We start from the raw sequence: 113,385 nt of genomic DNA on the forward strand, positions 1-113,385 counted from the left end.
ATCGACGTTCGTGTGCGGGATGGGGATCGCTCGACTCGTCTGTCGGCTAGTATCCGCAGATGCATGCTTGACGGTCCCTCCACCCTGGCTCCTACATACCGCGTAGGAGCCGGGAGGAACATACAAGCATGGCTCGACTCTACAGTGGCGCACCCTGCGGGCCGACCCGCACATGCACCACATGGCTGATGCCACGATGGAACATCTTGGCGTATGGGCAGACGCGTTCGGTATTGCGCACCAGTTCGCCGGCCAGGTTCGCATCCATGCCGGGAAGATGGACCACGATCTCGGCAGACAGCAGGTACAGCCCATCTGCCGGATCACGGGCGAAGGTGACCTCCACTTCGACGCTGGGGTTGTGCAGCAGCAGGCCGGCACGCGCGGCCACCAGCACCATGGCGCCGTGGAAGCAGCCGGCGTAGCTTGCCGCCAATAGCTGCTCGGGATTCGATCCGCCGCCAGGCCCACCGAGTTCTGGCGGCAGGCGCAGGTTCACCGCCAGTGCACCGTCGTCCGATCGCACCACGCCGGACGCGCGCCCGTGCTGGGCCTGGCCACCGCTCACCCGCACGCGGCCGGTGTACAGCGGCTGCACGTCGTCGCCCTGGTAGCGGTCCAGCATGGCGGGCGAAGGTGGCTTCAGCTCGATCATTGGCAGGCGATCGATGCCCGCTCAGGCGGGCTGCCGCTGCAACAGGCCGGACTGCTGCAGCCAGGCGTCGAAGCCGACCTGCCCCAGCCACGCCTGCGCCACCGGCAGCAGCGTATCGATCTGCAGCGGCGCACCGAAGTACAGGGCCTCGGCGTCTGCCACGACCTGTCGCGGGTCGCCGGTCCGCTGCAGATACTGCCTGGCCAGATCCGCCATCGCGACGCGCTGGGGGCCCGCAATTTCCACTACGCCATTGCGGGGTGGCTGCTGCGCGATGCGTGCCACCGCTTCGGCAACATCCTCGGCGGCAATGGGCTGAACGTCGGCGGCCGGCAGCCGCACGGTCGTCCCATTGCCGGCGGACTGGATGATGCCCGGCAGGAACTCGAAGAACTGCGTGGAATGGATGATGGTGTACGGCAGGCCCGAATCGCGGATCAGGCGCTCCTGGGCGATCTTGCCGCGGAAGTAGCCGCTGGCCGCAAGCTTGTCGGTGCCTACGACGGAAAGCGCAACGTGGTGGCGTACGCCGGCACGGGCGGCGGCGGTCAGGACGTTGTGGCCAGCGGTCTCGAAGAACGAAAGCACTGCCGCATCTTCGAACGAGGGCGAGTTGGCGAGGTCCACCACCACGTCGACCCCGTCCATGGCGGCGCCCAGGCCTTCACCGGTCAGCACATCCACGCCGGTGGAGGACGCGGCCACCACGATGTCATGCCCGGCGGTGCGCAGGCGCTCAACCACCTTGCTGCCGATGCGGCCGGTACCACCGATGACGAGGAATTTCATGACGTGTCTCCTGGAATGTGGAAGGGGCGACCGGCTGTGGCCGGGCATGCTGGAATCGTAGGCCGCGTGGGCGCGGGGCAGTAGGTCCGCGCTGGGGCGCGCACTGTTGCCCGGCACGCACCAATGCTTCAGGCCCAGGCGGGCTGTGCCTCTGGCTTCATGGACGTGGCCTGTTGGCGCGCTTCCCAATGCGAGATCACATCCAGCTCGAGCGCGCGCACCCGCTGCGTGCTGAAGTCGATGAAGGCCCGCACGCGCTTGGGAAGCTGGCGGCGGCTGAGGTAGCACAGGTAGTGGCCGCGATCGAGCGGCGCATGCCGATCCAGGCAGGTCACCACCCTGCCCGCCCACAGCGCTTCACGTATCTGATAGCTGGGCAGCTGGGCGATGCCCAGCCCGTCGATGACGGCCTGCAGGGCCAGGTCGGCATCGTTGAACACCAGTGCGGCCGGCGGCTGCAGGTGCACATCGGTGCCGTCGACCCGGAATTCCCAGGGCTGCATGCGCCCACCCGGCAGGCGCCGCCCGATGCAGGCATGCGTGGACAGCGCATCCACCGACGACGGTAGACCCTGCGCCCGCACGTACGCTGGTGATGCACACACCACCAGCTGCATCGGCACCAGCTGCTTGGCGATCACCTGGCTGTCTTCCAGCAGGCCGTCGCGGAACGCCACGTCGATGCGGTCACCGGCCAGGTCGGGGGCCTGCTCGTCCAGCAGCAGTTCTACCGAGACCTGCGGGTACTCGGCGCGGAAGGCGGCCAGCAAGGGGGCGATCACCCGCCGGCCGAAGCCGTGGCTGGCACTGATGCGCAGGTGCCCGCGCGGCGGGCCCTCGCGCAGGTCGCGCATTTCCTCCAGCGCCTGCAGGATGCAGTTCACGCCCGGGTTGCAGCCCTCCAGGAACAGCTCGCCTTCGCGGGTCAGCGTGGTCGAGCGCGTGGTGCGCAGGAACAACCGCACGCCCAGCTGGCTTTCCAGCTTCTGCACGCTGCGGCTGACGGCCGAACGGCCAATGCCGAGGCGGTCGGCCGCGCGGGCGAAACTGCCCTCGGCCGCCACTGCAATGAAGGCCAGCACGCCGGCGTAGCTGGTGGAGAAGGATGCAGTGAGCGCATCGTGCCCGTCGCTGGCCGGGTTGGGCTGTGCGATGTTCATGGGCGGCCTGGCTCCAGGCGGGCACGGCGTGCGTGCAGGTGGTTCCGCGCCAGCGCCAGGCGCTGCCTGCACGCGGAAAGGTCGAGCCCCAGCAGAGGCACAATGTCCTCGAACCCGGCGCCCAGCACGTCGTGCAGCAACAGCACCGCACGTGCATCGGGCGGCAATTCGCGCAGTGCGGCCAGGAAGGTCTGCCAGACCTGTTCGCTGGCAGGGCGGAATGCGGTGCGCAGGTGCGATGAGGTGTCCATGCCCGGCAGACGGCCGAGCATCGGCCGCTGTGACAGGCCATTGGTGTTTTTCATGCAACAGCGTGCGGCCCGGCCACGGCCTACCGGCAGCGCGGGCGCAGGCCTAGCCTCGCTGTGTCCTTCACTCGCTACAGGAACACGCCATGACCGCACGTCTGGATTACGCCGCGCAATCCCCCGAACTGTTCAAGAAGCTCGGCCTGTACTCGCATGCCGCCCATACCGCCTCGATCGAAGCGGCCATCATCGATCTGGTCAACATCCGCGCGTCGCAGCTCAACGGCTGCGGCTTCTGCCTGGACATGCACGTGAAGGAGGCCACCCTGCGCGGCGAGCGCCCACTGCGCCTGCATCACCTGGCGGCATGGCGTGAATCGACGCTGTTCAGCCCGCGCGAGCGCGCCTGCCTGGCCTGGACCGAAGTGCTGACCCAGTTGCCGGCGCAGGGTGTGCCCGACGAGCTGTACGCGCGGGTGCGCGGCCAGCTGTCCGAGCAGGAGATCGTCGACCTGACCCATGCGGTGATGGCGATCAACGCATGGAACCGCGCCAACGTCGCCTTCCGTACTACGCCCGGCATCCTGGACGCGGCCTTTGGCCTGGACAAGGCCGGCCTGGCCTGATCGATCCGCCGCTGCCCCATGCAGCGGCCCTCCCCTGCCGCACTGGAGACCTGCCATGCGTCGTTCTGTTCTGGCCCTGCTTGCGCTGCTGCCACTGTGCAGCGCTGCTGCCTCCCCGCCCCCTGCTGCGCCCGAGCCCCTGGTACGCGAGGTGATGACCCGCGCCCTGCCGGAGCAGCCCGGCAAGGAAGCGCTGATCCTTACCGTGGAATACCCGCCGGGTGGCGCCGATCCGGTGCACCGCCACGATGCCCATGGCTTCGTCTATGTCCTGGAAGGACGGATCGTGATGGGCGTGGCCGGCGGCAAGGAAGTCACCCTCGGCCCGGGCGAGGCCTTCCATGAAGGCCCGGCCGATCTGCACACCGTGGGTCGTAACGCCAGCGCTACCGAGCCGGCGAAGTTCGTGGTGTTCCTGATCAAGGACATCGGCAAGCCAGCGGTTCTGCCGCCGCACTGATCACACGTCGGGCGCTGGCACCAACGACAGGTCCCCGGGTGTCACAATCCGGGGACCTGTCCCGTCTACGCTGGCATGGACGATTCCACTGCGCTGTTCTCCCGCCTCCGCCCACGCCTGTTCGGCGTGGCCTACCGTATGCTCGGGTCTTCGCACGAAGCCGAGGACGTGGTGCAGGATGTCTGGCTGCGCTGGCATGGCGCCGACCCGTCACAGATCGAGAATCCCGAAGCCTGGCTGGTGGCCACCACCACCCGTCGCGCCATTGATGGCCTGCGCCTGGCACGGCATACGCGCGAACACTATGTCGGCATGTGGTTGCCCGAACCGCTGCTGACCGATGACACCAGCACCCCTGAATATGTGCTGGAAACCGCCAGCGATCTGTCGGTCGCCTTCCTAAGCGTGCTGGAGCGGTTGGCCCCGGATGCGCGTGCAGCCTTCCTGCTGCACGACGTGTTCGATCAGGACTACGCGGTGGTCGCGCGCACCCTGGACAAGACAGAAGCCGCCTGCCGGCAGATCGTACATCGCGCACGCCTGCAGCTCAGGCAGGAGCGCCCGCGCTACAACGTTCCGCAGGAGGTGCACCAGAAACTGCTGCGTCGTTTCGCCGAGGCCGTATCCAGCGGCGATTTCCGCACGATGAAGGCGCTGATGGCCGAGTCGGCCGAGCTGGTGGGTGACGGCGGCGGCATCGTCACCAGCTTCCCCAAGCCGATGGTCGGGGGCGCTCGCATTGCCCAGCTGCTGTATGCCCCGCACCTGCGGCGCAGCGCGCAATTGCGGATGGTGCCGGCCATGCTCAACGGACGGCTGGGACTGCTGCGCTACTTCGATGGCGAGCTGGAAGCGGCGATGGCCTTCGAGACCGATGGCGAACGGATCACGCAGATCCTGGTTCAGCGCAACCCGCACAAACTGCAGCGGCTGGCACTGCCTACCTCCATCCAGTAGATCCGCGCCCCGCGTGGATGGCATCCATTGTCGACCTCGTTCTTGCGGCATTCGACCGGGGCGCCGATGCGCCCCGGTCGTCAACGCCCGCCTGCGCAACGGCCGCAGGATCCGATCAGAAGTCCCAGAACACCGGCACCCAGCGGAAGGTCTCGCCCTCCAGCGACACCCGGCCCACTGACGGGAACGGAAGATGCGTGGCCACCAGCATTTCACCGGTGCCTGCCAGTTCCTTCAGCAGGGCGATGCGGACGCGCGCGGATTCCTCCGGGTCATGCTCGAAGCCGTTGTGCCAGTTCGGCTGGTCGAAGCCGACCGCGAACACCGCGTCACCGGCAAAGGTCAGGGCCTGCCCGGCAGACGCCACGCGCACCACGCAGTGGCCCGGGGTATGCCCACCGGTGCGGCGGGCCGTCACGCCCGGCGCGATCTGCTGTTCGTCCTGGAAGGTGTGCACGTAGCTGCTGTACTCGGCCCAGAAGTGCTTGGCCGTAGCGCGCAGCGCATCGGGGAACCCCTGCGGCATGTTGGTACGGCTGAAGTCCGGCGACTTCCAGAACTCCACCTCCGCCGCGGCCACGTGGATCTTCAGGTCCGGGCGCAGCTGTTCCTTCACGCCTTCAACCAGCAGCCCGCCGACGTGGTCCATGTGCATGTGGGTGATCACCACATCGGTGATTTCGCCCAGGTTGATACCGGCGGCACCGAGGCGGCGGATCAACTGGCCGGCGCGCGGCAGCTGCAGGTCCGGGTCCATGCCCAGGCCGGCATCGATGAGGATGGTGCGATCACCGCTGTGCACCACCATCACGTTCAATGCCCAGTCGAAGGCATCCTGCGGCAGGTACATCTCTTCGAACCATTCGGCACGGTCGGCGGCCGGTACGTTGTGGCCGAGCATCTGGGTGGGCAACGGCAGGACGCCATCGCTGATCACCAGCACTTCGACGTCGCCCACCTTGAGGGCGTAGCGCGAGGGCACCAGCTCATCGAGGGCGGGGGCAATGGGCGCAGCGGTGTTTTCCAGACTGAACATGAGGGATCTCCACGAAGGGCATTGGGCGGGCAGCGATGCAAGGCTGGCGCGAACGATTCCGGGCGCTTTCCCACGGCGCAGGGCGTGGCGTTGCCAGGGCACGGATGCCTGGCAGGCCAGCGCTGCAGGGTTCATGGGAAGACGGGCCACTGCGCAAGCGGTGGGCCCGGAACACGGCATATGCCGTGTGCGATCAGCCTAGGCAGCACACCGTTGCCGCGGTAGGCCCGTGGAGGGGGACGTGATGTTGCATTCCGGGAAGCAATGCGAATCACATACCCAGATCAGATAGCCCCGGATGATCATCGGGGCGGCGCCCCAGCGGCCAGTGGAACTTGCGGTCACTTTCCTTGATCGGCATGTCGTTGATGCACGAAAAGCGGCGTTGCATCAGGCCATCAGCGCCGAATTCCCAGTTCTCGTTTCCATAGGAACGGAACCAGTTGCCGGAGTCGTCATGCCACTCATAGGCGTAGCGCACGGCAATACGATTGTCGGTGAAGGCCCACAGCTCCTTGATCAGCCGGTACTCAAGCTCCTTGTTCCACTTGCGGGCCAGGAACTGCCGCGCTTCCTCGCGGCCATGGGTGAACTCGGCGCGGTTGCGCCACTCGGTGTCCAGTGAATAGGCCAGCGCAACTTTGTCGGCATCGCGGGTGTTCCAGCCATCCTCGGCCAGGCGCACTTTCTCGATGGCCGATTCAAGGGTGAATGGGGGAAGTGGTGGGCGGGGTGCTTCAGTGGACACGGTGGGGCCTCCAATCAAGTGGATGAACGGGGTGCTTCGACGGGTTTTGATGGCTCAGGCGTCAGCGCCTGGCCTGCTCCAACAACACCTTTGCAACATCCCTGGCAGTGTCTGCGGCGTTGTAGTCGCCCATCACGCGCGAGACGGTGATGGCGCCTTCCATGAGGACCAGCAGCTGCCGCGCCAGCGCTTCCGGCTGCTGGATGTCCAGTTGCGTGGTGAGTTCCAGCGTGTAATCCAGCAGCTTCTGCTTGTGATGTTTGGCGATGTGCCGAATCGGATCGTCGGGATCGCCAACCTCGCCTGCGGTGTTGATGAAGGCACAGCCGCGATAGCCCTCGGACTGGAACCAGCCCTTGAGCACGGTGAACATGCCGAGGATGCGTGCTTCTGCGGTGTCGGCCTTGTTGCACTCCTGCTGGAACCAGGTGAGCCAGCGCACGTCGCGCGCGTTCAATGCCGCAGCGGCCACCTGGTCCTTGTTTTCAAAGTGCCGGTAGATGCTCTTCCGGGCAACGCCGGAGGTCTTCACCAGCAGGTCCATGCCGGTGGCGTGGATCCCGTTCTGGTAGATCAGCGCCTCGGCGGTGGCCAGGATCTTGTCCGCGGTGTCGGTGCCGGTCTTGTGCATGGCCGCAAGGTAGAACGACCGTTCTACCTTGTCAACGGGCAATGGGTGGCGGTTTGTGTGTGCACAACCGTGCAAGACGATCTATCAAGAAATCCGGACAGTTCATCACCCAGGCGCCTGATTGCAGGCGCAAAGTACGCCTCACCACCCACCCATGAGAGTTTCCGCATGAACACCTTCGCCCGCACCCTGGCCATTGCCACCCTCGCCCTGTCGGTCCAGGCCGGCCTGTCCGCGCAGGCCGCCGAACCGGCCAAGCCGGCAGCAGTCACCAGCATCGCGCGCACAGCCAGCTACATCACCACCGCCGATGGCGTGCAGCTCTACTACAAGGACTGGGGCCCGAAGGACGGCCCGGTCGTTACCTTCAGCCACGGCTGGCCGTTGAACTCGGACAGCTGGGAATCGCAGATGATCTTCCTGGCCAACCACGGCTACCGCGTCATCGCCCATGACCGTCGTGGCCACGGCCGTTCCAGCCAGCCGTGGGATGGCAACGACATGGATCACTACGCCGATGACCTGGCCACGGTGATCAACACGCTCGACCTGCATGACGTCACCCTGGTGGGCTTCTCCACGGGCGGCGGCGAAGTGGCGCGCTACATCGGCCGCCATGGCACCGGCCGGGTGAAGAAGGCGGTGCTGATCAGCTCGGTGCCGCCGTTGATGCTGAAGACCGCCGATAACCCCAATGGCCTGCCGATGGAAGTGTTCGATGGCATCCGCAAGGCGCAGATGGACAACCGCGCGCAGCTGTACAAGGACATCCCGTCCGGCCCGTTCTACGGTTTCAACCGCCCGGGCGCAAAGGTGTCGCAGGGCCTGATCGATGCCTGGTGGGCGCAGGGCATGCAGGGGGGCCACAAGAACACCTACGATTCGATCGCCGCATTCTCGGCCACCGACTTCCGCGCCGACCTGAAAAAGTTCGATGTGCCAACGCTGGTGATCCACGGTGATGATGATCAGATCGTGCCGATCGACATCTCGGGCCGCCAGTCGGCGAAGCTGATCAAGGGCGCCAGGCTGATTGTGTACCCGGGTGCGCCGCATGGCCTGACCGACACCCACAAGGACAAGGTCAACCAGGATCTGCTGAGCTTCCTGCAGGAGAAGTGAGTAACCGGGGCTCCGGCATCGCGCCGGAGCCCGTCTCACATCAGAGTGTTTCTGCTCCGTCGCGTGTCCGTTCCCGACCAGAGCCGCCCCCCGTGCGGATTCGGACGATGCAGAATTTCATCCGGGCCCGGCTGCAAGGGCGTGGAAATGGCCATGCCAGAACCTCGGCACCTGGCAGTAATCCTCTGCCCCTCGTTCGCAAGATAACTCGGCTTTACACGGAGCGAGCGGGTAATCTGAAAATACGCGTTCATGAAGGCGGTCACGGTTAAGTCCGGGGAAAGTCCATACCTTCAATCTCGCTGCAACGTAATTGTTGAAAATGCGAGTGGATTCCGGGTGGGCCAACAATCAGCTGTGACATGGAGGTAGGGATGTGCACGGTATCTGGCAGGTCTTCAGCAAAGCTTGCGGCTCTCCTTTATCTGATAATTGCCTCCTGCATCGCCGCGATCATGCCGGTTGGCGCCAAAGAGGGCCGATCACTTGTGCTTGTCAGACTCTCACCTGAGCAGGGGGCGGTCCTGGCAACCGGGCTACTCAGGGGGGTGTTGAGGCCAATCAACGGCTGTGTCTACTTCGTGGATCCAGGTGGCACGGCATATCTTGCAGCATGGCCTCACGATTACTCGCTGGCCATAAAGGGGGGCGCTCCCGTAGGCGTGCAGGATGAACGATCGGGGGAAATAATGGAATTCGGAATCGCCGCATCATTCGGAGGGGGGCACGGCGGTGAATCGCTCCGTTCGAGTCTTGCTGCGTCCATTCCGGATGCCTGTACTGGCCCACTCATGACGATTCACTTGATGCGTCAGGCAAAGGAGCAGCCATGATCAATCTGCGCACGAAGCTATCCATGCGCGCTCTGGCATTGTCCGCACTCGGTGCGTTCGCATTCTCCCTGTACGGCCAGCCGGTAACTGGCAACCCCACGGCACACACCTACTCGCGAACGTTCAATGTATCTGAGGCCGAAGCAAAATACAGGTCGATGAAATCGATCTCTGCGGCAGGTCTGGAAGCCAGGATTCAGGCATCTGAGCCGGATACGTTTGGTGGCTTGTACGTTGAGCATGAGCCAGAATTCAAGGTCCAATCATAATGGGGCCATAGGCAGGTACATCCGTGCACGCAACCTTTCTCCAGGCCCTCTCAGCGTCGAAGGTGACAGCGGTGGACCGGTCTTTTCGAACAATGCGGCTGTCGGCGTCATTCACGGCCGGGGCGGTGAAGACACGGGATTTGAGAACGACCTGTTCTACATGCCCATCGAGCGGCTTTCAGCACTTGGTGTTTCCGTATTGACGGAGGCCTTTGAAGTTACCGGCATCGCAGATCGCGCAGAAAATTATTTCAGGCCATTTTCCGTTCCGGTTGCGTACAAGGGAGTTCCGAAGTTCCCGATAGAGTTGACGCTGGAGCGCCCCGTGTGCCCGAGCGGGCCCTGCGAACCCGCCACGGAAACATTGCCGGACAAGATGCCCTCCCCGCTCAACTACACATGGGCCTGCTTCTACCCCATCGTGCTCTATCCGCCTCCCGTCATTCCCCCTCCCCCGTTGACCTGGAGGGAGCGGATTACCTTGAAGGATGCGTCTGGAATCACCGCCGAGCCCGTTGAGTACAACCTGCACTGCAGTGGCTGCCCTGATTGTCCATAGCCCGCATCTGTTGATGAGTGCAGTGCTGGAACCACGTGCGTGGATTCTTCGTCAGCCGAGCATGGCTCGGCTCTACATAAGCGCCAGCTCCCTGGCAAGGAACGGCGCCGTCCTGCTGCCTTTGGCGCGAGCCACCTGTTGCGGCGTTCCTTTCGCGACGATGGTGCCCCCTGCCCCGCCAGCTCCGGGGCCTACGTCAATCACCCAGTCCGCCTGTGCAACCGCGCGCATGTCATGCTCGATCATCACCACCGTATTGCCCGCGTCCACCAGCCGCTGCAGCTGCAGCAGCAGCCTGTCTGCGTCCGACGCATGCAGGCCGGTAGTGGGTTCGTCCAATACGTACAGCGTGCGCCCGCGCTGGCTGCGCTGCAGCTCGGTGGCCAGCTTGATGCGTTGCGCCTCACCGCCGGAAAGCTCCGTGGCTGGCTGGCCCAGCCGCAGGTAGCCCAGGCCGATCTCCTGCAGCAACTGCAGCGGCCGGGCAATGGCCTCTTCCTCGCTGAAGAACGCATGCGCCTGGTCGACCGTCATCTGCAGGACCTCGGCGATGTTGCGGTCATTCCACTGCACCTTCAGCGTGGCTTCGTTGTAGCGGGCGCCATGACAGGTGGGGCACGGCGCATAGACGCTGGGCATGAACAGCAGCTCGACGCTGACGAAACCCTCGCCCTCGCAGGTCTCGCACCGGCCCTTGGCCACGTTGAACGAGAAGCGGCCGGCATCGAAACGGCGGCGGCGCGCGGCCGGCGTTGCGGCGAACAGCTTGCGCACGTGATCGAACAGCCCGGTATAGGTGGCCAGGTTGGAGCGCGGCGTGCGGCCGATTGGCTTCTGGTCGACCTGCACCACCCGCTGGATCGCGTCCATATCGCCTGCCAATGTGCCCCGCGTCGTTTCGATCACGGTCGGTCCGTCGGTGGGCGCGCTATCGGCGCGGTCGTCGGCAGGCTCATGCCCGAGGTGCAGCAGCAACAGCTCGGGCAGCGCCTGCGCCATCAGGCTGGATTTGCCTGAGCCGGAAATGCCGGTCACCGCCGTCAGTAGCCCCAGCGGCACCTGTGCGTCCACGCCCTGCAGGTTGTGGCGGTGGATGCCCTTCAGTTCCAGCCAGCTGTTCGCGCTGCGCTGGCGGCTGGCGGGTGCCGGCACCTGGTCGAACAGATACTGCGCCGTGCGCGACTCCTGGATCTGGCGCAGGCCGTCCGGCTCGCCGCTGTAGAGGACCTGGCCACCGTGCTCGCCTGCTTCCGGTCCAACATCGACCAGCCACTGTGCGCGGCGCATCAACTCCAGGTCATGTTCAACCACGAATACCGAGTTTCCGCCGTCGCGCAGCCGCTCAAGCGCGTCGTACAGCGCCTGGCTGTCGGCAGGATGCAGGCCGGCCGAGGGTTCATCGAGCACATACAGCACGCCAAACAGCAACGAGCTGAGCTGGGTGGCCAGCCGCAGGCGCTGCAGTTCGCCGGCCGACAGGGTTGGCGTGGCGCGGTCCAGCGAGAGGTACCCCAGGCCCAGGTCACGCAATTGCCGTACACGGGCCATGACCCCGCCTGCCAGTCGTTGTGCTGCCAAGCGCTTCTCTTCGGACAGGGCGGAGGTCAGCCGCACGTCGGGGGCACCCTCGTGAGTCGCCTGGCCACTCGCGGCCCTCCGGGCGCGATCGCGGGGTGTCGCGCTCCTGTTGGTGCGAGCGCCCGTGCTGTGCGCGCCGAAATCACCTTGTGCGATGGGCTCCAGCAGCGCCGCCAGCTGGTCCAGCGGCAGCCGCATGAACTCACCGATATCCACCCCGGCAAAGGTGACCGAGAGCGCCTCCGGCTTCAGGCGCTTTCCGTGGCACGCCGGGCACAACCGGCCTTCCATGTAGCGCGATACGCGCTTGCGCATCAGCGCGCTCTGGGTATTGGCAAAGGTGTGCAGCACGTAGCGGCGCGCGCCGGTATAGGTGCCCATGTAGCTGGGCTCCTGCTTGCGCTTGAGCGCGGCACGCGTCTCTGCGGGCGTGAACCCGGCATAGACCGGCACGCTGGGCGCGTCTTCGGTGAACAGGATCCAGTCCCGGTCCTTCTTCGGCAGCGTCTTCCACGGTACGTCGATGTCGTAGCCGAGCGTGACCAGGATGTCGCGCAGGTTCTGGCCATGCCATGCCGGCGGCCAGGAGGCGATGGCGCGATCGCGGATGCTCAGCGAGGGGTCCGGAACCATCAGCGCTTCGGTCACTTCGTAGACATGCCCCAGGCCATGGCAGGTGGTGCAGGCGCCCTGCGGCGTGTTGGGTGAGAAGTCCTCGGCATACAGCATGGGCTGGTTGGCCGGGTACGCACCCGCACGCGAGTACATCATGCGCACCAGGCTGGACAGGGTGGTCACGCTGCCCACTGACGAGCGCGCATTGCTGGCCCCGCGCTGTTGCTGCAGGGCCACCGCCGGCGGCAGCCCGTCGATGGCATCCACATCGGGCACGCCCGCCTGGTCGATCAGGCGCCTGGCATACGGCGCAACAGACTCAAAGTAGCGCCGCTGCGCCTCAGCGAAGACAGTACCGAAGGCCAACGACGACTTGCCCGAACCCGACACCCCGGAGAACACCACCAGTGCATTGCGTGGGATGGAGACGTCGACATTCTTGAGGTTGTGCTCGCGTGCGCCGCGCACCTCGACGCAACCGCTGGCGGCGGCAGCACATGACGACTCACCAAAGGGGGTATTGGACATCGTAACGATCCTGCAGGCAGTGAGTGGCGCGCGCCTGGGCGCGCCCAGTGGCTCATTCTCGCTGCTGAGAGGTGAATTCGGCGAGGGCGGCCACGGTGACAGCCTGCATGATCCCGTGCGCCTCGCCCTCCGCCCTACCCTCGCTGCAGCACTACCACCCACACCCCCATCAGGGCACTCCCCGCCAGCAGACTCAGCCACACCCGCCCAACACTACGGGCACTGAAGACGCCCACAGCAATGGCAATGAACAGCACGAACCCCAGCAGTGAACTGGCCAGGACCGAAACGGCTGTCCTTACCCCCACCAGCACGGGCAACAACAACGCCAGTGCCGTGGCAGTAACGGCGGTGAACAGGTATCCGCCCAACGAGGCGGCCAGCACTCGGCTCGCCACCTGCCAGCGATAGGCCGGTTCCCGCCTGGCCGGAGGCTTGGCAGGGCGCGCCGCCTCCTGCGCCCGGGGCCAACGGCGCTGCAGCATCAGGGCCATTCTTGCCAGCATCAGCCCGAATGCCAGTGCGACCAGCTCCACGCCGGCCTGCTGCCATGCGCCCCGCTGCAGATACATCAGCAGCCCCTGCCCGGTGGTTGCCAGATTCACCAGCGGCAGTGCCAGGCACAGTGCTGCGGCCAGCCACAACTGCTCGATCCAGGCCAGGCGCGGTGGGCGCCAAAGCGCATGCAGCACCGAGGCCGCGCAGGTCAAAAGGAAAATGCGTATTTCCCACGCACTGCGACCGCTCATTTCCAATGGCAGCAACCGATTGCCATACAGGTAGACGATGCTTGCCAGCGCCACCCCAGCCAGCGATGCGACGTTGAACGCTTCCACGCAGCGGTAGATGCCCGCCGTGGCCGCGCCGAACTCATGCTCGCTGCGCTTGCGCCGCTTGATCGAGAACAGCAGCGTGCCGATGGCGATCATCGCCGTGCCCAGCAGGCCGCTGATGAAGTACAGCCACTTCATCGGCCAGCCGCCGAAATCGGCCTTGTGCAGTGCTTCGATCGTCTCATGCACCTGCACCGCGCCAATCGCATGCGGCTGTGCGCCATGCTGTTGCAGCAGCGTGCCGCTGGCAGCATCGAACGCCGCCCGGCTGGCCTCGGTCAGCAGATGCCTGTCCGCACCCCCCTCGGGCTTGCGACCGATCACCTCCACCACGCTGTGCACGGTGCCGGGCGCCTGGATCACGATCAATGCCGGCGGCTGCCCGCTGATGGCCTGCGCGCGTGCCAGCAGGTGCTGCAGGTCTGGCAGTTGCGCGGTGGATACCAGGATGCCGGGCGGCGCTGGCTGCATAGGCGCCAGCTCGGCTTCATAGCGCGCATAGGCGTCATCAGCATCGCCATAGGCCGCATGCACCGGCCACGGCAGATAGCTGCTGTAGAAGAAGGTCAGCCCCGTGTAGCCGATCATGAACAGGAACGGCAGGGTCAGCACGGCACTCAGGTTGTGCGCATCCAGCCAGCTGCGCTGTCCCTTGCCCGGGCGAAAGGTGAAGAAGTCCTTGAAGATGCGTTTATGCACCACCACGCCGGACACCAGCGCCAGCAGCATGCAGGCGGTGATCCAGCCGACCAGCCAGTAGCCGGCCATTCCGCCGTGCAGGGTGTAATGGAAGGACATGAAGTGGCGCCCGCCTTCGGTTTCCCGAAGACGAGGTGGAGGCTGTGGCATGCCGGTGCCGGCATCCACCCAGCGTTCGTGCGCGGTGCCGTCGCCACCCTCCCATGACAGCTCCAGTGGCCAGCCCGGCTGGGCAGGCCAACGGATCTGCCATTCCCGGGCATCGGCGGCGTTGGCAGCCAGCCAGTGCTGCGCACGTACCGCCTGCATTCCCGTGTCCACCGCCGGCGAGGAGGCCGGCACGGGGCCGGCCTCCATCCATCGCGTGATCGGCTCACGGAACACGCTGAGCGTGCCGGTCAGGAAGATCGCGCACAGCAGCCAGCCACAGGTGAGGCCGCACCAGGTGTGCAGCCACGACATGCTCTGCCGGAAGCCCGCTTTCATGCCTGCCCCGTGGCGGGCAGGCCGTTGCCCCGCCGGTTGCGGAAGGTCACAGCGAGCCGCGCAGCGTCAGCATCACATTGCGGGGTTCGCCAAAGAAGTTGCCGCGGCGGATCTGGCTGATCATCGCGTAGTAGCGGGTGTCGAACAGGTTGGCTACGTTGACGCCCACGCTCCAGCGCGGATTGATCCGGTAGCCGGCACGTAGGTCCCACACGGCACGTCCCGCTGCGCCCATGCGCCAGTCCGGGTCGTCGTAGGCCGGATAGGAATAGCTGCTCTGTGCCGATACACCACCGCCCACGGAGAACGCGTTCCACTTGCCCGGCAGCTGGTAGGACGTCGACAGGCGCAGCAGATGGCGGGGCGTCTCGGCGCTGATGGTCGCGCCCTCATCGTCGCGGCTGGTGACGTGGGTATAGCCCGCCATCATCTGCCAGCCCGGCGCCAGTTCGCCGCTGGCCTCCAGCTCAAAGCCATTGCTGCGCAGCTTGCCGCCATTGCGGTAGCAATCGGACGACGCCAGCGAGCCACGGCAGCTGCCCGGGTCGGATTCGTCCACCACGGCGTTGCCGGTCTTGCGGATGGAGAACACTGCAGCGGAGAGATTCAGGCGGCCATCGTTCAACTCACCCTTCACGCCCAGCTCGTAGTTGGCGCCGATGGCCGGATCCAGCACCGAGCCGGACGCGGTGACGTACGAGCTCTGCGGCTGGAAGGTATCGGCGTAGCTGGCATAGACCGACCATTGCGGACCCAGGTCGTAGACAAGGCCGGCGTACGGGGTGAATTCGTGCTTCTGTTCGTAGTCGCGGCTCTTGGCGCCGGTGAAGCCATCGCTGGACTGGTACTTCACCCAGCTCAGCCGGCCACCCAGCGTGAGGTGCAGCGGTTCTGCCAGCTGCAGGCGCAGGTTGCTGTACACGCCGCTCTGCTGGGCGCGGGCGTTTTCCGACCAGTCCCACGCGGGCTGGAGGGGCTGTGGAATGGCGCTGTGGTCCGGTGCGTAGACATCGATCGGCACGTCGATGGCCAGGTCCGCCGAGCTCTGGCGGGTACGCTGGCGCGACCACATCGCGCCCAGCAGCAGCTGATGGCTGCGGCCGAAGGCGTCGAAACTGCCGGTGGTGTGCAGGTCGATGCCATCACTACGCACGCGCGAGCGGTTGAAATAGATGTCATAGAAGCGCGCACCGATGCCGGTGGCGCGGTCCACCCCGCCCAGCGGAACCGCGACACGCTGGTCCAGGTCCGACTCGGTGCGGTTCACCGACAGGCGTGCCTTCCAGCGTTCGTTGAAGCGGTGCTCCGCCTCTGCAAAGGCTTCGTCGACGGAGCCCTCCTGCCGGTTCCAGTCCTGGATGAGCGAGGTGGAACGCTTGATGTCCAGCGCACCGCCATCGGTGTAGCGCGGCAGGCCGAACAGCCAGTAGCCGTCGGTGTCACTGGCCTGATGGCGCAGGCCAAAGGTGAGCGTGGTGTCCTGGCCCAGGTCGGCATCGATCACGCCGTAGGCGACTGGAGTCTTCGATGAGGTGCCGCGCTGGAAGTAGTCGCGGTCCTGGTAGGCGGCGACGAGTCGGCCACGTACCGTGCCAGCGGCATTGAGCGGGCCGCCACCGTCGACCTCGAGGCGATAGCTGTCCCACGAGCCCAGCGTGGCCGCCAGATCCAGATGGGCCTGGTCGCGCGGGCGCTTGCGCACCATGTTGATCGCCCCGCTGGGGTCGGCCGCGCCGAGCATCATGCCACCGGCACCGCGCAGCACTTCAACCCGTTCCAGCACGGCGGTGTCGATCGGCAGCCAGCCCACCGGGGCATAGACAATGCCGGCCACGCCATCGACCAGATAGTTGCTGTCGTCCACGGTGAAGCTGCGGATCGAGAACTTGTGGTTGCCGAAGTTGCGGGCGGTCTTGGTCACACCCGTGGTCTGCGCCAGCGCTTCGTCCAGCGTGGTGAGGTTGCGGTCGTCCAGCTGCTGGCGGGTGATCACGCTGACCGACTGCGGGGTCTGGCGGATGCTCTGCCCCAGCTTGCCCAGGCTCAGCTCACGTGCCGTGTAAGCGCCATCGCTTGGGGCATTGGCGGTGACGTTCACCGTCTGCAGGGTGGTCTGGGCCTCCTTGCTGCGCGCAGGTGTTGCTGCTTCCTGGGCCAGGGTGAACACGCCCGGACGGGTGGCATTGACACGCACGCCACTCCCCTCCAGCAGGCGCGCCAGTGCCTCCTGCGGCGTGTAGCTGCCGGTCAAGGCCGGGGCGCGACGGCCCGCCACCGCCGATTCGCTGAACAGCACCTGCTGCCGGGACTGCTCGGAAAAGCGGCGCAGTGCGGCATCCAGCGGTTGCGCCGGAATATTGAACTGCACGCGTGCAGCCGGCTGCGACTGTGCAATGGCCGGCGCTGCCAGCGCGCTGGAAATGCACAGTGCCAGCAACGGCAGCCGCTTGGCGTGTACCCCCGTAGAGAACGCGCCAGCAACAAGTGCGCGCTTGATCTTCATGTACCCCATTACCGCTCCATCATGCTTGGCCGCTACTGGCCTCACTGGGGTAAACGGAAAATGGCGGTGGGGTGGGAACCCGCGCCGGAAGAAATAGTCGCTCCGGCGTCAGCGGGTCACAGGCCGTTCGTCGATGCGATAGCCGCCCTGGGCAGTACGGGTCACCTGCACCGGCAACAGATCCGGCAGCGCTTCCAGGAAGGTGGCCGGGGCGTCGGTGGCTGCGTAGCCGGAGACCGGCAGGAACTTCAGCCCTGGCTGGCCCAACGTGACGGGATGGCCCAGATACTGCCCCACCTCCTGCGCCACTTCGTCCAGCGGCGTGCGCCGGAACACCAGGCGTCCATTGCGCCAACCGCCAATGCTGTCTGCGTTTGCGGCGATGGGGCGATAAGCAGCGGTGAGCGTGGTAACGGCCAAGCCCTGTTCGGCGCGCAGGCTGACCGGCGAGGCACCTTCGGCGCGATCCGGCTGCACCCGCACCTGTCCATGCAGCACCTTGACCACGACTTCGCCCGGCCCATTGCGCACATTGAAGGCCGTGCCGACCACCGTCACCCGGCTGCGCTGGGCATCAACGGTGAAGGGCCGGTCGGCCGCCGGGGCGACCTCGAAGAACGCCTCGCCCTGGCTGAGCACCACTTCACGGCGGGATCGATAGAAATGCACGGCCAGCGTGCTGCGTGCATTGAGCGAAATCCGTGAGCCGTCCGGCAATTGCAGATCACGTATCTCGCCCGCGCCGGTGGCCACGTCCTGTACGTAGCTGGGCGCGGCGTACCAACCGTAGCCGACGTACCCCAAGGCCAGCATCGCCACGGCCGCAGCCGCCGCAACGCGTGGCAGGCGCCACGACCGTGCACGCCGCGCCGCCCTGCCCCGCCGTGGAGCGGCAGGTGCAGGTACTGCTGGGGCGATCACCGCATGCGGGTCCGAGGCCAGCACGGGGCGCGGCAACTGGCCGAGGTCGTGCCAGGTTCTGGCCACGTCGGCGAACGCCTGTCGGTGCGCTTCGCTCTCGGCCAGCCAGTGCTGCAGGGCCGCCTCTTCTTGCGGTTGCCAGTCCGCATCCTGCCGCCGCACCATCCACGCGGCGGCCGCCTCATGCAGGGCAAACGGGTCGGAACCTGCGGCAGAAGGGAGATCGGTCATCGGCAGGGAAAATCAGCATCGATGGCAGGCGCCAACGCCTCGCCCGCCTTGATCGGGCGATGCAGTTCCTGCATCTGTGCCAGAGACGCATAGCGTACCCGCACTTCGCAGTAGGCAACCGCTCGCGACAGATGCTTGACCACCATGCGGCGGGAGATCTGCATGCGAGCGGCCACGTCCTCCTGGGTCAGGCCATCGAAGCGGCAGAGCACGAAGGCCTCGCGTTGACGTTCCGGCAGCTCGGCCAGCGCTTCTCGCAGGCGCTCCAGGCGCTGCCGCTGGGCGCTGAGCTGCAACGGGCACTGTGATTCATCGCTGGTGATGGCCTGGCCCGCATCCTCGGCATCTGCCAGTGGCAGGGTCTGGAGACGGCGGCCTGCGGTGTGCTCACGATATTCATCGGCCACGGTGTTCATCACCGTCCGCCGGAAATAGGCACCTTGCTGGTCGCACGACGCCAGTGCTGGGTTTGCCGCCAGCCACTTGACTGCACCGTCGTGCAGGGCGTCCTCACCGTCTGCACCTCTGACACGCGCAAGGCTGCGCAGGATGGGCCCGCGCCAACGGGCATAGGCTTTTGCAAGGAGGTTTCCGCCCGTTGGCGAGGCGTCTTCCGGAATGCCCGGCTCCGTGGAAGAGGCCCGTTCCGCGTTGCTGCCCGTGCCCCGGCCTAGCGTGGACACATCACCCCCAGGGCGAATGCCTGCGGTCTGCACAGGTGGGGCGGGGAATTCACGTTGGGAGCCGGAGTTCTGGCCGCCATAGGCGGCGCAAGGAGTGGGATGTCGCAAGTGTAGTGAGAGTCATTTGCAATTGGAACTCCCTACCCCCTCCCTTTCCTGCAGCCGCGGTTCGGATGAGGCCTGGGAACCGGGGTGAAGCGCACGGCAGTTGCGCCCTCCGGGAAGCTGCCGTGATCGCACCATTGGCGCGATGAACTCCACCGCCTCAATCGCGAACCGGCCTGCAAGCGCCTTGGCGTGACCGTCCGGGGTGTAGCTTTTCCGGATGTCCCTCATATCGGCTTCGTCGGCGAGCAGCAGCAGTGCTACCTGCCTGCCAGTGCCTGCGTCGATCGCCTCGATCTCGAGGGAAAGCTGCCCCTTGCTCACCGGTCCCATCAGGACCGATGTGGCAATGTTCAGGCCGACAGACACCTCCTTTACCGAGGTGATCCTTGCAAGCAGCAACAGCCCCGTTCCCGGCCGCCCTGCCCCACTCCAGCCCAGGCGCCTGTCGATCTGCCGCTGCAGCTGACTGCTTACGGCAGCCTTGAGGCGATCACCGACGCCCGGGCTCAGCGTTGCAGCCACCTCTGGCATCAGCAGGACGGGGGCGAGAGTCACCGTCTGGAAGTGCCCGTGCGTGCTGCCCGCTGGCACGATCTCCATCCGACGCTCCCCGTGGATGCTGAGACCTGCATAGGTCCTGGCCTGGTTTGACCTGACCACATGCACCGGACTGCATGCGGCCAGCAACAGCATTCCCACTCCTGCGAGGAGCCGCGGAACCCGCCGCCACAAGCTGCCTTTCGCGGCGCGTCCGGAACCGGATGTTCTGGCCAGAGTGGCAGTTCGATCGCCGCCTGATGAATGACTACGGCAGCAGGGAATTGCAGAGTGCATGACTTTCGCAGGTTGAGTGGAACGGAATCAATCGAGGTCGAACATCCCCCATGTGCGGGGCTCGCCTTGGCCGGTCCGGAATGCCGGGCCCGACGATTGCAGGGTGTCGGCAGGATGTCGGCAATCACCAATGCAACATGTGCTTCGGATCGAACAGCACGCACGACACTGCCATGATGATCACGACAAGCACCGCGAATCCTGTGGCAATGGCGCCTCTGAGAAATCCAATCCGGATGAGGATGTGCTTCAACAGGGCCACCTCGCCAAGCAGCAGGACAAAGAGAAGTCCTGCTTGTGCTGCGGCAAGCAGCGCATAGATCAGTGCCCAGCACCCCCATGCGATGGCCGCCACACGAATGACGGACGCCGGAACGTCCATCAGCAGCCCCACCACGATCAGCATCGTCACCGCAATGGTGATCGTGCGCATGTTCTCAGCCACGTTCTTCAACGTGGCGCCTTCCCGCGCCAATCGATCGACCTCAAGGAATCTCGCCGCGAGTTTCGATTCAAACAGCCGTATGCGCTTCATGGTTCTACCCAGGTGAAGGAGGGGTGGCTGGAGAGGACTGCACACGCACTGGTGCAATGGACTACAGACGCGCAACCACCACCGGCAGCACGGCCCGGCGGCAGCCCCGACGTCATTGGGTGGCCCGGTCTCTACCGATGGCTACCCGCCGTGCTGGAATCAGGGTGGATGCTGTCTACCTGGATTCCCGGAACTCGGTTGGCAGGCAACCCGCCCAACGCTTGAATGCGCGGCGGAATGCACGGGCGTCGGAGTATCCAACCGCGTCTGCAACTTCGGCGATGCTCAACTCTGAGTTCAGCAGGAGATCGCGGGCCCGCTCATACCGGGCCTCATCGCGGAGTTCCCGATAACTCGAATCCTGGCGATTGAGCCGGCGCCTGAGCGTTCTCTCGCTTACATTGATCAGGCTTGCGAGTTCGCTCTGCCGGGTGGTCGTCTCGATGTCGCACCGCAGGTGGCTCGACAGCGATTCGACAATCTCATTGCGCACGCCCCGCATTGGCAGCAGCGTGTCGAGCTGGTCGCGTACGATCTTCGAGTTGATCCGGTCGAAGCCTGGTAGCCGCACACTCAACCAGTGTGAGTCGAAGGTCAGGCGGTTGATCCCTGCATCAAAGCGCACCGGGCACTGGAAGAACCGCCGGTAGACGTCCGGATCGGAGGGCTTGGGTAGGGAAAAGTCGACCCGTAGCGGTGCAAAGGAGGGGCCAATTAGGTACCTGCTGACGGCGACGAACCCAGCGAATGCATCCTCCACAAGAACGGATTCCAGCTGGATATCAAAGCGCCGGAATCGGACCTCCATCCGGATTTCACGACCCGCTTCCTCGATCGTGTGAATCAGCATGGCGCCGATTGCCTGCTGGTGGCTGAGCCCATAGTTCAGGGCTTCTCCATAGGTCTCGCAGGTGAGCATCGCCAGGCCGGGAACACCCCAGGAGATGGGTGTCTGCCGGGCTCCGAGGGCGAGGCCGAGCGCCGGTTCGCCCAACAGCCGCTCCGCGCGCATGAACAACTGACGCATCTGGCGGTAAGACAGTCTTACATCTCTCATCGAGAGATCACGGTATGTGAACCCAAGCCCGCGGCAGAGCTCTTCCGGCGAGAAACCACGCTCCTCAACAAGCCCAAGGATGGCTCTAGCGCCAGTGGGCACTATATCGGCGATCTGCGATTCAAGCGTTGAACCGGGATCGCCGGAGGGATGCAGAGACGATGCGTCCAACGCGAGTTCCTCACCGGGCTCACGCCAGTCCATGGAGGTCGGCAGATTCTTGGAGATGGCAGCCATCACGTTTCGAAGGGGCGTTTCGCAGTCCCCATAGTCGTCCCGTGGGGGACTGATTTCAATGCAGGAGGCCGTGCGTGGCCTAAACGGCCCCCCGCGTGTCCGGTAATGCTCCTGATGGATCCGGATGATGATCCAGCGTCGATGTGACTGACTGGCTTCAGGTGGGACTGCGTTGTCCGGATGGCCGCTTTGAGTGCGCCGCCTGTCCCAGATGACCTGTACGAGCCCCGGTATGTCCGGAAGTGTCCTGTTCGTGGTCCAGGTGTCCCCCTAAATTTACGCCGCCTGCAGACCTGACCACACCGCGCTGGTCTGTGGAACTGACCACCCATACAAGGAATCGAACGTGAAAACCCATATGACCTGGTCATTGGTGCCTCGTCTCAGCGCGCTGGCCATTGCCCTGTCCGCGATGACGGGATGTTCCGATACACCAGAGAGCGGGACGGCAGAAGCCCGCACCGCGTATGTCGCCTCCGTTCGACAGGCTGCTGGCGATCAGCGCGCTTACATCGGCACCGTGCGTGCCACGCAGCGAGGACAGCTGTCCTTCCCGGTCTCCGGAAAGGTCTCCGCGGTACTTGTTGAACCGGGTGACGTTGTACGCAAGGGACAGGTGCTTGCTCGACTGGATCCGGTCCCCTTTGCAGCGCAGGAGGCGTCCGCTGCCGGCGACGTCGCACGCGCGCAGGCCGCACTGGACGAGGTCCAGCGACGCGTCGAGCGACTGGATGTTGCGCAGAAGGCTGATGCGCTCAGCCCGGCGGAGATGACCGCCGCGAAGGCCGAACTGGCGGCTGCGAATGCGGCCGTCCGCAATGCCCGCGCGCAGCACGAGCTCGCCGGCTGGTCACAAGGGGAAGCCACGCTGAAGGCAACGTTTGACGGAGTCGTGGCTGCCCGAAACGTTGAGGTTGGACAGTCCGTGGGCCCGGGCGCTGTCGCCATCCAGGTCGATGGTGCGGGCCGCGAGCTGTCTGTCGCGATTCCGGGCACTGCTCCCCTGGCTGTTGGGCAGGTGGTCAACCTGATCAGCGGCTCGGACACCGTGGCGAGCAAGGTGCTCCGTGTCGACGGCCGTGTTGATGCAGGCGGCGTGCGTACCGCATACATCGCAGTGCCCGAGGCGGCGACCGTGGGTTCGACCTGGTCGGTCCGGATCACTGGAACGGATACAGGCCCAGCCAGGCTTCAAGTGCCATTTCGGGCTGTTCTGCCGTCTGCCGTTGGCGGCAAGGGCCAGGTGCTTCGGCTGGCAAAGGATGGCAAGACGACCGAGCTGGCGGAGGTAGATCTGGGTCAGTATCACGGTGACTGGATCGAGGTGAGCGGGCAGATTTCCGCCGGCCAGCGCGTCGTGGTTGCGGGTGCCAAGGCCATCCGCCCGGGCACGCAGATCAAGCCTGTCGACATGAAGATGGGATCAGAACAATGAGCCTCTCCTCATTCTCATTGGCGCGTCCCCGCCTGACCCTGCTGGCGATCGTAGCGATCGTCCTCACCGGCCTCATTCTGGCGCTGGACTTCCCGTCCACTGAAGAGCCCCCCATCACCATTCGCACGGCGACGGTACTCAGCTTCATGCCGGGCGCCGGCGTGGACCGGGTCGAGCAGCTGGTCGCTCGCCCGATCGAGGAGAGCATTCGTGGCATGCCGGAGGTCAAGCGGATCCGGACGACTGTCCGTCCAGGCTTTGCGTTCACCTACGTTGATCTCTATCCCACCGTGGAATCGGAGAAAATTCCCATCGTGTGGCAACGGTTGCGCTCACGCATGGGGGACATCCAGAGCCAGCTTCCCGAGGGAACGATTGGCCCCGTCGTGGACGACGAATTCGGTCGGGTTGCGGTGATGACCATGGGCCTGACCGGCGATGGCTATAACGCAGGCGAGCTCCGGGCAGAAGCCCGCCGCCTGCGCGATGAACTGTTCCGGCTGCCCGGGGTGGAACGTGTCTCGCTGCACGGCGTGAGGGACGAGCAGGTCCAGATCATCCTGGACGTGCCTTCCCTGGCTGCGCGTGGGCTCAACCCCAATGTGATTGCCGATGCGGTTTCCAGACGCAATGTGATTGCGCCGGCGGGCTACGTCGAGATCGGAGGTTCGGAGATCACGCTCAACGTGAGCGGTGACGCCGACAACCCCTCCCAGCTGAAGAGCACGCCGATACCGCTGCCGAAGGGTGGCTCGGTGCCGCTGGGTGCCCTTGCGCGAGTGGAACGGGTGACCCAGGACCCGCCGATGACGGGTGCATTCGTCAATGGCACGCCGGCCGTGGTGATAGCGGTCTCCATGGCGCCAGGACTCAACGTGGTCAGCTTCGCCGATCTGTTGCGCGGCGACGTTGAACGGCTTTCGGAAACGCTGCCGGCCGGCATGCAGCTTGTCCAGATCACGGATCAGGCCGAGGTTGTTTCCACCCAGCTGCTGCGTGTTGCCAAGGTTTTCCTGGAGACCCTGGCCATCGTCATGGCGGTCGTCGTGCTGTTCCTTGGAATGAGGACCGGCCTGATTGTCAGCGCCATCGTGCCGACCACGGTGCTGGGGACGATGGCAATCATGAAGATCCTGAACATCGATCTGCACATGATCTCGGTGGGTGCAATCATCATTGCCCTGGGCCTGTTCGTTGACAACGCGATCGTGGTTGCCGAGGACATGGAGCGGCGGCTCTCGCTGGGTGAGTCGCCGGACCAGGCTGCCGCTCACGCAGGCAGCACGATGTTCGTGCCGCTTCTGGTTTCTTCGCTCGCGATCATCCTCGCGTTCATGCCGCTGGCCATCTCCAGCACGGAAACCGGCGAGTATCTGCGCAGCCTCGGCATCGTGATGGCCATCGCGCTGCTGTTGTCGCTGGTCATCGGCGTTACCCTGATTCCGCTGCTGTGCAAGTACTTTGCCCATCACCATGCCGAACTCAGCCGCACCGCACGCGCGGTCGAGCGGCTGACGGGCTGGTACCGCGGCAAGGTCCGCTGGATCCTGGGGCACAAGGCCATCTACATCGGCGTAATGGTTGCACTGCTGGCAACCTCCGGCTGGTTGTTCACCACCGTCCCCAACGAGCTGATGCCGCCGTCCGAGCGCCATCAGCTGCAGATGGCCATCGAGCTGTCCCCGGATTCCAGTCCGGCCAATACGATGGCGGTTGCTCACCAGATCAGCAAGGTACTGGCCGACGAGAAGCTCGTTCCGGAGATCTCCAGCCACGCCCTGTACATGGGCGATGGTGGCCCACGCTTCATTCTGGCACTCAATCCCCCTACTCCTGCAGGACACCGCGCGTATGCCGTGCTGTCACTTGCGAAGGGCGTCAAGCATGAAGCGGCCATTGAGCGGCTGCGTTCTGTGATGGCAACACACTTCCCGGACGTGCGGGTGGAGCCCAAGCGGTTCTCGATGGGATCTTCGGATGCCGGCGTTGCGACGTTCCGCATCTCCAGCAGCGACGGCGCACATCGGATTGCTGCCGAGAAGCTGCTGCGCACGCTGCAGGACACGCCGGGAATGGTGGATGTATCCAGCGATGCCGAACGCCAGGTTGTCCAGCTTGATGTGGACGTCGATCAGCCCAAGGCCCAGGCCGCAGGCATCAGCAGCGCGGACATCGCCAAGAGCATGGACATGCTGCTGACCGGCGCAACGATCTCCCGTTATCGTGAGGGCGACACCGTTCTCCCGGTCATCCTCCGCGGAGAGGCGGCACTGCGCACGGATATCGGCCAGCTTGAGGCACTCCCGATCCAGAAGGCGGATGGCAGCGGAAGCGTGCCCCTGGGCCAGGTGGCCAAGCTTCGGTTGGCGCCGCAGCTGTCTTCAATCCAGCGAGTGAACCAGACGCGCGCGGTCACCGTGCTTGCAAAGAGCTCCGAGCTGACTGCTCAGGGGATCGCAGACAAGGTCGAGCCACTTCTTTCCGAATTCCGCAAGCAGGGCGTGCGGGTTGAACTCGGTGGCGAGATCGAAGAGAGCAAGAGTGCCAACGAAGGCATCGAGAAGCTGCTCCCGCTCTGCCTTGCTGCCATGTTCCTGTTGTTCGTATGGCAGTTCGAGAGCATCCGCAAGAGCCTGATCGTCCTGGCGAGCATTCCGTTCGTGGTCATCGGCGCGACCTTGGCACTCAAGCTGAGTGGCACCAGCCTGACCTTCATCGGAACACTGGGGCTGCTCGCACTTGCCGGCATCATCGTCAACAACGCGATTCTGCTCATCGATGCGATCGACGAAGGCCAGCGCGATGGCTTGCCCCCTCTCCAGGCCATTGAAGAGGCTGCGGCAAAGCGCCTGCGCCCCATCGTGATGACCAAGATGGTCTGCATTCTCGGCCTTGTCCCGCTGCTGCTGTTTGGCGGTTCCATGTGGACCAGCATGTCGATCGTGATGATCGGCGGCCTCGCCCTTGGAACGCTGATCACGCTGGGTCTCATTCCAGCGCTGTATGCCGCGCTCTACCGCATTCACCCGACCGAGGAGGCATGATCATGGCTATTGGAAATCGAGTTGCCTGCCTGTCGATTGCTGTGCTTGTGGCGCTGTCTTCTGGCTGCGCCTCTGTGGCCCCCAGGACCGAGATCCCTGACGCGGCAGCCCGGCATCATGTGGGCCAGGCCCGCACGCCGGCGGCGCTGGATGCGGATGTCCTGCCCGGGACGCCCAACAGGCAATGGTGGAAGGACTTCTCCGACCCCAACCTGGATGCGCTGGTCAGCCTGGCCATGCGCGGGAATCATGACCTGAAGTCTGCCCTTGCCGCCGTGGTGGAAGCGCGCGCACTGGCAGGCGCAGCGCGCAAGGACTATCTGCCGAGCGGTGCGCTGCAGGTCAAGGCCGAAGCCATGCAGTCCGCCCAGATCGAAGCGGATCCCTATCGCCAGGATCTTCCCCGCCCCCCTTCCCAGAGACTGCTGTCCGTCGGACAGATGTTCTCCTGGGAGCTGGATCTGTTTGGGCGCATTGGCACCGCCGCAGCCATGGCCGATCGCAAGGCCGATGCGGCGGCGGCTGACGCGAGATCAGCTGCCGCAGTGCTCCAGGCCGAGGTTGCGAAGAACTACTTCCTGCTCAGGATGGACCAGATCAACCTGTCCTCTCTTGAGCGGGAGGTTGAGCTGAGCAAGGCGCGCGTTGTGCGTGTGAAGGCCCGGTATGCGGCCGGGCTGGTCGATCGCAGGGAGGCGCTTGCGGTCGAATCCGAACATGCCGAGCTGGTGGCGCAGGAGGCGGCAACCGTTACCCGGCTGCAGGCGGACAGGGCCGCATTGGCGGTTCTTGCGGGCCGCTCGCCGGCCGCGCGGGACGACACCTGGGAGGCGTTGCTGGCCCCGGCTCCACTGCCGGCCCCGCCGGGCCTTGCATCGCTTGCGCAGCCGACCGACCTCCTGGCGCGGCGGCCGGACGTCGCCAAGGCCGATGCCCTACTGCGAGCAAGCCTTGGCAACGTCGTACTCGCCGAGCGTGCGCACCTTCCGCGCCTCACGCTGAATGTCTTCGGCGGCATCCTTGCACCGTTCGGTTCGCTGGGCGATTCCAGTGCAAAGCGCTTCTCGGCCGGCCCGGAGCTTCAGTGGGAGTGGTTGAGCTTTGGCCGGAAGCAGGCCAGGGAGGAAGCCGCTCGCGCCGGCAGTGATCAGAACTGGCATGCCTTCGAGCAGACCGTGCTGACGGCGCTGAAGGAGAGTGAGGACTCCCTGCATGCGTGGACGAGTTCCCAGGTCAGGATGCAGCAGGCGGTAAATGCCGAGGCACTCAGCAGCAGATCTTCGGCCTATGCCTCTTCCCGCGTGGACGCCGGAATCGAGCCGAAGGATGCCGGCCTGCGGCAGCAGGCGCTGCACGAAAAGGCGCGCAGAGAGCTTGCGGCGGCACAGGCCGGGCTGCTGATGGCCCACGTGCAGGTGCAGCTGGCGCTGGGGGCATGGCAGCCCGAGAAGGGGGACCCTGAGATTGAAATCGGCAGGCCCATCGCTTCCCGGAAGAGCGCCGAAAGCGAAGCATCTGCGGCGCATCACTGACTGGCTCGAACGGCAACCCGCCAGGCCGTACCGGCCTGGCGGATCGTTCGTCGCCCGCTACATGAGGAAAACTCTCTTGAACGCTACCCACAGTTCGTCCGTGCGTGTGCCCGGCATACTCATCCGCGAAACGGCAGCGCTTATCGTCCGCAATGGTCGGTCTTCGGTGACCGTCAGTGAGATTCTCGAATGCTCGGGCGTCAGCCGTGGCGCGATGTTCCATCACTTCTACTGCAAGCAGGATCTCATCGACGCCACTTTCTCGTGCTGGCTGCAGAACTTCAATCAGGATGTGGAACGGAGAATGCGTGCCAACGGGCTCCGCTCCGGCGCATTCACCAACGCCTACGTGGAATCGGTGGTCGAGGGCTGCAGGCGGCACGACGTTGCAATGCTCTCGGCCCTGATCATCCGCCTGGACCTGACCCAGGCACCCGCGTCGCAGTGGATCGAGTGGATGAAGAAGAAGCTGGCCACCGAGCCGTCCGAGGCGGACGATCCCGCGCTGAAGTCTGCGCGTCTCGCCGCCGATGGTCTGTGGCTTGGCTCACTGTCCTGCCCTGCCCCCGCCAATGAGCCGAAGATCGACATTCAAACGCCGCAGATCCCGGTGCAGCGCTGTGGCCATGGTCCGTCCCATCGCCTTGTCTAAGGACGATCAGGACGCGCGACCGCGCGCTCATCGAACAGCAGGGATGCAACCGTGCCATGGCTAGAAGAACCAGGGAGGACGCACACGCCACGCGCGAGAGGATCCTCGATGCCGCACTGGTGTGCCTGCTGCGCCATGGGCCCGCCGGCGCCACGCTGGAGCTGATCGCCACCGAGTGCGGCTATTCGCGCGGCGCGATCTACTGGCACTTCGGGTCCCGTCAGAACCTGCTGGGTGAACTTTCCGCGCGAGGGCGGCCAGATGCACCCGAAGGACTGCGGGAAGCCGCCATCCGGCAGTGTAATGACCCGTTCAAGCTTCTGTTTGCGGACCTGGTCAGGGTCTTTGATCACACGCGCCGCACCCCACGCGTTCGCCGAACGGTTGAGCTTCTGCTGCGCTCTGGTGCATCACATGAGCTGGGCGGCATAGGCGACGTGCTCGCGGCGTGCGCGATGCCGGAGGTCCGCATGCTGGAGCTTGTATACCAGCGTGCAGGAGCACTGGGCCAGCTCCGTGAGGGCGTTGATACAGCCACTGCGGCGCGCAGCCTTCATGCGATCGCGGTCGGTGTTCTGCTGGGATCAATCCTGGAGCCCGGCATCCTCGACCTGGAGATGGGCGGGGCACGCACCGTGGAAGACCTGCTCAGGCTGCACATGGCTGTTCCCTTCGCGGCCGCCGGAGCGTGGCTCAGCCCATGTGTGGGCTGAGCCGGTTCCTCATCGATCCACTTCGCCGAACACAATGTCGTAGGTGCCAATCATGGCGACGACATCCGCCAGCATGTGGCCCCTGACGATTTCATCCAGAGAAGAGAGATGAGCGAAGCCGGGAGCACGCAGGTGCACCCGGAACGGCTTGTTGGCGCCATCGGAGATCAGGTAGCAACCGAACTCGCCCTTGGGTGCCTCGACCGCTGCGTAGGTCTCACCTGCCGGCACCTGGTAGCCTTCGCTGAAGAGCTTGAAGTGATGGATCAGCGCTTCCATGTCGGACTTCATCTCCTGCCGGGACGGCGGCGCCACCTTGAAGTTCTGGACCATCACCGGGCCGGGGTTGGCGCGAAGCCAGTCGATACATTGCCGGATGATGCGGTTGGACTGCCGCATCTCCGCGACACGGCACAGGTAGCGGTCATAGCAGTCACCGGCGCTGCCGACCGGAATGTCGAAGTCAACGGCATCGTACTTCGCGTAGGGGCGCTTCTTCCTCAGGTCCCACGCCACGCCCGAGCCTCTCAGCATCACCCCGGTCATGCCCCAGTCCATGGCCTGCTGCGGGGTCACAACGCCAATGCCCACCGTGCGCTGCTTCCAGATTCTGTTGTCGGTGAGCAGGGTTTCGTACTCATCAATGCGGTTCGGGAACTCGCGGGTGAAATTCTCGATGAAATCGAGCAGTGACCCTTCTCTCGCGGCGTTCAGCCGCCGCAGCTCCTTCCCCTTCTTCCAGCGTGACTCCTTGTACTTCGGCATCTGGTCAGGCAGATCACGGTACACACCGCCGGGCCGGTAATACGTGGCATGCATTCGAGCGCCGGATACCGCCTCGTAGCAGTCCATCAGCTCTTCGCGTTCCCGGAATGCATAGAGCATCACGGCCATGGCGCCCAGGTCCAGCGCGCCCGTTCCGATGTTCATGAGGTGATTGAGGATACGGGTGATCTCATCGAACATCGTGCGGATGTACTGTGCCCTGATGGGTGCCTCGATTCCCAGAAGGGTTTCAATCGCACGTACGTAGGCGTGTTCATTGCACATCATGGATACGTAGTCCAGCCGATCCATGTAGCCGATGGACTGGTTGAAGGGCTTGGACTCCGCCAGCTTCTCGGTACCCCGGTGCAGCAGGCCCACATGCGGATCCGCGCGCACAACGGTCTCGCCATCCATCTCAAGCACAAGGCGCAGTACCCCATGTGCCGCAGGATGTTGGGGGCCGAGGTTCATCACGTAGTTCCGGATCTCGGTATCCCGCCGATCACCGCGCACGGGAGCGGGGCCGCCCGCCGTCGTCCGCTTCATGTTCATCCAATAGCTTCCGTAGTCCGAACGCATTCAGCGGAAGTGCTCAATGCTCCAAGCGTCGATGCTACTTCGACGTGGAAGGCCGGTTATGGACTGCTTGGTCTGGAATGTGGAGCGCTGGGATTGTTCCCGAGCCGAAGCAATCTGCAGTCAAAACGCGGATTTTCTCGACGGCGGCGCTTGCTGCCAACCCCCGGTTGCGGGGGGAACAAGCCTGGCAAATCACTTCAACGAGACTGGGTCAATTTCCCCTGGACTGTCCGATGCCACCGTGCAATGCCCGGCGTTCGCAAGGAAACGCTGTTCGCAGGCCTTCCACAACCAGCGAAGAAGCATTCTGTTGCAAGCGCTCCTGGGGCAATTGCTGAAGATGGGAGGTGACACGATCGGCCAGTTCATGTGGAAGGATCTGGCCTTGGCCGCACCACTGGCCACGACTGGTATCGGCAGCACCCTGGATGTAAGCATTGGCACGGGCGATGGACAGACTCCGGCACTGTTCGCTGGTACAGAATCCGTCAGCCCCTTTTCCCTGCAGTAGCGTGATCAGCTCCGCGCCGCTCACAAGCCAGGTGCGCTTCGGTGGTGATGTCTCCGCAAGCAAGGATCCGGTCAGGAAGCAGGCTCCAAGCATAAGCAGCCGAATCATGCGACGACCCGCCTGTCGGCCTTGATGTCCTCTCATGCCTTGGACCTTGGTTGTCGTCCTTCTGGATTCCATGCAGTTGATCCCCTCACCACGCACCGGCCCGTCATCACCAGCCGGCGTACCGGCAGCTCCGGCGCGCGCAGGCGCTCAAGCAACAGCGACATCGCAGCGCGCCCCATCTCTTCGACCGGCTGTTCGATCACGGTGATGCCCGGCTCGACCAGTTCGGTCCAGCGTTCGTTGTCAAAGCCCGCCAGCGCCAGCGCGTCCGGAATTGCCAGGCCTGCACTGCGGGCGGCCTTCAACGCTCCCATGAGCAGCAGGCTGTTGCTGGCGACCAGCGCCTCCGGCCGCGATGGGCCAGCCAGCCACTGTTCGACCGTTGCAATGGCCGCTTCAGCCGTGGGCTCAACCTCGCGGTAATCCGGCTGAAGCCCATGTGTACGCATCGAAGCGAGATAGCCGTCGCGACGCTCGGCTGCCGTGGTGCTGGTGCTGCCGAACAGGCCGCCGATGCGGCGATAGCCACGCGCGACCAGATGCTCGACCAGGCCCGCCATCGCGGCCGGATTGTCGAGCACCACGCTGTCGATCGACCCGCCGGGTGCGGCGCGGTCCACCAGCACCGTCGGATAGTCCAGTGTGAGCCGCTCCAGCCGGCCCACCGTGGTCCGGGTGGGCGCGAAGATCAGTCCGCTGATGCGCTCCTCGTGCATCAACTGCAGATATAGCGCCTCGCGCTCGGGGTCCTCGTCGGTGTTGCAGAGGGTGACGCGCAGGCCTTCGCGATAGGCAACCTCCTCCACCGCTCGGATCAGCGCCGTGAAGAACGGGTTGCGGATGTCCGCCACGATCAGCCCGATGATGCCGGTGTGCCGGGCACGCAGGCGCCGTGCCTGCAGGTTGGGGTGATAGCCGGTCTGGCGGATCGCCGCCTCCACCCGGCCACGCACGGCCTCGCTGACCGGGCCGCCGCCGAGCACGCGCGACACCGTGGACTTGGAGACCCCCGCCACGCGCGCGACGTCGTTGATGCTGATGCTCATTGGAACCGTTCCCGGAAACTTTCACTGTTCGAGGCCGGATGGCCATTCAGGACAATGCTAACGCCAAAGGACTATTGGCTTTTTGTGCAGTGCACATTGAAATGATCATTGGGAACGTTCCCAATACGCCACAGCACCCCCTTCCCGGAGCCCGCCTTGCAGCCCTTGACCTCCCCAGCCCCCGTCAGCCGGGAATTGATCCGCCTGGATGCGCGGGCACTCGACAAGGCCGACGCCATCGCCCAGGTGGCGCAGATGCTGGTCGCTGCCGGCTGCGTTGCGCCGGGTTACGAGGCCAGCATGGGGCGTCGCGAGGCGTTGGCGAACACCTTCCTCGGCCATGGCGTGGCCATTCCGCACGGGCTGGGCGAGGACCGTCACCTGGTGCGCCGCGATGGCATTGCCGTGCTGCAGTTCCCGCAAGGCGTGGAGTGGAATCCGGGCCAGGTCACTCGCTTGGTGGTCGGCATTGCCGCCCAGTCCGATACCCACATCACCCTGCTGCGCCGGCTGACCCGACTGATCCAGGATGACGCAACGCTGCAACGCCTGTTCACCACGGCAGATGCGAGCGAGATCATCAGCGCGCTGACCGGCGATGTTGCGACCACGGCCCCCAATGTGCCGGTGACTGACCTGGCCGACCGTTTCGACTGGACCATCGCCTATCCCAACGGGCTGCACGCACGCCCGGCCACGCGCTGGGCCGAAACAGCGCGCGGCTTCGCGGCCCGGGCACAGGTCCGCGCGGGCGATCAGGCTGCCGATGCCAAGAGCCTGGTGGCGCTGCTGCAGCTCGGGTTGCGCCATGGCGACGCGGTCAGCGTGTCTGCCGAGGGCGCCGATGCCCCTGCCCTGTTGGCCGCACTGCGCAAGGTCATGGACGGGCTGGTGGCACAGGAAAGGGCCGATGCCGAGCGCGCGGCGCAGCGCAAGGCCGCGCCGGTTGCGGGCTGGAATCCGCCCGACGCACAGGCGGCGATCGTCGGCATCGGCGCCAGCCCAGGCCTGGCGATCGGCCCGGTGCATGTGCTGGCCAGCACGCATGCCGACGTTGCTGACCGCCCCACCCCGCTCGGCGAAGGCGGCGCACGCCTGCAGGAGGCGCTCAGCCGCACCCGCCAGCAGCTGGCCGCACTGCAGGACGACACCCAGCGCCGGCTCGGCGCCTCGGATGCGGCAATCTTCAAGGCGCAGGCCGCGCTGCTCGACGACACCGATCTGATTACCCGCACCTGCCAGCTGATGGTCGAAGGCCATGGTGTTGCGTGGTCCTGGCACCAGGCCATTGAGCAGATTGCCTCCGGCCTGGCGGCACTGGGCAACCCGGTGCTGGCCGGGCGCGCCGCCGACCTGCGTGACGTCGGCCGGCGCGTACTGGCACAGCTTGATCCGTCCGCGGCGGGTGGCGGCCTTGCCGACCTGCCTGCACATCCTTGCATCCTGCTCGCTGCTGATCTGTCGCCGTCCGACACGGCCAACCTCGATACCGGTCGCGTGCTTGGCCTCGCCACCGCGCTGGGCGGGCCGACCTCGCACACCGCGATCCTCTCGCGCACGTTGGGCCTGCCGGCGCTGGTCGCCGCTGGCGCGGAGCTGCTGACGATCAGCGCGGGGAGCGAGGCGATCATCGATGGCAGCAGCGGGCGCCTCTATCTGTCGCCGTCCGAGGCCGATCTCGCCTCGGCACGTGCGTGGATCGCCGAACAGCAGCAGATCCGCGAGCGTGAAGCGGCGCAACGCGCGCAGCCGGCACAGACCCCTGACGGACACCGCATCGACATCGGCGCCAACGTCAACCTTCCCGAGCAGGTGCCGCTGGCACTGGAGCAGGGCGCGGAAGGCGTCGGCCTGATGCGCACCGAATTCCTGTTCCTCGAGCGCGGGAGCACGCCCAGCGAGGATGAGCAGTACGCCACGTACGTGGCGATGGCCAAGGCACTCGACGGCCGCCCGCTGATCGTGCGTGCGCTCGATATCGGTGGCGACAAGCAGGTCGCTCACCTGGAGCTGCCACGCGAGGAAAATCCGTTCCTCGGCGTGCGTGGCGCGCGCCTGCTGCTGCGCCGCCTCGACCTGCTGGAACCACAGCTGCGTGCGCTGTATCGCGCGGCGAAGGACGGCGCACGCCTGTCCATCATGTTTCCGATGATCACCTCGGTGCCCGAGCTGATCGCACTGCGCGCCATCTGCGAACGGTTGCGCGCCGCGCTTGAGGCACCCGAAGTGCCGATCGGGATCATGATTGAAGTCCCTGCCGCAGCAGCCCAGAGCGATGTACTGGCGCGCCATGCCGACTTCTTCTCGATCGGCACCAACGACCTGACCCAGTACGTGCTGGCGATCGACCGCCAGAACCCGGAACTCGCCGCCGAGGCCGACAGCCTGCACCCGGCCGTGCTGCGCGCGATCCGCGCCACGGTGGAAGGTGCACGCCTGCATGGGCGCTGGGTTGGCGTCTGCGGCGGCCTGGCAGGCGATCCCTTTGGTGCAATGCTGCTGGCCGGCCTGGGCGTGGACGAACTGTCGATGACCCCGAACGACATCCCGGCCGTGAAGGCACGCCTGCGTGGCAACGCGATGACCGATCTGCAGGCATTGGCCAATAGTGCACTCGACTGCGAAACCGCCGAGCAGGTACGTGCGCTCGATGGAGTGCGCGCATGAGCGCCCGCGCCGTCACCGTTACCTTGAACCCGGCGATCGACCAGACCGTGCGGCTGGCGCACCTGCAACCGGGCCATGTGCATCGTGCCCGCAGCACCCGCGACGACGCCGGCGGCAAGGGCATCAACGTGGCCGCCTGCCTGGCCGATTGGGGTGTGCCGACCACCGCGCTGGGCGTGCTCGGCGATGGCAACGACGGCGTGTTCAGCGCACTGTTCGCCGAGCGCGGCATCGCAGACGCTTGCCTGCGCATTGCGGGCCGCACCCGCACCAACATCAAGCTGGTCGAAGAGGCCAACGGCGAGACCACCGACATCAACCTGCCCGGCCTGTCACTGCGTGATGCCGATCTGGACGCGGTATCGCGCCGACTCGACGCCCTGCTCCAGCCGGACCTGCCGGTGGTGCTGTCCGGCAGCCTGCCGTCCGGGCTGCCAGCCGATGCATGGGCGAGACTGCAGGCGCAGGCGAGCGCCGCCGGTGCGCGCGTACTGCTGGATACCAGTGGCGACGCGCTGGCCGCGGCGTTGAGCGGCGCACAGGGCGCACTGCCGTACGCGATCAAGCCCAACCGCCACGAACTGGAGGCCTGGACCGGTACGCCGCTGCCGGATCGCAGCGCCCTGCGGGCCGCAGGCCACGCCTTGGTTGAACGCGGAGTTGCGCTTGTGGCGATCTCGATGGGCGCCGACGGCGCGCTGTTCATTGATCGCAGCGGCGCCCTGATCGCGCGACCGCCGCGACTGGCACGCGGCAGCACGGTCGGTGCTGGCGATGCCATGGTCGCCGGCATCGCCGCCGCCTTGCTGGAGCCCTCCCTGGATCTGACGGGTTGCGCCCGATTGGCGACGGCGTTCTCGATGAGCCGGCTGGAGAGCGGCGACGCGCGACGACTGGACCCGACGCAGGTGCGCGCGTGGACCGGCGACGTACTGATCGAGCGGTTGGATTGAAACCCCTGCAGAGGGAGCTGCGGCTGGCCCGCCCCCTCCCGCAAGGACGAACCCGAAGAATTCCAGGAGTGCCCATGCAAGCTTCCACCGTAGTCATCGCCGCAGGCGAACGCAGCATCGAGGCGGTTCTTGCCGCCGAAGCGCTGCGCCGCGCCGCCCGCCAGCAAGGCGCTGAACTGGCGATCGAAATCCGCAGCGACCAGGGCGTGACCGGGGCACTGCCCGCCACGCAGGCCGCCGCCGCAACGCAGCTGCTGCTGGTGGGTGACGGCGAGGCGGATGCCGCGCGCTTCGGCAGCGCCCAGATCGTACGCGCCAGCCTCGGTGAGGTGCTGGACGACCCGCTTGCCGTGCTGGCGCAGCTTGCCGCGACGTCCGGAACCGCGCCCGCCGCGGACGCCAGCAAGCACATCGTCGCCGTTACCTCCTGCCCGACCGGCATCGCCCACACGTTCATGGCGGCCGAAGGCCTGCAGCAAGCCGCCAAGGCATTGGGCCACGCGATCCGGGTGGAAACCCAGGGCTCGGTCGGCGCGCAGGACGCATTGAGCGACGAAGAAGTCGCTGCCGCCGACCTGGTGCTGATCGCCGCCGACCGCGAAGTCGATCTGTCACGCTTTGCTGGCAAACGCCTGTTCAAGAGCGGCACCAAGCCGGCGATCAATGACGGCCAGAACCTGATCCGCAAGGCGCTGGCCGAGGCCAGCGTGCAGGCGGGTACGGCGGCTTCAGGCCGCACCACCGAAAAGGCCAAGGTCACCGGTCCCTACAAGCACCTGATGACCGGCGTGTCGTTCATGCTGCCGTTCGTCACTGCCGGTGGCCTGCTGATCGCACTGGCGTTCGCGCTCGGCGGCATCTATGCCTTCGACGATGCACACAAGGGCACGCTGGCCTGGTCGCTGTTCCAGATCGGCGCCAAGTCCGGCTTCATGCTGATGGTGCCGGCGCTGGCCGGTTACATCGCCTACTCCATCGCCGATCGCCCGGGTATCGCGCCGGGCATGATCGGCGGGCTGGTGGCAGTCAACATGGATGCGGGCTTCATCGGCGGCATCCTGGCCGGCTTCATCGCCGGTTACGGTGTGCACTGGATCAATCGTGCGCTGCGCCTGCCGCGCAGCCTGGAAGGCCTCAAGCCGGTGCTGATCCTGCCGGTGCTTGGCACGTTGCTGGTCGGCCTGTTGATGATGTATGTGATCGGCACGCCGGTCGCCGGGTTGCTGGCCTGGTTGACCGACTGGCTGCGCGGCATGCAGGGCAGCAGTGCGATCCTGCTGGGCCTGCTGCTGGGCGGAATGATGGCGGCGGACATGGGCGGGCCGGTCAACAAGGCCTCCTATGCATTCTCCACCGCACTGATTTCCAGCCAGGTCTATACGCCGATGGCTGCGACGATGATCGGCGGCATGACGCCGCCGCTGGGCATCGCGTTGGCAACATGGTTGTTCAGCAACCGCTTCACTGCCGAGGAGCGCGGCACGGCCGGTGCCGCGGGCGTGCTTGGCCTCAGCTTCGTGACCGAGGGTGCGATCCCCTACGCCGCGCGCGATCCGCTGCGCACCATTCCAGCGCTGATCCTTGGCTCTGCCGTGGCCGGTGCGATCTCGATGGCCGCAGGCGTCGAGCTGAAGGTGCCGCACGGCGGAGTGTTCGTGCTGCCGATCCCGAATGCGGTCACCCACCTTGGCATCTACCTGCTGGCGCTGGTGGCCGGCGTGGCCGTCACCGCGGTCGCGCTGCGCGTCCTCAAGAAGCCGGTCACGGCTCACACCCTGTAAAAGGAACCTCGCCCATGATCTGCTCTTCCCGCCGCCTGTTGCCGGTAGCGATCCTGCTGGCCCTGCCGTCCGTGGCCGCAGCCGCCGGCACGAGCGACGTCTTCACCCCCAAGCTGGCGTACACCGGTGAAGCAGCTGCCACGCTCGACGGCGGCAAGCGCAGCGGCACGGCGTATGCCGGACAGCTGATGTTCGGCGCCGACGTGAACCTGGATGCTGCGTTTGGCTGGCGGGGCGCGACGATCAAGGCCTACGGTATCAACCGCCATGGCACCAACCTGGCCAACAGCAGCACTGGCAACAGCACCTCGGTGCAGGAAATCTACGGCGGCCAGGGCACGCGCCTGGCCAACCTGACGCTTGAACAGAAACTGCTGAACGACCGACTGGTGCTGGAAGCGGGGCGCAGCGTCGCCAACATCCATCACCTCGGTTCGGAGCTGTGCCAGTACTTCCAGGGCAATTCGGCCTGTGGCAACCCGACCTACGTATTCCGCACCAGTAATTTCACCTGGTGGCCGGTATCGAGCTGGATGGCCGATGCCACGGCCTGGGTAACGCCCGATGTCTATGTGCGCGTCGGCGCCTACCAGGTCGATCCCAGCCAGGCGGAGGATGGCCAGCACGGCCTGAAGTGGAATACGAACCAGGCCACCGGCTGGATCGTGCCCTACACGCTCGGTTGGCGCAGCCCTGCTTCGGCACGACTGAAAGCCCGCTACGAACTCGGTGGCTGGCAACGGCGCCCCGGCGCTGCTCAGCGGGCAGGACTATGCGTCCCGTCGCGGCCGATCCGGTGCGTTCGCCCGCTTCGAGCAACAGCTCACCAATGATGGTGGCGGCCGCGGCCTGACCCTGTTCGGTGCGGCGCTCAAGGGCACCTCCGGCCAGTTGATCGAGGATCATTTCCTGCAGGCTGGCATGGTGCAGAAAGGCACGTTCACCAGCCGGCCGCAGGACAGCATCGCTTTCGTTGTGACCCAGCAGAAGTACAGCAGCATCGCGCTGGAGAACCTGCGCCTTGCCCGCGCCGCGGCCGGCGGTAGCGGCACGCCGCACGGGAGCCAGGTGATGATGGAACTGAGCTATGGCATCCAGCTCACCCCACAGCTCCGGGTCGCGCCGAACCTGCACTACATCGTGCATCCGGACCAGTTCAATGAACCCGCACGCCAACGTGACCTGCCAAATGCGCTGATTGCGGGCATGCGGATCGATTGGAGTCTGTAGGAGAGCCTGGCCGCACTCGATTGCCGGCGACGTGAGGAGCTGGCCAGCGGCCGGCACTACCCGGGCGATCAGCCCGCGGTTTCCAGCCCCTTGCCTGCCGTACCCATCCGCAGCGAGGCCAGGTACCGGCAGTACTTGCCGACGAAGATGCCGGTGAATCCGCCCGCCAGCAGCAGGTAGGCGGCACTGAAGCCAGCATTGGCAGTCAACGACGGCGACACCGCAAATGCGACTTCGAAGCCGTACTTGACCAGGAAGGTGATCAGCAGCAGCGGCAGCAGGCTGAAGTCCGCGTTGCGCCAGAGCTTGCCGGTGCTGCGGTCCAGCGTCAGCTTCAGCCGATTCAGCAGCGGCCAGGCCAGCGCGGCACCCGTGGCGATGCCGGCCAGCCACTCGCTCCAGGCAGTCAGCGACGTGCCGAAGCGATGGCTGATCGACCACGCACCCCAGGCGGCGAACAGGGCGGGCACGATCGCCAGCTTCTGCAGCGAGGTCTCCCCTGGCTTCATGGCGGCGATGCCGCGGATGATCAGGAAGGCCAGGAGCAGCCAGACCCAGATCGGCGTCTGTGCGGCGAGTTGCTGGAGCATGTTCATGAGCGGTCCCCTTGGTGAGTGGTGGCTGAGTGGTGGCGAGGCGCCCTCGCCTTGGCGCTCACTATTCGCTTCCCCCAAGGTTGCAGCCAGTGACAGCTGTCAGCCTTCGTAGGTGATGTGGCGGCGTGCCACGCTGCCAACAGCCACAGTGCGGACCCACCCGGGACACCCGCCTCATCCGCTCGGCCTGCTCGACCCGCGATACCATTGCCACAATGCCGCTGCGAGCTGATACGCCATGCGCAACGATCCTGTCCGGCGCCACCTGTGTGCAGCACTACTGGCTGCCGGCTGCGGCCTGTCTGCCCGGTCTGCACTGGCGAGCCGGCGTACTTCAGGCAGCTGCAGTTCGCTGGCCGCGCTGCTGCGGGCCGAGCAGCAGCCTGGCCTGGCGGCCGTTCTGGTAGATCATGGGCGCATCGCCGCGCTAGCCACGGCGGGCCGACGCACCGTCACCCGGCCCTCACCGATTGATCGCCATACCGTGTTCGAGCTGGGATCGATTACCAAGGTGTTCACGGCGCTGCTGGTATTCCGGCTCCAGCAGCGACAGTTGCTCGACGTCACGGCGCCCATCGGCCTGTATGTGGAGGGACTGCCTTCAGAGTGGGCATCCACTTCACTGCTGCGGCTGCTGAGCCATACCTCCGGCATTCCCAATTATTTGAATGAAGACAACTTCCTGCGATTGATGCCGACGAGTCCGCAACCCCGTGAACTGTTGGCAGGGGTGGAGCAGATGCCGCTGGAGTTTGCGCCAGGTACGCGGCATGCCTATTCCAATACGAACTACATTCTGCTCGGTCTGGCCATCGAACATGCAACCCGCATGGATTACTGGAACGTTCTCCAGAAAGAGATCCTGTCGCCGCTAGGCATGCGCGACGCGGGACCGCGCCGCTCAGAGGATCGGCGCCGGATTGCCCAGGGGCATCTATTCCAGGATGGCCAGTGGCACGACCCACCGCCCACTGCTGCGGGTTCGGCGTGGGCGGCCGGCAGCCTGTTGGCGAGCATCGATGACATGGCACGCCTTGCTGTGGCATTGGACCAGGGTCGGCTGCTACCTGATGGTGCGCTGAGGCGCATGTGGTGCGACACGGTTCTTTCCAACGGAAGCAAGGCGGGCTGGGGGGCCGGCTGGCAGGTTGCCGATGACGGCAATGTAGTCGGTCACGGAGGCGGAACCGCAGGCTTTACTGGGTACTTGCGGCACGTTCCTGCGCAACGAAGAACGGTCGTGGTCCTGATCAATCGTGCCGGAGACATCAATCCCCAGCGCATTGCAGAGCGCCTCGATCTTGGGATGCGCCGCTGCCCGGATTTTCAGCCGCCGCTGCTGTAAATGCTCCGCCGATACTGCTCCACCCACTCCAGTGATGGCGCAATGCCACCGAACGGGAAGAAGTGCGGGCTGACCGGGCCATGGGCGTCCGTCAGCCCACTCAGCAGGCGATCCATGAACACCTCCGGCCCTGCCGTTCCCAGCAGCCGGCCGATCGAGATGCCGTACCGCGCCAGCATCGATGCACTGGCACCCACGCCGCACATCGCGGCGTAGCGCGCCAGCCGCGCAATGCTGGCCGGGCCCGGCACGCCCACCAGTACCGGAACCGTGATGCCACGGGCGCGCAGCGCATCCAGCCAGGCCAGCACGATATCGGCATCGAAGGCGAACTGGGTGATGATCAGCGGTGCCATGCCTCTCGCCTCGATGGCCTGGCATTTGCGTTCCAACACGTGCCACCGGTCCTCGGCGGTCATCACCGGATGGCCTTCCGGATGCCCGCCGATGGCCACAACCTTGATGCCGTAACGCTCAAGAAGGCCGGTCTCGATGATCGAGGTACTGTCGGCAAACGGCCCTGCGGGCGCGGAAAGATCACCGGCGATCAGCAGGCACTTCTCTACCCCCGCTTCGCTGGCGGCGCGTTCCAGGAACCGCGCAAGCGCCGCACGCGACGCGATGCGGCGGGCAGAGAGATGCGGCATCGGCTCGAAGCCGAGTTCGCGCACCGTGCGCGCGGCCGCCAGCCGGGCGTCGTCGTCCTCGCTCGCCAGGTAAGGGATCGAGATCGTCGTTCCCGGAGCGATGCGATCCGCTTCCGCGCGTAGTGCCGGCATGGCCTTCGCGCTCACTTCCAGAGAAAACGCGTTGATGAAGGCTTCCGCCCGCTGCGATCCAGGTGCAGGCATCAACGCGCTCCGCCCACGTTGCCGGCAATCGGCGTGCTGTTACGCGCCAGTTCGACGAAGGCCTGCAGGTAGTCGATACCGGTATCGGCCTCGCGCGCGCCCAGGTAGATCTGCTTGGGAATGCCCTTCGCCCCCAGGCGCACCGGCACCACGTCCATGCGTGCGGCATATTCCTCCACCAGCCAGCGCGGCATGGCGGCCACGCCACGGCCGCTGGCCACCATCTGCATCATGATGTCGGTGGTTTCAATGGCCTTGTGGCGCCGCGGCGTGATGCCGGCCGGCAGCAGGAACTGGTTGTAGATATCCAGGCGCTCGAACGGTACCGGGTAGCTGATCAGCACTTCCTGGCCGAGCTGGCGCGGCTTTACGTGGTCCACCTTGGCCAGTGCATGGTCCTTGGCCACCACCAGCACCTGCTCGTAGTCGAACACGGGCACGAACTTCAGGCCCGGCTTCAGCAGCGGATCGGGCGTGACCAGCAGATCGATCTCGTAGCCGAACAGCGCGCCGATACCGCCGAACTGGAACTTCTGCTTGACGTCCACATCCACGTCCGGCCAGGCGGCCAGGTACGGCGAGACGATCTTCAGCAGCCACTGGTAGCAGGGATGGCATTCCATGCCGATGCGCAGTGCACCGCGCTCGCCCTGTGCGAACTGGCCCAGTCGCTCTTCGGCCAGGTCCAGCTGCGGCAGCACGCGATTGGCCACCGCCAGCAGGTACTGCCCGGCCTGGGTCAGGCGCAGGCTGCGGCCTTCGCGCAGCCAGACATCGGTGCCCAGCTGCTGTTCCAGCTTCTTCATGCTGTGGCTCAGGGCTGACTGGGTCAGGTTGAGTACGCCTGCGGCGGCGGTCAACGAGCCCTGCTGCTCGACCTGCTGCACGATGCTGAGGTGGATCCGTTCCAGCATGACGATGAATCCCGCTCATGGATTGGTGAAGTAATACCATTTTACGTCATGGAAGGGCATGACTAGGATCGGGTCATGCCTTCGGTTGCCTGCCAGCCCGGTCACCTCGCCGGCCTGCAGGACTGCGCCCCCGCAGATCGCCCGAAGGAGCTCCCCTCCTGCTGAAAGCGAACAGATGACCCGCCCCCTCCGTATCGTCGCCGTCTCCGGCGGACTACAGCGCCCCTCCAGGGCTGCAACCCTGGCCGAGCACCTGCTGGACCTGATCGGCGAGGACGTTGCCTGCGAACCGCACCTGATCGAGCTGGGTGAGCTGGCGCCGCAACTGGCCGGCGCGCTGTGGCGCTCGCAGCTGCCCGAGGCTGTGGAGCGGCAGCTGGTGGCCGTTGAACAGGCAGACGTACTGGTGGTGGCCACGCCGGTCTACCGCGGTTCGTACACCGGCCTGTTCAAGCACTTCTTCGATTTCATCCACCAGGACGCACTGGTCGACACCCCGATCCTGCTCGCCGCCACCGGCGGCAGTGAGCGCCACGCGCTGGTGATCGACCACCAGCTGCGGCCACTCTTCAGTTTCTTCCAGGCCCGCACCCTGCCCCTGGGCGTGTACGCCACCGACCGCGATTTCGCCGAGGGCCGCGTGCACAACGACGCCCTGATCCAGCGTGCACGGCTGGCGGTGCAGCGGGCGCTGCCCCTGCTTGCGCTGTCCCATCGTGCAGCGCCCGCTGCCGCCGAGGCCGCTGCAGTCCTCTGAATGCCGAATGCCTGCGACCAGCATTCGGATGTCACCCCCGCAACCCGGAACGCCGCCCATGACGACCGACACCTTCACTTTCAGCATCACGCGCATCCCCTTCAACGAGGACTACCAGCCCGCTGACGGCACGCGCATCACCACCAACTTCGCCAACCTGGCCCGTGGCGCATCCCGCCAGGAAAACCTGCGCAACACGATCAGCATGATCAACAACCGCTTCAACGACCTGGCGCACTGGGACAACCCGAGCGCGGACCGCTACGCCGTTGAGCTGGACATCATCTCGGTGGAGATGCACATCGATGGAGCCGATGGCAGCGATCCGTTCCCGCTGATCGAAGTGCTGCGCCCGACCATTGTCGACACGCGTACCGGCGCTCGCACCGAGGGCATCGTCGGCAACAACTTCTCGTCCTATGTGCGTGACTACGATTTCAGCGTGGTACTGCCGGCCAGCAACGAGGGAAAGGCGACCTTCGGCATTCCGGAAGGCTTCGGTGATCTTCACGGCAAACTGTTCCAGCACTTTCTGGAATCGGACGCCTACCGCGCCAATTTCAGCAAGGGGCCGGTAATCTGCATCAGCGTCTCCAGCAGCAAGACCTACCATCGTACCGAGAACCACCATCCCATCCTGGGCGTGGAGTATCGCCAGGGCGAGTTCTCCCCCACCGACCAGTACTTCGACAAGATGGGCCTGCAGGTGCGCTATTTCATGCCGCCGGGCAGCGTCGCGCCGCTGGCGTTCTACTTCCAGGGCGACCTGCTGGGCGACTACTCGAACCTGGAGCTGATCGGCACCATCAGCACGATGGAGGCATTCCAGAAGATCTACCGGCCGGAGATCTACAACGCCAATTCCGTGGCCGGCAAGGTCTACCAGCCCAGCCTGAAGCACCAGGACTACTCCTCCACCCGCATCGTCTACGACCGCGAAGAGCGCAGCCAGCTGGCGGTCAAGCAGGGCAAATTCACCGAAGAGCACTTCATCAAGCCGTATCGCGCCGTGCTTGAGCAGTGGGCTGCCCGCTGATCCATCGATTCCCCATTCGCCCCAGGACACAGAACGCAATGTCGACGAAGAAACTGCTCCCCACCTCCACCGCCGGCAGCCTGCCCAAGCCCTCCTGGCTGGCGGAGCCCGAAAAGCTCTGGTCGCCCTGGAAACTGCAGGATGAAAGCTTGACCGAAGGCAAGCAGGATGCCCTGCGCCTGTCCCTGCAGGAACAGCAGCACGCCGGCATCGATATCGTCAGCGACGGTGAGCAGACCCGGCAGCACTTCGTTACCACGTTCATCGAGCACCTCAACGGCGTCGATTTCGAGAAGCGCGAAACCGTGCGCATCCGCAACCGCTACGACGCCAGCGTGCCGACCGTGGTCGGCGCCGTGAGCCGCCCCAAGCCGGTGTTCGTGGAGGATGCGAAGTTCCTGCGCCGGCAGACCACGCAGCCGATCAAGTGGGCACTACCCGGGCCGATGACCATGATCGACACCCTGTACGACGCGCACTACAAGAGCCGTGAGAAGCTGGCCTGGGAATTCGCGAAGATCCTCAACGAGGAAGCGAAGGAGCTGGAAGCCGCTGGCGTCGACATCATCCAGTTCGATGAGCCCGCCTTCAACGTGTTCTTCGACGAAGTGAACGACTGGGGCGTGGCCGCACTGGAGCGTGCGATCGAAGGACTGAAGTGCGAGACCGCCGTGCACATCTGCTACGGCTACGGCATCAAGGCCAACACCGACTGGAAGCAGACGCTGGGCTCGGAGTGGCGCCAGTATGAAGAGTCGTTCCCGAAGCTGCAGACCTCCAACCTCGACATCATCTCGCTGGAATGCCACAACTCGCACGTGCCGATCGACCTGATCGAGCTGGTGCGCGGCAAGAAGGTGATGGTGGGCGCCATCGACGTGGCCTCCAGCACGGTGGAGACGGCTGAGGAAGTAGCCAACACCCTGCGCAAGGCCCTGCAGTTCGTGGATGCCGACAAGCTTTATCCCAGCACCAACTGCGGCATGGCGCCGCTGGCCCGTGACGTGGCACGGGGCAAGCTGCGTGCGCTCAGCGAAGGGGCCAGGATCGTGCGCGAGGAGCTCTCGGCGTAACCGCTGCAAGCGATCTGCGTCCGGACCTCTGTGCGGGGTCCGGACGCATCGGCACTCAGCGCTTGCGCGTGCGCCGCTCGGGGCACTCCTTCGGATCGAACAGATCGTAGGTCTGCTTGATGGCCAGATTGCGGATCGCCCTGCGGTTTCCCTGCGCTGCAGCCTCACAGGTCCAGTAGATATCCTCTTCCTGGTCCTTGGGCACCCCGCGCCCGATGGAGTACAGGTATCCCAGCTCGGCCTGTGCAGGCGCGTAGCCCGCCATTGCCGCCTTGCGATACAGGTCGGCGGATCGGGCCTCATCCTTCTGTACGCTGATACCCTTGGCATACATCAGGGCGAGCCTGGTCTGCGCCTCCACATCACCGCCATCGGCAGCCGCTGTGAATGCTTCAACCGGGCCAAACGCGCCGGGCGTGTCCATCTCGGCACACCACACCTCGTTCTCCTTGCGATTCAGGCACAGCTCCAGACGGGCCTCCTTGACTCCCGCTAGGCCGAGCTCCTGCACGGCTGCCCTGGCATACCACTGCATGGCCTGGGCCTCGTCTTTCGTGAGGCCGGCGCGTCCCTTCTGATAGAGATTGGCAAGGCTGTACTGCCCGGCCGGCGAGCCGAGTTCAGCGGCTCGGCGGAGCCACAGGACAGCCTGGGCATCATCCTGCTGCGGGCCCAGGCCCTGCAGGTACATGATCCCGAGATCGGACTGTGCGTCCGCATTGCCCTGATCGGCAGCCTTGCGTACCCAGTGCAGGGCCTGAGCGGAATCCTTCGGCACGCCATTGCCTCGCAGATACAGCACACCCAGCATGGACTGTGCCGGCGCATAGCCCTGATCGGCCGCCTTGCGGTACCAGTCCGCTGCCTTCGCTGCGTCCCTGTCGACGCCTGCGCCGCGCAGATACCTGTCCCCAAGTTCATTCTGGGCTTCCGCGTTGCCGGTCTTCGCCGCAGCCATCACGCGATCCCGCTCGGCTGCGTTGTCATTGCCAAGCGCAGGCGTGCTGCAGGCCAGGGCAGCCAGTCCCGCACAGAGTGCGACGCGCCGCAGGGCGCCAATCCATTCTTCCGTGAACGTCTGCATTCTTGATCAACTCCAGATGGATGCCGCAGGTAGACCCGGCAGGTGCCTCGATCAGCAAGTGATCGGGGCCGGGGGCGGCATTATAGGTGCGCGCAGGACCACGTGGCCGAGGTTCTATCTGGGTAGCGGGCGTGCCTGCTCCTGCGCTCGCGACATCGCAGGGGTCCGTCTCAGCGCCAGCGCCTCCTTGATCCGGCCCATCTCACGCGACCCGGCCTCGGCCAGGCGGCGGGCCTGCTGCCGCTGCTCCCGCGTGAGCGCGGAAGGTGGTGGAGTACCGGCATCCAGCAGCCGCGCCACCGCATCGCGCAACCGCAACTGCGGGCAAAGCCGGGCGGCACACCATCGCTCGGCGTAGCGCTTGGCCTGGCGAGCATTCACGGCGGCCACGACCTTGGGCTGGGGTAATTTCCGCGCGGCGAGGAACAGGCGGACGCCGAGCACGGCATGCGGCACGACGTTGGCCACACAGCGGCCGTTCCACCACAGGTCCCAGCGATCACCGCTCTGCACCCAGCCGGAGGGCCGGCGGGTCGTCATGAAATCGGGAGGGCTGGAGGGCGAATGCATGGCCGGAAGAATACGGTCGGCCGTCGCATGGACTGAGATTGCGGAGTGGCGCTGGCAACCTCACAACGCTTCTGCCGCAGCGAAGCCCTCTTTACCACTCTGGGCCGAGCAGCTTCTCCACCTCGGTTTCGAGCTTCTTTGCGGCTTCGGCCTGCGAGGCTACCTTGATGCACAGCCCGGACTGCGCGGGCCCCGGAGTCAACTGGTAGCGGTTGATGGTCCCGCCGCCGTCGCCATCCAGCTCCACCCGGGCCACCAGGGTTCGGCCGTTGGCATTGAAGATCCAGTCCCGGTATTCGGACATCGTTGATTCCATGCGTGACACTTTGAGTGGCCTTCACTCTAAGCGGAGCGACGGTGAAGAGCGCCCGAAGAAAACGTTCGCGGAGCGTGGGGGCCGGGGGCACGCGGCAAGCAGACAAGCATGGGCTGGGCTCCACAGCTCGGGCGCGGCTCACGGAGTATGATGCCGCCTTCCCCGAACTGCCGTGATTGCAGCGGGCGCGCTCCTGCGAGGTACGCGTCGGCGCCGCTGAGACACCCCGCCCGATGCTCGTTTCCTACTCCTCTTTCCTCATCTGGGCGGCCGTGGCCGTTGCCACCGTCGGCCTGCTGTTCCGGCCGTTCCGCATTCCGGAATATGTGTGGGCACTGGGGGCTGCCCTTCTGCTTCCACTGCTGGGAGCGGTGTCGTTCGGCACGACCTTGCACGCGGTGGCCGAGGGCCGCGATGTCTATCTGTTCCTGGTCGGCATGATGGTGCTGGCCGAGCTGGCCCGGCGCGAGGGCCTGTTCGACTGGCTGGCGCTGTACGCGGTCCGCCACGCAGGCGGCTCGGGACGACGCCTGTTCGACCTGGTGTTCCTGGTCGGCACGTTGGTGACCGTGTTTCTTTCCAACGATGCCACGGCGGTGGTGCTGACCCCGGCGGTCTACGCAGCCTGCAAGGCGGCCCGTGCCAACCCCCTGCCCTATCTGTTCGTCTGTGCGTTCATCGCCAATGCGGCCAGCTTCGTGCTGCCCATTTCCAACCCGGCCAACCTGGTGGTGTACGGCCAGCACATGCCGCCCTTGATGCAGTGGCTGGCACAGTTCGCGCTGCCGTCGCTGGCCGCGATCGGCGCCACCTATCTGGTGCTGCGCTGGGTGCATCGGCGCGAGATCGCGCAGCCGCTGGTGGCGGCGCCGGCGCATCGCCCGCTGACCGAAGGTGGTCGGCTCAGCGCGCTGGGCGTGTTGTTCACCGGCACCGTGCTGCTGGTGACGTCCGCACTGAATGGCCCGCTCGGCGTGGCCACGTTCTGCGCAGGCACGCTGAGCGTGGCAGTGGTGGCGATGCGCCAAGGGCGCAGCCCGTTGCCGCTGCTGCGCCATGTGTCATGGGGCGTACTGCCGCTGGTGGCTGGCCTGTTCGTGCTGGTGGAAGCGGTGGCCCAGACCGGTGTCATCCAGGCGGCGGCCAGCGCGCTGCAGGCCGTAGCGCAGGCATCGCCACACCAGGCCAGCTGGCTGGCCGGTGGCGCGGCGGCGTTGCTGAGCAACGTGGCCAACAATCTGCCGGTCGGCCTCGCCGCGGGCTCGCTGGGCCAGATGGCCGACCTGCCGGCACAGGCCCGCGCCGCATTGCTGGTCGGCGTGGACCTGGGCCCCAACCTGTCGGTGACCGGCTCGTTGGCCACGATGCTGTGGCTGGTGGCGCTGCGCCGCGAGGGCGAGCATGTCAGCGCGCTCGACTTCCTGCGCGTGGGCGCGCTGGTGATGCCACCTGCGCTGATCGGGGCGCTGTTGCTGCTCTAGTTGGGCGTGGTTCGGTCGCCATGACCAAGTTGCTCAGCGATCACTCTCCAGCTCGATCACCCGGTCAGTCGGGCTCACGATACCGCGCCGATGGGTGATGGCCACCACGGTTACATCGTTCGCCAGTGCGCGGATATGGTCCATGATCTCGCGTTCGGTGGCCTCGTCCAGCGCGGAGCTTGCCTCGTCCAGAAACAGGATCGCCGGCTCGCCATACAGTGCACGGGCAATCGCGATGCGTTGGCGTTCCCCGCCGGACAACTTCAGGCCCCGCTCGCCCACCGTGGTTTCCAGCCCCTCGGGCAGCGCCTCGATCAACGGCAGGATCGCAGCCTTGCGTGCGGCATGCCGCAGCCGATCATCATCACGCGCGCGCCCGAGCAGGATGTTGTCGGCCAGGCTTTCGTTGAGCAGGATGACATCCTGCGGAACCACCGCGACAGCGGCATGCCAGGCCGCACGGTCGATCCGGGACAGGTCAAGGCCATCGACCAGGATCCGGCCACGCTGGGGATCGATCGATTTCAGGGCGAGCTTGAACAGCGTCGACTTCCCTGCCCCGGTCGGCCCGATCAGGAAATTGATGCCGCCACGTTCGGCCTCGAAGGACACATCGCTTACCCCGCGACCGTTGCCATAGCGGTGGCTGACCTGCTGGAACTCCAGGCCACCGCTTTCCCCGGCGAAGCGCTGGGCATCGGCCACCTGCTGCTCCTCGGGCGCCGCCCACAAGGTGGAAAGCGGAGCCAGCATGCTCCACGAGCGCGCGACGTCATCGATCGAACGGGCGATCATCTCGAACGGCATGTTGAGCTGGAGCAGCAGCAGATTGAACAGGACGATGTCGCCGACGCTCAGACCGCCGCTCTGGTAGCGCGGCAGCAACAGATGGAAGGTAACGATGAACTCGACCGCCAGGCTGATGCCCAGCAGCGCAATGAAGCCGATCCGCTGCAGTACGTAGGCGCGCCAGCTGTCGCGCACCTCCTGGGCCTTCTGCTCGAAGCGCTGCACCATCCAGGCGCTGCCGCCGAACTGGCGCAGCGTCTCCATGGCATTCATGGCATTGCCGACGAAGCGCGCGTTCTGCTGGCCGGCCTCGACCGCAGCTTCGCGATGGATGCGTGCGCGCCGGGTAGCGATGGCGGAAAGCGTGACGGCTACCGTGCCGTAGGCCAGCACGATGGCCACCACCTGCAGGTTGATCAACGCACCCAGCGTTATCAGCGTCAGCAGGATCTGCAGCGCACTGGGAATGAAGGCCACCAGCCCCAGCTGCACCACGATCTTCAGCGCGCCACGGCCTTTCTCCCCTGCCACCTGCAGCTCGGCGGCGTTGTAGTCCAGGAAGAAACTGTTGGTCTTCTTCAGCAGGCGGGCGAAGTAGCGGGTACTGGTGATGAAGCCGAGGTTCTCGCCGCTGAGGAACGACAGGTACTGCAACGTGTTCTGCACGGCGCTGCCCGCGCCCAGGATGATGGCGTAGAGCAGGAATCCCCACGCCAGGGCACTGGCCCCGTCGATAGGCAACCGGTCGATCAGGCGCGAGAAAAGGTACGGCGCAGCAACGCTGGCCAGGCTGGACAGCACGACACTGCCGGCGATGAGCAGCAGCAGCCTGCGGTCAGCCTTCCAGTACGCGCCCAGGATTTCAGCGACGGGCGGCGGAACAGCAGTCTTCTTCATCGGCCTTGTTCCGGCGTGGACTCCACCCTTGAATGATATGCTATAACATATCCATTCAGGAGCGACGTCGCCACGTCGCAGGCCACTTTCGGATGGGATCGATGGACCGGGGAATGACGAACGTATCCGCTGCCATGCCACGCGCGCTCATGGCCCTCAGTATTGCCGCTGCACTGCTGGCCAGCCTGCCCGCACTGGCCCAGAACCCCGGCGATGCCCGGCGTTCGCGGGCCGCAGGCGCAGCACCCGAGGGGCCGACCGCCACCCTGGACAAGGTGCTGGTGGTCGGCAGCAACATCCGCGATGCCATTGGCGGCGGCGCCTCGCCGATCATCGTGATCGACAAGGAGGCCATCGACCGCACCGGCGTGGCCACCGTGCAGCAGCTGTTCGAGAAACTGCCGCAGAACTTCGGCGGTGGCGCCAATGGTGCCAACGTCGCCAACCTTGGCGTCGACCGCGATACCGGCAACAACTTCGGCCAGGGCACCGCCATCAACCTGCGCGGCCTGGGAACCGGCACCACGTTGACCCTGATCAACGGCCATCGCGTGACCTCGTCGAACCGCTACCAGTACGTGGATGTCTCGCTGATACCGCTGAGTGCGGTGGAACGCGTTGAGATCCTCACCGATGGTGCCTCGGCCATCTATGGCACCGATGCGGTCGGCGGTGTGGTCAACATCATCCTGCGCCGCGACTTCACCGGGTATGAGACCGCTGTGCGTTACGGCGCCGTGACCACCGGCGGCATGGAGGAATACCAGGCCTCGCAGTCGGCAGGCTGGTCGTGGGATGGTGGCCAAGTGCTGGCCAGCTACGAGTTCCTGAAGCAGAGCAACCTGCCGGCGGTGGACAAGGATTTCTCGAAGAACGTGCGGGTCAAGCCGTACGACCTCTACCCCGGTTCGAAGCGCCACAGCCTCTACGTGGACGGCGTGCAGCAGCTCAGCGATGTGCTGACCCTGAACGTGACCGGCTCGTTCGCCAAGCGCGAGATGGACACCACCATTTCCGGCACGGCCGACGAAACCCGGTTGTTCCCGCATACGCGCCAGTTCGACCTGTTCGCCGGCCTGACACTGGACCTTCCGCGTCAGTGGCAGGCGCGCCTGGATTCGGGGTTCGGCAGGAGCGATGTGTCCTATCAGCGCACCACCATCACCGGCAGCTCGGCCAGTACCGCGCCGCCCACCAATACCAACTCCGAATCGCGTTACCTGGACCTGGTCGCCGACGGTGAGCTGTTCAGCCTGCCCGCCGGTGGGGTTCGCGCGGCATTCGGCGCGGGCTACCGCCGCGATGGCTATGAACTGATCGATCACCGCGGCCTGGAAAAGCCGCTCGACCTGCAGCGTACCGTGAGGTCCGCTTTTGCCGAGCTCAACGTTCCGCTGCTGAAGGATCTGCCGGGCGTGCGCAGCCTGTCCCTGACCGCCGCAGCGCGCTATGACGACTACAGCGATTTCGGATCCACGCTGAACCCCAAGTTCGGCCTGCTGTGGGAGGCGGCCCAGGGGCTTTCGTTCCGCACCAGCTACGGCCGCTCCTACCGGGCGCCGGTGTACCAGGACATGCAGTTGAACAACACCGTGGTGGTGGCGAACGTGCCCAACCCGAGTGCAGCCAATGGCAACACCATCCTGATGATGCTCTCCAATGGCAATCGCGATCTGGGCCCCGAACGGGCCAAGACCTGGACCGGCGGTTTCTCGTTCGCGCCGCCGTCGCTGCCGGGGCTCAAGATCGATGCGAACTACTACCACATCGAATACGCCGACCGTATCGGCAGCGGCTTCGGCGGCAGCTTCCCGTCGCTGTTCCTGCAGTCCACCGCACCTTACGCAGACATCCTGACCACCAATCCCACGCAGCAGCAGATCCAGCAGGCACGCCAGCTGGGCGTATCGGGGCTGGGCCTGTTCGTCTCGCGCGTGGGGCCGTATGCGTTGCCGCCAGGCATGGACGAAACCAACAGCCAGGTGATCCTCGACAACCGCTTCCGCAACAACGCCTTCACCCGGCAGCGTGGTGTCGACTTCAGTGGATCCTATGGCTTCGATGCCGGCCAGACCCACATCGGGCTGAACCTGGCCGGGCAGTACATCATCGAGTCGAAGCGGCGCGTGACCAGTACGTCGCCCGAGGTGGATGCGGTGAATTCGGTGTACTACCCGGTGGACCTCAAGATGCGCGGTGGCATCGCGCTGAGCCGGCAGCAGGCCGCGGCGGGGATCTTCGTGAACTACGTGGACAGTTATCGCGACCCCGCCAATGTCGCCCGGCCCCACGTCAGCTCCTGGACGACCGTAGATCTGAACCTCGCCTACCACTTCGGTGCATCGGCGGACCCGCAGCGTGGCACCTCGCTTGCGTTCAACGTGCAGAACCTGCTCGACCGGGATCCGCCGTTCATCGTCAACAGCATCAACACCGGCTACGACCCCACCAATGCGACAGCGCTGGGCCGCTTCCTGTCCATGTCGCTGACCCACCGCTGGTAAGCCGCCATGCGCGCCGAAGCCCCTGCCTTGTCCCGGTCCGTCATGGCCATCCAGCAGGCGTTTGCTGTTGCGGCAACCCAGCTCACGTTGATGTGGCGCGAGCGGCGCGTGCTGTGGCTCGCCCTTGCCCTGTTGCTGATTGCGGGAGCATCGGTGCTCGGTGGTGCTGCACGCCTGACCCTGCAGGCGCAGGAGCGCCAGGCAATGAGCGAGGAAGAGGCGCGGCTCTGGGACAGCCAGGGCACAATCGACCCGCATAGCGCCGCACATGTGGGGCGTGCCATTGCTGCCCCCGTGCGGCCACTGGCTGCACTGGACCCGGGGCTGACGGATTACCTGGGAACCTCGGTGTTCATCGAAGGCCACGCCCAGAACCCGGCCCGGCACCGTGCCGTGGATGGTGGCACCGCACTCAGCCGCTTCGAGGGTTTCTCTGCGGCGTGGGCGCTGCAGGTGGTGGCGCCGCTGCTGATCATCCTGGCCGGGTTCGCGACCCTGTCCGGCGACGTCGCCCGCGAGACGCTGCGCCAGGAGCTCGGCACCGGTGCCTCGGCCGGCGTGCTGATCGGCGGGCGCTTGATTGCCCTGGCGGCCGCGTCGCTGCTGCTGGTGCTGGCCATGCTGCTGATCAGTCTTCCGGGGCTGTCCATCCAGTACGGCGACGCCACGGATCTTGCCGCCCTGCTCGCACTGGCGGCCGCCTACCTGCTCTATCTGGCGGTGTTCTGTGCACTTACCGTGGGGGTGTCCGCACTTGCCGGCTCGGCACGGACGTCACTGGTCGTGCTGCTCGGCTTCTGGGTGGTGTCCACGCTGCTGCTGCCGAGGGTGGCGCCTGCGGTTGCCGAATCCCTGTACCCGACCCCTTCGGCACCGGCGTTCAGGACCGGCGTGACCGAAGAAGCGGAGAACGGCGCGGATGGCCATGACCCGGCCGACAAACGCCTTGATGCCCTGCGCACGGCGTTGATGGCGCGCTACCGGGTCGACAGCGTTGACGACCTGCCGCTGAACTTCCGCGGTGTGGCGCTGGAGTTTGCCGAGGCCAACTCGACGCGCGTCTACAACCGCCATTTCGATCGCCTGCATGCCAGCTACCAGCAGCAGGACGCCACCCAGCGCCTGTTTGGCCTTGCCTCGCCGACGCTGGCGCTCCAGTCCTGGTCGCGCGCCTTCGCCGGCACGGATTTCCCGGCGCATCTGGCGTTCCTGCGCGGCGTGGAGGACTACCGTTATCGGTTGATCCAGGCACTCAACCAGGAAGTGAAACTGCACAAGGCACCACAAGGCGGGAAGCATGTGGCCGACATCGCCGGCATCACCCGTTCAGTGCACTACCGGCCGCCGCAACAGACCCTGGCCGGTACCGCTGCCGCGCAGCGCGGAAATCTCGTCATTCTGCTGGTCTGGCTGATGCTGGGTTGCGTGGTGGTGCTCATCTCCGCTCGGAAGCTGGGGAGATCGCCATGAACGTTGTGTCGATTGCCCGCTATGAGATCCGCCGATTGCTGCGCGATCGAGCGCTGCCGGTGCTGCTTGTCCTGCTGCTCGGGCTGGGTGCCCACGCCGCGTGGAACGGCCGCGCATGGGTGGACCAGCGGGAGGCGGCCATCGCCCTGATCAAGCAGGAAGAACAACAGACGAAGGAACGCAGCCGGGCATTCGTCGGCAAGGCGCCCTCGGTGCTGCCCCGCGCCCAGCCGGTGCTTGCGCCTGCCGCCATGGCACCGCTGTCGATCGGCCAGGCAGACGCCTACCCCTACACCGCCGATGTGGTCGCGCTGGGCGATCCGACCCAGCTGCTCAAGCACGTCTGGGCCGACATCGGCAATCCAGCGGCACGGGCTGCGGGACGGTTCGACCTCGCCTTCGTCATCGTCTTCCTGCTGCCGCTGGTCATTCTCGTGGCCACCCACGATCTGTGGTCCCGTGAGCGCGAGCGCGGCATCGCGGCGCTGGTGCTGTCGCAGCCGGTGCCGGCAACGCGCCTGCTGGTGGTCAAGGTGCTGGCCCGTGGCCTGGTGGTGCTGCTACCCGCACTGGCCATCCTCCTGGCGGTAACGATCGGGGCCGGCGCGCGCAGTCCTGCGGGCCTGGCCATGCTGGCCCTGACCGTCCTCCTGTACGGCGCGTTCTGGCTGGCCCTTGCACTGCTGATCGGCTGCCTTGCCCGGCGCACCACCGAGGCGGCCATCGCCGCCGGCGCGCTGTGGCTGCTGATCGTGGTCATGGCGCCGTCGCTGGCGCTGGCCACGGTGAATCTGATCGCGCCGCCGCCGTCACAGATGCAGTTCGCCACCGAAGTAAAGGCGATGCAGTCCGACATCGCCACGCGCCAGCGGCGCGAGCATGCGACGTCGGCGCCAGTGAATTCGCCGCCCCCCGTCATCTCCGACACTGTGCGCCAGGCCTACGCCGATCGGGTTGCAGCTGACCGGGAACTGGAACGTCTGATCGCCTCGCATGCGCAGGCCGAGGCCGCACATCGCCAGGTTCTGGACAAGGTGCGGCTGCTGCTGCCGGCCGTCGCGACACAGGACGCGCTCGACCGCATCGCAGGCTCGGATGCCGACCGCGCGCTCGACTTCCAGGGGCAGGTCCACTCCTTCTGGCAGGCGCGGCGGCTGTTGCACAAGGCCTATCTGGATCGTGACGCGCCGCAGACCTTCGAAGAGTACGACACCCTGCCCCGCTTCCAGTTCCACGAAACAGCCGGCGTCGCCCAACGTGGTGTCCTGGCCGATCTCGCCGCACTGATCATTGCCACCCTGCTTGTCCTGCTTGCAGCCGGTGCATTGCGCAGCCGGCTGGCAACGCCCTGAGGAGACGTCCGCATGCTGTCTGCAAAAAGCCTGGTCATGGAACACGGTGCACATCGGGCGCTGGATGACGTCAGCTTCGAGGTAAAGCCCGGCGAGATCTTCTGCCTGCTGGGCGCCAACGGCGCCGGCAAGTCGACCACCATCAAGCTGTTCCTTGGCTTTCTGAAACCCACCTCCGGTGCGGCCGAAGTGGACGGTCTCAGTGCGCACCAGCAGCCGCAGGAGGTACGCCGGCGGCTGCTGTACATCCCCGAGACCGTGGCGCTGTACGACGAGCTGACCGGCTACGAGAATCTGGACTACTTCGCCCGCCTGGCCGGTGTCGAGGAGCGCTCGCCGGCGCGGCTGAAGGACGCGCTCAGATCGGCCGGGCTGGCGACCGACGCATTCGGGCGACGCGTGGGCCTTTATTCCAAGGGCATGCGGCAGAAGGTCGGCATCGCACTGGCCATCGTCAAGGAAGCCAGGGCTCTGTTTCTGGATGAACCCACCTCGGGCCTGGACCCTACGGCGTCAGCCGAATTCCATGAGTTGATCGTGCGGGAACGCGATCGCGGCACAGCGATCCTGATGGCCACCCACGATCTGTTCCGTGCCCGTGAGGTGGCGACCACGATCGGCCTGATGCGGGCCGGCCGCCTGCGCAGAACGCTGGATGCCAGCACGATCACCGCGAACGATCTTGAGAGCCTGTACCTGGAAGAAATGAGCCGCAGCGCCTAGGCCACGGCGGCCGCCTGCGCGCCACGTTGGCCGGACCAGCGCCGCAGCCACGCTTCGATGTTGATCTGCGGGCCGAAGATGCCGAGCACCTGCGACGAGTGGTCCGGGCCGACCTGCTGGATGCCGGCATCGGCCAGCGCGCTGTCGAGATAGCCGCGCCTGGCCAGCATTCCATCGACCAGAAGATTCCTGATGAACTGCTGGTGCCCCTGGGTGACCGCCACGGAGTGATCATCCAGATAGGATTTCACCTTCCGCGACAGCAGCACCTCCGGCAACAGGCCTTTCATTGCACGCCGCGCGATGGTGCGGTCTTCCGCGTCCGCGATGAGCAGGTGCAGCGGAATGCGCGCGAACAGTTCGACAAGCGGCTGCGCACTGATCGGCGATACGCCATGCCAGTGGCCTGCACCTTCGAAGGGATCAAGGACGCTGGTCGGAAACACCATGCGGCCGATATGGGCCAGCTTGTAGGGTGATACGCGATGCCCCTGCGCCTGCGCATGCCGCAACCAGGCCGGCTGCAGGCCATCCTGTTCGGCGCGGTCCACCCGCACCCATGGGCAGGGCTTGCCCCAACGGCCATTGATGCTGCCTGGCCGCTTGAGCAGACCATGGACCATCGCATCCTTCAGCACCCCGTACAGTGAATCGCCGGACTGCGCGGTTTCGAAGGCGACGCGGAAGAAATCCCGGTCGATGCCGCGCCGCCAGGCGTAGTCGATCGCAGCGGCATTGCCCTTGAAACGCAGGAACACCGCATCACCGCCAACGCCAGTGAACTGCACGGTGTCACCGTCGAAGGCCACGTCACGGCGGTGGAGAAGATAGCCGGAACAATGCGCCGGCCGGGCTGTACGCGGGAAGGTCATGATCTCTTCCAGCGCGCAGTGAGGTTGCCTTCGGTACTCGATGTATTCGCAACGCCTGCCCGAGGAATCACTGGCCCCTTGCACTGCCATCCGCGCGAATAGCCGTTCGTCGGCGCCAATGCCCTCATCGTAGTGATGGACACACGTCACCTCCGGTGCCGACGGCGCCTGCAACAGGCCGGCCAGGATGATCGAGGAATCCAGCCCGCCTGACAGCTGCAGCTGGATGCGCCGGTGCGGGCTGGCCAGTGCACCGATGCAGCCCAGCAGCGTGGAACGCGCCAGCGACACGGCTTCCTGAAGATCCTCGATCGGCGCGTCGCGGGCCAGCCGCACCACGTCCCACTGGCAGTGCCGGCCCACCGGCTCTCCATCGCGGATTGAAACCGCTTCACCCGCTTCGACCGCCGTGACCTCCTCGAAGCCGGTCTGCAGGCCATCACGAAACGGGTACAGCAGCGAGTACGACAGGAAGGACCAGTCGACGCTGAAATCGCGCAGGCCCAGCATCAGGCAGTCTTCCATGTTCGAGAAGACCAGCGTCAGCTGACCCACTGTGGTCATGTAGCACGGGATCTCCGCAGTGGGATCGCGCAGGACGAACCAGCTCGAAGTTTCCTGCTGGAAGCCCAGCGCCACGTAGCGGCCCCAGCACCGTTCGACGATGCTGCGGCCCTGGCTGCTGCAGGCGTCGTCCGCTGTTTCGGCATCCAGGTTAGCGCACCCAGGCACGGTGCCTGCGCCGAAATCCTTGTGGAACAGCTTGCCGAGTACTACCAGGGAGTTCGCACGGCGGCATTCGAAATAGCCGTGGTTGTCACTCTGCGCATGGATCGCTGCGCCATTGCCGTTCATCACGCAGGCGATGCCGGGCAGCCTGGCGCCGATCCTTTCCACGATCCGTTCCGCCTGCGCTGTCGCGGATTCCGAGTGGGTGTTCCAGAGCACGGCGAGGTATCGGTACATGGCAGGTTTCGTTACAGCACCAGGATGGGAACCATCCGGCGCAGGTTGAAGGGAATGTCGGTCAGCACCTGATCGCCATACTGCAGCCAGCAATGCGCGGCGAACGGCTGGGTTCTGACGGCGAACACCCAGGCCGGAACGATGCCGTAGTTCGACAGGAATCCGCGCATCGCCAGGCAGTAGAGAAAGCACTCATCGGTTTTCCTGAAGGCCAGGGGTCGAAGCCAGTCGAACACCCGCACCCGCAGGGCCAGTTCTTCAGCGCTTACCGGCCGGCTGTGGCCGCGATCCGCCCGACGGCGCACGGCCGACACCGTGGAACTGAAAGGAAGGAACGTTCTGCTGCAGGCGGCATAGGCGCACGAGGCGATGAATCGACGCAGGTCGCGCGCCATGATGGGCGGACGGCCTCGCGGCGCGCCTTCGCGCGCCCAGTACCGAGGCAGCGCAATAGCAGGGCTGGCAGCGGATTTCCCCTGCTGCGGATCCGCGGTGATCAGGCGGCGGTCGATCAAGGCCTGCAGAAGCCTTGGCGTGCTTGCGTCATCGGACTGCAGGGGCCAATCGAGAACGAGCTTGCCAAGGCCTGCGGCGCCGCGTTTTTCAAGGGAAAGATACTTTCCCGTGGCCTGGTCCAGAATCACCATCGCATCGCCGGTGACACAGACGTGGGCGTGCTTTGACAGGAAATACGGGGCGGCAGCCTGCTCCATCATGCGCTCCTGCGCCGGAACCGGAGAAGCGGTGCATGCAGGGCATGCACCGCAGATGCGACATTGCGCGGTAGATCAGGGCGACGTGGTCGGGAACACGCCATCCCACAACGTGCCGTGGTTGTGCGCCTTCGTTTCCGAAACCACCGAGCCCAGCTCGATCAGTTCGCCACCCATGCCCTGATCCTCAGGGTTCTGCTGTCCTGCCACTACACCCAGCTCAATCAGCTCGTTCATGAACATCTCCTATCGTCAGTGGATGTACCCGCGCATTGCGTTGGATCGCGTTGCATTGGATACGGAGCAGCCAAGCCACCATCGCCGCGACATTGCAGGGCGATTGCCGCCAAGGCACCCATATGTTACGATATAACATATTATTTTGGCGTGACGAATGACGCCAGTGGCCCGTTGTCGATATGACCTACGAGAGGCGAGAGGGATGAGCAGCGAGATCAGAGACGACGGCCTGGATCCCACGCTTCTGCTGAAGGGGATGTTTCCCCTGCCGAAGTTCATCCGCTTTGTACGGGAGCGTTGCCCACCGGGACGCTTCGACGAGGCTGCGCTGGTGGAGGAATGGCGGACGGCACGTGCCGAGGTGCCCAAGTTACAGCAGGAGGAAGCCGGTGAGGCCGAAGCCATCAATGTCCATGCGTTGCCGGATGAGATGCTGCCGCTGGCTGAGCAGGCGCTGCGACAACCCTCGATGCACCGGATGACGAGTGTTCTGCCACGCAGTTGGCAGATGGTCGAGATCGATCGACTGGTGATCTTCCAGGAGTGCATCAACCTGCGTCACATCGATCAGTTGGCGGCATCCCTGACCGCCTCGCCCAGCGCGCAGGAGGTCATGCAGCTTGTCGCGCGCAGCGGCAGCCATGCACATCCGGAAGTGCGCTTCACCCAGTCCGATGGCAGCTACACCTTCGCGTCCACCTCGAACGACCTGCGCTTCCTCGATGTGGCGACCCTCGATCCGGCTGCCATCGCCGACTACGAGCCGTTCGGCGCAGCCAGCCACGCCGTCGTCATCTATCTGGGTTTCAGTGACAACCTGATCAGCGCCACCCGGTTCGGCAGGCGCATGGTGCTGACCAATGGCTCCCATCGCCTGTACCTGCTGCGCCGGCTCGGGTTCCGCCATGCGCCCTGCCTCGTCACCGATGCCTCCGACAGCGACCTCAGCGAGGTTCTGCTGCCGGCGGCGGTCAAGCAGGATCGCGGGTTCTACCTGTCTTCCCCGCGTCCGCCGCTGTTCAAGGACTATGTCGATCCCCGCCTGACCTGCGTCGTGCCGGTCACCCGCAAGCACTACGCCCTGCGGGCCACGCTCGACCTGCAGAGGATCGCGGTTCCGGCGCTGTAATCCTGGGCCGAACCCTCCCTTCCCTGGGGCCACGTCGACAGAGATGGCCGGATTGGTGAATCACCTGGCGGAACTGTCGAATGACGGTCTCCGGCCCGCCGAATACGCTTCCCCTCCTCGGTTCCAGAGGATGCCCGCATGAATGACACCGCCCCCGCCACTGAAGCAACACACAGCAGTCTGCCCATCATTCACGTCCTGATGGGATTCATCTGCGTCTGGCACCGACATGAACCCGGGCAGGCCCGTGATGAGGAGTGAGGCACGCTGTGGCGCCCGGCCGACCAGGGTTGCGCAGGTGCAGGCGTGACCAAGGCGGTTGCCGGGCGCAATGACGTGGGCGCCGATTACCCGGATCGGGTCGCGCAGACGGTCATGGTGTTCGAACTGGACCCGATCCCGGATGCGTGGGAAATGGACTTTCATTCGCATCGGAAAGCGCAGCTGCTGGTGGCCACGCATGGCCTGATCACGCTAGAGTCGCCAGCCGGCCTGTGGGTGGTGCCGCCGCAGGGGGCGATCTGGATTCCCGGCGGGTTGACCCACCGCGCCAGCAGCAGCGGAAAACCCCATGGGTTCGTCGTGTTCATTGATCCCGAGGCGGTTCCGGGATTGCCAGCCCACTGCTTCGCGATGGCGATCACCCCGTTCATGCATGCCCTGCTGCAACGCACCGCACGCCTGCCGCTGCAGTACGAGGACGGCAGCGCCCATGCCCGGCTGATGACCGTGCTGCTGGATGAGCTTGCTGCGGCGCCGCCGGAGTGGCTTCACCTGCCCATGCCTTCCGAGCCGCGACTGCGCACCCTGGCCAATGCCATGCTGGCTGCACCGGCCGAGCGCGCAACGCTCGACCTGTGGGCCGGCCGGATTGGAATGAGCGAGCGCAACATGTCCCGCCTGTTCTGCGCTGAAACCGGATTGAGCGTGAGGCGCTGGCGGCGGCAGATGCATGTGATGGTTGCCCTGCCGATGCTGGCAAGGGGCAGGACGGTGCAGTCCATTGCCGATGACCTTGGCTACGACAGCGCTGGCGCCTTCGTGACCATGTTCCGCAAGGCGGTCGGCGCCCCGCCCAAGCGCTTCCTCGCCGAACGCGGGGCCTGGCTGCAGGCGCCCGACGCAGGCGATCAACCGCGGGCGTGGCCCGCCTGCGGTTGATCGTGCGCCCGGCGGCTGGCAAGGGCACGCCCAGGCTGCGCCCGGGCGCAGCGATCACTCAGCGCTGCTGATCCTTCAGGAACAACCACGTGATCAGCGTGGCATCCGGTCCCTTCGGGTCGGTGAACGGCAGGCCGGACTGGCTGCCGCTCCAGGCATGGCCCATGCCCTGCACAACATAGTGCTGCACCAGCGTCCTGCCACCGTAGGCGTAGGTATCCACCGTATACGCACGTCCACCCGGCACCTGGCCGTGATAGGTGCTGGTCGGCAGGTACTTCACCGAGTCGTTGTCCAGGCCGTCGTCGGCCAGATCATTGGTCTGCAGGAACTGGCGCACCGCCTGCTGGCCGTTCACCGGATTGACGGTGAGATCGGCGCTGCCATGGAACACCAGCACCGGCAGCGGTCGCGGCGACGGCGATCCCGAGCACTGCCAGGCCAGACGGCCATTGCTGTCCGGCGAATAGATGCTGCCGGCCAGCAACGCATAGGCGCTACCGGAAATCGTGGTCGCACCCTTGAACATGCCACCGGAATGGATGGCGCCGGCAGCGAACACATCCGAATAGCAGGCCAGCATGATCGAGGTCATCGCGCCGCCCGCGGAAATGCCGGTGACATAGACCCGGTGCGGATCCACGCTGTAGCCCGCTTTCACCTTGTCCACGATGCCGGCCAGGATCGATGCTTCGCCGCTGTCGCGGGCCTGGTTGATCGGCAGCTGCCAGTTCCAGCAGCGGGCCGGATTGGAGGTGACGTTCTGCCGGGGGTAGACCACGATGAACCCCTCCGTGTCGGCCACATCATTGAAGCCTGACGCCTCGCCCATCAGGTTCGGCCCGGTCACACAGCCATGCAGCACCAGCAGCAGCGGCAGCGGCCGGCTGTCGTCATAGCCGGCCGGCACCCATATCTGGTACTCGCGGGCGCCGAACAGATTGCCGTACAGGCCGATATCCCAATGCCCGGCCGGGCCAGCGGCAAGCGCGCTGCCCGCCATCGCCAGCCAGCTGCACAACACCAGCAGTACCGCCTTGATCGAATCGATTCCGGATTTCATGACCTGATCCTCGTGCGTGAGTCGTGGATGAAGGAGTACCGGGGACCGCTTCCGGTTGGGGGCGCGCCCAGTATCCGCATCCACCGGCCGCTGCCGACTGGACCTAGGTCCACTCGCTGCTGGCCCGTGACACCGCTAGCCTTGGCTGCAGGGGTGGCAATGGGCCATCCGCACGCTCATGCCTGGGGGAGGACCGAATGAAACGGAATTGTTTGAGTCTCATGATCGGCGCGCTGCTGGCCACGGGGCCGGTACTGGCACAGGAATCACCGACGGCAGGCAGATCCGCTTCGCCGACCAACCTGGACAGCATCAAGGTTACCGCGCGCAAGCGTGAGGAAACCTTGCAGGAAGTGCCGGTGGCAGTCACCGCCTTTACCTCGGAGGCGCTGGACAAGATGAATGTCCAGGACATCAGCGACCTGGACGCGCAGGTGCCCAACCTGACCATCTACGCGGCGCGCGGCGCCAGCAGCACGGTCACCGCCTACATCCGCGGCATCGGCCAGTCCGATCCCACCTGGGGCGCCGATCCGGGTGTAGGCATCTACCTGGATGACGTCTACATCGCACGCCCGCAGGGTGCGCTGCTGGATGTGTTCGATGTCTCGCGCATCGAGGTGCTGCGCGGCCCGCAGGGCACGCTCTACGGCAAGAACACCATCGGCGGCGCGATCAAGTACATCTCGCGCGGCCTGCCCACCCAGACCGAGGGCTTCGCCCAGATCACCGTGGGCAACTACAGCCAGCTGGATGCAAAAGCGGCCATCGGCGGCCCGATTGGTGGTGCCGACAGTGGCCTGCGCGCCCGCGTGGCGGTGGCCAGCATGAACCACGACGGGTTTGGCGAGAACACCTTCAACGGCCAGCCGGTCAGTGACAAGCAGATCAACGCGGCACGCCTGAACCTGGGCGCGTACGCGGGCGATGACTTCGACGTGCAGTTCGCACTGGACTGGATCGACGATCAGTCCGGCATGCGCGGCTCGAAGATGCTGGCGCCCAATCCGTTCCTGCGCGCCTATCCACCGATGGACAGCCGCTACGACATCCGCTCGGGCATGCGCAATCTCAACAACGTGGAGAGCAAGGGTGCCTCGGCCACGGTGAACTGGCGGCCGAACGAGGACATTGCACTGAAGTACGTGGTCGCCAAGCGTGAATCGGACAGCGAGGCCAACATCGACTTCGATACCGCGCCGGTCAAGCTGGCCGACGTGGGTGGCACCTATCACGACGACCAGGTCAGCAACGAAGTGCAATTGAACTACGATGCCGGCGGCCGGGTGCGCGGTGTGGTCGGCCTGTACCAGTTCAGTGGCGAGGCTGGCGGCCAGATCCAGAACAACTACTTCAGTGCGCAGTTCGCCGACAACCAGGGCAAGGTGTTGACCGACAGCATCGCGCTGTACGCGGACTGGACCTTCGACCTGACCAGCAAACTCAAGCTGGATGTAGGCGCCCGTTACACCGACGAGGACAAGCGCGCGATCGTGCTGAACCGCCTGTACGCCGACCCGGGTTTCAGCCGGCCGGTGGCGGTGACCGCGGACTTCGACAAGAAGACCAACTTCAAGAACGTCTCGCCCAAGGTCTCGCTGGACTACCAGATCACTCCGGACATCATGGTCTACGGCCTGGCCACGCGTGGCTTCAAGTCCGGTGGCTACAACATCCGCGCCAACGCGGTGGCCGTGCCGCGCTCGGCCGAACCGTTCGATGACGAGACCGTGGACAGCTACGAGGTCGGCAGCAAGATGGCCTTCCTCGACCAGCGCCTGTTCCTCAATCTGTCGGCCTTCTACAACAAGTACAAGGACATCCAGTTGTCGGTGTTCACCGGCCTGGATACCAATGGCGATGGCGTCGATGACTCCTTCTTCGGTGATTTCACCAATGCCGGCGCAGGTACGGTCAAAGGCCTGGAAGTCGAGTACCAGTACCTGCCCAGCCAGCACTGGCTGATTTCCGGCAACCTGGCGTGGCTGGATACCAAGTACGACGAGTACATGGATCGTGGCGTCAATGTGGCCAGGCAGATGAAGTTCACCAATTCACCGGAATTCTCCGGTGCGTTCAACGTGGAATACCGCACCGAGCTGGCCAACGGCAGCAACCTGTCAGCGCGGGTGAGCTACAGCTATCAGAGCGAAGTGTGGCCGACCACTGATCTCAGTCCGGTGATCCGCCAGCAGGGTTACGGGCTGGTCAATGCCGGCGTCATCTGGCGCCTGGATGATGCGTGGACCTTCTCGCTGCAGGGCACCAACCTGGCCGACAAGGAATACCGCACCACCGGCTACAACATCCCGGCGGTCGGCACGCTGATTGGCTTCTATGGTCCGCCACGCCAATATAGCCTCAGCGTCCGTTACGATTTCTAGCGCATCCGTTACGATCTCCAGGAAGCTTCTGCATGACGCAGTCTTACGACGACCTGTACTGGAACAGCGACGATGGCCTGCGCCTGCACGCGCGCGACCATGCAGCGGACGCCCGGCAGGTGCCCCGCGGCACCGTGGTCTGCATTCCCGGCCTGACCCGCAATGGTGCCGATTTCGACGCACTGGCCGAAACACTCACCGCCCAGGGATGGCGCGTGATCGCCGTCGACCTGCGTGGCCGCGCCGGTTCAGAACGTGCGCACGATCCGTCCAGCTACAACCCGCGCACCTACGCCGACGACATGGTCGCGCTGCTGCGCGCGCAGAACATCGACAAGGCGGTGTTCGTCGGCACCTCATTGGGCGTGCTGGTGACCATCACCCTCGCCTCGCGCGCGCCGGAGCGGATCGCGGGCGCAGTGCTCAACGATGCCGGCCCCAGGGTGCCGCGTGAGGCGCTGGCACGGATCGGCAAGTACGCCGGCAAGCCGGTACCGCCGATGGACCTGTTGCAGGCCACGGCCTACGTGGAATCCATCGGCAAGGCCGCGTTCCCGCGCTTCAGCACCGACGACTGGCGGCAGATGGCGGTGCGCACCTTCCGCCCGCGCAGCGATGGCCTGCTGGAACTGGACTACGACCCGGCAGTGATCCGAACCACCCGGCCATGGCTGCTGTGGCTGTTGCGTCCCCTGCTGTGGCGTGCGGTTCGTGGGCTGACCGCACGCGTGCCGGTACTGGTGGTGCGCGGTGCGCTGTCCGACATCCTGCCGGCCGATGTCGCGCGGCAGATGGCGGCCACCTCGGAAAGTGCCCGCCTGGTGGAAGTGCCGGATGTGGGGCACGCTCCGATGCTGTCCGAGCCAGAGGCACGTGATGCGATCCTGACCTTGCTGGAGCGTGTGGCGTGAGTGCGGAGAGCAATCTGCCTCCCGCGCTGCAGGCGTTGCAGCAGTGGGCGGCCAGCGAGCGGGTGAGTGGCGTGACCCACGTGGACCAGGCGCGCATCGATGCCTTTGCCGACGCCACCGGCGACCACAACTGGATCCACGTCGATCCAGGCCGCGCGCAGACGCAGCTGCCGGGCGGGCAGACCATCGCGCACGGTTTCCTGCTGCTCTCGCTCACCGTGCAGGACGATGTGGTCGCCCTCACCGGCTTCCCCGGCATCGCCCATGTGCTCAACTACGGCCTCAACAAGGTCCGCTTCCTGGCGCCGGTACCCAGCGGGTCGGGGGTGCGGGTACGCTCGCAGCTGGTGTCACTGGAGGCGCGCCAGCCCGGCCAGTGGCTGCTGACCCAGCGCAAGGCCGTCGAGCGGGTTGCCGATGGCGAGCTGGCACTGGTTGCTGAGCAGCTGTCACTGATCGTGGTCGTCCCCTAGCACCACCCTGCCCGGCTCTCTCCCTACACTGGAGCGATGTTGACGCCCTCCATCGTCCTCTTCGCCTGCATTGCATGGACCGCACTGCTGTTTGGCGTGGCGCTGTGGGGTGAGCGCCGGGGGCACCGGCTTTCGAAGGCATGGCCGCTCATCTATGCGCTGTCGCTGGCCGTGCACTGCACCGCGTGGACCTACTACGGCGCGGCCTCGCAGGGGCTGCAATGGGGCTTCCCCATTCCACCCACCCTGGCCGGCATGGCGTTGATCTTTGCCTTCGGCCTGCCGTTCCTGCTCCGCCTGGGGCGGCTGGCCAAGCAGCACAACAGTGCCACCATCGCTGATCTGGTCGTCGCACGACTGCGTGCCGATCGCGGCCTCGGCTTCACCATCACTCTGGTGGCACTGTTCGGCATCATTCCCTACATCGCCCTGCAGTTGAAGGCTGTCAGTCAGGGCTTGGGCGCGCTGCTGGGCGATCGTTTCGCGCCTGCTGCCGCGCAGCTGGACATGTCGTTCTGGTTCGCGCTGACGATGGCCGCGTTCACCCTGCTGTTCGGTGCACGCAAGGCATCGGCCACCGAGCCCAATCGTGGCATTGTGGTCGCCCTGGGGCTGGAGTCGGTGTTGAAGCTGGTGGCGCTGCTCGCCATTGGCCTCTATGCGGCGCTGTCGGTGCGCCAGGCGGGCACGCCGCTGCTGGAAAAGATGGCGCAGCTGCCGCCACCGGCCATCATGCCGGACTATCTGACCATGGTCGCGCTGGGCGCGATCTCCGCGTTCACCCTGCCGCACCAGTTCCATGTCGGCGTGGTCGAACTGCGCCAGACCTCGGACCTGAAGACGGCACGCTGGTTGTTCCCGGTCTACCTGCTGCTGATCGGGCTGCCGTCGGTGCCGATGGCGCTGGCCGGTGCCGCGCAGCTGCCCGCATCGGTGTCGCCTGACCTGTACGTGCTGGCGCTGCCGCAGGCCGGTGACCACCACCTGCTGGCCTTGCTGGCCTATCTGGGCAGCCTGAGCGCCGCCACCGGCATGATGATCCTGTCCGGGCTGACCCTGTCGATCATGCTCGGCAACCATGGCTTCGGCTCACGGTTGCTGGACGGCATAGCCGGCGGTGCCACGGCGGCCGACCTGCGTCCACGCGTGCTGGCCTTCCGCCGTGCCGGCATCCTCGCCGTGTTCCTGATGTCGTGGCTGTACAGCCGGGCGATGAGCGACACCGAGGCACTCAGCGATTTCGGCCTGATGTCCTTCACCGCCCTCTCGCAGCTGGCGCCGGCGGTCCTGCTGGCGGTGTATCGCCCGCGCACGCCCTCTCCGGCCATCATCGCCGGCATCGTGCTGGGGTCGTTGGCCTGGCTGTGGCTGGTGCTGCTGCCGATGGTGATCCCTGCCACGCCCCCCGCCTCGGGGCCCGATGACCTGCACTGGCTGTCCGTGGTCTCGCTGCGCCTGCAATCGGGCCATATCGCCATCAGCATGGGCGCCAGTCTGGCGGTCAACCTGCTGACGGTTGCGCTGGTGTCGCGCGCGGTGCGTCCCTCGTTGCCGCGACGACGGGATGCGGTGGCGGCAGCCTCGCTGCGCAGGACGGCCGGACGCTTCCTCGGCCAGGAGCGGGCCCGGCAACTGATGGATGGGCATGCCGGGCAGCTGCTGGACGACGACCGGGTCATCACCATCGAACGCGAACTGAGCGCCGTGGTCGGCGCGGGCATGGCGCGCCTGCTGGTGGAGGCCGCTCGCGATGGCGGTGCCGCGCCCTTGGATGCGGTAACCCGTGCTGTAGGCGAAGCCACCCAGGCGCTGCGCTTCAACCAGCGCCTGCTGGAAGCGGCGCTGGAAAACATGAGCCAGGGCATCAGCGTGGTCGACGCGCAGCTGCAGCTGGTGGCCTGGAACAGCCGCTACGCCGCGTTGTTCAAGTTTCCGCCCGAGTTGCTGCAGGTCGGGCAGCCGGTGGTCAATCTGACAGCGTGGGCGCTGGCCGAACTGAAGATCGGCGACGGCCCTGGTGACACTCGCGACAAGGCTTTGCAGCGTCGCGTCGCACACATGCGGCGTGGCACGCCGCATCTGTCCGAACGGATCTTCCCCGACAACACCATCGTCGAGATCCGTGGCAATCCAATGCCCGGCGGTGGCTACGTGGCCACCTTCACCGACGTCACCGCCTTCCGCCGCGCCGAGGAAGCGCTCAAGCGCAGCAATGAAACCCTGGAGCGCCGCGTACAGGACCGCACCGCACGGCTGGAACAGGCAGTGCACGAAGCCGAGCGCGCGAACGTTGCCAAGACACGCTTCCTGACGGCGGTCGGCCACGACCTGATCCAGCCGCTGCATGCGGCACAGCTGTTGACCGATGCGATGTCGCAGCACATCGAATCGGAGTTCCTCGACAGTTTCCTGCGCCAGATCCGTGGTGCGCTGGACTCCACCGACGACCTGCTGTCCGGGCTGCTGGATATCTCCCGTCTTGAGGCGGGCGGGCTGGTCGCCGATCCGCGCCCCTTCGCGCTGTCGACCGTCCTGGATCCGCTCGCGCAGGAGTTCGCGGTACTGGCGGCGGCGCGCGGCCTGCAGTTCCGCCATGTACGGAGCCAGGCCTGGGTCCATAGCGACCCCCTGCTGCTGCGCCGGGTGCTGCAGAACTTCCTGGCCAATGCCATTCGTTACACCCGCCATGGCGGTGTGTTGCTGGGTGTGCGCCGCCAGGGGCAGGCACTGATGATCGGCGTGCATGACACCGGCCCCGGCATTGCTCCGGAGCAGCAGGCGGTGGTGTTCGAGGAATTCCACCGGGTCGACCGCAGCAACGGCCAGGGACTGGGACTGGGCTTGACCATCGCCCACCGCATCGCCGATCTGCTGCATGCACCCTTGCACCTGCGCAGCGTGCCCGGGCACGGCTCGGCCTTCTCGATCAGCGTGCAACGCGCAGCACCGCCAGTGACCCCGCGCAGTCCGGCACCGACGGGTGGCAGCAACGCCCTCAAGGGTATCCGCATACTGGTAGTGGACAACGACCCGGACGCGCTGGAGGCGATGCGGCAACTGCTGCTTTCCTGGGGCTGCGACGTCATCGCGGCAGGCAGCGCCGATGCCATCGGGCCCTCAGCGCACGAGGCGGCGCTGTGGCTGTTCGACTATCACCTGGATGACGGCGATACCGGTGTTGCGCTGTGGCAGCGGCTTGCGGACATGCATGGACAGCGGCCGACGGTGATCCTCAGTGCGGATACCGGCAGCGATACACGCGAGGCGGTGCGCGGCGCTGGGCTGTCCCTGCTCAACAAGCCGTTCAAGCCGTTGGCGCTGCGCTGGGCGATCAACCACCTGCTGGCGGCCACTGCCACGCACTGACCGCTCAGGGCTCGGGCAGCGCTTCGATCTGCCGGGACGGATCGGCCAATCCCATTTCGTGCAACACGCGGATGGCCTGCGCGCGGTTGCGCACGCCCAGCCGCTCCATGATGCGTGTCATGTGCGCCTTGACCGTGCGCAGCTGTACGCCCAGCCGGTCGGCAATCTGCTTGTTGAGCAGGCCCTCGGCCACCAGGCCCAGCACCTTGTACTGATGTGCCGACAGGCTGGCCAGGCGTGCGGCCAGGTCGGCATCCCTGCTGAACGTCGCCACCCGTGCCACCGGTTCGCGCAGCAGCGCCGGGATCCAGCGCTCGCCCTCCAGCACGGACTGCAGCGCGGACTGCAGCTCGTTCAAACCCGAGCTCTTGGGCAGATAGCCCGCGGCGCCAAGGTCGATGGCACGCCGGATCACCTGCGGCTCCTCGTTGGCGGAGACGATGATGATCGCCAGGCCCGGCTGCAACGCACGGATCGTGGCCAGCCCGGCAAGTCCGTGGTTGCCCGGCATGTGCAGGTCCAGCAGCATCAGATCGATCGACTGGTTCTCGATCACCTCCAGCACGCTGTCCAGCGAATCAGCTTCGCTGATCTGCAGATCGGCGACCGCCTCTTCCGCCGCGCGATGCAGTGCCGCGCGGAACAAAGGGTGATCGTCGGCGATGAGCAGGGTGGGCATGTCCGGGCGAGATTATCAAATCGGGTGCGCGTGGGAACAGGTACCTAGGTACGCTGGTGCAGCAGGAAGGGCTTGCTAGTGTGGTGCGGAGAAGGCCGGCGACCGCAACGCCGCCCACGAGGAAATGCCATGTCATCCGCCCCCACTCCCGATGCCCATGCCTATCCACTGCTGATCAAGCAGCTGCTGCTGATGCCGCTGGCGGTGAGCCCTGAACAGGAAATCGTCTACGGCGACCAGGTCCGATTCGACTACCGCACCCTGCAGGCGCGCATCGGCCAGCTGGCCGGCCTGTTGACCTCGCTGGGAGTCGGCCACGGCGACACGGTGGCGGTGATGGACTGGGACAGCAACCGCTACCTGGAGGCCTACTTCGCCGTGCCGATGATCGGTGCGGTGCTGATGATGGTGAACGTGCGCCTGGCCCCAGAGCAGATCGCCTACACGCTGAACCACAGCGGGGCGCGGGTGATCCTGGCCAACCGCGAGTTCCTGCCGCTGCTGGACGCCATCGACGAGCAGCTGCCGGACCTGCGCACGCGCATCCTGCTGGACGATGCAGGCGGTCCGCTGCCGCCAGGCTTCGCCACCGAGTACGAAGCGGGGTTGCGCGATGCCACGCCGATCGTCCGCTTCCCGGACTTCGACGAGAACGCCCGTGCCACGGTGTTCTACACCACCGGAACCACCGGGTTGCCCAAGGGCGTGTATTTCAGCCACCGGCAGCTGGTGTTGCATTCGCTGGCGGCGATGGCCGCGCTTGGCGGTGCACCCCGTCAAGGCCGCCTGCATCGTGACGATGTCTACATGCCCATGACCCCGATGTTCCATGTGCACGCGTGGGGCCTGCCCTACGTGGCAACGGCGATGGGCATCAGGCAGGTCTATCCGGGGCGCTACCTGCCTGCGAAACTGCTGGCTTTGATCGCGCGTGAGAAGGTGACCTTCTCGCACTGCGTGCCAACCATCCTGCACATGCTGCTGGAGCATGCGGACGCGGCGCAGACCGACCTGGAAGGCTGGAAGGTGATCATCGGCGGTGCGGCCCTGCCGCGTGCGCTGGCGCAGCGTGCGCTGGCGCGGGGCATCGACATCTTCGGCGGCTATGGCATGTCCGAGACCTGCCCTCTGCTCACCATCGCCCAGATCGACGTGGACAGCGTGACCGATGCCGATGAGGTGCAGTCGCTGCGCACCAAGGCCGGCATACCGGTACCGCTGGTGGACCTGCGCATCGTCGATCCGGACATGAAGGATGTCGCCCACGATGGCATCGCCACCGGAGAGGTCGTGGTGCGCGCACCCTGGCTCACCCAGGGCTACCTGCACGATCCGGATGCATCTGCAGCACTGTGGGCAGGAGGCTATCTGCATACCGGGGACATCGGCAACATCGATGAAAGCGGCTACCTGAGGGTGACCGACCGGATCAAGGATGTGATCAAGACCGGCGGTGAGTGGATCTCCTCGCTCGCCCTGGAGGACATCATCGCCCTGCATCCGGCGGTCAGCGAAGTCGCGGTGATCGGCATCGCCGACACGAAATGGGGCGAGCGGCCGTTGCCGCTGGTGGTCAGGCAGCCTGGCAGTGAGGTGACCGAAGCGGAGATCATCGAACTGGTCGCTGCGCGAAGCCGCTCGGGGGACATCTCACGGTATGCGATTCCGGAACGGGTCAGTTTCGTGGAATCGATCGAGCGGACCAGCGTGGGCAAGATCAACAAGAAGAAGCTGCGTGGGTTGCATGACCCAGCGACTGGCTCGGGCCGTGGGTGATCTCCGCCCGATTGCCGAGGTCTATGCTCGAAGGACACGATGCAGGGCACGCCAAGGTATGAAGCGGCGCCCCGGGACGATGATCTCCCGGGGCACCACTGCTCTGCAGCAGACCTGGTTCAGTTCTGCCAGGACCGGTCACCCTCAGTCGATGCAGGGTCCCTTCGCAGCGGTCTCCGTGCCGGACACCTTCGCACCGATGCCGGCCGGGCCCTGGCATGCATCAAAGCTGTACTTGATCAGCTTCCACGACCCACTCGACCATCGGTATGTCCACGACTCGGAAGCACCGCTCGGCAAGGTATTGGAGATCGAGATGACCTCGCCCTCCACACCACGTGCAGGCAATGGAACAGGCGAGCCCGCCGCACCGGCCGGCTTCAGGCTGCCAGCAGACTGATAGCTGTGCGAGATGGCCAGTTCGCCCGTCTGCAACGCCGGCGCGTAGGCGGGCGAATTCCGTTTGATCCAATCGACGATGTAGCCGGCTTCCAGCGAATCCGACGCGTACGTGGCCTTCGCAACTACAGTGGCGGTCGCGGTGCCCGCGATCGGTCCTGCATTGACGCTTCCACCGGGGACTCCACTCAGTGCCAGCACCAATGGCAGCGCCGCGCCCAACAGCGAGAACTTCATACCCTGCTCCTTGTGTGTATGCAGCTTTCTCAACGGGCCGTCTATGACCCGCGGGCAGTGTAGGCATTGCGGACAGGCTGGGCATCGGCGCAGTCATGCCCATTTCTCATATCCATCAGGCTTCGAGCGCGAGCTGCCCTGCTGAAGGTCGCAGCGCCGATTGTGTTGAACGCGGCGCTCAGATCCGCGTCGTTGCCATGAACCGTTCGCGGTCCTGCTGCGTACGGCGGCGGATCTCCTCCAGCGCCTGGCTTTCGGTCGCCTGCAGCATGGCTTCGAACAAGCGCTGGAAGTGATGGCGCATCGCATTGCGCGCGGCCACCGGATCGCGCGCACGCAGGGCTTCGAAGATCGCCATGTGCTCGTCGGCACGACTGGCGCCATCATCATGGCAGACCCGTGCATAGACCTCGGTTACCCGCGGCAGTTCGCTGCGCATGCGCCAGATCTGCTGCACGAAGAACTCCACCACCGGGTTGCCGGAAAGCCGTGCGATGGCCAGGTGGAAACGGCGGTCGTACTCGCCGGCTTCCGCGTCGCTCAGGTCGCGACGGCACAGTGCTTCGGCCAACGCCTGCAGCTCGGCAATGCCGGCATCATCCAGATTGCTTGCCGCCAGAGCGGCGGCCTCGGCCTCGAATACCGCGCGGGCAGCGGTGAGGTCGAAGGCGCTGACATCCGGCAGCCCGCCGGGCGCCTGCGTCGGGCGCGGCTTCACATGCACGCCCGAACCGATGCGGATCGCGATCCAGCCCTGTGCTTCCAGTGCGATCTCGGCTTCGCGGATGGTGACCCGGCTGACACCGAACCGTTCGGCCAGTTCACGCTCGCCCGGCAGCCGCGAGCCCGGCGGAAATTCGCCGTCCTCGATCAGCTTGCGGAGCTTGGCAGCGATGGTCTGGTAAAGGCGGTTGGCGGACATGCGGCTGACCCTTGGCGATTCCTTCCCGGTCCCTGCCCTGCCACCGCGGCCGGCAAGGGTCCGGTTGGAGCGACGGCGCGACCACTGGCCGCGCCGCCCTGTTCAGAACTTGTATCGTACACCGAAATACGCACGTCGCCCGTAGGTCACCACTTCGCGGAAGTTCCCATAAAGCGGCTGGTAGGCCACGCGCGGCTCGTTGGTCAGGTTCATCAACTCCAGCGACAGCGACAACCGCTTGTTCACCCGGTAGCGCAGGCGCAGGTCCACGCTGGTGTTGTCATCGTAGTAGCGGTTCTGCTGTGCGGTGTTGCCGGTGAAGTCCTGGTAGTAGTGCGAGCGGAACTTGCCGATGGCCTGGATGTTGAAGCGCCCGACGTCCCAGTAGATCGAGCCGGACAGGACGTGCCGCGAGAAGCCGCTGAGGCCCGCCGGCGGCACGATCGCCGGAATGATCGTACCGTCACTGGCCAGCTGCTCGCCCAGTCGCGAGTCCTGGGTCCGGTAGTCGGCATCGGCGTAGTTGTAACTGACCTTGAAGCCCAGCCCGTCGAACGGCTTGGGCAGGTACGACAGTCGATGGGTGGCGGTCAGCTCGAAGCCGGTCAGCGTGCTGTCCTCGTCGGTGGTTACCTGCTGGCGTACCGGCACGGTCACGCTCTGGCCGTCGATGGTGTAGGTCTCCGGCACCAGCGCAGTGGCGGTGCCGCCGTTGAACTGCTTCCAGTACACCGCGCCGGCCAGCATCGTGTCCGGGTTCGGGTACCACTCCAGTGACAGGTCGCCGTTCCAGGACATCAGCGGCTGCGCGGCGGGGTTGCCGCTGGCGCTGATGTCATCCAGCGCGTCGGCCAGGTTGCCGTAGGTGGCATCACTGCTCACGTTGATGGTGCGCCCGGCACCCAGCGCGGCGATGTCCGGCCGCGACATCGCGCGGTATGCACCGACCCGCAGCAACACGTCCGGGCGCAGTTCGAAGGCCGCGTTGAGGCTGGGCAGCAACTTGTCGTTGCCCGCCTTGAACACCTGCGTGCTGTACTCGCCGGTGGGTTGCAGGCGGATCGTGCCGTCACCATTGTCCTCGATACGCAACCCGGTACGCACGCCTTCGGAGCGAACATCGGTCTTGACCCAGCGCAGGCCGAGGTTGCCGGTCACCGGCAAGCCGAACAGGCTGCTGCTGAACTCACCCATCAGATAGAGCGCGCGTGTCTTCTCGGTGATATCGACATTGTTCGGATCCTGGAAACCCGGATCCAGCCCGCTGTCGAGGCTGCCGCGGAACGACTGGTACAGGCAGTTCGGATCGAAGTACGCCCACGAGGAGATCGTGTTGCCGCTGGCGGCATCCATGAAGTCATCCTGCGGGAAGGGTGCACGGCAGGCCTGGTTGGCGGCGATGATCTTCGCTTTGTCGGCCGCCACGCGCTGGTCGTAGTCGGTTACCAGGGTGTTGTCGCGCAGGCGGTAGTCGGCCTGGCTGGCGCGCACGCCGCCCTTGATGCGGGTGAAGAAACCGGACTCCGGCATGAAGCTGGCATCGAAGCGGCCGGCCTTGATCCTGTGGTCATTCTCGGTGGCGCTGGAGGTCACCCGCGCCGCCCCCGTATAGGCGTCCCAGTTGTTGGGGTCGAAGTTCGGCGCCAGGGCAACACTGGGCACTTCGCCGTGCCAGTCCCAGTCATAGTCCACGTAACCGGTGGCACCACTGCTGATGCCCGGCACGATGGCATTGTTGACGTCGCGCTGGTTGGCACGCAGGCGGGTCATGCGCTCGCTGTCGAGGCGATTGGTGTGCGAGTACGAAAGATCGGTGGACAGTTCCCAGGCCGGGGTCGGTCGCAGGATCAGGTTCAGGCCACCCCCGGTGTACTCCTCGCCACGCCAGTAGCGGTTTGAGGTGGAATCAATCGAGGTGCTGCCATGCAGGTGGCGCACGATGCCGTCCTCGTCCACCTCGCGCCGGGTGATGCCACGGCGGGCGTTGGACAGGCTCAGGTCGCTGCGGTTCTCGTACCAGTTGCGCTCGGTGTGTTCGAAGTCGAGGTTCACTTCAACCACGTCATTGGGCCGCCACTGCAATGCGGCGAACTCGCTCTGCCGGTCGTTGCGCTCCTGCTTGAGCCGGTAGATGCGGCTGCTTGGCACCAGGTAGTACGGCGCGCCGTTGGCGATGGCCTGCGCGGACACTTCATTGCAGCTGGCATTGCCCACGTTCTGCGTGCCATCGCAGGCATACCAGGTGGAACCGCTGGTGATGCTCTCTTCCGGGTCGGTGCCGTCCAGGCGCTGGAAGCCCAGCGAGATGCCCAGCTTCTGCCCGTTGCCGAACTCGAACTGATCGATGTAGCTGGCGGTGCCGCGATAGCCGATGCCGTCGTCGTCGCGGTACTTCTTGTCATACTCGGCCCAGCTGCCGCGCAGGTCCAGCTGCGCCGCACGCTTGCCGTACTCCAGTGGGCGCACTGTTTCCAGGCCGATGGTGCCAGCCACGCCGCCTTCGATGATGTCAGCGCGCTGGGTCTTGTAGATGGCCACCGTATTGATCAGCTCGGCGGGGAACATGTTGAAGTTCACCGAGCGGTCGCCGCTGCCGTTGGTGATCTCGCGGCCATTGAAGTTGGTGCTGCTGAGGAAGGCACCCAGGCCACGGATGGAGATTTCCGAGGCGCCGGTCTTGTCGCGGGTCGACGCGGCGCCGGTCAGGGTCTCGATCGCATCGGCCAGCGAGGGCGCCGGCAGGTCGCCGATGTCATCGGCCGAGAGCACGTCGGCAATGACCGTGTCATCGCGCTTCTTGTTGATCGAACTCTGCATCGATTCGCGGATGCCGGTGACCTTTACCTGGTCCAGCGTGGTGGGATCCTGCCCTGCCGCGTCCTTGCTGGATTGCGCCTGGGCCGTGGACAGGCCCGCCAGCACGGCGAGCAACGCCACGATCAGGGGCGTGGGGGACAACGAGATGCTGTGCACTGCTCCGGCGGGTCGCCGCATGGTTTCCTCCTCCCAAAGGATCGCCTGCATGCCAGGCGTGGAACGCAGCTTCGGCACGGCGACATGAAAATGTCAACCAATTGGTATGCGAATGTTCAAATGCCTTTCATCCATACCAGTTGAATGCAATTTAATGTGCTCATGCAGCATGACTTTGCGCGAAAGCTGGCTTACAACGGACCCGGAAGTGGTATGCAGACCCACCCTGAAACGACGGCCCGGCCGTCTCTGGAAGGATTTCATGCGCATTCGTCCGCTTGCTCGACATCCGCTCAACTATCCATCACTGTTTTGCCTGACCACTGGTCTGGCCATGTGCCTGACCACTTCAGCGGCAAGTGCAGCCAGCTGGCTCGTCCACGATGTCGCTGAGTTCACTACCGCCGCCTCGGCGCTGCAGCCCGGCGATGAGATCGTGTTGGCTGACGGCACCTGGACCGACGCGCGGTTGCTGCTGAAAGGCCAGGGCACGGCAGCCGCGCCGATCGTGTTGCGCGCGCAGACCGCCGGCAAGGTCGTCCTCAGCGGACGTTCGGACCTGCGCCTGGCCGGGAGCTACCTGCAGGTGTCCAACCTGGTGTTCCGCAACGGCTATGCGCCGGGTGATGCGGTGGTGGCGTTCCGCGAGTCGAGCAAGGCCGTCGCCAGCAACAGCCGCGTCACCGGCCTGGTGATCGATGACTACACCAACCCGGATGCCAGCGACCAGGACTACTGGGTATCGCTGTATGGCAGCAACAACCGGTTGGACCACAGCCAGCTGCGCGGCAAGACCAACGCCGGGCCGACCGTGGTGGTGGTGCGCGATGCCACCCAGGGCCTGGACAACCAGCACCGTATCGACCACAACTGGTTCGGGCCGCGCCCGGCGCTGGGCGTCAACGGCGGCGAAACGATCCGCGTCGGCACCAGCGACAGCTCACTGAGCGATTCCAACAGCACGGTGGAGAACAACTGGTTCGAAGGCTGCGACGGCGAGACCGAGATCATCAGCAACAAGTCCGGCGGCAACACCTACCGCGGCAACGTGTTCTACCGTTCGGCCGGCGCATTGACCCTGCGCCATGGCAACGGCAACCGGGTGATCGACAACGTCTTCCTCGGCGATGACAAGGCCGGCACCGGCGGCGTACGCATCATCAACGCCGACCAGACCGTCAGCAACAACTACTTCGAGCGGCTGGCCGGGTCCAGCAACCGTTCGGCGTTGGCGGTGATGGATGCGCAGGCCAGTCCTCCGCTGTCCGGCTATGCGCCTGTGGTGAATGCCACGATCAATCGCAACACCTTCGTGGACGTGGCGAAGATCAGCTTCGGCGTCGGCCACGATGAAGCCAAGGGCATCGTGGTCGCCGCCAGCAGCAGCCGCTTCACCGGCAACCTGATCGTCAACCGCAACAGCAGCAACCCACCAACTGCCGCCAGTTCGCTGGCCGGCATCGACTTCAGCGGCAACCTGCAGTCGCCGGCAGCCAGCACCGTGTTCCCGGGTGGCGTAGAAGGCCGTGGCGTCAGCCTGCAGCAGGCTGCCAGCGGATTGTGGGTGGCCACGCCTGCCCTGCCCGCCGTGGGCGCCGATCCTGCCCTGGCGATGACCGCGCGCGAGGCGACCGGCGTCGCCTGGTATCCCAAGGTGGGCGAAGTTGCCCTGTCACGCACCCGCAATGGAGTTGATCGATGAGGTTGCAGCCGCTGTTCGTTTCCCTGGCCCTGGCCGCCCCCTTCGCCCTGCTGCCGACCGCGTCGCTGCTCGCAGCGCCCGCTGCCACTGCGCGGCAGGCCGACACCGCGCCGGTGCTGGTGACCGCAGCGCAGTGGCAGCGGATGGCCAGCGAAGGCGGCCGCTACCCGTGGTTCGCCAAGGAACAGGCGCGCACGGAAAAATCGCTGAAGAAGATGATGAAGGCCGGCATCGACGTGCCGGTACCGAAGGACAAGGGCGGCGGCCGCACCCATGAACAGCACAAGCGCAACTACCAGGCCCTGATGGCGGCCGGCACCCTGTACCGGCTGACCGGCGACAAGGTCTATGTCGACTACGCGCGCGACATGCTGCTGCAGTACGCCAGGCTCTACCCCACCCTGGGCCCGCACCCCGAAGGCCGCGGACAGATTCCAGGCCGCGTGTTCTGGCAGGTGCTCAACGATTCGGTGTGGCTGGTCAATGCCATCCAGGGCTACGACGCGATCCGCGACGCGCTGTCCGCCGAGGACCGCGACACCATCGAATCGAAGGTGTTCCGGCCGATGGCTGAGTTCCTCGTCAGCGAGCCGAAGAACTACGACCAGATCCACAACCACGCCACCTGGGCGGTGGCCGCCACTGGCATGACCGGCTACGTGCTGCGCGACCCTGAGCTGGTGGAGAAATCGTTGCGCGGCAGCCAGAAGAACGATCAGTTCGGCTTCCTTCGCCAGATCGACCTGCTGTTCTCGCCCGATGGCTATTACGAGGAAGGCCCGTACTACCAGCGCTACGCACTGGCACCGTTCCTGCTGTTCGCCAACGCCATCGAACGCAACGAGCCGCAGCGCAGGATCTTCGCGCGCCGCGACGGCGTGCTGCTGAAGGCCGTGGATGTGCTGGTGCAGTCCAGCTATGACGGCCTGTTCTTCCCGATCAACGATGCCATCCTGGACAAGGGCATCGATACCGAGGAACTGGTGGCCGGTATCGGCATCGCCTATGCGCGCACCGGTGACGACCGCCTGTTGTCGGTGGCCCAGCAGCAGAAACGCCTGCTGTTGTCCCCCGAGGGACTACAGGTGGCGCAAGCACTGGCCGCCAACAAGGCCAGGCCCTTCGATTACCGTCCGATGCTGCTGCGCGATGGCCCGGACGGCGACCGCGGTGGCCTGGCGATCCTGCGCATGAACGGCGAACGCGGCCAGGCGCTGGTGCAGAAGGACACGATGCAGGGCATGGGCCATGGCCACTTCGACAAACTCAACTGGCTGTTCTACGACAACGGCAATCCGGTGGTGACTGACTACGGCGCTGCCCGCTTCCTCAACGTGGAAGCCAAGCGGGGTGGCATCTACCTGGCCGAGAACCGCAGCTGGGCCAAACAGACTGTGGCCCACAACACCCTGGTGGTGGACGAACAGAGCCACTTCACGGGCGACTGGAAGCGCGGCGAGGAGCATGCCCCGCAGGTGCGCTTCTTCCAGGCCGATGCCGATACCCAGGTTGCCTCGGCGACCATGCGCGACGCCTACCCCGGCGTAGTTTTCACCCGCACCCAGGCGCTGCTGCGCCACCCCGGGCTGGGCCTGCCGGTGGTGCTGGACCTGCTGCAGGTGCACGGCGACAAGGCCGCGCGCTACGACCTGCCGCTGCACTTCAACGGCCACATCGTCACCACCGGCTTCGAGGCAGAACACTTCCCCACCCAGCGCCCGGTGCTGGGCAAGGACAACGGCTACCAGCACCTGTGGCTGGATGCACGCAGCACGCCCGGCAGCGAACCGCGTTCGCTGGCGTGGCTGCTGGATGGGCGCTTCTACACCTACCGATTCGGCAGCAGTGCGCCGGCACAGGCGCTGCTGGTGGAAAGTGGTGCCAACGATCCGGAGTTCAACCTGCGCCGTGAACCGGCCCTGCTGCAGCGCGTGGAAGGCCAGAAGGACGTGACCTTCTTCAGCGTGCTGGAGCCGCATGGCGAGTACAACGGCACCGCCGAGTACGTGCACGGCGCGGACAGCCGCATCAAGGACATCGTGCGCAGCCGGGGCAGCGATGCAGAGGTGATCGAACTGCGCCTGGCCAGCGGTGCACGCATCGCCCTCGGCGTGGCCGACGACAGCAGCGCCAAGGGCGAGCACAGCGTGACCGTGGACGGCCATGCCTACCGCTGGAACGGCAGCCATGCACGCATGGACCGCAGCAAGGGTGACGGAAAATGAACGGCCCTGCCGTGGTGGCCAACCTGCGCAAGGTGCCGGTGCGTTCAGCAGTGCGCTGGTTGATCGTGGGCCTGATCGCCGTCGCTACGGTCATCAACTACATCGACCGCAATGCACTGGCGGTGATGTGGCCGGAAATCGCCAGGGAAGTAGGCGCGACCAAGGACGACTATGCCCTGCTGGTAACGGTGTTCATGCTGTTCTACGCCGCCGGCCAGTTCCTGTTCGGCCGCCTGTTCGACATGATCGGCACGCGCCTGGGGTTCGCCCTGTCGATCAGCGTGTGGTCGATCTCGATCGCGCTGCACTCGATCACCCATTCGATGCTCTCCTTCAGCCTGGTAAGGGCGATGCTCGGCATCAGCGAAGCGGGTGCGTGGCCCGGCGCGGTCAAGGCCAATGCCGAGTGGTTCCCTGCGCGCGAACGCGCGTTGGCGCAGGGCGTGTTCAACGCGGGTGCGTCGATCGGCGCGATCGTCTCCGCACCCGCCATCGCCGGCCTCTATCTGTGGCTGGGCTGGCGCGGCACCTTCGTGCTGGTCGGTGCGATCGGCTTCCTGTGGCTGCTGCCGTGGCTGTTTGTCTACCGCGCCGGGCCGGACAAGCATCCGTGGGTGAGCGATGCCGAGCGCCGGCTGATCCAGCAAGACCAGGCCGGGCAACAGACAGAGGCGGCGCCCAAAGCCAGCGTGCGCGAGCTGCTGGCCCATCGCCAGAGCTGGGGCATGCTCGCCTGCCGCTTCCTGCTGGATCCTATCTGGTGGCTGTTCGTGTCCTGGCTGCCGATCTATCTCGCTGAAACCTTCGGCTTCGACATCAAGCAGATCGGCCTGTTCGCGTGGGTACCCTTCGTCGGCGCGATGCTGGGCAGCCTCAGTGGCGGCTGGCTGTCGGGTCGCATGATCCGCGCCGGACACAGCGTGGACCGCGCCCGCAAGCTGGCCATCACCCTGGGGTGCGTGATCATGGCGCCTGCCCTGCTGGGTGCTGTGCTGGCCAATCAGCCGCTGCTGGCGGTGCTGGCGATCGCTGCGGTGCTGTTCGGCTTCCAGGTAGCCATCGGCAACATCCAGACCCTGCCCGGCGACCTGTTCGACGGCCGTTCGGTGGGCACGCTGGCAGGCCTGGGTGGCCTGGCGGCGGTCGCCGGCACCTTGATCACCACCTGGCTGGTGCCGGTGCTGACCCGCCACTCCTACGCCCCGATCTTCATCCTCGTTGCCGCGCTGGTGCCGCTGTCGCTGGCTGCGCTGTGGTGGTGGACCGGACCTATCCAGAAGCTCGACCGTCGCGGCGGCTGAGCCTAGGTCTCCTTCTTTTCCAAGTACATCCATTCCCCCGCAAACCAAGGAGTTTTCCGCATGTCGTTCCAGGACAAGGTGGCCATTGTCACCGGTGGTGGCCGCGATATCGGCCGCGCCGTTTCGATCAAACTGGCTGCCGCCGGTGCACGCGTCTGCATCAACTACGCCCATGATGAAGCCAGTGCCCAGGAAACGCTGGCACAGATCCAGGCGGCCGGTGGCCAGGCCATCGTGCATCGCGCCGACGTCACCGATGCCGCCGCCGTGGCCGGCCTGGTCGCTGCGGTACAGGCCGCGTTCGGCGAGCGTATCGACCTGCTGGTGAACGTGGCCGGTGGCATGGTGCAGCGTCGGCCGCTGGCCGACATCGACCCGGCGTTCTTCCACGCCGTGATGGACCTGAATCTGACCTCAACCTACCTGACCACGCACGCGGTGGTGCCGCACATGCGTGACGGCGCGGCCATCGTCAACTTCGCCTCGCAGGCAGGTCGTGATGGCGGCGGCCCGGGCGCATCGATCTACGCCACCGCCAAGGCGGCAGTGATGACCTTCACCCGTGCCATGGCCAAGGAGCTGGGGCCGAAGGGCATCCGCGTGAATGCACTGTGCTGCGGCATGATCGCCACCCGTTTCCATGACGAGTTCACCAAGCCGGAAGTACGCACGGCCGTTGCTGGCGCTACCCCGCTGCGCCGCCAAGGGGCACCGGACGAAGCCGCCGACGCTGCCGTATTCCTGGCCTCGGATGCGGCGGCGTTCATCACCGGTGCGAATCTGGACGTCAACGGCGGCACCTACTTCTCCTGACTGGAATCCTGACCATGCAGCGCTGGACGCTCCTGCTTTCATTGACGATCTGTTCCGCCGCGGCCGTGCCTGGCGCGTTGGCCGCACCGGTCTGGGTCACCGCCTGGACCGCCTCGCCGGCACCTGACCGCAAGGATGGCACCGCCGAGGCCCCCGTACAGTTCGCCGCGCAGACCGTGCGCCAGGACATGCGCATCGGCAGCCGTGGCGATGCGTTGCGGCTGCGCATCAGCAACGAACTCGGTACGGCGCCGTTACGGGTCGAGGACCTGCGCGCAGGAGTGAAAAACGGCACGTCCGCCCCTCTGCCGGTAACGGTGGATGGCCGCGCGGTCATCGAGGTGCCGGTGGGTGCCGCGCTGCTGAGCGACCCGGTACCGATGCCGGTGGCGGCGCTGCAGGAGATCAGCGTAACGGCCTACTTCCCGCAGCCTACTCATCCCGCCGTGCGCCGCACCGAAGTGCGGGTAGCGGACGGCAGGCAGACATCGGTTGCCGACAGCGTGCGGCTGAGCTACCAGCAGAACGTGTTCTCGGCCGTGATGGTGCAGCGCGCTGATCGTCCCCAGGTGATCGTGGCACTCGGCGATTCCATCACGGAAGGTGCCACTGCCCGTCGCGGCACCTTCAACCAGTGGCCGGAGCGATTGGCGCAGCGCCTGCAGCAGGCCTGCCCGAACCGGTTCGTGGTGCTCAACCAGGGCATCAGCGGCAACAAGCTGCTCGACCATGGCCGCAGCCACAGCGCCCTGTCACGATTGGATCGCGATGTGATCGCGGTGGCCGATGCCGATCAGGTCATCCTGTTCGAGGGCATCAATGACATCCGCCACGGTGGTGGCACGCAGCCGCTGCCTGGACGCAGTGCGGCGGACATGCTGCTGGGCTATCAGCAGGTTGCAGCGCGACTGCATGCGCACGGCATCCGCGCCTGGCTGGGTACGTTGACCCCATTCGGTGGTTCCGAGCGCTACGAGCCCGTGTCCGCAGCGACCCGCACCTCGATCAACCAGTGGGCACGCGGTGGGAAGACCGGGTTCGATGGCATCATCGATTTCGATGCCGCGCTGCGTGACCCGAAGGCCGTGGAATCGTTGCCCAACGACATCACCCGCGACCACCTGCATCCCAATGACGAAGGCTACCGGCGCATGGCCGATGCCGTCGATCTGCGCATGCTGGGCTGCACCCCCACCGAGTGAGAGAGAACCGATGAGCCGCGTCGTTTGTTTCGGTGAACTGCTGCTGCGCCTTGGCGCACCCGGCCGGGAACTGCTGCTGCAGACGCCGCAGCTGCAGGTCCACGTAGGGGGCGCCGAGGCCAATGTGGCGGTCTCACTGGCCTGTCTCGGCCACGATGTACAGATGGTCAGTACGGTACCCGGCAACGCGCTGGGCCGGCATGCCGTGGCCGAGCTGCGGCGGCATGGTGTGGGCGTGGCAGGTGTGCGTGAAGTGGAGGCTGACCGCATGGGCCTGTATTTCCTGGCCACCGGCGCGCTGCAGCGCGCCAGTGAAGTGGTGTATGACAGGGCGGGTTCGGCATTCGCCAACACTGCCCTTGCCGACCATGATTGGCCAACGCTGTTGCGTGATGCGCAGTGGCTGCACCTTTCCGGCGTCAGTCCCGCGCTGGGCGCCAATGTGGCCGAATCCGTCTTGAGCGCTGCACGGGCCGCACGCAGGTCAGGCGTGCGAGTGTCCTTCGACGGCAACTACCGACCTTCGCTCTGGCAGCGTTGGGGCGGCAACGCCGCCGCCATCCTGCGGGAGCTGTTCGCAGAGGCGGATATCGTCTTTGCCGACCATCGCGATATCGAACTGGTGCTGGGACTGCGCTTCGCCGAGGACAGCCCCATCGCGCGGACCGAGGCGGCTGCAGCGGCCGCGTTCGCGGCCCTCCCGCACCTGCAGTGGCTGGCCTGCACCCAGCGCGACGTGGTGAGTGCAGACCATCACATCCTGGGCGCGCTGCTGTTGGGACGCGACGGTACCCGTGCGCAGGCCCCCTCGCGGCCATTGCCCGGTATCGTTGATCGCATCGGCGGCGGCGATGCATTCGCGGCAGGCATCCTGCACGGGCTGGCGTCCGGATTCGATGCAGAGAGCACCGTGCGCTTCGGTCTGGCGGCAGGTGCGCTGAAGCACTCCATTCCCGGAGACTTCAGTCCCGTGCGCGAGGCTGAGGTCTGGGCGCTGCTGGAGAGCGAGCAGTTTGACGTCCGGCGCTGATCTCGCTCCGCCCTACAGGCCGCTCAGCCTGGCCAGCGGCACACGTACGCCGACCATGTACATCAGCAGCGCCACGCCGAGCAATGCACCGGGTGTCAGCATCCAACGACGGAAGCCTCCTGCCCGCGATGGCGGCCTGGCAGCGCTGGGTGGCGGGATGTTCATGCGATCCTCTCCTGCGGAATTCGGCCCTGCACGAGGTCCTGCGCGCATCTACAGCGTCAGCAGCCACGCTTCCAGCGCCCGGGTGTCGCGCATGTCGCCCGTATAGCGATGATCGGGCACGTGCGGTTCATTCGAACCACGTACCCGCCCACGGAACACCTTCATCGGCACCGAGATCCTGGCCAGCCCGCTGGGCAACCGCTCCGGCCGCACGTCCATGTACAGACTGTCGGCCGAGGTCTCGAGGCCCACCTGCACCGCGCCCAGCCGCTTCCAGAGGTCCAATGCATCCAGGCAGGCCGAGCCACAGGAAGCATCGGCCACAACCAGGACCCTGCCCTCGCGCACAGGTCCGGCCTGGCTTGCGGCGGATGCTGGATCTGCGCTGGCCTCGGATGGCTCGCGCCACAAAGCCTCACCCCGGCCGCGAGCCTGCGCCATGCCTGCCGTCACCGATTCCAGCATGCGACGCAGCTCGGGCGACGCGTCGGGCGCCTGTTCCAGCTTCTGCAGGAAGCCGCGAAGCTGGGCGATGTTGCCCTCCGAGGTCCGCCACTCTACCCAGCTGCGGTCGGGCAGCGCATCGACAGCGGCCCGGCCCCAGATCAATCGCGCCAGTTCGATGCTCCATTGCGAAGCACCGCCAGTGTTGCCACGCACGTCCAGCACCACCGTCGGTGCCTGCTGCAGCCCTTCGGCTTGCGGAGCAAGCTGTTCAAGCAGCGCGGTCAGTTCCTTGAAGTTCTGCTCCGCAGGGTCGGCATTGAAGCTGCTGGTGGTGATCCAGTAACTGCCATCGGGCATCGCGTGCCAGCCGTTGGGGGGACGGAAGCTGCGCCGGGTATCAGCCAAGCGCTCCTTGCGCTGTGCTGCCTGCAGCGGCTGCCACCGCAGTGCATAGGATGTCTCGCGTCCGCCCACCTGGAAAACGCAGGTACGCAATGCAGGCACGTAAGGATTGCCCTGTTCGAGCAGCACTTCACCGCCACCCTGGATGCGGCTGGCCTGCAGGTTCCAGCGCCCGTTGAAGTCACCCACCCGGCGTGCAGCCAGCGTCTGCGCATCACTGCCATCACACGACAGCAATCGCGCCCCCAGCGGCGGATGCCCCGGGCCATCGTCCGCAGTCATGACCACCTGCGCGTCGCCATCGAAGCCGGTCAGGAAGCCGGGCCACTGCGTTGGAAGATCGGGAGCATCGGCAAGCGCATTGAGGCTGACATGGCCATCATTGAAGGAGGCCGCATAGCCCTTCATCGCCCACCAGTAGCCCGGGTAGCTGGCGACCCGTTCCGCGCGCGAGCGTGCAAGCGCCAGGGCATCGTCCAGCTGTGCGCCGAAACCAGGATTGCGCAGGTCCACGGCGCCCGGATGGCTGCCGCGCATGGCGGCGTCGGCAGCGTCCAGATCCTTCAACAGCGTATCCGACCAGTCGATCGGCGCGCCTTGCGCGGTAGGTGCCGCAAGCACTGCACCGAGCAACAGCCATGCAATGACCATGGATTCCTCCCTTCCCCGGAACAAACGCCAGTCTCGCAGTTCTACTGCCTGGCGTACCGCGCCCGCCGCAACGGGCGCGGCCTTCCATCAATGCAGCGGCACCTTCAACACCGAAGGCGCATTGGCCGGCGAACTGAAGGTCACCGTGCCACCCAGCTGGCTGATGCCCGCGTACCGCAGGTCCACGGTGTCCACCACCAGGGTCAGGCGGCTGCCGGCCGGAAGGTTCCAGCTGCTGGCTTCCAACCGCAGGTCGATGGTCTTCGCCTGCCCCGGCGTGGCACCACGCAGCGTATAGGGCTTGTGGCTGATCAGCTGGCCGTTGCCCAGCACATCCTCGGCGTACAGGTAGGCGTACAACGTGGTGTTGGCGCGGCTGGGCGTGACGGTCAAGCGTACCTCCGGCGTTCCATCCAGGCGCTGCGCACTCCACTGGATCGGCCCCTGCCAGACACCTGCGGCGTTGCGGCCCACGAAGGGCACATAGGCACCCGGCGGCAGGTTGATCATCTGCAATGCACCGGAGGCCATCGCCACGCCGGAATTGGCGGCGGTCAGCAGCCCGCTGCCGATCCGGTAACTCCAGCCGGTGCTGCTGCCGCTCGCGACCAGGCCGCCCGTGGGCAGCAGAAGTCCTTTGGGTGCGCTCAGCGCATAGCTGACAGCGCCGGCATTGGTCGCCTGCCAGTTCGGATAGGTACTCCAGCTGCCCTTCTGCGATTTCAGCTGTACTGCAGGCTGGCGGTCGATGCCATTGGCTTCACCCTTGAGGTAATGGTCGAACCAGTCGCCCACCGAATCGTAGACCTCGTTGGGAACACCCAGAGCGCCAAAGGCTTCGTTGAGCGCATGATCGCCGTGGCGCAACTGCAACTGCTTGGGGCCTTTCAACCGGGTGAAGAAATCGACCAGCTGGCCCGGCGGGAACAGGCTGTCGTTGAAGGCGTTGGCGAGGAACACCGCTGGCTGGTTGGCGTTGATCTCATCGATGCTGGACCCGGGGCTGCGCTGCGCCGCCACCGGCAACAGCGAATCCACCGCGCCCTGGTAGTTGCCGACCAGTACATTGCGATTGATGGTCGTCAGTTCCGGTCCCGGGCGGCCGGTGGCCAGGCCGGCTGCCACCAGCAAGGCGATGCCCTGCGCGCTGGGGGTGTCGTTGCTGTACAGCGAGGCCTGCAGATCGGCCCAGCCACTCAGCGCCGCCACGGCCTTGATGCGTGGATCGCGCGCCGCCGCCAGCAGGCTGGTGCCTGCGCCGTAGGAGATGCCCGAAACGCCGATCCGGGCCGGATCGGCGCGGGTGTTGTCCAGCGCCCAATCAATCAGGGCGCTGACATCTTCGACCGTGGCTGGCCCTGCGATGTCGATGCTGCCGCCGGACTCCCAGAAACCCCGCGAGCTGTAGCTGATCACCACATAGCCGCGCCGCGCCAGCGACTGCGCCACCCCCACATACTCCACGCTGGGTACCGCCCAGCTGCTGGGCATCACCAGCAGTGGATAGCGCCCGCTGCCCGCGTCCTGCGGTTCGATGACGAAGGCCCCGAGAGGCGTTCCATCCCAGCTGGGAATGGTCCGGTGGGTGGTCTTGACCGTAGCGGCCCAGGCGGTGGGCGCCAGTCCGGTCAGCAGGATCAACAGCAGCAATACCTTGCGCATCGTCGTCTGTCCCCGTCGGTGGTGGTGCAACGGGTTGGACCGTACCAGTGCGAATGGTGGGTGGCACCTTGCGACGCAACATGACGTTTGCTGCATTGCCGGCCCATGGGATCGATGCTATGAGAGCTGGGCCCCAAGGATGAATGGACGTCATGAGGTCACGCTTCCTGCTCTTCGCTGTACTGGCGCTATGTGCGCAACGAACCGTGATGGCCAACGAGCAGGCGTTCTCCGATGCGGCGGCCCGCGAGGTCTTCCGGCGCGCCGAACAGCTCTGCAACGGAGACCGGGGTCGATTGTGGGGTCAATCCCTGTGCGGGCCGATGATGCTGGTGGATCCAAAGAGCCGGCAGGTCATCGCCTCGCAGGCAGACGCACATGGTGCGCTGAAGGAGCGCGGCGATGTGTTCACAGGCCAGCTTCCGTCTGATGCGATCGTCGCCAACACCGCCGTGGACTGGTCCGGCACACGCTGGACGCAGCTGCTCTGGCCATTGCCGCAGGACGCGTCCCGACGCAGCACGCTGCTGGCTCACGAAATGTTCCATCGCATGCAGCCGGCGCTGCCCATCATCGCACCGGCGGCAGGTGGAAACGAACACCTCGATACGCTTGAAGGACGCTACTGGCTGCAACTGGAATGGCGCGCGCTTGCGCACGCACTCGAATCCACCGATGCAGTAGCGCAGCACACTGCGATGACGGACGCACTCGCATTCCGCGCCGAGCGCTACCGCCGGTTCCCTGCGGCCGCGCAGGAAGAAGCGGCGCTGGAATTGAACGAGGGCCTGGCCGAGTACACCGGCGTGTTCGTCGGCAATCCGACGCCGTCGACACGTATCCAGGCGGCACTGCATGACCTTCGCGCACACGTGGGTGATCGCAGCTTCGTCCGCTCTTTCGCCTATGCCACCGGCCCGGCCTATGGCCTGCTGCTGGACCAGGCGGCACCTGGCTGGCGCGGCGACCTCGCCCACCAGGCTCTCGATCTCGGCACGCGTCTGGCCGAAGTGACGCAGGCCCCATTGCAGCTGGACGCGACCGCGCTGGGAGCGGCTGCCGCGCGCTATGACGGGCCGGAGCTGCACGAAGCCGAAACGCTGCGCGAGCAGCAGCGCCTTGCGCAGCTGGAACACAACCGTGCGCGCTTCGTGACAGGCCCGGTCGTGCGCCTGGATCTGCGCAACATGCGCATCCAGTTCGATCCCAACACCATGCAGCCGTTGCCAGGCCAAGGCATGGTGTATCCAGCAATGCGGCTGTCCGACATCTGGGGCAGCCTGGATGTCACCGACGGTGCGTTGCTGCAGAGCGACTGGAAGGTCGTATTCGTGCAGGCCCCGGCAAGTGCTGAACCGCCACTGGAGGGGCCGGGGTGGTCGCTGAGCCTGAAGCCGGGATGGTCGCTGGTGCCGGGAACACGCAAGGGCGACTACGTGTTGAAGACGAACCCCTGACCATCGCTACAGGCAGCGCGATGTCCTAGCACGCCTGCGTTTCATCCACGCGCCACATGATCTGACACATCTCCAGTGCTTGCGCGCTGTCACAGCTTCGTCGTTTCGCCATTGACCGAAAGACGACAGCTTGTGACGCTTACGACACCGCACGGCCTCCGCGGCCCTGTCATCGCGGTCACGTCCCACGCATTCCGCACTACCCGACTACGCAGTGTCCTCACATGACCTCGCTCCGGCCCGGTCGTGGCGGACGGCTGCGTCCTGAATCCTCTGCTGGAGAATCGCAATGCGCCTTGCAGGTTTTTTCTTCGCGTTCGTCCTCAGTACCTTCGCCGGTGCCGCCCAGGCCCAGGTGGTCACCCTCAACAAGGGCGGCTTCGTGCTCACCTACGACTGCAGCATCCACAGCGCCACCCGCTACGAGTACACGCTCACCGCCGACACCGGCTCCGCCGCGCGCCCGTCCAGCTTCTACAAAGACCCGGACCTGCCGGCCGGCTGCCTTGGTCAGAACAGCACCGCGTCGTATGCCAGCATCCGCAGCGGCTATGACCGCGGCCATCTGGTGACCTCCAACCACATGGACTACAACGCGACCTACATCCGTCGCGCCAACTACATGACCAACATCGTTCCGCAGGTTTCCAGCTTCAACCAGGGCGTCTGGGTGAAGGCCGAAAACGTGGCCGAGTGCTACCGCGACATCGCGCCGGTGGATGTCTACGGCGGCGTGGTCTACGGCGACGCGTCCAACGATTACTTCCTTGCCAGCCACGGCATTCCGACCCCGGAGTTCTTCTGGAAGACGATCATCACCCGCGACCCGAACACCGGCACCGCCAAGGCGATCAGCTGGATCATCCCGAACGAAGCGAACCTGGGCAGCCTGGACAGTTACCTGGTGACCATCGCCGACCTGGAGGAGCTGCTGGGCGTCAGCTATGTGGCGATCAACGCGCCCGCTTCGCTGAAGAACATGCTGCCGGCCACCACCTGGCCGCAGCCGGCGGGCTGTGATCTGAGCTGAGCTGCCAGGACGCCCGTGCGGTCGCGATTCCGGCCGCACAGGCGCACTTCGCCTGGACAGGCACGGCGCAGTTGGTTTCAGTGCTCTGCCACCTGCACCACCACTTTGCCGAACGGCCCCTGCTGCAGTGCTGCCAGTGCCGCAGGCAGGCCGGCGAACGGATGCACGCTGTCGATGACAGGCTGCAGGCGCTCGCGTTCGATGAAGACGTTCATCGCCTCGAAGGCCCGGCGATGGCCAACCGAAACCCCCTTAAGGGTCGCGCGGCGCAGCATGAGAGGAACCGCCGGCATGTGCAGGTCGGGATCCTCGAGGAAGCCGATCTGCAGGATGTGCCCGCCCACTGCGAGCGCCTCCACGCTCTGGGCGAGGTTGCCGCCTCCCAGCAGCTCAAGCACATGATCGACGCCCTGCCCTCCGCTCAGCTCCATCGCTCGCGCGCCCCATGCAGGATGTTGCCGCGTGTTGATCGACGCCCATGCACCCAGCCGTTCTGCAAGGGCAAGCTTGCTGTCACTGCGTGAAGTCACGATTACCCGGGCTCCCAGCCGCTGGGCGAACTGCATCCCGAACAAGGAAACGCCACCGGTCCCCTGCACAAGCACGGTCTGGCCAGGAGCGAGTTGGCCGGCCTCGACCAGTGCAAACCAGGCCGTCAGCGCCGCCACCGGCAACGTGCTGGCCTGCAGGTCAGACAACGAGGGGGGCGTAGCGACTGCCACGTCCTCCGGCAGCACCACATACTCCGCCAGCACGCCCGGCAGCGGACCGCCCAGGGACAGTCCGTGCTGCAGCATCTCGGGCGGAGGCGCGCCATCGAGCCACTGCGTCCAGAAATTGCCCATCACCCGCTGGCCAACGCTGAAGCGTCGCGCTGGGCGTCCGGTTTCGACAATGACGCCGGCCATGTCCGAAGCGGGAACAAACGGGTGTGGCAGCGGACCGGACAACAGTCCGCCGTCGATCACCAGGCGATCGCGGTAGTTGAGCGACACGGCACCGACCTTGACCAGTACCTCACCAGGGCCTGGCCTGGGAATGGGGCGCCGTACGCAGCGCAGGTGAGCAAGGCCCGGGGCATCGAGCTCCCAGACCTTCATGGTCGAAACAGACATGGGAAATCACTCATTGGCGCGCGGAAGTGCGCCAGGAAAGTCTATTGACGCAAGGAGGTGTTCAGTGACGGGATATTGTCGATAAACTGAATCCATAAATTCCCCAATTGACGCATATGACCAGCTACAGTGCGGCGCGCCTGCAGGGCATCAGTGTGTTCGTCCAGGCCGTGGACGCCGGCAGCTTCACCGCAGCCGGCCTGCGCATGGGGCTGAGCAAATCGGCCGTTGGCAAGAGTGTGGCCACGCTGGAGCGGCGACTGGGCACCCGGTTGCTGGATCGCACCACGCGCAGGCTGGCGCTCACTGTCGAGGGCGCCGAGTTCTACCAGGTCTGCCGGCGCATCCTGGCCGAACTGGACGAAGCCGAATCCAACGCAGCGTCGCGGCGGCAAGAGGTTTCCGGCCTGTTGCGGGTCAGCCTGCCGGTAGCGTTCGGGCAGCGCTGGGTGATGCCGGTACTGATCGGACTGGCGCAACGCCATTCGCGGCTGCAGCTCGATGTCAGCTTCACCGACCGCAGGGTTGATCTGCTCGAGGAAAACGTCGATCTGGCCGTCCGCCTGGGGCCGCTTGACGACAGCAGCTCGCTCTCTGTCCGGGCGCTCGGCCGCCAGCATGCCGTGATATGCGCTGCACCCGGATACCTGGCGGCACGTGGCGTCCCGGTGCGCGCCGAGGATCTTGCCGGACACGACTGCATCACCTTCGGCCGGCAGGGGCACGCGCTGCCCTGGACGGTGCCGGACGGCTCCGGCGGGCTTGTCCAGCACCGCATTGAAGGGCGCCACCGCATCAGTGACGGCGATGCGCTGCGTAGCGCATTGCTGGCCGGGCTGGGCATTGCAGAAGCGACCACCTGGCTGGTGGGGGACGCGCTGCGCAGCGGCGCACTGGTGGCCGTATTCCCTGCCTCGGGTAGCGCGGGCGCGCCCCTGCATGCGCTCTGGCCTACCACCCGCGACCTTGCTCCCAAGGTGCGTGCCGCAGTGGATGCGCTGGTCGAGGCGTTCGTTCCGTCTCCACCGTGGGAAAATACCCGCTGATCGCCCCCATGGCTGTTGTTTCAAGGAGCTGTAGATGTCCCGTTTCCCCTTCGATGCCGTGCTGTTCGACTGCGATGGCGTACTCGTTGATTCCGAGCCGCTGGTCGCTCGCGTGCTTTCGGAAATGCTGACCGAGCGCGGCTGGCCGCTGACCCCGGCGCAGGCCGGTGAGGTGTTCCTGGGCCAGTCCGTGGCCCATCTGGCCGGCCTGATCGAAGAACGCACCGGCAAGCCGTTCACCGAGGAATGGCTGGAAGAGTTCCGCCAGCAGCGCAACCGCGCGTTGGAACGTGACCTGGTTGCCATCCAGGGTGCGCCCGAGGCGGTGCGTGCGATCGCGGTGCTCACCGGCGGCCGGATTGCCTGCGCGTCCGGCGCCGATCTGCACAAGGTGAAGCTGCAGCTGGGCAAGGTCGGCATCCTTGATGCCTTCGGGGCCCACGTGTTCAGCGGCCAGGACATGCCGCACACCAAGCCGCATCCGGATGTCTATCTGGCCGCCGCCGCTGCGCTGGGCGTGGACCCGAAGCGTTGCGCGGTGATCGAGGACACTGTTACCGGTGCAACGGCCGGTGTGGCCGCTGGCGCAACCGTGTTCGGCTTCAGTGAAGGCGGTCCGCACCACAGTACGCCGGAGGCCCTGCGTGCAGCGGGTGCACAGGTGATCTTCCAGCGCATGGAAGACCTGCCCGCCCTGCTTGCCGCCCGTGCGGTCGACGCGGTCGCCTGACCTTGCCTCAGCCCGTAGCGCCGAGTGCGGCGCTGCGGCGCCTTCCGGCGTAGTGCAGCACGAACAGGTAAAGGCCGGTGAACAGTTGCAGGAACAGGGGGGGCAACGGCGAGTAGGTGAGCCACGCCGCAGGCTCGCCCTGTCCCATCGCGCGCACTACGAAGTTGGCGATCACCGCCAGGGTGAACACGATCGAGGTCCAACGGTGCACGGGCCGTGTCCAGCCACCGCGGCTCATTGCCGGCGCCTCGTCTCGGAGCGGGCTTCGATCATCTTCCAGCCATTGCCTGATGGATCGCGGAATCCGGCGTCCACGGCGCCATAGCGCTCGATCGGCTCCTGGGTGAATTCCACGCCCAGCGCCAGCCATTGCGTGTAGCACGCCTGGCAGTCATCCACGGCCAGCACCAGCGGCGGCATTGCGCCCTTGGCCACCAGCTGCTGCAGCGAAAGCGCGGTGGCCGCATCGTGGGTGGGCGGGCCAGGCACGAACAGGCCCAGCTGGAAACCGTCCTGGCCCGGGCTGCGTACCGTCAGCCAGCGGTAGCTGCCGTTGCGTACATCGGTATGCACTTCGAAGCCGAGCTTGCCGACATAGAACGCGAGCGCCTCATCCTGGTCGCGCACATACAGGCCGACCGTGTTCACAGTGTTCGTCATGGGACCTCCCTCAGGTGGGGTCCACGTTAGCAACCGCCTCGCGGCGACGCTTCTCCAAAACTGCGATCTTCAGGTCGGGTCGCTGTGCGGCACGTGCGTGGCATTCCGGCACGCTGGCCGACGCCGCCTGGCCTGCACGCTCACGCTCACGCACATTGCCCGGGCTGTCACCGGTAATGTCACGGAAGATGCGGCCAAAGGTGCCCAGGCTGCCCCACCCGGTCTGCACGGCGATTTCGGTCACCGGCAGGTCGGTGTCACGCAACATCGCCACGGCCCGTTCGATGCGGCGGCTGAGAAGATACCGGTGCGGCGGCAGCCCGAATGCCTGCTTGAACGAGCGGGCGAAGTGCGCCGGCGACACCGCACTGACCTCGGCCAGGCGTGTGACTGGCCATTCCTCATGGCTGGCCCGGTCCATCCGGTCCTTGGCACGCAGCAGGCGTCGCAGCAGTTCGGGGCTCTGGTTCACGGCGTCACCGCTTGCGCCAGATGATGGCGTGCTGCGTGCCGTGCCTCGGCGGCCTGTTCGACCAACCAGTCACGGAATGCGATGACCTTGGCGCTCCCACTCCGCGCCGAGGGCGCCACGAACCAGAAGCTGCGACCGTCGCTGGCGACACCCGGATGCGCCTGCACCAGGCGCCCGCTCTCCAGCTCGGCCTGGAACAGGATCGGCGAACCGATGGCGATGCCCTGCCCTGCGATCGCGGCACCGACATCCAGATGCTCGACGGCGAAGGGCGTGACCAGACTCCCTGGTGCCGGCGGTGGAAGGTGCCCGTGTGCGGCGAACCACAGGGCCCACCAGTCCGGCCGACCGAGCAGGGGAATCTCCAGCGCGGTGCTGCCCAGCCCACGGGCCGCCGGAAGCAGCGCCGGCGCACACAACGGCATGAAAACGCTGGGGAACAAGGGCGTGGCCTGCAGCCCAGGCCACTCGCCATGCCCGTTGCGGATGGCGGCATCGAAGTGGCCGGCGGCAAGATCCTGCGGCTCTGCCGACAGATCCAGTTCCAGCAGGAGCTGCCGATGGCGGGCGCGGAACGTACCCAGCCGCGGCGTCAACCAACTGGTGCCCAGCGTTGGCAGTACGGACAGGCGCAGTCGCGCAGCATCCATGCCAGCGGCGCGCATGAAGCTGGCGCGTAGTGCGTCGAATGCCCGGGTGGCTTCCTGCGCGACGCTGGCACCCACCACCGTCAGTTCCACGTGCTGTGCGTGGCGCAGGAACAGGCAGGTACCGGTCTGGGCCTCCAGCCGCCGCACGTGATAGCTCACCGATGCCGCAGTGGTGTCGAGCTCCTCGGCGGCACGCGCGAAGCTGCCCAGCCGCGCCGCCGCCTCGAAGGCGCGGATGGCGGCAAGCGATGGCAGCTGGCGTTGGGTGACCATAAGTGTGACTTAGCCTGAGCCCCGATATCTGCGTGGTCAATCCCCTTCGTACCCGCAACCATGGGGGCACCTTCGGTAGGGGATCACGCATATGGATCGACGGCAGTTCCTGGTCACCCTGGCCGCCACGGCCGCGTCCACCGCCCTGCCCGCCGGGTGGGCCCTGGCCAGTCACAGCGAAGACTGGAAATGGTTGCAGGGCAACTGGCAGGTCCGGCACCAACGCCTGAAGGAGCGGCTGGTGGGCGATACTCGCTGGGAAGCCTTCACCGGCGCCAGCGCGGTCTGGCTCACCCTGGGCGGGCTCGGCACCATCGATGACAACGTCATGGAACTGCCCTCGGGTCCCTACAGGGGCCTGGGCGTGCGTGCCTTTGATCCGGTGTCTTCCACATGGTCGATCTGGTGGATCGATGGCCGCAATCCTGCCCATATCGAAGCGCCCGTGCGCGGCGCTTTCAAGGGCGATGCCGGCAGCTTTCGCGGCACCGACCGGATCGACGGACGCCCCATCGACGTGTGGTTCAGGTGGCACGCCATCCACGGCGAGGAGCCGTGGTGGGAACAGGCATTCTCCGACGACGCCGGTGCGCACTGGGAGGTGAACTGGCGCAACTGGTTCCGCCGCACGGCTGCGGCCCCCTCGCCGCTTCCGAAGCTGCCGGATGCACCGGGCGATTTTGATTTTCTGGTGGGCCATTGGAACGTGCGCCATCGTCGCCTGCGCGCCCGGCTGGCAGGCAGCGATGCGTGGGACGCGTTCAACGGCACCCTGCACAACTGGCCGGTACTGGGAGGATTCGGCAACGTAGGTGACAATCTGATGGACGTGCCAGGAGCCCCGCTGCGCGGCATGGGCATCCGCGCCTGGAATGCGGCTGAGCGGCACTGGCTGAGTTGGTGGCTGGATGGCCGGGAACCGACCCGGATCGGCGCGCCGCTGCGCGGTGGTTTCAAGGCCGGTGTCGGTCGCTTCTTTGGCGAAGACCAGCACGACGGACGAGCGATCCAGACGCGGGTGATCTGGTCACGCATTACCCCGCGTTCGGCGCGCTGGGAACAGGCGGCCTCGACCGATGGTGGACGCAGCTGGGAAACCAACTGGGTCAGCGACTTCGAGCGGCAGGCATGAAGGCGCTGCTGGCCGTGATGCTGCTGGTGTCTGCATCGCCTGGCGCGTCTCCATCCAGGGTGTTGCAGATCGTCGGCCCGGCCGAGCGCTTTGCTCCGGGCATTGCATCCACGCAGTACGACGAGATCCGACTGACTTTGAGCCCGGACGGAAAGACCGCACTGTGGTTCAGCCGCAACCGGCCCGGCGGTCAGGGCGGGTATGACATATGGGTTTCGCGCCACGACGGGCAGCGCTGGCGGCCGGCGAAGCCGGTCTCGTTCAATACGCCGGGACGTGACTTCGATCCTGCCTTTTCCGCCGATGGCCGCGTGGTGTATTTCTGTTCGGATCGAGCAGGCGGCCAGGGCGGCGACGATCTGTACCGGGTCAGCATGGGGAGCGACGGTCGATTCGGGGAGCCGGTCAATCTTGGCCCGGCAGTGAACAGCGCGGCCGATGAATTCGCGCCGATGCTCTCGCCCGACGCAGCCACGCTGCTGTTCTCCAGCGATCGCGCAGGCGGTGCGGGTGGCCATGACCTCTACGTCGCAGCGATGGTCCGTGGCATGGCGCAGCCGGCACGGCCGCTGCCGGGAGACGTCAATACCGCAGCGCAGGAGTTCGATGCCACCTTCCTGGGCGACGGCCGGACGCTGGTGTTTGCCCGCGCCCTGGACTTCGGCAGTGCACCGGTACGCCAGTTCATTGCCTACGAGCGTGGAGGCCGTTATGACGCGGGCCTTGCATTGCCCTCCCCCTTGAACGAGGCCTCCGGCGACAGCTACGGCGCGATGCTGGATGGCTCGCAACCCGACACCTTGACCTATTCGGCGCGGCGCGCGGACGGTGCAGGGTTGGACCTGTACCGCATCCGCTTTCGGATGATGCGCCCTTGAAGGCAGATGGTGTCGATTTTCGGCGCCCCGGTTCGTCGAGAGGATGAAACCCCAGGAGAAAACGCAGATGGCCTCACACCCGTCCCTTGCCTGCGCCTGCGGCCAGGTGCGCCTGACCGCCACGGGCCAACCCATTGCCACCGTCGAATGCTGCTGCGACAGCTGCCGCAAGGCCGGCGCCATGCTGCAGTCGATGCCCCGAGCACCGGACGTCCTGGGCCCGCACGGCCAGACGCTCTTCGTAATGCACCGCAAGGATCGCGTCAGCATCGATGCCGGACATGCCATGCTGCGCGCGTTGCGGTTGTCCAGCAGGGGCGGCAGCCGCCGCGTCGTGGCGGGCTGCTGCAATACACCGCTGTTCCTGGAGTTCAGCGGTGGCCATTGGCTGAGCCTGTATGGCCTGTTGTGGCCGGCGTCGGCAAGACCCGCCGTGGAGATGCGGACCATGGTCAGTGATCTTCCTGACCCGTCTGTCCTTCCGGGCGATGTGCCGAACCTGAGAACCCACTCGCTGCGGTTCTACGCCCGCCTGATGAAGGCGTGGATCGCCATGGGCTTCCGCAGCCCGCGCATCGAAGTCGCGGGAGATACCCATGTCTGAGCCCGAGCGGATCGAGATCGAGAGCATCGCCACGCCCGGGCACATCCAGCGTGTGGATCGCGCCAAGTATCTCGCCATGCGCCATGCCTTGCTGCGGGCCCTGCCTGCGCACCCTCCAGGCCTGACCGTTGCGCAGGCCAAGCAGGCGCTGCTGCCGCACCTGCCCGCCGCCCTGTTCCCGGCAGGCGCCACCGCCGGCTGGTGGTTGAAGGCGGTGCAGCTGGACCTGGAAGCCAAGGGCGTGATCGAGCGCGTCGCGGGCAAGCCGTTGCGCCTGTTCAAGCACCTGGCGGCCGGCTGATCAGCGCTGCGCAGGCAGCTCCAACCGGTGCTTGCGGCACAGGCGATACACCGTCACCCGCGAGATCTGCATCTGCCGCGCGCACTCGGAAACGTTGTAGCCGGTCTGGCGCAGGGTCTGCAGCAGCACATCGCGCTCGGCCTGGCCCCGCGCATCGTGCAGCATCGCCCCAGGCAGGACCGCCACCGATGCGCCCAGCTCCAGGTCGCGCTCGCTGATCAGCTCGCCCTCGGCCATGATCGCTGCACGCTGCACACGGTTCAGCAGTTCGCGTACGTTGCCGGGCCATTCGAAACGCCGCATGGCCTGCAGTGCGGCCGGCCCAAAGCCGCGTGCACGCACGCTGTGCCGCTGCCGGAAACAGCGCAGGAAGTGTTCGGCCAGCAGCTGCACATCGGCACCGCGCTCACGCAATGGTGGCATGAGCAGGCGCAGCACGTTCAGACGGTAATAGAGATCGCTGCGGAACCGGCCCTGCGCCACCGCGTGTTCCAGTTCCACGTGGGTGGCAGCCAGCACTCTCACATCCGCCCGCAACGGCTGGCTGCTGCCGACACGCTCGAAGGTGCCCTCCTGCAGTACACGCAACAGGCTGGTCTGCGCCTCCGACGGCAGGTCACCGACTTCGTCCAGAAACACCGTGCCGCCGTGCGCGGATTCGAACACGCCGATCTGCCGCTTGTCGGCACCGGTGAACGAGCCACGTTCGTGGCCGAACAGCTCCGACTGCACCAGGTTGGCCGGAATCGCACCACAGTTCACCGCAATGAAAGGCCTGCCAGCACGCCCCGACAACGCATGCAGCGCATGTGCGGCCAGTTCCTTGCCTGTACCGGTTTCGCCGGTGACCAGCACCGGCAGCTCCACCGGCGCAAACTTGTGCAGCACCGTGCGCACCGCATGCAGCGCAGCGCTTTCGCCAATCAATGCGTGCGGTCCCTGCCCGCTGCAGGTTGCGTCGACAGGCGGATCATCTGCGTCGAACTGCTGGCGCATTGCGCAGACCAGATCCTGCAGGCCGAACGGCAGCGTGAAGCGGGCACGGCATCGCTGCAGCAACGGCAGCCAGGCCGCTGAAGCAGGTCCGGCACCCGGTGGCAGTACCGCCAGCCAGGGTAGATGCTGGTGCTGCTCGATCCACGGTACCAGCAGCTGCAGCGCGACCGCATCGAGGTGGCGCAGATCGAGCACGGCGAGCAAGCGATCGCGCCCGCGCAGGCCAATCGCCATGGCGGGATCGGGACGGATGCTGCGCACATACCAGCCTGCTGCCGCCAGCGCACTGCGCTCGTTCGCCAACGGCTCGCCAAACCAGAGCACGCAACGTGACGTTGAAGCCTCCGGGACCGCTGCCATGCTTCCCCCAGCATCCGGACACCGTCGGCGGACTGTCAGGCAATCACCGGCGTGCCGCCCCCCGCCGGGACCTCTACGGCCACCGGGGCGGCCTTTGTTGGGCGGATCCTAGCGCTTCCCTAAACGGCGGCGCAATGAGCAGTGCGTCAAGAAATTGCTGGCTGAAGCGGCACCGTTGCAGACCGCGACGCCACCTGTAACACGGATGCGACAGTCGCCCGCGGCCCTTGCCCTGCAGTGCCTGGGGCTTCGAAATCCCAACAATTCCACGACGTGCCTGTAACAGCGTGGCAGCAGCCCGGTCAGGTGCGGCACGGTGCCGACATTGGCCGGTGGGCACTTCGAAGTTGGCACGGTTGATGCGTGGTTCCGCCGCACCCATCGCGGGAGATCGGCATGGACGGCTCCACCCTGATTCGCGGCCTGGCCGCAGCACTGGCAGTGGCCCTGCTGTCGGTTGGCGCGGGCGCATCCGCATCCGGCGCCCGCCAAGGCGTGAAGGCACAACCGGGCGAAATCGTCCTGCTGCGGGATGTATCCGCGCGCCCGGCATATCGCATGGCACCGCCGGGCATGGCGCTGATTGCCGACCCGAAGCCGCAGCGCGAGATCGCCACCGCATTGGGTGCCGGCGGCACAACAACCGGCATGGACGAGTTGAGCGATGAGGACTATGCCGGCATGGGCGCCGGCCAGGCCGCGTCCATCACGGCGCCGGGTGGCACCACCGTTGAACAGGTCACCCAGCAGGCCCTGGGCGGCACGCTGGGCCGCAGTGGCGACGGCATGGTCGGCAGCAATCTGGGGGGGGCCATGAGTGGGCCGCTCGGTGCGGTCGGCAGCAGCACCCGCGGTATCGCCGATACCGTGCGCGGCGCACTGGCCCAGTTCCCGCTGCAGGGCACGGCCCCGGCAGGTGGAAAATGAAGCCCCTGCACGGGTTGCTTCTGCTGCTCGCTGCCGCGCCCTGGGCGACCCGGGCCGATGACTACAGCGGCATGCTCGCCTATCTCGACGTGGCCCGCATCGACGGCCACGCACTTGCCGGAACAAATGGCGCCATCGCCGTGAACCAGGCCGCCGGCGACCTCAACGTGCAGGCCAACCTACGGGGTATCGCCAAGGGTGATCGCGCCGACGTCGCGATCAATGCGCGGCAACTGCAGCAGGGCAACCGCGTGCTGTCCGGGCCGCTGCAGGCCACTGCATTCATTGGCGGTGACGCACTGGCCGATGCCAGTGGCATCGCATCCATCAACCAGGCCAGCGGCATCGCCAACACGACGCTCAACGTCGTCAGCGCGACGCTGGCCCGACAGGGCATACGCGAAACCGACGATACGGCCTTGGCCGCCGAGGGTTCCGCGTTGGCAGGGGGGCGGGACGACACCGGTCACGGCGTCGCGACGGGCACCCGCAGCGCAGGTGTAGCCAGCACCGCACTGCGGGGATTCGACGGGGTCCTGCAACTCAATCAGATCGCGGGCAACGGCAACGACACGGCCAACGTATTGGGCCTGGTCGTGCAGGACCGCCCGTGACAACCACCCAACCGATGCACCACCTGATGAGAGAGAGGGCACCATGAAAGCGACCGTCAAACAGACCATGCTCGCCATGGCGATTGCCACTGCCTCGACCGCCGCTGCGGCCAATGGCTGGGACAACCAGAACGCCAACGCGAACATCAATCACAACCACACCGTCAGCGAAACCCGCAACGACACCCACAACCACACCGACAACGACGTACGCAACCGCACCGTCAACGTCAATGTGCAGAAACACAGCAACATCCAGGCCGACGAACGCAAGGAAAAGAACAACCACGGCGTCGACGTGAACCTGGAGAAGGACCTGCGGCTGAGCACCGACATCAATTTCTCCGGTGACCCGAACATCACCGGCGACATCGACCTCGACTCGGCGGCCATTGCCGTGATCGACAACCGCCAGTCGATCAGCAACAACGTCACCAGCAACAGCCTGGTCACCAACAGTGCTTCCATCGGTGACAGCGTGGGTGCCGGCGCCTCGGGCAATCTCGGCTTCAACGTGGTCTCCGGCGACAACAACGCGCAGGACAATGCCGCGTCGCTGTCCGCTGCCGACGCGTCCTTCAGCTTCGGCATGGCCGACGCCGAGGTGTTCGTCAACCAGGCCGGCTTCGGCAACGCCACCATGAACTCCGGGGTCACCAACGCCGCAGGTCTCGGCGGCAACGCCTTCGGTGGTGCTTCGGGCAACATCGGCGTGAACATCGCCTCGGGCAACAACAACGAGCAGAAGAACGCGCTCGCGGCCTCGGTAGCGACCACCGCGGTGGCGCAGTCGAGCATCAGCTCCAACCAAGTCTCCACCGGCAACACGGTCAGCAATGCCGGCTTCGTGCAGTCCTACACGGATACCGTGCAGGTCGGCATGCGTGGCGGCGTCAGCGGCCTGACGCTGGCCTATGGCGCGGGCACCTACCGCGGCACCGGCAACGCCTATCAGATGGCCAACTACTATCTGGATACATGGAATGGCGAGCTGCCACATCCGGGTGGCAACAGCACCGGCCACATCGACCTGGACAACCAGATCCAGAACGCCACGATGAACCCCAACCGGCCGGGAGTGGGCGGCCTGGGCTTCGATACGCGTGAGAGTGGCACCAGCCAGTTCGTCGAACTGGGCGTGGCCGATCTGTACGCCAGCCTCAGCGGCACGGTCAGCACCACGCGCTGGGTGAACGTCAACGCCACCAACACCTCGGCGTTGTCCGGCAGTGCCTTCTCCGGCGCCTCCGGCAACATCGGCGTGAACGTTGCTGCGGGCACCGGCAACCTGCAGGCCAACAGCCTGGCCCTGGCCGTCGCCCAGCCCAGCACCGGCGGCGGTGGCGGTGGCGGCACCGGCGAGTAAGCGCAACACCCCGGCCGTCCGCCAATGGCCGGGTCCCTGGGAGCCCCTGTTCCTCCTCCCCCTTGGGACAGGGGCTCCCCCCTGCTGCCGGAGAACGTGATGATCCGTTGCCGCCTCTCGATGCGCCTGCTGGCGATGCTGTTGCTGCTGGGTACCGCCTCCGCGTGGGCGGGCGAGGTGCGCTTCAGCGGCGTATTGCCCAATGGCGCGTTGCTGCAGCAGAAGGTGGAGAGCATGCAGGAGCGGCGCTACCGCAACGTGGTGCGGCAGCACACCGATTACAGCTGCGGGGCCGCCGCGCTGGCCACCATCCTGCGCCACGCCTACCACCTTGATACCGACGAGGCGACGGTGATCGAGGGAATGATGGGGGTCTCCGATCCCGCTCTGGTAGCCGAGCGCGGCTTCTCGCTGCTCGACATCAAGCGCTACGTGGAATCGCTGGGCATGCGCGGTCGGGGCTACCGCATCGATGAAACACGACTGCGCACCCTTCGCGTGCCAGGACTTGTGTTGATGGACGTGCGCGGTTTCCGCCATTTCGTGGTGCTCAAGCAGGTGCGCAACGGCATCGTGGAAGTGGCCGACCCGATCCTGGGCAACCGCAGCCTGGCCCTTCCGGAGTTCCTGGCCGCCTGGCCATCGCGCGCGGTCTTCGTGGTGATCGGCAGCGACTTCGATCGCAACACCGCTCTTCTGCAACCCAGCGAACGGCCAAGCGCCCGCGCGCTCTACGCGCGGCAAGGGCCGATCACCGATGCCGAACTGGTCGACTTCGGCTTCAGCCACGCCGACCTGTTCTGAAGGAGGTTCGACCATGTTCCGCCAACCGATGATGATGGCTCTGCTGCTGGCCTTCCCTTCCCTGCCTCTGCAGGCGGCAGAGGGTGCTCCCGGTCACGGCCTGAAGGAAATTCCGGACCCGGAACTGAGCCTGATGCGGGGGCGCTACACCGTGGGTGGCAACAACGTTGCCTGGTTCGGGGTCACCATGGTGTCGCAGTGGCAGGCCAGCAACGGCGCGACGCTGCAGGGCAGCCTCACCCTGGGCATGGACTTCCGTGGTGGTGGCGCGCCGAAGCTGAGCTTCCAGCCCAGCGTGCATGTCACGGCAGCCGATGCGCCGCTGCCCGATACCCACGGACGCAGCATCGACAGCAGCGGCCTGGCCAACGCCAGCGGCCTGGTGCAGAGCGTGCAGGTGGCCGGCGATGGCAATGTCGCGCGCAACGTCACCACGCTGACCGTCCGCGAGGGTGGCGTGCCAGCCGTTCTCTCTGATGGCGCAGGCAACGTCACCGCGCAGCAGGCCGGCGCCAGCGCGACCGCCGTGCTGGAAGGCAACCAGGCACGCCTGCTGCTGCAGGTGGATGGCCAGGGGCTGGTGCAGCAGTGGATTCGCAACGGCAGCGTCGGCCAGGGTATCGCCCTCGCCGGTGACGGCCAGATCGCCAGTAACCAGCTGCGGCTGGAGCTGGTGCGCAACGCCGTGGGCAGCAACCTGCCGTTGAGCCAGAACGTGGCCCAGGCGATTGCGTTGAACCGCGGTATGGGGCCAGGCCAGTAACAGGGCCTGGCATTGGGGGAAACGCTCCACAACGCAGGACACCAACATGCACACCCTGATGAGGATTACCCCGTTGGCGCTGGCGGCGCTGGCGGGCACCGCCCTTGCCGCACCGCCGACGTCTGACGATGGCGCTGACGTGCAGGCCCTGGCCAACCAGCTGGAACAGCTGAAGGCCAACTACGCACAGGAAGTGCGGCGGTTGCGCGAACTGGACATGCAGGTCCAGGCCATGCAGGCGCGCTTGAGCGGGCGGGTTGGCCCGGTCACAGCCCCACCGGCCGCGCCATTGGCGCAGGCGGCCGCCGCCGCGGTCCCTCCGAGCAGCGAGGGCTACGCCAGTACCGCTGCCGAGGCGCAACAGGCCAAGCAGGAGTCGCGGCGCAGCGTGGACGACGTGAAGCAACAGCAATCGGCCCTGTTCTCCCGCCGCTTCACCATCGAGAACAGCCTCACCTACGCCCGCTACGACCGCAAGCAGCTCACCCTCAACGGCTTCCTCGCGCTGGACGCCATTTTCCTCGGCAATATCGCCATCGAGAACGTGGAGTCCGACTCGCTGACCTACAACGTGGCGGCCCGCTGGGGTGTCAGCCCGAACCTGACGCTCAACCTGGACGTGCCCTACCTGGCCCGGCGCACCGTATACCAGAAGGGCGGCGCCGGCGGAGCAGCGGCCGCCATTGCACAGGAAGAGACCAACGGCAACGGCCTGGGTGATATCGGGCTCAGTGCGAACTACCGGTTGTTCGGCGAACGCGGCTGGCGTCCTGAGACCGTGCTTACCGCCGGCGTCACCGCCCCCACCGGGCGCGCACCCTACGGCCTGGACTGGAAGGTGATCGAGCGCGATGACGACGACTACATCCGCTTCGCCGTGCCGCGCGAGCAACCCACTGGCAATGGCGTATGGCAGGCCAACCTGGGCCTGTCGATGGTGAAGACCGCCGACCCGGCCATCCTGTTTGCCAACATCGGCTACGTGCACTCCATCCCGCGCGGGTTCAACGACATCGACAGTAATCCGGACACGGTGAACCCGGGCGATGTGAAGCTGGGCGGCTCGGTGTACTTCGGCGCAGGCGTGGCCTTCGCATTCAACGAGCGGACCAGCCTGAGCCTGTCCTTCAGTGACCGCATCAGCGCACGCGCTTCCACCCGCTTCCAGGGCGGCAAGTGGATGAAGGTGATCGGCAGTGATGCCAATGCGGCATCACTCAACCTGGGCGTGACCTATGCGTTGAACCAGCACACCACGCTGGTGACGCTGCTCGGCATCGGACTGACCCCGGATGCGCCGGACTTCACGTTGGCGTTCAAGATTCCGTACATGTTGTAGCGCCGGACCGGACCCAAACGCCGCTGCAGCCGCTCATCCACTTCCCGCTTTTCCTGGGCCTCGCCAGGCAGGCGGGATCGTCTACTTGCAGCGACTCACTCAAAAGCGTGGCACGTGTGGACCCTTTGGTGCGGCCTCCCTGCACTCTTTCACAAACAGGCCATGCGTCGTAACGCCGGTTCCTGCCGCGCCCGGCGCATCAAAGATCCTCCCAAGCCTTGCTTCTCTGACCTTGTTGAGGCGCAGGGGGGTGACCTTCACGTCCAGGTAGTTCCACAAGTCGTCGAGACTTGCGATCGGCGATCCGAGCATGCCCGAGTTGAATCCCCCCAGCACGGGGGCACTCCACACCTGGTCGAGCACCGTAGTCCAGGACAGTACGCGCGCGTCAGCCTGCATCAGTTCCTGCAGGTGTTCGACAAGCCCACTCCATGCAGAGGATTCGGCTTCGGTCAGATCGACACTGGCAGCACGCTGGCCAATTTCGTAAAGCAGCCCAGTCACGACGGTCCGCAAGGCGCGTCCTGTCATCTCGCCGCTTCGCAGCTTTGCAATCACCGGCATGATCAAACCCAGGGCAGCCACGGCCCATTTCAGTTGTCCTTCTGCATTGCGATGCTCGGGCGATACACCGAAAAGGAAGCCCGGCACATGCACCGAGCGATACCAGGCGATGCCAGCTTCGTCGGTCTCGACTATGTCGGTCTCACCTCGATGGCAATCCAGCTGCCCCAAGGCGTCGAGGTAACGTACAAATTCAGCAGCGGGTGCGAAGATCACCGGGCCCGGCACGGCTCCAAGCGCCACGGGAGGGGCCAGGGCAGGAGGAGGCGGGGGAAGCGTCAACTGTATCGACTGCAGCTCGTCGAGCGCGTTGAAGTAAGTCAGCGTGCAGGAACGCTCACCAATAGGATGCGTAGAAACAACAGCGCCGGGCCACGTGATGGAAATTCCCGAAAACTTGTTGGCTTGCTCCAGGCCATCCCGTAGTTTCTCAAGGTCGGCCGTGCCGAAGGTGCCCTTCGACTCGAGTGTGGACCACTTGCCCAGTTGGCTGCCGAGGACAAAGTCGGGGTTCATCGTACTTGGTGCTGGCATCAATCCTTGAAGGGAAACCGCCGGGTTATGCAGAATCGAGTAGTGCCAGAAGTGCATGAGGACGTCCCCCATGCCGTTGAACATGAACCACCGCTCCGCCGCCAACCTTGCATAGAGCATTCCCAGCACGAACGCACAGTTGGTTTTTTCCGATGACTCGAGGAACTTTGCAAACTGAGCCTTCTTGATAGAACCGACACCCGGTATCGGAGCAACCACATCAAGAGTGGAATGCACCAGCTGACGACGGCGTGCCAGGTGCGTCGCCAGCGCCAGCCATTCCGCTGGCGACGCATTGATTCTCGCCTTGCCAAGCCCACTCGTTCCGTAGCCACAATCCTCAGCCGCAGCAATTACCCAAGCGTTACTCGGTGGCAGGAGAGGGTCGAGCGCCACGGTGTGGAACTGGGTATTGACGAATTTGCCTGGGCTCAGGCCGAAGTTGACCGCTACCCCGGGCATCAGCACTCGAAAATCAACTTCACTGACCATGAATACTCTTCCTTGAATTGTGGTCGGACGCCACGATCATGCCCGGACCCAGCCCGCAACCGCAACCTGAACACGGACGCTTGCGCAGCCCCAGCCTGTGCCCCCCTTGCTCGTATTCCTACTGCTATATTCAGTCCAGCTCGGCAGGCATGGTGCCTGCCCTCGAATCACAGGGAGTTGGTCATGGGTCTGGTACAGGCGGTGAAGGGTGCGGTTGGCGGTGTGCTGGCCGACCAGTGGAAGGACTTCTACACCGTGCCGGCGGGCCTGCCGTCCACGGCGGCCCTGTTCGCGGCGGTGCCGCAGGGCACCAATGCCGGCCGCGGTTCCAACACCAGCGGCTCGTCCAACATCATCACCAACGGCTCGAAGATCATCGTGCCGGAGGGCTATGGCCTGCTGCTGTTCCAGGACGGCGCGATCACCGCGTTCGTCGCCGAACCGGGCGGCTACGAGTGGCGTTCGGACGATCTGAACTCGCAGTCGATCTTCGCCGGCGACGGCCTGGTCAGCACCTTCATCAAGCAGAGCTGGGAGCGCTTCAAGTTCGGCGGCCAGCCGGGCTCGCAGCAGGCGGCCTACTTCGTCTCGCTGAAGGAGCTGCCGGACAACCGCTTCGGTACCCAGTCGGAAATCTACTGGGACGACGGCTTCCTCAACACCCAGGTCGGTGCGGTCACGCGTGGTTCGTACACGCTGAAGATCGTCGACCCGATCCTGTTCGTGAAGAACTTCGTACCGGCCAGCTACCTGCAGCCGGGACAGGTGTTCGACTTCACCGATCTGGACAACGCCGCGGCCAGTCAGCTGTTCAATGAAGTGGTCGGTTCGCTGGCGCCGGCCTTCAGCCTGTATACGAACGATCCCAGCAAGGGCAACCGCATCACCAAGCTGCAGCAGGACTCGTTGGGCTTCGCGCAGAGCCTGTCGGCCGCCGTCGAACAGGGTTACCAGTGGAAGTCGGACCGTGGCCTGGCCATCGTCAAGACCGCCATCGTCTCGATCGAGTACGACGCCAATACCCGCGAACTGCTGAAGACCGTGCAGCGCGCCGATGCGTTGTCCGGTTCGCGCGGCAATTCCAACCTGCAGGCCAGTGTCGCCCAGGGCATCCAGTCGGCTGGTGAGAACGGCGGCGCGGCGGGCCTGGTCGGCGTCGGCATGGCGTCGGGCATGTTCGGTGTGGGTGGCATGCAGCAGCCGGTCACCCCGGCGGCAGACGATCCGGTCGCCAAGCTGAAGAAGGCCAAGGAAATGCTGGACCTGGGCCTGATCACCCAGAGCGACTATGACGCCCTGAAAGCCAAGGCACTGGGCCTGTAACAGCAGGACGCACAACGAACATGTCCGATCCCCGAAACGGCCCACCGCCGCTGCCCGGATCCGCGCCCGCGACGCCGCCGCCCCTGCCGGCGTCGTCGTTGGATGGGCCCGGTTCGCCGCAGGACGTCCCTCCCCTGCCCGGCAGCTTCCCGCTGGACACCTCGAAGCTGCCGCAGGCCATCCGCGATGAAGTGGAAGCGCCCGATCCCGTGGCCATCGATACCTCGGCCAGCGAGCTGAAGGACGGCCTCAACCGCTGCCCGAAGTGCGGCGCCACCGACATCCGGCCCAAGGCCGGCACCGACATCCTCGTCTGCCTGTACTGCCGTCACGAATGGCATGGCGCGCGGGTCGAGGAGGAATTCGGGCTGGGCGAAGCCATCGACCAGCTGCGCGGCACCGTCATCGCGTCCGGCGCACGCGACATCGATGCCGACACCTCGGCGTTGATGACGTTCAAGTGCACCGGCTGCGGCGCCGAAGTCACGGTCAATACCGAAAGCACGATGACGGCGCGCTGCCACTGGTGCCGCCACGTATTCGGCGTCAACGAACAGATCAGCAATGGCGCGGTACCTGATGCAGTGCTGCCCTTCCATATCAAGAAGGACGACGCGGTCGCGCGCATCCGCCAGTTCGTCGACAAGCGCCGGATGTTCGCGCTGAAAGCGTTCAAGGACCAGTTCACCCCGGAAAACGTGGTGGGCGTGTTCCTGCCCTACATGATCGTCGACAGCAATGTCAGCGCTGCGGTGGCCGGCAAAGGCGAGATCAAGACCCGTGAGTACACGGTCGGCAGCGAGAAGAACAAGCGCACCCTCTACGACGCCGATGTCTACCAGGTCGAACGCCAGGTCGATTTCACCGTCGACGATCTTCCGCTGGAATCCTCGGCCGAGCGCGGCAACCTGGATACCCGCGCCAACACCAACAACATCATCAACACCATCCTGCCGTTCGATACCAAGAACGCGGTGAAATGGAACGCCTCCTACCTGGCCGGCTTCACTTCGGAGAAGCGCAACCTGGATGTGGAAAAGCTGCGGCCGCGGCTGGAAGACCAGCTGCTGTCGATTGCCCGCGCACAGGTGGAAGGCTCGGTGAAGCGCTACAACCGCGGCGTGCGCTGGGAGCAGGAACAGCTGGAGGTGCATGGCACCCGCTGGGTGTCGATGTACCTGCCGGTCTGGCTGTACTCGTACCATCAGCCTGGCAAGAACGGCGGCATGCTGCACTACATCGCGGTGAACGGCCGTACCGGCGAAACCATGGGCAGCGTGCCCGTGCAGCAATGGAAGATGCTGCTGGCGGCCCTTGCCACCGGCACCGTCATTGAAGCCCTCGCAATTGCCTTCCTGGTGGCATCGACATGAGCGACGACAGTGGCCTCTGGCTGTTGGCGGCAGGTCCGGCCGGCGCAACCGCGCTGTACTGGGCGTTGTACCGCTATTACCGCAACACCGACAAATCGCATTCCTTCGAGCACGAGACCGAAATCGAGGCGCAGCCCGTGACCGGTTCGGACCAGCAGGTGGGCCGGGTCACCGGCACCGAGGAAAAGCGCATACGCGGTGACAACGTGTACGAGTACCGGAAACGGGTGGCAAGGGTGAAACCCGACCCGTAGAGCCAGGCCATGCCTGGCTGATCGACAACGCCGCAACGACGACGGTGAACAGCTTCAGCCGGGCAGATGTGTACGCGCCTGCGACTGTGGCCTGCTTCGCAGATCAGCTCTGTTTGCCATGACTATACTACCGCCGCTTCCACCCCGGCCATCGTTGCACCTGCCGGTGGAAGCGGCGGGGCTGGATGTCCCCGTCGGGCCGGCCGCCACGCTGCCGCCGGCCCTGCCAGTGATTTGTAACCCAACGCGGTTCAACCAATCACCAGGGGAAGGCTATGCGCTACACACGTCGTGATTTTCTTGCCACCACCGCCAGCGCTTCATTGGCGTCACTGGTAGCACCCGGGGCCTGGGCCAGCGGCGCCGCACCGGCCGGAAAGGCCGCGCAGGCACGCTACCACCGCTACAACGTCACCAGCCCCGAAGGCCAGCGCATGCTGGCCAGCTATGCACGCGGCATCAAGGCCATGCTGGCATTGCCGGCAGACGATCCACGCAACTGGTTCCGCAACGCCTTCGTGCATCTGATGGACTGCCCGCACGGCAACTGGTGGTTCTATGTCTGGCACCGGGGCTATGTCGGCTACTTCGAACAGACCATCCGTACGCTCAGCGGTGATCCGCAGTTCGCCATGCCCTACTGGGACTGGACCGAGCTGCCACGGATTCCCCCAGCGATGTTCGACGGCGTATTGACGCCCACTGACGGCGCCTATGCGCCGTATACGCGCAACCTGGCGGTCTTCACCCGATTCATGCGCCCGGCGCTGCAGCGCTACTGGGACACGCTGGATGCAGGCCAGCGCGGCCAGCTCAAGTTCCGCGGCTACCTCACTGCAGACGATGTCTGGAACGATGTGACCGGCTACAGCGTCGCGGAAAAGACCGGCATCTCGGGCAATGCAGCCTATGCGATCACCTGCGGCGCCCGCTACCTCTGGCGCGAGAATCCCGGCTTCGATGCAAAGACCGCTTCGGCCGTGTCTCCCGACACCATCCACGCGGGGCTGTCGCCGGTCGAGTTCTACAACGACGATGTCAGCCGCAGCTTCACCAGCTCGCGTACGGCCTCGCACGTGGTACAGCCTGACGGCGCCACGAAATTCTCGGTACTGGAAGGATTCCCGCACAACAAGGTGCACAACTGCATCGGTGGCGTCGGCGCGGTCGATCCCGGCCCCTACGGCAACATGACCAACTTCCTGTCACCACTCGATCCGATCTTCTACCTGCACCACGCCAACATGGACCGCCTGTGGGATGTGTGGAACCAGCTGCAGCAATCCCGCGGCAAGCCGATCATGCCCGTCAATGTCGACCAGCGGCGCCAGTTCATGAACGAACCGTTCCGCTTCTTCGTCGATGCACAAGGCAAGCCCGTTGGCGAGCGTCCGGCCAGCGCGTTCTTCTCCACCACGGCCTTCGACTACGACTACGTCTACGCGCGCCGCAACGACCTGCTGGAGGCGGCCACACTGCCAGCAGCTGCCGGCACGGTGCGGCTGGTGCGCGGCACACGCTCCGATGGCGCCGTCCGCGTGGCTGTCCCCAATGAGGCGGTGCGCGCGCACCTGACCACATCGGGCCCGCGCCAGTTGATTGCCGAAGTGACCCTGGAGCGACCACGCGGTTTGAACAATACGCGCGAGTTCGACGTGCTGATCAACGCACCGGCGGGAACCGCCTCCGTGGCGGCCGACAGTCCGTACTACGCCGGCACTGTATCGTTCTTCGGGCCGACCATGGCCGGGATGGATCACAGCCACCCAACCACGTTCGCGGTGCCGCTGCCGCAGAAGCTGGGGGCCCTGCAGACACTGAATGCCGCCGATAAGGGAACGACCACGCTGGAGATCCGCCTGGTCGCATCGTCCGGCCAGGCACCGCAGACATTCCCGGTGCTCGACGCCGCCATCCTGGTTGCGCCGCTGCGGCCGTGATGATGCACGGCGGGTGCCGCCGCTGTCCGGCACCTGCCTTCAGCCTGGCAGTCCTCAGCCTGCCTGCCCCAGCCGCACCTTCAGCTGCTGGATCTCCTGTTCGCTAACCCCGATCGACTTCAGGTACCCTTCCGCACCACCGTACTGGCTGTGCAGTGCCGCCAGGAACTGTTCCATGTTGTCCGGTGCGGTACCGGACATGCGAGCCATCTTGCGGGCGATCTCGGGATTCTGCTTGACCAGCGCCATGATCTGCGCGTTCATCGCGCTGTCCTTTGGCTGCCCTTCCAGGTAGTGCGCGGAGATCGCGTAGTTGTGCACGATCTCGGCCTTCGGCACGCCGGCCAGATCCAGCAGCAGGCCAGCGATGATGCCGGTGCGGTCCTTGCCGGCCGTGCAATGGAACAGCACGGCACCGTCCTGCTGCGCGGCGATGCGCTGGAACACCTGCTTGAACTGCGGCTGGCTGTGGCCCAGCCACTGCACATAGGCTTCGCCCAGCGAATCCGGGAAACTGGTCATCATCTTCTGCAGGTCCATCTTCTCGGTGCCCATCAGCGAAATGCGCTGGTAAGCAAAGCGATCATCCCTGGCCAGCAGGTCCGGCGACTGCGCCTCTTCATCGGCAGTACGCAGGTCGATATCCAGCTTCACGCCGGCCGCGGCCAGGGCATCACGGTCGGCATCGGTGAGGCGGCCGAGGTCTGCGGTGCGCACGAACGCATCGGCCGGAATCGGACCGTGGCGGCCCTGCAGGCCGGCGAAGGTACGCACGTTCCAGGCGCCCTGCAGCGGGATCACGCGCT

General features: G+C 65.7%; 99 protein-coding genes and 1 pseudogene (1 of these 100 only partly in view). 56 read left to right on the forward strand and 44 right to left on the reverse strand.

The annotated features are described in order from the left end of the window. Positions 1 to 139 precede the first annotated feature (139 nt). From MG068_RS10620 to MG068_RS10635, 4 genes are all read right to left on the reverse strand, one after another. Complete coding sequence (locus tag MG068_RS10620) at positions 140 to 655, reverse strand: OsmC family protein (protein ID WP_132810121.1); 516 nt, start codon at positions 653 to 655, stop codon at positions 140 to 142. A gap of 21 nt (positions 656 to 676) precedes the next feature. Then, positions 677 to 1,444, reverse strand: coding sequence for an SDR family oxidoreductase (locus tag MG068_RS10625; protein WP_132810122.1), 768 nt, complete (start codon positions 1,442 to 1,444; stop codon positions 677 to 679). A 128-nt stretch (positions 1,445 to 1,572) separates the two neighbouring features. Then, the gene (locus tag MG068_RS10630; RefSeq protein WP_132810123.1) at positions 1,573 to 2,604 is read right to left on the reverse strand and encodes a LysR family transcriptional regulator; all 1,032 of its coding nucleotides are present in this window, start codon (positions 2,602 to 2,604) and stop codon (positions 1,573 to 1,575) included. Continuing rightward, the gene (locus MG068_RS10635; protein WP_049401564.1) at positions 2,601 to 2,909 is read right to left on the reverse strand and encodes a sigma factor-like helix-turn-helix DNA-binding protein; all 309 of its coding nucleotides are present in this window, start codon (positions 2,907 to 2,909) and stop codon (positions 2,601 to 2,603) included. The genes MG068_RS10630 and MG068_RS10635 overlap by 4 nt, the downstream gene beginning before the upstream one ends. An 89-nt stretch (positions 2,910 to 2,998) precedes the next feature. On the opposite strand from MG068_RS10635, the gene MG068_RS10640 reads away from it, so the two are divergent. From MG068_RS10640 to MG068_RS10650, 3 genes are all read left to right on the forward strand, one after another. Further along, the gene (locus MG068_RS10640) at positions 2,999 to 3,478 is read left to right on the forward strand and encodes a carboxymuconolactone decarboxylase family protein (RefSeq protein ID WP_071228236.1); all 480 of its coding nucleotides are present in this window, start codon (positions 2,999 to 3,001) and stop codon (positions 3,476 to 3,478) included. A gap of 55 nt (positions 3,479 to 3,533) precedes the next feature. Further along, positions 3,534 to 3,938, forward strand: coding sequence for a cupin domain-containing protein (locus tag MG068_RS10645; protein ID WP_132810124.1), 405 nt, complete (start codon positions 3,534 to 3,536; stop codon positions 3,936 to 3,938). A 75-nt stretch (positions 3,939 to 4,013) separates the two neighbouring features. Further along, positions 4,014 to 4,895: an RNA polymerase sigma-70 factor gene (locus MG068_RS10650; protein WP_049422314.1), complete on the forward strand. Its 882-nt coding sequence runs from the start codon at positions 4,014 to 4,016 to the stop codon at positions 4,893 to 4,895. Positions 4,896 to 5,010: 115 nt separating this feature from the next. On the opposite strand, the gene MG068_RS10655 is transcribed toward MG068_RS10650, so the two are convergent. From MG068_RS10655 to MG068_RS10665, 3 genes are all read right to left on the reverse strand, one after another. Then, on the reverse strand, positions 5,011 to 5,931 hold the full coding sequence (locus tag MG068_RS10655; protein ID WP_012511063.1) for an MBL fold metallo-hydrolase: 921 nt from the start codon (positions 5,929 to 5,931) through the stop codon (positions 5,011 to 5,013). Between the two features lie 271 nt (positions 5,932 to 6,202). Then, positions 6,203 to 6,679 (reverse strand): nuclear transport factor 2 family protein, encoded by a 477-nt coding sequence (locus MG068_RS10660; protein WP_132810125.1) that lies wholly within the window; start codon positions 6,677 to 6,679, stop codon positions 6,203 to 6,205. Positions 6,680 to 6,740: 61 nt separating this feature from the next. Further along, the gene (locus tag MG068_RS10665) at positions 6,741 to 7,310 is read right to left on the reverse strand and encodes a TetR/AcrR family transcriptional regulator (protein ID WP_132810126.1); all 570 of its coding nucleotides are present in this window, start codon (positions 7,308 to 7,310) and stop codon (positions 6,741 to 6,743) included. Between the two features lie 168 nt (positions 7,311 to 7,478). Here MG068_RS10665 and MG068_RS10670 point away from each other — a divergent pair, with 168 nt between their 5' ends. The 3 genes from MG068_RS10670 (at position 7,479) to MG068_RS10680 (ending at position 10,093) form a co-directional block, all read left to right on the forward strand. Further along, positions 7,479 to 8,432 (forward strand): alpha/beta fold hydrolase, encoded by a 954-nt coding sequence (locus tag MG068_RS10670; protein ID WP_132810127.1) that lies wholly within the window; start codon positions 7,479 to 7,481, stop codon positions 8,430 to 8,432. A gap of 829 nt (positions 8,433 to 9,261) precedes the next feature. Continuing rightward, positions 9,262 to 9,534, forward strand: a complete 273-nt coding sequence (locus MG068_RS10675; RefSeq protein ID WP_132810128.1) for a hypothetical protein — start codon at positions 9,262 to 9,264, stop codon at positions 9,532 to 9,534. After that, complete coding sequence (locus tag MG068_RS10680) at positions 9,506 to 10,093, forward strand: chymotrypsin family serine protease (RefSeq protein WP_132810129.1); 588 nt, start codon at positions 9,506 to 9,508, stop codon at positions 10,091 to 10,093. The genes MG068_RS10675 and MG068_RS10680 overlap by 29 nt, the downstream gene beginning before the upstream one ends. Positions 10,094 to 10,165: 72 nt before the next feature. On the opposite strand, the gene MG068_RS10685 is transcribed toward MG068_RS10680, so the two are convergent. The 8 genes from MG068_RS10685 to MG068_RS10720 form a co-directional block, all read right to left on the reverse strand. After that, positions 10,166 to 12,814 carry an excinuclease ABC subunit UvrA gene (locus tag MG068_RS10685; protein WP_132810130.1) on the reverse strand — a complete coding sequence of 883 codons (2,649 nt, stop codon included), beginning with the start codon at positions 12,812 to 12,814 and terminating at the stop codon, positions 10,166 to 10,168. 134 nt (positions 12,815 to 12,948) lie between these two features. Continuing rightward, positions 12,949 to 14,832: a PepSY-associated TM helix domain-containing protein gene (locus MG068_RS10690; protein ID WP_132810131.1), complete on the reverse strand. Its 1,884-nt coding sequence runs from the start codon at positions 14,830 to 14,832 to the stop codon at positions 12,949 to 12,951. A gap of 46 nt (positions 14,833 to 14,878) precedes the next feature. Next, positions 14,879 to 17,335, reverse strand: a complete 2,457-nt coding sequence (locus tag MG068_RS10695) for a TonB-dependent siderophore receptor (RefSeq protein ID WP_240792133.1) — start codon at positions 17,333 to 17,335, stop codon at positions 14,879 to 14,881. Between the two features lie 108 nt (positions 17,336 to 17,443). Beyond that, a complete protein-coding gene (locus MG068_RS10700; RefSeq protein WP_132810133.1) occupies positions 17,444 to 18,487 on the reverse strand; it encodes a FecR family protein in 1,044 nt (347 codons plus the stop codon). Then, positions 18,484 to 19,170, reverse strand: coding sequence for an RNA polymerase sigma factor (locus MG068_RS10705; protein ID WP_132810134.1), 687 nt, complete (start codon positions 19,168 to 19,170; stop codon positions 18,484 to 18,486). The genes MG068_RS10700 and MG068_RS10705 overlap by 4 nt, the downstream gene beginning before the upstream one ends. A 120-nt stretch (positions 19,171 to 19,290) precedes the next feature. Continuing rightward, positions 19,291 to 19,971: a DUF3313 family protein gene (locus MG068_RS10710; protein ID WP_132810135.1), complete on the reverse strand. Its 681-nt coding sequence runs from the start codon at positions 19,969 to 19,971 to the stop codon at positions 19,291 to 19,293. A gap of 265 nt (positions 19,972 to 20,236) precedes the next feature. Beyond that, on the reverse strand, positions 20,237 to 20,647 hold the full coding sequence (locus MG068_RS21235) for a hypothetical protein (RefSeq protein ID WP_240792134.1): 411 nt from the start codon (positions 20,645 to 20,647) through the stop codon (positions 20,237 to 20,239). Positions 20,648 to 20,822: 175 nt separating this feature from the next. Further along, positions 20,823 to 21,941 carry an AraC family transcriptional regulator gene (locus MG068_RS10720; protein ID WP_223276797.1) on the reverse strand — a complete coding sequence of 373 codons (1,119 nt, stop codon included), beginning with the start codon at positions 21,939 to 21,941 and terminating at the stop codon, positions 20,823 to 20,825. Between the two features lie 346 nt (positions 21,942 to 22,287). Here MG068_RS10720 and MG068_RS10725 point away from each other — a divergent pair, with 346 nt between their 5' ends. The 5 genes from MG068_RS10725 to MG068_RS10745 all read left to right on the forward strand — a co-directional run bounded on the left by MG068_RS10725 (position 22,288) and on the right by MG068_RS10745 (position 29,317). Continuing rightward, the gene (locus MG068_RS10725; RefSeq protein ID WP_223276796.1) at positions 22,288 to 23,376 is read left to right on the forward strand and encodes an efflux RND transporter periplasmic adaptor subunit; all 1,089 of its coding nucleotides are present in this window, start codon (positions 22,288 to 22,290) and stop codon (positions 23,374 to 23,376) included. After that, complete coding sequence (locus MG068_RS10730; protein ID WP_121503300.1) at positions 23,373 to 26,420, forward strand: efflux RND transporter permease subunit; 3,048 nt, start codon at positions 23,373 to 23,375, stop codon at positions 26,418 to 26,420. The genes MG068_RS10725 and MG068_RS10730 overlap by 4 nt, the downstream gene beginning before the upstream one ends. Then, complete coding sequence (locus tag MG068_RS10735) at positions 26,417 to 27,952, forward strand: TolC family protein (RefSeq protein ID WP_240792135.1); 1,536 nt, start codon at positions 26,417 to 26,419, stop codon at positions 27,950 to 27,952. The genes MG068_RS10730 and MG068_RS10735 overlap by 4 nt, the downstream gene beginning before the upstream one ends. A gap of 76 nt (positions 27,953 to 28,028) precedes the next feature. Next, positions 28,029 to 28,604 (forward strand): TetR/AcrR family transcriptional regulator, encoded by a 576-nt coding sequence (locus MG068_RS10740; protein ID WP_240792136.1) that lies wholly within the window; start codon positions 28,029 to 28,031, stop codon positions 28,602 to 28,604. A 56-nt stretch (positions 28,605 to 28,660) separates the two neighbouring features. Beyond that, positions 28,661 to 29,317, forward strand: a complete 657-nt coding sequence (locus MG068_RS10745; RefSeq protein ID WP_132810136.1) for a TetR family transcriptional regulator — start codon at positions 28,661 to 28,663, stop codon at positions 29,315 to 29,317. A 9-nt stretch (positions 29,318 to 29,326) separates the two neighbouring features. On the opposite strand, the gene MG068_RS10750 is transcribed toward MG068_RS10745, so the two are convergent. From MG068_RS10750 to MG068_RS10760, 3 genes are all read right to left on the reverse strand, one after another. After that, positions 29,327 to 30,631, reverse strand: coding sequence for an NADH-quinone oxidoreductase subunit D (locus MG068_RS10750; RefSeq protein WP_121503627.1), 1,305 nt, complete (start codon positions 30,629 to 30,631; stop codon positions 29,327 to 29,329). Between the two features lie 244 nt (positions 30,632 to 30,875). Beyond that, positions 30,876 to 31,283 carry a Rap1a/Tai family immunity protein gene (locus MG068_RS10755; RefSeq protein WP_132810137.1) on the reverse strand — a complete coding sequence of 136 codons (408 nt, stop codon included), beginning with the start codon at positions 31,281 to 31,283 and terminating at the stop codon, positions 30,876 to 30,878. 32 nt (positions 31,284 to 31,315) lie between these two features. Next, a complete protein-coding gene (locus MG068_RS10760) occupies positions 31,316 to 32,329 on the reverse strand; it encodes a LacI family DNA-binding transcriptional regulator (RefSeq protein WP_132810138.1) in 1,014 nt (337 codons plus the stop codon). A 156-nt stretch (positions 32,330 to 32,485) separates the two neighbouring features. On the opposite strand from MG068_RS10760, the gene ptsP reads away from it, so the two are divergent. The 4 genes and pseudogenes from ptsP (at position 32,486) to MG068_RS10780 (ending at position 38,960) form a co-directional block, all read left to right on the forward strand. Next, positions 32,486 to 34,996 carry a phosphoenolpyruvate--protein phosphotransferase gene (ptsP, locus tag MG068_RS10765; protein ID WP_132810139.1) on the forward strand — a complete coding sequence of 837 codons (2,511 nt, stop codon included), beginning with the start codon at positions 32,486 to 32,488 and terminating at the stop codon, positions 34,994 to 34,996. Beyond that, positions 34,993 to 35,949 (forward strand): 1-phosphofructokinase, encoded by a 957-nt coding sequence (pfkB, locus tag MG068_RS10770; RefSeq protein ID WP_049463437.1) that lies wholly within the window; start codon positions 34,993 to 34,995, stop codon positions 35,947 to 35,949. The genes ptsP and pfkB overlap by 4 nt, the downstream gene beginning before the upstream one ends. A 74-nt stretch (positions 35,950 to 36,023) precedes the next feature. Next, entirely contained in the window at positions 36,024 to 37,730 is a 1,707-nt protein-coding gene (locus MG068_RS10775; RefSeq protein WP_132810140.1) for a PTS fructose transporter subunit IIC, read from the forward strand. A 14-nt stretch (positions 37,731 to 37,744) separates the two neighbouring features. Continuing rightward, positions 37,745 to 38,960: pseudogene (locus tag MG068_RS10780) on the forward strand (carbohydrate porin). A 68-nt stretch (positions 38,961 to 39,028) separates the two neighbouring features. Here MG068_RS10780 and MG068_RS10785 read toward each other — a convergent pair. After that, a complete protein-coding gene (locus tag MG068_RS10785; protein WP_132810141.1) occupies positions 39,029 to 39,556 on the reverse strand; it encodes a DUF6622 family protein in 528 nt (175 codons plus the stop codon). A gap of 238 nt (positions 39,557 to 39,794) precedes the next feature. Between MG068_RS10785 and MG068_RS10790 the strand changes: the two genes are divergently transcribed. Beyond that, positions 39,795 to 40,901, forward strand: coding sequence for a serine hydrolase domain-containing protein (locus MG068_RS10790; protein ID WP_132810142.1), 1,107 nt, complete (start codon positions 39,795 to 39,797; stop codon positions 40,899 to 40,901). Here the strand turns inward: MG068_RS10790 and MG068_RS10795 are convergent. Continuing rightward, positions 40,883 to 41,752, reverse strand: coding sequence for a methylenetetrahydrofolate reductase (locus tag MG068_RS10795; protein WP_132811136.1), 870 nt, complete (start codon positions 41,750 to 41,752; stop codon positions 40,883 to 40,885). The genes MG068_RS10790 and MG068_RS10795 overlap by 19 nt on opposite strands. Further along, entirely contained in the window at positions 41,752 to 42,666 is a 915-nt protein-coding gene (locus tag MG068_RS10800; RefSeq protein ID WP_132810143.1) for a LysR family transcriptional regulator, read from the reverse strand. The genes MG068_RS10795 and MG068_RS10800 overlap by 1 nt, the downstream gene beginning before the upstream one ends. A 175-nt stretch (positions 42,667 to 42,841) precedes the next feature. Between MG068_RS10800 and msuE the strand changes: the two genes are divergently transcribed. From msuE to MG068_RS10815, 3 genes are read left to right on the forward strand one after another with little or no spacing between them, the layout of a single operon-like run. Continuing rightward, positions 42,842 to 43,423: an FMN reductase gene (gene msuE / locus MG068_RS10805; RefSeq protein WP_132810144.1), complete on the forward strand. Its 582-nt coding sequence runs from the start codon at positions 42,842 to 42,844 to the stop codon at positions 43,421 to 43,423. Positions 43,424 to 43,481: 58 nt separating this feature from the next. After that, positions 43,482 to 44,459 carry a DUF1852 domain-containing protein gene (locus tag MG068_RS10810; protein ID WP_132810145.1) on the forward strand — a complete coding sequence of 326 codons (978 nt, stop codon included), beginning with the start codon at positions 43,482 to 43,484 and terminating at the stop codon, positions 44,457 to 44,459. Between the two features lie 38 nt (positions 44,460 to 44,497). After that, entirely contained in the window at positions 44,498 to 45,532 is a 1,035-nt protein-coding gene (locus MG068_RS10815; RefSeq protein ID WP_132810146.1) for a methionine synthase, read from the forward strand. Between the two features lie 55 nt (positions 45,533 to 45,587). Here the strand turns inward: MG068_RS10815 and MG068_RS10820 are convergent, their stop codons facing one another. From MG068_RS10820 to MG068_RS10830, 3 genes are all read right to left on the reverse strand, one after another. Continuing rightward, on the reverse strand, positions 45,588 to 46,616 hold the full coding sequence (locus MG068_RS10820) for an SEL1-like repeat protein (protein ID WP_132810147.1): 1,029 nt from the start codon (positions 46,614 to 46,616) through the stop codon (positions 45,588 to 45,590). Positions 46,617 to 46,730: 114 nt separating this feature from the next. Then, positions 46,731 to 47,186, reverse strand: coding sequence for a hypothetical protein (locus MG068_RS10825; RefSeq protein ID WP_132810148.1), 456 nt, complete (start codon positions 47,184 to 47,186; stop codon positions 46,731 to 46,733). 91 nt (positions 47,187 to 47,277) lie between these two features. Further along, positions 47,278 to 47,490 carry a hypothetical protein gene (locus MG068_RS10830; RefSeq protein ID WP_012511105.1) on the reverse strand — a complete coding sequence of 71 codons (213 nt, stop codon included), beginning with the start codon at positions 47,488 to 47,490 and terminating at the stop codon, positions 47,278 to 47,280. A 245-nt stretch (positions 47,491 to 47,735) separates the two neighbouring features. Between MG068_RS10830 and MG068_RS10835 the strand changes: the two genes are divergently transcribed. Continuing rightward, a complete protein-coding gene (locus MG068_RS10835; RefSeq protein ID WP_132810149.1) occupies positions 47,736 to 48,983 on the forward strand; it encodes an arsenic transporter in 1,248 nt (415 codons plus the stop codon). A gap of 33 nt (positions 48,984 to 49,016) precedes the next feature. On the opposite strand, the gene MG068_RS10840 is transcribed toward MG068_RS10835, so the two are convergent. Beyond that, positions 49,017 to 50,669 (reverse strand): ABC transporter ATP-binding protein, encoded by a 1,653-nt coding sequence (locus MG068_RS10840; protein WP_132810150.1) that lies wholly within the window; start codon positions 50,667 to 50,669, stop codon positions 49,017 to 49,019. 113 nt (positions 50,670 to 50,782) lie between these two features. Here MG068_RS10840 and MG068_RS10845 point away from each other — a divergent pair, with 113 nt between their 5' ends. Genes MG068_RS10845 through MG068_RS10860 form a run of 4 tightly spaced genes read left to right on the forward strand, consistent with a single transcriptional unit; the run spans position 50,783 to position 56,718 of the window. After that, positions 50,783 to 53,173, forward strand: coding sequence for a TonB-dependent receptor plug domain-containing protein (locus MG068_RS10845; RefSeq protein WP_240792063.1), 2,391 nt, complete (start codon positions 50,783 to 50,785; stop codon positions 53,171 to 53,173). A gap of 27 nt (positions 53,174 to 53,200) precedes the next feature. Beyond that, on the forward strand, positions 53,201 to 54,643 hold the full coding sequence (locus MG068_RS10850) for a DUF3526 domain-containing protein (RefSeq protein ID WP_240792064.1): 1,443 nt from the start codon (positions 53,201 to 53,203) through the stop codon (positions 54,641 to 54,643). Next, positions 54,640 to 55,995 carry an ABC transporter permease subunit gene (locus MG068_RS10855; protein WP_132810153.1) on the forward strand — a complete coding sequence of 452 codons (1,356 nt, stop codon included), beginning with the start codon at positions 54,640 to 54,642 and terminating at the stop codon, positions 55,993 to 55,995. The genes MG068_RS10850 and MG068_RS10855 overlap by 4 nt, the downstream gene beginning before the upstream one ends. Before the next feature lie 12 nt (positions 55,996 to 56,007). Continuing rightward, positions 56,008 to 56,718 carry an ABC transporter ATP-binding protein gene (locus MG068_RS10860; protein ID WP_132810154.1) on the forward strand — a complete coding sequence of 237 codons (711 nt, stop codon included), beginning with the start codon at positions 56,008 to 56,010 and terminating at the stop codon, positions 56,716 to 56,718. Here MG068_RS10860 and MG068_RS10865 read toward each other — a convergent pair. The 3 genes from MG068_RS10865 to MG068_RS21080 form a co-directional block, all read right to left on the reverse strand. Then, complete coding sequence (locus tag MG068_RS10865) at positions 56,715 to 58,556, reverse strand: asparagine synthase-related protein (RefSeq protein WP_132810155.1); 1,842 nt, start codon at positions 58,554 to 58,556, stop codon at positions 56,715 to 56,717. The genes MG068_RS10860 and MG068_RS10865 overlap by 4 nt on opposite strands. An 11-nt stretch (positions 58,557 to 58,567) precedes the next feature. Continuing rightward, positions 58,568 to 59,269 (reverse strand): lasso peptide biosynthesis B2 protein, encoded by a 702-nt coding sequence (locus MG068_RS10870; RefSeq protein WP_071228292.1) that lies wholly within the window; start codon positions 59,267 to 59,269, stop codon positions 58,568 to 58,570. Positions 59,270 to 59,344: 75 nt separating this feature from the next. Then, positions 59,345 to 59,506, reverse strand: a complete 162-nt coding sequence (locus MG068_RS21080; RefSeq protein WP_162292259.1) for a hypothetical protein — start codon at positions 59,504 to 59,506, stop codon at positions 59,345 to 59,347. Between the two features lie 205 nt (positions 59,507 to 59,711). On the opposite strand from MG068_RS21080, the gene MG068_RS10875 reads away from it, so the two are divergent. From MG068_RS10875 to MG068_RS10880, 3 genes are all read left to right on the forward strand, one after another. Beyond that, a complete protein-coding gene (locus tag MG068_RS10875; RefSeq protein ID WP_071228293.1) occupies positions 59,712 to 60,638 on the forward strand; it encodes a hypothetical protein in 927 nt (308 codons plus the stop codon). 138 nt (positions 60,639 to 60,776) lie between these two features. After that, entirely contained in the window at positions 60,777 to 60,899 is a 123-nt protein-coding gene (locus MG068_RS21270; protein ID WP_256200927.1) for a hypothetical protein, read from the forward strand. Positions 60,900 to 60,944: 45 nt separating this feature from the next. Continuing rightward, the gene (locus tag MG068_RS10880) at positions 60,945 to 61,799 is read left to right on the forward strand and encodes an AraC family transcriptional regulator (RefSeq protein WP_107431947.1); all 855 of its coding nucleotides are present in this window, start codon (positions 60,945 to 60,947) and stop codon (positions 61,797 to 61,799) included. Positions 61,800 to 61,857: 58 nt separating this feature from the next. Here MG068_RS10880 and MG068_RS10885 read toward each other — a convergent pair whose 3' ends face one another. Continuing rightward, positions 61,858 to 62,862: an extracellular catalytic domain type 1 short-chain-length polyhydroxyalkanoate depolymerase gene (locus MG068_RS10885; RefSeq protein ID WP_132810156.1), complete on the reverse strand. Its 1,005-nt coding sequence runs from the start codon at positions 62,860 to 62,862 to the stop codon at positions 61,858 to 61,860. Between the two features lie 221 nt (positions 62,863 to 63,083). On the opposite strand from MG068_RS10885, the gene MG068_RS10890 reads away from it, so the two are divergent. From MG068_RS10890 to MG068_RS10905, 4 genes are read left to right on the forward strand one after another with little or no spacing between them, the layout of a single operon-like run. Continuing rightward, positions 63,084 to 65,246, forward strand: a complete 2,163-nt coding sequence (locus tag MG068_RS10890) for a TonB-dependent receptor (RefSeq protein ID WP_132811137.1) — start codon at positions 63,084 to 63,086, stop codon at positions 65,244 to 65,246. Between the two features lie 32 nt (positions 65,247 to 65,278). Continuing rightward, positions 65,279 to 66,157, forward strand: coding sequence for an alpha/beta fold hydrolase (locus MG068_RS10895; protein WP_132810157.1), 879 nt, complete (start codon positions 65,279 to 65,281; stop codon positions 66,155 to 66,157). Continuing rightward, positions 66,154 to 66,630, forward strand: a complete 477-nt coding sequence (locus MG068_RS10900; RefSeq protein ID WP_132810158.1) for a MaoC family dehydratase — start codon at positions 66,154 to 66,156, stop codon at positions 66,628 to 66,630. Before MG068_RS10895 ends, MG068_RS10900 begins: the two co-directional genes overlap by 4 nt. 36 nt (positions 66,631 to 66,666) lie before the next feature. Next, complete coding sequence (locus MG068_RS10905) at positions 66,667 to 69,996, forward strand: hybrid sensor histidine kinase/response regulator (protein ID WP_132810159.1); 3,330 nt, start codon at positions 66,667 to 66,669, stop codon at positions 69,994 to 69,996. 4 nt (positions 69,997 to 70,000) lie between these two features. Here the strand turns inward: MG068_RS10905 and MG068_RS10910 are convergent, their stop codons facing one another. Next, on the reverse strand, positions 70,001 to 70,675 hold the full coding sequence (locus MG068_RS10910; protein WP_132810160.1) for a response regulator transcription factor: 675 nt from the start codon (positions 70,673 to 70,675) through the stop codon (positions 70,001 to 70,003). Between the two features lie 129 nt (positions 70,676 to 70,804). On the opposite strand from MG068_RS10910, the gene MG068_RS10915 reads away from it, so the two are divergent. Next, positions 70,805 to 72,451, forward strand: coding sequence for a fatty acid--CoA ligase (locus tag MG068_RS10915; RefSeq protein WP_132810161.1), 1,647 nt, complete (start codon positions 70,805 to 70,807; stop codon positions 72,449 to 72,451). 144 nt (positions 72,452 to 72,595) lie between these two features. Here MG068_RS10915 and MG068_RS10920 read toward each other — a convergent pair whose 3' ends face one another. From MG068_RS10920 to MG068_RS10930, 3 genes are all read right to left on the reverse strand, one after another. Further along, entirely contained in the window at positions 72,596 to 73,087 is a 492-nt protein-coding gene (locus tag MG068_RS10920) for a hypothetical protein (protein ID WP_132810162.1), read from the reverse strand. A 178-nt stretch (positions 73,088 to 73,265) separates the two neighbouring features. Then, positions 73,266 to 74,009 carry a FadR/GntR family transcriptional regulator gene (locus MG068_RS10925; protein ID WP_005409753.1) on the reverse strand — a complete coding sequence of 248 codons (744 nt, stop codon included), beginning with the start codon at positions 74,007 to 74,009 and terminating at the stop codon, positions 73,266 to 73,268. 102 nt (positions 74,010 to 74,111) lie between these two features. After that, on the reverse strand, positions 74,112 to 77,003 hold the full coding sequence (locus MG068_RS10930; protein WP_132810163.1) for a TonB-dependent receptor: 2,892 nt from the start codon (positions 77,001 to 77,003) through the stop codon (positions 74,112 to 74,114). A 241-nt stretch (positions 77,004 to 77,244) separates the two neighbouring features. Between MG068_RS10930 and MG068_RS10935 the strand changes: the two genes are divergently transcribed. From MG068_RS10935 to MG068_RS10960, 6 genes are read left to right on the forward strand one after another with little or no spacing between them, the layout of a single operon-like run. Beyond that, entirely contained in the window at positions 77,245 to 78,684 is a 1,440-nt protein-coding gene (locus MG068_RS10935) for a polysaccharide lyase 6 family protein (protein ID WP_132810164.1), read from the forward strand. Further along, entirely contained in the window at positions 78,681 to 80,909 is a 2,229-nt protein-coding gene (locus MG068_RS10940) for an oligoalginate lyase (RefSeq protein ID WP_132810165.1), read from the forward strand. Before MG068_RS10935 ends, MG068_RS10940 begins: the two co-directional genes overlap by 4 nt. After that, a complete protein-coding gene (locus tag MG068_RS10945) occupies positions 80,906 to 82,210 on the forward strand; it encodes an MFS transporter (RefSeq protein ID WP_049461096.1) in 1,305 nt (434 codons plus the stop codon). Before MG068_RS10940 ends, MG068_RS10945 begins: the two co-directional genes overlap by 4 nt. Before the next feature lie 60 nt (positions 82,211 to 82,270). Beyond that, on the forward strand, positions 82,271 to 83,023 hold the full coding sequence (locus tag MG068_RS10950; RefSeq protein ID WP_049461094.1) for an SDR family NAD(P)-dependent oxidoreductase: 753 nt from the start codon (positions 82,271 to 82,273) through the stop codon (positions 83,021 to 83,023). A 14-nt stretch (positions 83,024 to 83,037) separates the two neighbouring features. Further along, positions 83,038 to 84,225, forward strand: a complete 1,188-nt coding sequence (locus MG068_RS10955) for a GDSL-type esterase/lipase family protein (protein ID WP_132810166.1) — start codon at positions 83,038 to 83,040, stop codon at positions 84,223 to 84,225. 10 nt (positions 84,226 to 84,235) lie between these two features. Further along, positions 84,236 to 85,255, forward strand: a complete 1,020-nt coding sequence (locus MG068_RS10960) for a sugar kinase (protein ID WP_132810167.1) — start codon at positions 84,236 to 84,238, stop codon at positions 85,253 to 85,255. Positions 85,256 to 85,267: 12 nt separating this feature from the next. On the opposite strand, the gene MG068_RS21085 is transcribed toward MG068_RS10960, so the two are convergent. The 3 genes from MG068_RS21085 to MG068_RS10970 all read right to left on the reverse strand — a co-directional run bounded on the left by MG068_RS21085 (position 85,268) and on the right by MG068_RS10970 (position 88,582). After that, a complete protein-coding gene (locus MG068_RS21085; RefSeq protein WP_165929935.1) occupies positions 85,268 to 85,420 on the reverse strand; it encodes a hypothetical protein in 153 nt (50 codons plus the stop codon). Positions 85,421 to 85,468: 48 nt separating this feature from the next. Beyond that, complete coding sequence (locus MG068_RS10965; RefSeq protein WP_132810168.1) at positions 85,469 to 86,920, reverse strand: S41 family peptidase; 1,452 nt, start codon at positions 86,918 to 86,920, stop codon at positions 85,469 to 85,471. Positions 86,921 to 87,007: 87 nt separating this feature from the next. Next, entirely contained in the window at positions 87,008 to 88,582 is a 1,575-nt protein-coding gene (locus tag MG068_RS10970) for a S15 peptidase family protein (RefSeq protein WP_121503340.1), read from the reverse strand. A 152-nt stretch (positions 88,583 to 88,734) separates the two neighbouring features. Here MG068_RS10970 and MG068_RS10975 point away from each other — a divergent pair, with 152 nt between their 5' ends. Then, positions 88,735 to 90,039: a hypothetical protein gene (locus MG068_RS10975; protein WP_489686034.1), complete on the forward strand. Its 1,305-nt coding sequence runs from the start codon at positions 88,735 to 88,737 to the stop codon at positions 90,037 to 90,039. 289 nt (positions 90,040 to 90,328) lie between these two features. After that, positions 90,329 to 91,069, forward strand: a complete 741-nt coding sequence (locus tag MG068_RS10980) for a DNA/RNA non-specific endonuclease (protein ID WP_132810170.1) — start codon at positions 90,329 to 90,331, stop codon at positions 91,067 to 91,069. A 77-nt stretch (positions 91,070 to 91,146) separates the two neighbouring features. Here the strand turns inward: MG068_RS10980 and MG068_RS10985 are convergent, their stop codons facing one another. Then, complete coding sequence (locus tag MG068_RS10985; protein WP_132810171.1) at positions 91,147 to 92,184, reverse strand: zinc-dependent alcohol dehydrogenase family protein; 1,038 nt, start codon at positions 92,182 to 92,184, stop codon at positions 91,147 to 91,149. A gap of 116 nt (positions 92,185 to 92,300) precedes the next feature. Here MG068_RS10985 and MG068_RS10990 point away from each other — a divergent pair, with 116 nt between their 5' ends. Together MG068_RS10990 and MG068_RS10995 are read left to right on the forward strand one after the other, a co-directional pair. After that, on the forward strand, positions 92,301 to 93,230 hold the full coding sequence (locus MG068_RS10990) for a LysR family transcriptional regulator (protein ID WP_132810172.1): 930 nt from the start codon (positions 92,301 to 92,303) through the stop codon (positions 93,228 to 93,230). A gap of 34 nt (positions 93,231 to 93,264) precedes the next feature. After that, positions 93,265 to 93,960, forward strand: coding sequence for an HAD family hydrolase (locus MG068_RS10995; RefSeq protein WP_132810173.1), 696 nt, complete (start codon positions 93,265 to 93,267; stop codon positions 93,958 to 93,960). Between the two features lie 7 nt (positions 93,961 to 93,967). Here MG068_RS10995 and MG068_RS11000 read toward each other — a convergent pair whose 3' ends face one another. The 4 genes from MG068_RS11000 to MG068_RS11015 are packed head-to-tail and all read right to left on the reverse strand — an operon-like array spanning position 93,968 to position 96,015. Beyond that, positions 93,968 to 94,198 carry a hypothetical protein gene (locus MG068_RS11000; protein WP_132810174.1) on the reverse strand — a complete coding sequence of 77 codons (231 nt, stop codon included), beginning with the start codon at positions 94,196 to 94,198 and terminating at the stop codon, positions 93,968 to 93,970. Continuing rightward, positions 94,195 to 94,620 carry a VOC family protein gene (locus MG068_RS11005; RefSeq protein ID WP_121503347.1) on the reverse strand — a complete coding sequence of 142 codons (426 nt, stop codon included), beginning with the start codon at positions 94,618 to 94,620 and terminating at the stop codon, positions 94,195 to 94,197. Before MG068_RS11005 ends, MG068_RS11000 begins: the two co-directional genes overlap by 4 nt. A 10-nt stretch (positions 94,621 to 94,630) precedes the next feature. Next, the gene (locus MG068_RS11010) at positions 94,631 to 95,092 is read right to left on the reverse strand and encodes a helix-turn-helix domain-containing protein (RefSeq protein WP_107431935.1); all 462 of its coding nucleotides are present in this window, start codon (positions 95,090 to 95,092) and stop codon (positions 94,631 to 94,633) included. Continuing rightward, complete coding sequence (locus MG068_RS11015; RefSeq protein ID WP_049461072.1) at positions 95,089 to 96,015, reverse strand: LysR substrate-binding domain-containing protein; 927 nt, start codon at positions 96,013 to 96,015, stop codon at positions 95,089 to 95,091. The genes MG068_RS11010 and MG068_RS11015 overlap by 4 nt, the downstream gene beginning before the upstream one ends. A gap of 91 nt (positions 96,016 to 96,106) precedes the next feature. Here MG068_RS11015 and MG068_RS11020 point away from each other — a divergent pair, with 91 nt between their 5' ends. The 4 genes from MG068_RS11020 (at position 96,107) to MG068_RS11035 (ending at position 98,930) form a co-directional block, all read left to right on the forward strand. Beyond that, positions 96,107 to 97,147 carry a hypothetical protein gene (locus MG068_RS11020; RefSeq protein WP_132810175.1) on the forward strand — a complete coding sequence of 347 codons (1,041 nt, stop codon included), beginning with the start codon at positions 96,107 to 96,109 and terminating at the stop codon, positions 97,145 to 97,147. Then, positions 97,144 to 98,025 carry a TolB family protein gene (locus MG068_RS11025; RefSeq protein ID WP_132810176.1) on the forward strand — a complete coding sequence of 294 codons (882 nt, stop codon included), beginning with the start codon at positions 97,144 to 97,146 and terminating at the stop codon, positions 98,023 to 98,025. Before MG068_RS11020 ends, MG068_RS11025 begins: the two co-directional genes overlap by 4 nt. A gap of 67 nt (positions 98,026 to 98,092) precedes the next feature. Continuing rightward, positions 98,093 to 98,629 carry a GFA family protein gene (locus MG068_RS11030; RefSeq protein WP_132811138.1) on the forward strand — a complete coding sequence of 179 codons (537 nt, stop codon included), beginning with the start codon at positions 98,093 to 98,095 and terminating at the stop codon, positions 98,627 to 98,629. Beyond that, a complete protein-coding gene (locus MG068_RS11035; protein WP_132810177.1) occupies positions 98,622 to 98,930 on the forward strand; it encodes a DUF6958 family protein in 309 nt (102 codons plus the stop codon). Before MG068_RS11030 ends, MG068_RS11035 begins: the two co-directional genes overlap by 8 nt. Here MG068_RS11035 and MG068_RS11040 read toward each other — a convergent pair whose 3' ends face one another. Then, positions 98,931 to 100,286 carry a sigma-54 interaction domain-containing protein gene (locus MG068_RS11040; RefSeq protein WP_132810178.1) on the reverse strand — a complete coding sequence of 452 codons (1,356 nt, stop codon included), beginning with the start codon at positions 100,284 to 100,286 and terminating at the stop codon, positions 98,931 to 98,933. Positions 100,287 to 100,682: 396 nt separating this feature from the next. Here MG068_RS11040 and MG068_RS11045 point away from each other — a divergent pair, with 396 nt between their 5' ends. The 6 genes from MG068_RS11045 to MG068_RS11070 all read left to right on the forward strand — a co-directional run bounded on the left by MG068_RS11045 (position 100,683) and on the right by MG068_RS11070 (position 106,099). After that, positions 100,683 to 101,213, forward strand: coding sequence for a hypothetical protein (locus MG068_RS11045; RefSeq protein ID WP_132810179.1), 531 nt, complete (start codon positions 100,683 to 100,685; stop codon positions 101,211 to 101,213). After that, a complete protein-coding gene (locus tag MG068_RS11050; RefSeq protein WP_132810180.1) occupies positions 101,210 to 101,827 on the forward strand; it encodes a hypothetical protein in 618 nt (205 codons plus the stop codon). Before MG068_RS11045 ends, MG068_RS11050 begins: the two co-directional genes overlap by 4 nt. Before the next feature lie 43 nt (positions 101,828 to 101,870). Continuing rightward, complete coding sequence (locus tag MG068_RS11055; protein WP_132810181.1) at positions 101,871 to 103,193, forward strand: adhesin; 1,323 nt, start codon at positions 101,871 to 101,873, stop codon at positions 103,191 to 103,193. 99 nt (positions 103,194 to 103,292) lie between these two features. Then, positions 103,293 to 103,997 carry a C39 family peptidase gene (locus MG068_RS11060; protein ID WP_032127221.1) on the forward strand — a complete coding sequence of 235 codons (705 nt, stop codon included), beginning with the start codon at positions 103,293 to 103,295 and terminating at the stop codon, positions 103,995 to 103,997. A gap of 13 nt (positions 103,998 to 104,010) precedes the next feature. After that, entirely contained in the window at positions 104,011 to 104,760 is a 750-nt protein-coding gene (locus MG068_RS11065; RefSeq protein ID WP_132810182.1) for a hypothetical protein, read from the forward strand. Positions 104,761 to 104,806: 46 nt separating this feature from the next. After that, positions 104,807 to 106,099, forward strand: a complete 1,293-nt coding sequence (locus tag MG068_RS11070) for a transporter (RefSeq protein WP_032127219.1) — start codon at positions 104,807 to 104,809, stop codon at positions 106,097 to 106,099. 99 nt (positions 106,100 to 106,198) lie between these two features. Here the strand turns inward: MG068_RS11070 and MG068_RS11075 are convergent, their stop codons facing one another. After that, positions 106,199 to 107,689, reverse strand: a complete 1,491-nt coding sequence (locus tag MG068_RS11075; protein WP_132810183.1) for a hypothetical protein — start codon at positions 107,687 to 107,689, stop codon at positions 106,199 to 106,201. Positions 107,690 to 107,872: 183 nt separating this feature from the next. Between MG068_RS11075 and MG068_RS11080 the strand changes: the two genes are divergently transcribed. The 4 genes from MG068_RS11080 (at position 107,873) to MG068_RS11095 (ending at position 112,579) form a co-directional block, all read left to right on the forward strand. Further along, complete coding sequence (locus MG068_RS11080; RefSeq protein WP_049401484.1) at positions 107,873 to 109,012, forward strand: SPFH domain-containing protein; 1,140 nt, start codon at positions 107,873 to 107,875, stop codon at positions 109,010 to 109,012. Between the two features lie 20 nt (positions 109,013 to 109,032). After that, positions 109,033 to 110,385, forward strand: a complete 1,353-nt coding sequence (locus MG068_RS11085) for a TFIIB-type zinc ribbon-containing protein (RefSeq protein ID WP_132810184.1) — start codon at positions 109,033 to 109,035, stop codon at positions 110,383 to 110,385. Beyond that, entirely contained in the window at positions 110,382 to 110,639 is a 258-nt protein-coding gene (locus MG068_RS11090; RefSeq protein WP_071228322.1) for a hypothetical protein, read from the forward strand. Before MG068_RS11085 ends, MG068_RS11090 begins: the two co-directional genes overlap by 4 nt. 275 nt (positions 110,640 to 110,914) lie before the next feature. Then, positions 110,915 to 112,579 (forward strand): tyrosinase family protein, encoded by a 1,665-nt coding sequence (locus tag MG068_RS11095; RefSeq protein WP_132810185.1) that lies wholly within the window; start codon positions 110,915 to 110,917, stop codon positions 112,577 to 112,579. Positions 112,580 to 112,633: 54 nt separating this feature from the next. On the opposite strand, the gene MG068_RS11100 is transcribed toward MG068_RS11095, so the two are convergent. Beyond that, a protein-coding gene (locus MG068_RS11100; protein ID WP_132810186.1) for a tyrosine-protein phosphatase crosses the window boundary here: on the reverse strand, positions 112,634 to 113,385 show its 3' portion. It continues 145 nt past the right edge of the window; only the last 752 of its 897 coding nucleotides appear in the window; its start codon lies beyond the right edge, outside the window; it ends in the stop codon at positions 112,634 to 112,636.

The sequence above is a fragment of the Stenotrophomonas sp. ASS1 genome (assembly GCF_004346925.1).
In the GTDB taxonomy this organism is placed as follows: domain Bacteria; phylum Pseudomonadota; class Gammaproteobacteria; order Xanthomonadales; family Xanthomonadaceae; genus Stenotrophomonas; species Stenotrophomonas maltophilia_A.

What these genes read in the sequence shown, in the direction of transcription:
- MG068_RS10620 (WP_132810121.1), bottom strand. Translation starts at nt 655, where the DNA reads ATGATCGAGCTGAAGCCACCTTCGCCCGCCATGCTGGACCGCTACCAG.
- MG068_RS10625 (WP_132810122.1), bottom strand. Translation starts at nt 1,444, where the DNA reads ATGAAATTCCTCGTCATCGGTGGTACCGGCCGCATCGGCAGCAAGGTG.
- MG068_RS10630 (WP_132810123.1), bottom strand. Translation starts at nt 2,604, where the DNA reads ATGAACATCGCACAGCCCAACCCGGCCAGCGACGGGCACGATGCGCTC.
- MG068_RS10635 (WP_049401564.1), bottom strand. Translation starts at nt 2,909, where the DNA reads ATGAAAAACACCAATGGCCTGTCACAGCGGCCGATGCTCGGCCGTCTG.
- MG068_RS10640 (WP_071228236.1), top strand. Translation starts at nt 2,999, where the DNA reads ATGACCGCACGTCTGGATTACGCCGCGCAATCCCCCGAACTGTTCAAG.
- MG068_RS10645 (WP_132810124.1), top strand. Translation starts at nt 3,534, where the DNA reads ATGCGTCGTTCTGTTCTGGCCCTGCTTGCGCTGCTGCCACTGTGCAGC.
- MG068_RS10650 (WP_049422314.1), top strand. Translation starts at nt 4,014, where the DNA reads ATGGACGATTCCACTGCGCTGTTCTCCCGCCTCCGCCCACGCCTGTTC.
- MG068_RS10655 (WP_012511063.1), bottom strand. Translation starts at nt 5,931, where the DNA reads ATGTTCAGTCTGGAAAACACCGCTGCGCCCATTGCCCCCGCCCTCGAT.
- MG068_RS10665 (WP_132810126.1), bottom strand. Translation starts at nt 7,310, where the DNA reads ATGCACAAGACCGGCACCGACACCGCGGACAAGATCCTGGCCACCGCC.
- MG068_RS10670 (WP_132810127.1), top strand. Translation starts at nt 7,479, where the DNA reads ATGAACACCTTCGCCCGCACCCTGGCCATTGCCACCCTCGCCCTGTCG.
- MG068_RS10675 (WP_132810128.1), top strand. Translation starts at nt 9,262, where the DNA reads ATGATCAATCTGCGCACGAAGCTATCCATGCGCGCTCTGGCATTGTCC.
- MG068_RS10680 (WP_132810129.1), top strand. Translation starts at nt 9,506, where the DNA reads ATGAGCCAGAATTCAAGGTCCAATCATAATGGGGCCATAGGCAGGTAC.
- MG068_RS10685 (WP_132810130.1), bottom strand. Translation starts at nt 12,814, where the DNA reads ATGTCCAATACCCCCTTTGGTGAGTCGTCATGTGCTGCCGCCGCCAGC.
- MG068_RS10690 (WP_132810131.1), bottom strand. Translation starts at nt 14,832, where the DNA reads ATGAAAGCGGGCTTCCGGCAGAGCATGTCGTGGCTGCACACCTGGTGC.
- MG068_RS10695 (WP_240792133.1), bottom strand. Translation starts at nt 17,335, where the DNA reads ATGAAGATCAAGCGCGCACTTGTTGCTGGCGCGTTCTCTACGGGGGTA.
- MG068_RS10700 (WP_132810133.1), bottom strand. Translation starts at nt 18,487, where the DNA reads ATGACCGATCTCCCTTCTGCCGCAGGTTCCGACCCGTTTGCCCTGCAT.
- MG068_RS10710 (WP_132810135.1), bottom strand. Translation starts at nt 19,971, where the DNA reads ATGCTGTTGCTGGCCGCATGCAGTCCGGTGCATGTGGTCAGGTCAAAC.
- MG068_RS21235 (WP_240792134.1), bottom strand. Translation starts at nt 20,647, where the DNA reads ATGAAGCGCATACGGCTGTTTGAATCGAAACTCGCGGCGAGATTCCTT.
- MG068_RS10720 (WP_223276797.1), bottom strand. Translation starts at nt 21,941, where the DNA reads ATGGCTGCCATCTCCAAGAATCTGCCGACCTCCATGGACTGGCGTGAG.
- MG068_RS10730 (WP_121503300.1), top strand. Translation starts at nt 23,373, where the DNA reads ATGAGCCTCTCCTCATTCTCATTGGCGCGTCCCCGCCTGACCCTGCTG.
- MG068_RS10735 (WP_240792135.1), top strand. Translation starts at nt 26,417, where the DNA reads ATGATCATGGCTATTGGAAATCGAGTTGCCTGCCTGTCGATTGCTGTG.
- MG068_RS10745 (WP_132810136.1), top strand. Translation starts at nt 28,661, where the DNA reads ATGGCTAGAAGAACCAGGGAGGACGCACACGCCACGCGCGAGAGGATC.
- MG068_RS10750 (WP_121503627.1), bottom strand. Translation starts at nt 30,631, where the DNA reads ATGAAGCGGACGACGGCGGGCGGCCCCGCTCCCGTGCGCGGTGATCGG.
- MG068_RS10755 (WP_132810137.1), bottom strand. Translation starts at nt 31,283, where the DNA reads ATGATTCGGCTGCTTATGCTTGGAGCCTGCTTCCTGACCGGATCCTTG.
- MG068_RS10760 (WP_132810138.1), bottom strand. Translation starts at nt 32,329, where the DNA reads ATGAGCATCAGCATCAACGACGTCGCGCGCGTGGCGGGGGTCTCCAAG.
- pfkB (WP_049463437.1), top strand. Translation starts at nt 34,993, where the DNA reads ATGAGCGCCCGCGCCGTCACCGTTACCTTGAACCCGGCGATCGACCAG.
- MG068_RS10775 (WP_132810140.1), top strand. Translation starts at nt 36,024, where the DNA reads ATGCAAGCTTCCACCGTAGTCATCGCCGCAGGCGAACGCAGCATCGAG.
- MG068_RS10785 (WP_132810141.1), bottom strand. Translation starts at nt 39,556, where the DNA reads ATGAACATGCTCCAGCAACTCGCCGCACAGACGCCGATCTGGGTCTGG.
- MG068_RS10790 (WP_132810142.1), top strand. Translation starts at nt 39,795, where the DNA reads ATGCGCAACGATCCTGTCCGGCGCCACCTGTGTGCAGCACTACTGGCT.
- MG068_RS10795 (WP_132811136.1), bottom strand. Translation starts at nt 41,752, where the DNA reads ATGCCTGCACCTGGATCGCAGCGGGCGGAAGCCTTCATCAACGCGTTT.
- MG068_RS10800 (WP_132810143.1), bottom strand. Translation starts at nt 42,666, where the DNA reads ATGCTGGAACGGATCCACCTCAGCATCGTGCAGCAGGTCGAGCAGCAG.
- msuE (WP_132810144.1), top strand. Translation starts at nt 42,842, where the DNA reads ATGACCCGCCCCCTCCGTATCGTCGCCGTCTCCGGCGGACTACAGCGC.
- MG068_RS10810 (WP_132810145.1), top strand. Translation starts at nt 43,482, where the DNA reads ATGACGACCGACACCTTCACTTTCAGCATCACGCGCATCCCCTTCAAC.
- MG068_RS10815 (WP_132810146.1), top strand. Translation starts at nt 44,498, where the DNA reads ATGTCGACGAAGAAACTGCTCCCCACCTCCACCGCCGGCAGCCTGCCC.
- MG068_RS10820 (WP_132810147.1), bottom strand. Translation starts at nt 46,616, where the DNA reads ATGCAGACGTTCACGGAAGAATGGATTGGCGCCCTGCGGCGCGTCGCA.
- MG068_RS10825 (WP_132810148.1), bottom strand. Translation starts at nt 47,186, where the DNA reads ATGCATTCGCCCTCCAGCCCTCCCGATTTCATGACGACCCGCCGGCCC.
- MG068_RS10830 (WP_012511105.1), bottom strand. Translation starts at nt 47,490, where the DNA reads ATGTCCGAATACCGGGACTGGATCTTCAATGCCAACGGCCGAACCCTG.
- MG068_RS10835 (WP_132810149.1), top strand. Translation starts at nt 47,736, where the DNA reads ATGCTCGTTTCCTACTCCTCTTTCCTCATCTGGGCGGCCGTGGCCGTT.
- MG068_RS10840 (WP_132810150.1), bottom strand. Translation starts at nt 50,669, where the DNA reads ATGAAGAAGACTGCTGTTCCGCCGCCCGTCGCTGAAATCCTGGGCGCG.
- MG068_RS10845 (WP_240792063.1), top strand. Translation starts at nt 50,783, where the DNA reads ATGACGAACGTATCCGCTGCCATGCCACGCGCGCTCATGGCCCTCAGT.
- MG068_RS10855 (WP_132810153.1), top strand. Translation starts at nt 54,640, where the DNA reads ATGAACGTTGTGTCGATTGCCCGCTATGAGATCCGCCGATTGCTGCGC.
- MG068_RS10860 (WP_132810154.1), top strand. Translation starts at nt 56,008, where the DNA reads ATGCTGTCTGCAAAAAGCCTGGTCATGGAACACGGTGCACATCGGGCG.
- MG068_RS10865 (WP_132810155.1), bottom strand. Translation starts at nt 58,556, where the DNA reads ATGTACCGATACCTCGCCGTGCTCTGGAACACCCACTCGGAATCCGCG.
- MG068_RS10870 (WP_071228292.1), bottom strand. Translation starts at nt 59,269, where the DNA reads ATGGAGCAGGCTGCCGCCCCGTATTTCCTGTCAAAGCACGCCCACGTC.
- MG068_RS21080 (WP_162292259.1), bottom strand. Translation starts at nt 59,506, where the DNA reads ATGAACGAGCTGATTGAGCTGGGTGTAGTGGCAGGACAGCAGAACCCT.
- MG068_RS10875 (WP_071228293.1), top strand. Translation starts at nt 59,712, where the DNA reads ATGAGCAGCGAGATCAGAGACGACGGCCTGGATCCCACGCTTCTGCTG.
- MG068_RS21270 (WP_256200927.1), top strand. Translation starts at nt 60,777, where the DNA reads ATGAATGACACCGCCCCCGCCACTGAAGCAACACACAGCAGTCTGCCC.
- MG068_RS10885 (WP_132810156.1), bottom strand. Translation starts at nt 62,862, where the DNA reads ATGAAATCCGGAATCGATTCGATCAAGGCGGTACTGCTGGTGTTGTGC.
- MG068_RS10890 (WP_132811137.1), top strand. Translation starts at nt 63,084, where the DNA reads ATGATCGGCGCGCTGCTGGCCACGGGGCCGGTACTGGCACAGGAATCA.
- MG068_RS10895 (WP_132810157.1), top strand. Translation starts at nt 65,279, where the DNA reads ATGACGCAGTCTTACGACGACCTGTACTGGAACAGCGACGATGGCCTG.
- MG068_RS10905 (WP_132810159.1), top strand. Translation starts at nt 66,667, where the DNA reads ATGTTGACGCCCTCCATCGTCCTCTTCGCCTGCATTGCATGGACCGCA.
- MG068_RS10910 (WP_132810160.1), bottom strand. Translation starts at nt 70,675, where the DNA reads ATGCCCACCCTGCTCATCGCCGACGATCACCCTTTGTTCCGCGCGGCA.
- MG068_RS10915 (WP_132810161.1), top strand. Translation starts at nt 70,805, where the DNA reads ATGTCATCCGCCCCCACTCCCGATGCCCATGCCTATCCACTGCTGATC.
- MG068_RS10920 (WP_132810162.1), bottom strand. Translation starts at nt 73,087, where the DNA reads ATGAAGTTCTCGCTGTTGGGCGCGGCGCTGCCATTGGTGCTGGCACTG.
- MG068_RS10925 (WP_005409753.1), bottom strand. Translation starts at nt 74,009, where the DNA reads ATGTCCGCCAACCGCCTTTACCAGACCATCGCTGCCAAGCTCCGCAAG.
- MG068_RS10930 (WP_132810163.1), bottom strand. Translation starts at nt 77,003, where the DNA reads ATGCGGCGACCCGCCGGAGCAGTGCACAGCATCTCGTTGTCCCCCACG.
- MG068_RS10935 (WP_132810164.1), top strand. Translation starts at nt 77,245, where the DNA reads ATGCGCATTCGTCCGCTTGCTCGACATCCGCTCAACTATCCATCACTG.
- MG068_RS10940 (WP_132810165.1), top strand. Translation starts at nt 78,681, where the DNA reads ATGAGGTTGCAGCCGCTGTTCGTTTCCCTGGCCCTGGCCGCCCCCTTC.
- MG068_RS10945 (WP_049461096.1), top strand. Translation starts at nt 80,906, where the DNA reads ATGAACGGCCCTGCCGTGGTGGCCAACCTGCGCAAGGTGCCGGTGCGT.
- MG068_RS10950 (WP_049461094.1), top strand. Translation starts at nt 82,271, where the DNA reads ATGTCGTTCCAGGACAAGGTGGCCATTGTCACCGGTGGTGGCCGCGAT.
- MG068_RS10955 (WP_132810166.1), top strand. Translation starts at nt 83,038, where the DNA reads ATGCAGCGCTGGACGCTCCTGCTTTCATTGACGATCTGTTCCGCCGCG.
- MG068_RS10960 (WP_132810167.1), top strand. Translation starts at nt 84,236, where the DNA reads ATGAGCCGCGTCGTTTGTTTCGGTGAACTGCTGCTGCGCCTTGGCGCA.
- MG068_RS21085 (WP_165929935.1), bottom strand. Translation starts at nt 85,420, where the DNA reads ATGAACATCCCGCCACCCAGCGCTGCCAGGCCGCCATCGCGGGCAGGA.
- MG068_RS10965 (WP_132810168.1), bottom strand. Translation starts at nt 86,920, where the DNA reads ATGGTCATTGCATGGCTGTTGCTCGGTGCAGTGCTTGCGGCACCTACC.
- MG068_RS10970 (WP_121503340.1), bottom strand. Translation starts at nt 88,582, where the DNA reads ATGCGCAAGGTATTGCTGCTGTTGATCCTGCTGACCGGACTGGCGCCC.
- MG068_RS10975 (WP_489686034.1), top strand. Translation starts at nt 88,735, where the DNA reads ATGAGGTCACGCTTCCTGCTCTTCGCTGTACTGGCGCTATGTGCGCAA.
- MG068_RS10980 (WP_132810170.1), top strand. Translation starts at nt 90,329, where the DNA reads ATGCGCCTTGCAGGTTTTTTCTTCGCGTTCGTCCTCAGTACCTTCGCC.
- MG068_RS10985 (WP_132810171.1), bottom strand. Translation starts at nt 92,184, where the DNA reads ATGTCTGTTTCGACCATGAAGGTCTGGGAGCTCGATGCCCCGGGCCTT.
- MG068_RS10990 (WP_132810172.1), top strand. Translation starts at nt 92,301, where the DNA reads ATGACCAGCTACAGTGCGGCGCGCCTGCAGGGCATCAGTGTGTTCGTC.
- MG068_RS10995 (WP_132810173.1), top strand. Translation starts at nt 93,265, where the DNA reads ATGTCCCGTTTCCCCTTCGATGCCGTGCTGTTCGACTGCGATGGCGTA.
- MG068_RS11000 (WP_132810174.1), bottom strand. Translation starts at nt 94,198, where the DNA reads ATGAGCCGCGGTGGCTGGACACGGCCCGTGCACCGTTGGACCTCGATC.
- MG068_RS11005 (WP_121503347.1), bottom strand. Translation starts at nt 94,620, where the DNA reads ATGACGAACACTGTGAACACGGTCGGCCTGTATGTGCGCGACCAGGAT.
- MG068_RS11015 (WP_049461072.1), bottom strand. Translation starts at nt 96,015, where the DNA reads ATGGTCACCCAACGCCAGCTGCCATCGCTTGCCGCCATCCGCGCCTTC.
- MG068_RS11020 (WP_132810175.1), top strand. Translation starts at nt 96,107, where the DNA reads ATGGATCGACGGCAGTTCCTGGTCACCCTGGCCGCCACGGCCGCGTCC.
- MG068_RS11025 (WP_132810176.1), top strand. Translation starts at nt 97,144, where the DNA reads ATGAAGGCGCTGCTGGCCGTGATGCTGCTGGTGTCTGCATCGCCTGGC.
- MG068_RS11030 (WP_132811138.1), top strand. Translation starts at nt 98,093, where the DNA reads ATGGCCTCACACCCGTCCCTTGCCTGCGCCTGCGGCCAGGTGCGCCTG.
- MG068_RS11035 (WP_132810177.1), top strand. Translation starts at nt 98,622, where the DNA reads ATGTCTGAGCCCGAGCGGATCGAGATCGAGAGCATCGCCACGCCCGGG.
- MG068_RS11040 (WP_132810178.1), bottom strand. Translation starts at nt 100,286, where the DNA reads ATGGCAGCGGTCCCGGAGGCTTCAACGTCACGTTGCGTGCTCTGGTTT.
- MG068_RS11045 (WP_132810179.1), top strand. Translation starts at nt 100,683, where the DNA reads ATGGACGGCTCCACCCTGATTCGCGGCCTGGCCGCAGCACTGGCAGTG.
- MG068_RS11050 (WP_132810180.1), top strand. Translation starts at nt 101,210, where the DNA reads ATGAAGCCCCTGCACGGGTTGCTTCTGCTGCTCGCTGCCGCGCCCTGG.
- MG068_RS11055 (WP_132810181.1), top strand. Translation starts at nt 101,871, where the DNA reads ATGAAAGCGACCGTCAAACAGACCATGCTCGCCATGGCGATTGCCACT.
- MG068_RS11060 (WP_032127221.1), top strand. Translation starts at nt 103,293, where the DNA reads ATGATCCGTTGCCGCCTCTCGATGCGCCTGCTGGCGATGCTGTTGCTG.
- MG068_RS11065 (WP_132810182.1), top strand. Translation starts at nt 104,011, where the DNA reads ATGTTCCGCCAACCGATGATGATGGCTCTGCTGCTGGCCTTCCCTTCC.
- MG068_RS11070 (WP_032127219.1), top strand. Translation starts at nt 104,807, where the DNA reads ATGCACACCCTGATGAGGATTACCCCGTTGGCGCTGGCGGCGCTGGCG.
- MG068_RS11075 (WP_132810183.1), bottom strand. Translation starts at nt 107,689, where the DNA reads ATGGTCAGTGAAGTTGATTTTCGAGTGCTGATGCCCGGGGTAGCGGTC.
- MG068_RS11080 (WP_049401484.1), top strand. Translation starts at nt 107,873, where the DNA reads ATGGGTCTGGTACAGGCGGTGAAGGGTGCGGTTGGCGGTGTGCTGGCC.
- MG068_RS11085 (WP_132810184.1), top strand. Translation starts at nt 109,033, where the DNA reads ATGTCCGATCCCCGAAACGGCCCACCGCCGCTGCCCGGATCCGCGCCC.
- MG068_RS11090 (WP_071228322.1), top strand. Translation starts at nt 110,382, where the DNA reads ATGAGCGACGACAGTGGCCTCTGGCTGTTGGCGGCAGGTCCGGCCGGC.
- MG068_RS11095 (WP_132810185.1), top strand. Translation starts at nt 110,915, where the DNA reads ATGCGCTACACACGTCGTGATTTTCTTGCCACCACCGCCAGCGCTTCA.